111 protein-coding genes and 1 pseudogene (1 of these 112 only partly in view) are annotated in these 112329 nt (G+C 73.1%); 49 read left to right on the plus strand and 63 right to left on the minus strand.

From position 1 onward, the window contains the following. Nucleotides 1-125: 125 nt before the first annotated feature. Together AB0I60_RS16800 and AB0I60_RS16805 are read right to left on the minus strand one after the other, a co-directional pair. The gene (locus tag AB0I60_RS16800) at nt 126-614 is read right to left on the minus strand and encodes an SRPBCC family protein (protein ID WP_360730680.1); all 489 of its coding nucleotides are present in this window, start codon (nt 612-614) and stop codon (nt 126-128) included. Beyond that, nucleotides 611-964: a metalloregulator ArsR/SmtB family transcription factor gene (locus tag AB0I60_RS16805; RefSeq protein WP_360730683.1), complete on the minus strand. Its 354-nt coding sequence runs from the start codon at nt 962-964 to the stop codon at nt 611-613. Before AB0I60_RS16805 ends, AB0I60_RS16800 begins: the two co-directional genes overlap by 4 nt. A gap of 519 nt (nt 965-1483) precedes the next feature. Between AB0I60_RS16805 and AB0I60_RS16810 the strand changes: the two genes are divergently transcribed. From AB0I60_RS16810 to AB0I60_RS16825, 4 genes are all read left to right on the plus strand, one after another. After that, nucleotides 1484-5209, plus strand: a complete 3726-nt coding sequence (locus tag AB0I60_RS16810; RefSeq protein ID WP_360730685.1) for a multifunctional oxoglutarate decarboxylase/oxoglutarate dehydrogenase thiamine pyrophosphate-binding subunit/dihydrolipoyllysine-residue succinyltransferase subunit — start codon at nt 1484-1486, stop codon at nt 5207-5209. 6 nt (nt 5210-5215) lie between these two features. After that, nucleotides 5216-5395: a DUF6104 family protein gene (locus AB0I60_RS16815; RefSeq protein ID WP_360730687.1), complete on the plus strand. Its 180-nt coding sequence runs from the start codon at nt 5216-5218 to the stop codon at nt 5393-5395. Between the two features lie 242 nt (nt 5396-5637). Next, nucleotides 5638-6963, plus strand: a complete 1326-nt coding sequence (locus tag AB0I60_RS16820; protein WP_360730690.1) for an O-antigen ligase family protein — start codon at nt 5638-5640, stop codon at nt 6961-6963. Beyond that, nucleotides 6960-7412 (plus strand): hypothetical protein, encoded by a 453-nt coding sequence (locus AB0I60_RS16825; protein WP_360730692.1) that lies wholly within the window; start codon nt 6960-6962, stop codon nt 7410-7412. Before AB0I60_RS16820 ends, AB0I60_RS16825 begins: the two co-directional genes overlap by 4 nt. 51 nt (nt 7413-7463) lie before the next feature. On the opposite strand, the gene hutI is transcribed toward AB0I60_RS16825, so the two are convergent. The 6 genes from hutI to AB0I60_RS16855 form a co-directional block, all read right to left on the minus strand. Next, nucleotides 7464-8606: an imidazolonepropionase gene (gene hutI, locus AB0I60_RS16830; protein ID WP_360730695.1), complete on the minus strand. Its 1143-nt coding sequence runs from the start codon at nt 8604-8606 to the stop codon at nt 7464-7466. Further along, entirely contained in the window at nt 8603-9868 is a 1266-nt protein-coding gene (locus tag AB0I60_RS16835) for a formimidoylglutamate deiminase (RefSeq protein ID WP_360730697.1), read from the minus strand. Before AB0I60_RS16835 ends, hutI begins: the two co-directional genes overlap by 4 nt. Continuing rightward, nucleotides 9865-11040 (minus strand): allantoate amidohydrolase, encoded by a 1176-nt coding sequence (locus tag AB0I60_RS16840; RefSeq protein ID WP_360730700.1) that lies wholly within the window; start codon nt 11038-11040, stop codon nt 9865-9867. Before AB0I60_RS16840 ends, AB0I60_RS16835 begins: the two co-directional genes overlap by 4 nt. Then, nucleotides 11033-12676, minus strand: a complete 1644-nt coding sequence (gene hutU / locus AB0I60_RS16845) for a urocanate hydratase (protein WP_360730703.1) — start codon at nt 12674-12676, stop codon at nt 11033-11035. The genes AB0I60_RS16840 and hutU overlap by 8 nt, the downstream gene beginning before the upstream one ends. Then, a complete protein-coding gene (gene hutH / locus AB0I60_RS16850) occupies nt 12676-14181 on the minus strand; it encodes a histidine ammonia-lyase (protein ID WP_360730705.1) in 1506 nt (501 codons plus the stop codon). Before hutH ends, hutU begins: the two co-directional genes overlap by 1 nt. Before the next feature lie 82 nt (nt 14182-14263). Beyond that, nucleotides 14264-14899 (minus strand): hypothetical protein, encoded by a 636-nt coding sequence (locus AB0I60_RS16855; RefSeq protein ID WP_360730707.1) that lies wholly within the window; start codon nt 14897-14899, stop codon nt 14264-14266. 122 nt (nt 14900-15021) lie between these two features. On the opposite strand from AB0I60_RS16855, the gene AB0I60_RS16860 reads away from it, so the two are divergent. Further along, a complete protein-coding gene (locus AB0I60_RS16860; protein WP_360730710.1) occupies nt 15022-15267 on the plus strand; it encodes a hypothetical protein in 246 nt (81 codons plus the stop codon). Here AB0I60_RS16860 and AB0I60_RS16865 read toward each other — a convergent pair. Further along, entirely contained in the window at nt 15233-15526 is a 294-nt protein-coding gene (locus AB0I60_RS16865) for a sigma factor-like helix-turn-helix DNA-binding protein (RefSeq protein WP_360730712.1), read from the minus strand. The two genes, AB0I60_RS16860 and AB0I60_RS16865, sit on opposite strands and share 35 nt — an antisense overlap. A 41-nt stretch (nt 15527-15567) precedes the next feature. Next, nucleotides 15568-15729: pseudogene (locus AB0I60_RS16870) on the minus strand (sigma factor); the annotation flags it as partial. A 44-nt stretch (nt 15730-15773) separates the two neighbouring features. Between AB0I60_RS16870 and AB0I60_RS16875 the strand changes: the two are divergent. Continuing rightward, on the plus strand, nt 15774-16565 hold the full coding sequence (locus AB0I60_RS16875; RefSeq protein WP_360730716.1) for an IclR family transcriptional regulator: 792 nt from the start codon (nt 15774-15776) through the stop codon (nt 16563-16565). Nucleotides 16566-16685: 120 nt separating this feature from the next. Here the strand turns inward: AB0I60_RS16875 and AB0I60_RS16880 are convergent, their stop codons facing one another. Genes AB0I60_RS16880 through AB0I60_RS16895 form a run of 4 tightly spaced genes read right to left on the minus strand, consistent with a single transcriptional unit; the run spans nt 16686 to nt 19999 of the window. Beyond that, a complete protein-coding gene (locus tag AB0I60_RS16880; RefSeq protein ID WP_360730719.1) occupies nt 16686-17570 on the minus strand; it encodes an ABC transporter substrate-binding protein in 885 nt (294 codons plus the stop codon). 20 nt (nt 17571-17590) lie between these two features. After that, nucleotides 17591-18310, minus strand: coding sequence for an ABC transporter permease subunit (locus tag AB0I60_RS16885; protein WP_360731333.1), 720 nt, complete (start codon nt 18308-18310; stop codon nt 17591-17593). After that, nucleotides 18307-18966, minus strand: a complete 660-nt coding sequence (locus tag AB0I60_RS16890) for an ABC transporter permease (protein ID WP_360730722.1) — start codon at nt 18964-18966, stop codon at nt 18307-18309. Before AB0I60_RS16890 ends, AB0I60_RS16885 begins: the two co-directional genes overlap by 4 nt. Then, entirely contained in the window at nt 18959-19999 is a 1041-nt protein-coding gene (locus AB0I60_RS16895) for an ABC transporter ATP-binding protein (protein WP_360730725.1), read from the minus strand. Before AB0I60_RS16895 ends, AB0I60_RS16890 begins: the two co-directional genes overlap by 8 nt. Nucleotides 20000-20118: 119 nt before the next feature. On the opposite strand from AB0I60_RS16895, the gene AB0I60_RS16900 reads away from it, so the two are divergent. Both AB0I60_RS16900 and AB0I60_RS16905 read left to right on the plus strand, forming a co-directional pair. Beyond that, nucleotides 20119-21639: a bis-aminopropyl spermidine synthase family protein gene (locus AB0I60_RS16900; RefSeq protein ID WP_360730728.1), complete on the plus strand. Its 1521-nt coding sequence runs from the start codon at nt 20119-20121 to the stop codon at nt 21637-21639. 72 nt (nt 21640-21711) lie between these two features. Continuing rightward, nucleotides 21712-22221, plus strand: a complete 510-nt coding sequence (locus AB0I60_RS16905) for a hypothetical protein (protein WP_360730730.1) — start codon at nt 21712-21714, stop codon at nt 22219-22221. A gap of 1 nt (nt 22222) precedes the next feature. Here the strand turns inward: AB0I60_RS16905 and AB0I60_RS16910 are convergent, their stop codons facing one another. Continuing rightward, nucleotides 22223-25402 carry an EAL domain-containing protein gene (locus AB0I60_RS16910; RefSeq protein WP_360730733.1) on the minus strand — a complete coding sequence of 1060 codons (3180 nt, stop codon included), beginning with the start codon at nt 25400-25402 and terminating at the stop codon, nt 22223-22225. 228 nt (nt 25403-25630) lie between these two features. Next, on the minus strand, nt 25631-26815 hold the full coding sequence (locus AB0I60_RS16915; protein WP_360730735.1) for an NADP-dependent malic enzyme: 1185 nt from the start codon (nt 26813-26815) through the stop codon (nt 25631-25633). Between the two features lie 285 nt (nt 26816-27100). Here AB0I60_RS16915 and AB0I60_RS16920 point away from each other — a divergent pair, with 285 nt between their 5' ends. Continuing rightward, nucleotides 27101-27694, plus strand: a complete 594-nt coding sequence (locus AB0I60_RS16920; RefSeq protein WP_360730738.1) for a dTDP-4-dehydrorhamnose 3,5-epimerase family protein — start codon at nt 27101-27103, stop codon at nt 27692-27694. 35 nt (nt 27695-27729) lie between these two features. Here AB0I60_RS16920 and AB0I60_RS16925 read toward each other — a convergent pair whose 3' ends face one another. Next, nucleotides 27730-28044 carry a S24/S26 family peptidase gene (locus AB0I60_RS16925; protein ID WP_360730741.1) on the minus strand — a complete coding sequence of 105 codons (315 nt, stop codon included), beginning with the start codon at nt 28042-28044 and terminating at the stop codon, nt 27730-27732. 79 nt (nt 28045-28123) lie between these two features. On the opposite strand from AB0I60_RS16925, the gene sodN reads away from it, so the two are divergent. The 3 genes from sodN to AB0I60_RS16940 all read left to right on the plus strand — a co-directional run bounded on the left by sodN (nt 28124) and on the right by AB0I60_RS16940 (nt 29355). Further along, nucleotides 28124-28537 (plus strand): superoxide dismutase, Ni, encoded by a 414-nt coding sequence (gene sodN, locus AB0I60_RS16930; RefSeq protein WP_360730744.1) that lies wholly within the window; start codon nt 28124-28126, stop codon nt 28535-28537. A gap of 245 nt (nt 28538-28782) precedes the next feature. Next, the gene (locus tag AB0I60_RS16935) at nt 28783-28974 is read left to right on the plus strand and encodes a hypothetical protein (RefSeq protein ID WP_360730746.1); all 192 of its coding nucleotides are present in this window, start codon (nt 28783-28785) and stop codon (nt 28972-28974) included. 9 nt (nt 28975-28983) lie between these two features. Continuing rightward, complete coding sequence (locus AB0I60_RS16940; protein WP_360730749.1) at nt 28984-29355, plus strand: type II toxin-antitoxin system RelE/ParE family toxin; 372 nt, start codon at nt 28984-28986, stop codon at nt 29353-29355. 181 nt (nt 29356-29536) lie between these two features. On the opposite strand, the gene AB0I60_RS16945 is transcribed toward AB0I60_RS16940, so the two are convergent. Both AB0I60_RS16945 and AB0I60_RS16950 read right to left on the minus strand, forming a co-directional pair. Beyond that, complete coding sequence (locus AB0I60_RS16945) at nt 29537-30403, minus strand: aminoglycoside phosphotransferase family protein (RefSeq protein ID WP_360730752.1); 867 nt, start codon at nt 30401-30403, stop codon at nt 29537-29539. Next, the gene (locus AB0I60_RS16950) at nt 30393-31370 is read right to left on the minus strand and encodes a DUF3578 domain-containing protein (protein WP_360730755.1); all 978 of its coding nucleotides are present in this window, start codon (nt 31368-31370) and stop codon (nt 30393-30395) included. Before AB0I60_RS16950 ends, AB0I60_RS16945 begins: the two co-directional genes overlap by 11 nt. A 180-nt stretch (nt 31371-31550) precedes the next feature. Between AB0I60_RS16950 and AB0I60_RS16955 the strand changes: the two genes are divergently transcribed. From AB0I60_RS16955 to AB0I60_RS16965, 3 genes are all read left to right on the plus strand, one after another. After that, complete coding sequence (locus tag AB0I60_RS16955; RefSeq protein ID WP_360730757.1) at nt 31551-32153, plus strand: histidine phosphatase family protein; 603 nt, start codon at nt 31551-31553, stop codon at nt 32151-32153. Further along, a complete protein-coding gene (locus AB0I60_RS16960; protein WP_360730760.1) occupies nt 32146-32634 on the plus strand; it encodes a GNAT family N-acetyltransferase in 489 nt (162 codons plus the stop codon). Before AB0I60_RS16955 ends, AB0I60_RS16960 begins: the two co-directional genes overlap by 8 nt. A gap of 135 nt (nt 32635-32769) precedes the next feature. Further along, nucleotides 32770-33135, plus strand: a complete 366-nt coding sequence (locus AB0I60_RS16965; protein ID WP_360730762.1) for a DUF5684 domain-containing protein — start codon at nt 32770-32772, stop codon at nt 33133-33135. Nucleotides 33136-33266: 131 nt separating this feature from the next. Here AB0I60_RS16965 and AB0I60_RS16970 read toward each other — a convergent pair whose 3' ends face one another. From AB0I60_RS16970 to AB0I60_RS16980, 3 genes are all read right to left on the minus strand, one after another. Then, nucleotides 33267-34064 carry an SAM-dependent methyltransferase gene (locus AB0I60_RS16970; RefSeq protein ID WP_360730764.1) on the minus strand — a complete coding sequence of 266 codons (798 nt, stop codon included), beginning with the start codon at nt 34062-34064 and terminating at the stop codon, nt 33267-33269. A gap of 212 nt (nt 34065-34276) precedes the next feature. Continuing rightward, nucleotides 34277-35020: a trypsin-like serine protease gene (locus AB0I60_RS16975; protein WP_360730767.1), complete on the minus strand. Its 744-nt coding sequence runs from the start codon at nt 35018-35020 to the stop codon at nt 34277-34279. 129 nt (nt 35021-35149) lie between these two features. After that, complete coding sequence (locus tag AB0I60_RS16980; RefSeq protein ID WP_360730769.1) at nt 35150-35548, minus strand: hypothetical protein; 399 nt, start codon at nt 35546-35548, stop codon at nt 35150-35152. A gap of 256 nt (nt 35549-35804) precedes the next feature. On the opposite strand from AB0I60_RS16980, the gene AB0I60_RS16985 reads away from it, so the two are divergent. Together AB0I60_RS16985 and AB0I60_RS16990 are read left to right on the plus strand one after the other, a co-directional pair. Beyond that, nucleotides 35805-36749: a diacylglycerol kinase family protein gene (locus AB0I60_RS16985; RefSeq protein ID WP_360730772.1), complete on the plus strand. Its 945-nt coding sequence runs from the start codon at nt 35805-35807 to the stop codon at nt 36747-36749. 283 nt (nt 36750-37032) lie between these two features. After that, on the plus strand, nt 37033-37287 hold the full coding sequence (locus tag AB0I60_RS16990) for a WhiB family transcriptional regulator (RefSeq protein ID WP_015104912.1): 255 nt from the start codon (nt 37033-37035) through the stop codon (nt 37285-37287). 137 nt (nt 37288-37424) lie between these two features. On the opposite strand, the gene AB0I60_RS16995 is transcribed toward AB0I60_RS16990, so the two are convergent. The 3 genes from AB0I60_RS16995 to AB0I60_RS17005 all read right to left on the minus strand — a co-directional run bounded on the left by AB0I60_RS16995 (nt 37425) and on the right by AB0I60_RS17005 (nt 40180). Continuing rightward, nucleotides 37425-38903, minus strand: a complete 1479-nt coding sequence (locus AB0I60_RS16995) for a histidine kinase N-terminal domain-containing protein (RefSeq protein WP_360731334.1) — start codon at nt 38901-38903, stop codon at nt 37425-37427. A gap of 333 nt (nt 38904-39236) precedes the next feature. Beyond that, nucleotides 39237-39548, minus strand: a complete 312-nt coding sequence (gene rsrA, locus AB0I60_RS17000) for a mycothiol system anti-sigma-R factor (protein WP_360730775.1) — start codon at nt 39546-39548, stop codon at nt 39237-39239. Next, nucleotides 39545-40180 (minus strand): sigma-70 family RNA polymerase sigma factor, encoded by a 636-nt coding sequence (locus AB0I60_RS17005; RefSeq protein WP_360730778.1) that lies wholly within the window; start codon nt 40178-40180, stop codon nt 39545-39547. The genes rsrA and AB0I60_RS17005 overlap by 4 nt, the downstream gene beginning before the upstream one ends. Before the next feature lie 214 nt (nt 40181-40394). On the opposite strand from AB0I60_RS17005, the gene ybaK reads away from it, so the two are divergent. Continuing rightward, nucleotides 40395-40871: a Cys-tRNA(Pro) deacylase gene (ybaK, locus tag AB0I60_RS17010; RefSeq protein ID WP_360730780.1), complete on the plus strand. Its 477-nt coding sequence runs from the start codon at nt 40395-40397 to the stop codon at nt 40869-40871. A gap of 15 nt (nt 40872-40886) precedes the next feature. Here the strand turns inward: ybaK and AB0I60_RS17015 are convergent, their stop codons facing one another. Next, on the minus strand, nt 40887-41498 hold the full coding sequence (locus AB0I60_RS17015) for an alpha/beta family hydrolase (RefSeq protein ID WP_360730782.1): 612 nt from the start codon (nt 41496-41498) through the stop codon (nt 40887-40889). Continuing rightward, on the minus strand, nt 41495-42256 hold the full coding sequence (locus AB0I60_RS17020; protein ID WP_360730784.1) for an SOS response-associated peptidase: 762 nt from the start codon (nt 42254-42256) through the stop codon (nt 41495-41497). Before AB0I60_RS17020 ends, AB0I60_RS17015 begins: the two co-directional genes overlap by 4 nt. Before the next feature lie 83 nt (nt 42257-42339). On the opposite strand from AB0I60_RS17020, the gene aroA reads away from it, so the two are divergent. Both aroA and rsgA read left to right on the plus strand, forming a co-directional pair. Next, the gene (gene aroA, locus AB0I60_RS17025) at nt 42340-43620 is read left to right on the plus strand and encodes a 3-phosphoshikimate 1-carboxyvinyltransferase (RefSeq protein WP_360730786.1); all 1281 of its coding nucleotides are present in this window, start codon (nt 42340-42342) and stop codon (nt 43618-43620) included. A gap of 2 nt (nt 43621-43622) precedes the next feature. Further along, nucleotides 43623-44630 (plus strand): ribosome small subunit-dependent GTPase A, encoded by a 1008-nt coding sequence (rsgA, locus tag AB0I60_RS17030; protein ID WP_360730789.1) that lies wholly within the window; start codon nt 43623-43625, stop codon nt 44628-44630. Nucleotides 44631-44635: 5 nt separating this feature from the next. Here the strand turns inward: rsgA and AB0I60_RS17035 are convergent, their stop codons facing one another. Next, nucleotides 44636-44941 (minus strand): hypothetical protein, encoded by a 306-nt coding sequence (locus AB0I60_RS17035; protein WP_360730791.1) that lies wholly within the window; start codon nt 44939-44941, stop codon nt 44636-44638. A 56-nt stretch (nt 44942-44997) separates the two neighbouring features. Next, nucleotides 44998-46623, minus strand: coding sequence for an L-glutamate gamma-semialdehyde dehydrogenase (pruA, locus tag AB0I60_RS17040; RefSeq protein ID WP_360730794.1), 1626 nt, complete (start codon nt 46621-46623; stop codon nt 44998-45000). Nucleotides 46624-46660: 37 nt separating this feature from the next. Here pruA and AB0I60_RS17045 point away from each other — a divergent pair, with 37 nt between their 5' ends. Then, nucleotides 46661-47029, plus strand: coding sequence for a VOC family protein (locus AB0I60_RS17045; RefSeq protein WP_360730797.1), 369 nt, complete (start codon nt 46661-46663; stop codon nt 47027-47029). Between the two features lie 13 nt (nt 47030-47042). Here AB0I60_RS17045 and AB0I60_RS17050 read toward each other — a convergent pair whose 3' ends face one another. Genes AB0I60_RS17050 through AB0I60_RS17060 form a run of 3 tightly spaced genes read right to left on the minus strand, consistent with a single transcriptional unit; the run spans nt 47043 to nt 49583 of the window. Next, on the minus strand, nt 47043-47534 hold the full coding sequence (locus AB0I60_RS17050; RefSeq protein ID WP_360730799.1) for a hypothetical protein: 492 nt from the start codon (nt 47532-47534) through the stop codon (nt 47043-47045). Beyond that, on the minus strand, nt 47534-48916 hold the full coding sequence (locus tag AB0I60_RS17055) for a wax ester/triacylglycerol synthase family O-acyltransferase (RefSeq protein WP_360730802.1): 1383 nt from the start codon (nt 48914-48916) through the stop codon (nt 47534-47536). Before AB0I60_RS17055 ends, AB0I60_RS17050 begins: the two co-directional genes overlap by 1 nt. A 10-nt stretch (nt 48917-48926) precedes the next feature. Then, complete coding sequence (locus AB0I60_RS17060; RefSeq protein WP_360730805.1) at nt 48927-49583, minus strand: phosphotransferase; 657 nt, start codon at nt 49581-49583, stop codon at nt 48927-48929. Between the two features lie 202 nt (nt 49584-49785). Between AB0I60_RS17060 and AB0I60_RS17065 the strand changes: the two genes are divergently transcribed. After that, a complete protein-coding gene (locus tag AB0I60_RS17065) occupies nt 49786-50592 on the plus strand; it encodes an RNA methyltransferase (RefSeq protein ID WP_360731336.1) in 807 nt (268 codons plus the stop codon). Nucleotides 50593-50979: 387 nt separating this feature from the next. Here the strand turns inward: AB0I60_RS17065 and AB0I60_RS17070 are convergent, their stop codons facing one another. After that, nucleotides 50980-51450 (minus strand): HAD-IA family hydrolase, encoded by a 471-nt coding sequence (locus AB0I60_RS17070; RefSeq protein ID WP_360730808.1) that lies wholly within the window; start codon nt 51448-51450, stop codon nt 50980-50982. Here AB0I60_RS17070 and AB0I60_RS17075 point away from each other — a divergent pair. Further along, a complete protein-coding gene (locus AB0I60_RS17075) occupies nt 51449-51787 on the plus strand; it encodes an Rv3235 family protein (RefSeq protein WP_360730810.1) in 339 nt (112 codons plus the stop codon). The two genes, AB0I60_RS17070 and AB0I60_RS17075, sit on opposite strands and share 2 nt — an antisense overlap. 82 nt (nt 51788-51869) lie before the next feature. Here the strand turns inward: AB0I60_RS17075 and secA are convergent, their stop codons facing one another. Further along, complete coding sequence (secA, locus tag AB0I60_RS17080; protein WP_360730812.1) at nt 51870-54749, minus strand: preprotein translocase subunit SecA; 2880 nt, start codon at nt 54747-54749, stop codon at nt 51870-51872. 211 nt (nt 54750-54960) lie between these two features. On the opposite strand from secA, the gene AB0I60_RS17085 reads away from it, so the two are divergent. Then, nucleotides 54961-55881, plus strand: a complete 921-nt coding sequence (locus AB0I60_RS17085; protein WP_360730815.1) for a DUF1698 domain-containing protein — start codon at nt 54961-54963, stop codon at nt 55879-55881. Nucleotides 55882-55992: 111 nt separating this feature from the next. Here AB0I60_RS17085 and raiA read toward each other — a convergent pair whose 3' ends face one another. The 6 genes from raiA to AB0I60_RS17115 form a co-directional block, all read right to left on the minus strand. Continuing rightward, a complete protein-coding gene (gene raiA / locus AB0I60_RS17090) occupies nt 55993-56688 on the minus strand; it encodes a ribosome-associated translation inhibitor RaiA (RefSeq protein ID WP_360730818.1) in 696 nt (231 codons plus the stop codon). A gap of 429 nt (nt 56689-57117) precedes the next feature. Then, nucleotides 57118-57753, minus strand: coding sequence for a phosphoribosyltransferase (locus tag AB0I60_RS17095; protein WP_360730821.1), 636 nt, complete (start codon nt 57751-57753; stop codon nt 57118-57120). 85 nt (nt 57754-57838) lie between these two features. Further along, a complete protein-coding gene (locus AB0I60_RS17100) occupies nt 57839-59581 on the minus strand; it encodes an LpqB family beta-propeller domain-containing protein (protein WP_360730824.1) in 1743 nt (580 codons plus the stop codon). A 67-nt stretch (nt 59582-59648) separates the two neighbouring features. Continuing rightward, nucleotides 59649-61376: an MtrAB system histidine kinase MtrB gene (gene mtrB, locus AB0I60_RS17105; protein WP_360730827.1), complete on the minus strand. Its 1728-nt coding sequence runs from the start codon at nt 61374-61376 to the stop codon at nt 59649-59651. A 10-nt stretch (nt 61377-61386) separates the two neighbouring features. Continuing rightward, the gene (mtrA, locus tag AB0I60_RS17110; protein WP_015104936.1) at nt 61387-62064 is read right to left on the minus strand and encodes an MtrAB system response regulator MtrA; all 678 of its coding nucleotides are present in this window, start codon (nt 62062-62064) and stop codon (nt 61387-61389) included. A 187-nt stretch (nt 62065-62251) separates the two neighbouring features. Next, the gene (locus AB0I60_RS17115; protein WP_360730829.1) at nt 62252-62893 is read right to left on the minus strand and encodes a dTMP kinase; all 642 of its coding nucleotides are present in this window, start codon (nt 62891-62893) and stop codon (nt 62252-62254) included. A gap of 139 nt (nt 62894-63032) precedes the next feature. Here AB0I60_RS17115 and AB0I60_RS17120 point away from each other — a divergent pair, with 139 nt between their 5' ends. Further along, nucleotides 63033-64001, plus strand: coding sequence for a hypothetical protein (locus tag AB0I60_RS17120; protein WP_360730832.1), 969 nt, complete (start codon nt 63033-63035; stop codon nt 63999-64001). Nucleotides 64002-64061: 60 nt separating this feature from the next. Here AB0I60_RS17120 and ahcY read toward each other — a convergent pair whose 3' ends face one another. Then, the gene (gene ahcY, locus AB0I60_RS17125) at nt 64062-65525 is read right to left on the minus strand and encodes an adenosylhomocysteinase (protein WP_360730835.1); all 1464 of its coding nucleotides are present in this window, start codon (nt 65523-65525) and stop codon (nt 64062-64064) included. Nucleotides 65526-65653: 128 nt separating this feature from the next. On the opposite strand from ahcY, the gene AB0I60_RS17130 reads away from it, so the two are divergent. Next, nucleotides 65654-68041: a hypothetical protein gene (locus AB0I60_RS17130; RefSeq protein WP_360730837.1), complete on the plus strand. Its 2388-nt coding sequence runs from the start codon at nt 65654-65656 to the stop codon at nt 68039-68041. On the opposite strand, the gene AB0I60_RS17135 is transcribed toward AB0I60_RS17130, so the two are convergent. Continuing rightward, nucleotides 68038-68235 carry a hypothetical protein gene (locus tag AB0I60_RS17135; RefSeq protein WP_360730840.1) on the minus strand — a complete coding sequence of 66 codons (198 nt, stop codon included), beginning with the start codon at nt 68233-68235 and terminating at the stop codon, nt 68038-68040. The two genes, AB0I60_RS17130 and AB0I60_RS17135, sit on opposite strands and share 4 nt — an antisense overlap. Before the next feature lie 176 nt (nt 68236-68411). Here AB0I60_RS17135 and AB0I60_RS17140 point away from each other — a divergent pair, with 176 nt between their 5' ends. Together AB0I60_RS17140 and AB0I60_RS17145 are read left to right on the plus strand one after the other, a co-directional pair. Further along, nucleotides 68412-69095, plus strand: a complete 684-nt coding sequence (locus AB0I60_RS17140) for a hypothetical protein (RefSeq protein ID WP_360730843.1) — start codon at nt 68412-68414, stop codon at nt 69093-69095. Next, nucleotides 69088-70179 carry a Crp/Fnr family transcriptional regulator gene (locus AB0I60_RS17145; RefSeq protein WP_360730846.1) on the plus strand — a complete coding sequence of 364 codons (1092 nt, stop codon included), beginning with the start codon at nt 69088-69090 and terminating at the stop codon, nt 70177-70179. Before AB0I60_RS17140 ends, AB0I60_RS17145 begins: the two co-directional genes overlap by 8 nt. Here AB0I60_RS17145 and AB0I60_RS17150 read toward each other — a convergent pair. Next, a complete protein-coding gene (locus AB0I60_RS17150) occupies nt 70095-71402 on the minus strand; it encodes a glutamate mutase L (protein ID WP_360730848.1) in 1308 nt (435 codons plus the stop codon). The two genes, AB0I60_RS17145 and AB0I60_RS17150, sit on opposite strands and share 85 nt — an antisense overlap. A gap of 210 nt (nt 71403-71612) precedes the next feature. On the opposite strand from AB0I60_RS17150, the gene AB0I60_RS17155 reads away from it, so the two are divergent. Next, complete coding sequence (locus tag AB0I60_RS17155; protein ID WP_360730851.1) at nt 71613-73136, plus strand: amino acid permease; 1524 nt, start codon at nt 71613-71615, stop codon at nt 73134-73136. A gap of 63 nt (nt 73137-73199) precedes the next feature. Here the strand turns inward: AB0I60_RS17155 and AB0I60_RS17160 are convergent, their stop codons facing one another. From AB0I60_RS17160 to AB0I60_RS17185, 6 genes are all read right to left on the minus strand, one after another. Next, nucleotides 73200-74120 carry a cation diffusion facilitator family transporter gene (locus AB0I60_RS17160; RefSeq protein WP_360730854.1) on the minus strand — a complete coding sequence of 307 codons (921 nt, stop codon included), beginning with the start codon at nt 74118-74120 and terminating at the stop codon, nt 73200-73202. A gap of 72 nt (nt 74121-74192) precedes the next feature. Further along, the gene (manA, locus tag AB0I60_RS17165; RefSeq protein WP_360730857.1) at nt 74193-75404 is read right to left on the minus strand and encodes a mannose-6-phosphate isomerase, class I; all 1212 of its coding nucleotides are present in this window, start codon (nt 75402-75404) and stop codon (nt 74193-74195) included. 12 nt (nt 75405-75416) lie between these two features. Beyond that, the gene (locus AB0I60_RS17170) at nt 75417-76493 is read right to left on the minus strand and encodes a hypothetical protein (protein ID WP_360730859.1); all 1077 of its coding nucleotides are present in this window, start codon (nt 76491-76493) and stop codon (nt 75417-75419) included. Between the two features lie 6 nt (nt 76494-76499). Beyond that, nucleotides 76500-76697, minus strand: coding sequence for a Trm112 family protein (locus AB0I60_RS17175; protein WP_360731337.1), 198 nt, complete (start codon nt 76695-76697; stop codon nt 76500-76502). A 5-nt stretch (nt 76698-76702) separates the two neighbouring features. After that, the gene (locus AB0I60_RS17180; protein WP_360730862.1) at nt 76703-78055 is read right to left on the minus strand and encodes a phosphomannomutase/phosphoglucomutase; all 1353 of its coding nucleotides are present in this window, start codon (nt 78053-78055) and stop codon (nt 76703-76705) included. Between the two features lie 78 nt (nt 78056-78133). Then, nucleotides 78134-78493, minus strand: coding sequence for a DUF3499 domain-containing protein (locus tag AB0I60_RS17185; RefSeq protein WP_360730865.1), 360 nt, complete (start codon nt 78491-78493; stop codon nt 78134-78136). 126 nt (nt 78494-78619) lie between these two features. Between AB0I60_RS17185 and AB0I60_RS17190 the strand changes: the two genes are divergently transcribed. Further along, entirely contained in the window at nt 78620-79066 is a 447-nt protein-coding gene (locus tag AB0I60_RS17190; RefSeq protein WP_360730867.1) for a metallopeptidase family protein, read from the plus strand. Nucleotides 79067-79450: 384 nt separating this feature from the next. Here the strand turns inward: AB0I60_RS17190 and AB0I60_RS17195 are convergent, their stop codons facing one another. Together AB0I60_RS17195 and AB0I60_RS17200 are read right to left on the minus strand one after the other, a co-directional pair. Next, nucleotides 79451-82819 (minus strand): glycosyltransferase family 2 protein, encoded by a 3369-nt coding sequence (locus AB0I60_RS17195; RefSeq protein ID WP_360730870.1) that lies wholly within the window; start codon nt 82817-82819, stop codon nt 79451-79453. Between the two features lie 93 nt (nt 82820-82912). After that, nucleotides 82913-83221 carry a WhiB family transcriptional regulator gene (locus tag AB0I60_RS17200; RefSeq protein ID WP_360730873.1) on the minus strand — a complete coding sequence of 103 codons (309 nt, stop codon included), beginning with the start codon at nt 83219-83221 and terminating at the stop codon, nt 82913-82915. 271 nt (nt 83222-83492) lie between these two features. Here AB0I60_RS17200 and AB0I60_RS17205 point away from each other — a divergent pair, with 271 nt between their 5' ends. The 4 genes from AB0I60_RS17205 (at nt 83493) to AB0I60_RS17220 (ending at nt 87438) form a co-directional block, all read left to right on the plus strand. Then, complete coding sequence (locus AB0I60_RS17205; protein WP_360730876.1) at nt 83493-84248, plus strand: site-2 protease family protein; 756 nt, start codon at nt 83493-83495, stop codon at nt 84246-84248. Between the two features lie 187 nt (nt 84249-84435). Next, the gene (gene cofD, locus AB0I60_RS17210) at nt 84436-85401 is read left to right on the plus strand and encodes a 2-phospho-L-lactate transferase (RefSeq protein WP_360730879.1); all 966 of its coding nucleotides are present in this window, start codon (nt 84436-84438) and stop codon (nt 85399-85401) included. Then, nucleotides 85394-86902 carry a coenzyme F420-0:L-glutamate ligase gene (locus tag AB0I60_RS17215; protein WP_360730882.1) on the plus strand — a complete coding sequence of 503 codons (1509 nt, stop codon included), beginning with the start codon at nt 85394-85396 and terminating at the stop codon, nt 86900-86902. Before cofD ends, AB0I60_RS17215 begins: the two co-directional genes overlap by 8 nt. Further along, nucleotides 86899-87438 (plus strand): NUDIX hydrolase, encoded by a 540-nt coding sequence (locus tag AB0I60_RS17220; RefSeq protein ID WP_360730884.1) that lies wholly within the window; start codon nt 86899-86901, stop codon nt 87436-87438. The genes AB0I60_RS17215 and AB0I60_RS17220 overlap by 4 nt, the downstream gene beginning before the upstream one ends. 279 nt (nt 87439-87717) lie before the next feature. Here the strand turns inward: AB0I60_RS17220 and AB0I60_RS17225 are convergent, their stop codons facing one another. Continuing rightward, a complete protein-coding gene (locus AB0I60_RS17225) occupies nt 87718-88098 on the minus strand; it encodes a hypothetical protein (protein ID WP_360730887.1) in 381 nt (126 codons plus the stop codon). A 155-nt stretch (nt 88099-88253) separates the two neighbouring features. Here AB0I60_RS17225 and AB0I60_RS17230 point away from each other — a divergent pair, with 155 nt between their 5' ends. Continuing rightward, complete coding sequence (locus AB0I60_RS17230) at nt 88254-89333, plus strand: NDP-sugar synthase (RefSeq protein ID WP_360730889.1); 1080 nt, start codon at nt 88254-88256, stop codon at nt 89331-89333. Beyond that, complete coding sequence (locus tag AB0I60_RS17235; protein ID WP_360730892.1) at nt 89326-90216, plus strand: DNA-3-methyladenine glycosylase 2 family protein; 891 nt, start codon at nt 89326-89328, stop codon at nt 90214-90216. The genes AB0I60_RS17230 and AB0I60_RS17235 overlap by 8 nt, the downstream gene beginning before the upstream one ends. A gap of 22 nt (nt 90217-90238) precedes the next feature. On the opposite strand, the gene AB0I60_RS17240 is transcribed toward AB0I60_RS17235, so the two are convergent. From AB0I60_RS17240 to AB0I60_RS17255, 4 genes are all read right to left on the minus strand, one after another. After that, nucleotides 90239-91093: a glycosyltransferase family 2 protein gene (locus AB0I60_RS17240; protein WP_360730895.1), complete on the minus strand. Its 855-nt coding sequence runs from the start codon at nt 91091-91093 to the stop codon at nt 90239-90241. Nucleotides 91094-91103: 10 nt separating this feature from the next. Continuing rightward, nucleotides 91104-91547 (minus strand): DUF4396 domain-containing protein, encoded by a 444-nt coding sequence (locus AB0I60_RS17245; RefSeq protein ID WP_360730898.1) that lies wholly within the window; start codon nt 91545-91547, stop codon nt 91104-91106. 128 nt (nt 91548-91675) lie between these two features. After that, nucleotides 91676-92800 carry a glycosyltransferase family 1 protein gene (locus AB0I60_RS17250; protein ID WP_360731339.1) on the minus strand — a complete coding sequence of 375 codons (1125 nt, stop codon included), beginning with the start codon at nt 92798-92800 and terminating at the stop codon, nt 91676-91678. Nucleotides 92801-92867: 67 nt separating this feature from the next. Further along, nucleotides 92868-93917 carry a glycosyltransferase family 1 protein gene (locus AB0I60_RS17255; protein WP_360730901.1) on the minus strand — a complete coding sequence of 350 codons (1050 nt, stop codon included), beginning with the start codon at nt 93915-93917 and terminating at the stop codon, nt 92868-92870. A 20-nt stretch (nt 93918-93937) separates the two neighbouring features. Here AB0I60_RS17255 and AB0I60_RS17260 point away from each other — a divergent pair, with 20 nt between their 5' ends. The 7 genes from AB0I60_RS17260 to AB0I60_RS17290 all read left to right on the plus strand — a co-directional run bounded on the left by AB0I60_RS17260 (nt 93938) and on the right by AB0I60_RS17290 (nt 101228). Next, on the plus strand, nt 93938-94855 hold the full coding sequence (locus AB0I60_RS17260) for a glycosyltransferase (protein ID WP_360730904.1): 918 nt from the start codon (nt 93938-93940) through the stop codon (nt 94853-94855). Between the two features lie 178 nt (nt 94856-95033). After that, nucleotides 95034-95471 carry a CU044_2847 family protein gene (locus AB0I60_RS17265; RefSeq protein WP_360730907.1) on the plus strand — a complete coding sequence of 146 codons (438 nt, stop codon included), beginning with the start codon at nt 95034-95036 and terminating at the stop codon, nt 95469-95471. A 47-nt stretch (nt 95472-95518) separates the two neighbouring features. Beyond that, nucleotides 95519-98011 carry a glycosyltransferase gene (locus tag AB0I60_RS17270; protein WP_360730910.1) on the plus strand — a complete coding sequence of 831 codons (2493 nt, stop codon included), beginning with the start codon at nt 95519-95521 and terminating at the stop codon, nt 98009-98011. Then, nucleotides 98004-99095 (plus strand): glycosyltransferase family 1 protein, encoded by a 1092-nt coding sequence (locus tag AB0I60_RS17275; protein ID WP_360730912.1) that lies wholly within the window; start codon nt 98004-98006, stop codon nt 99093-99095. Before AB0I60_RS17270 ends, AB0I60_RS17275 begins: the two co-directional genes overlap by 8 nt. Nucleotides 99096-99281: 186 nt before the next feature. Then, a complete protein-coding gene (locus AB0I60_RS17280) occupies nt 99282-100133 on the plus strand; it encodes a DUF5753 domain-containing protein (RefSeq protein ID WP_360730915.1) in 852 nt (283 codons plus the stop codon). Further along, nucleotides 100115-100312 (plus strand): DUF397 domain-containing protein, encoded by a 198-nt coding sequence (locus tag AB0I60_RS17285; protein ID WP_360730919.1) that lies wholly within the window; start codon nt 100115-100117, stop codon nt 100310-100312. Before AB0I60_RS17280 ends, AB0I60_RS17285 begins: the two co-directional genes overlap by 19 nt. A 475-nt stretch (nt 100313-100787) precedes the next feature. Continuing rightward, the gene (locus AB0I60_RS17290; protein ID WP_360730922.1) at nt 100788-101228 is read left to right on the plus strand and encodes an Imm1 family immunity protein; all 441 of its coding nucleotides are present in this window, start codon (nt 100788-100790) and stop codon (nt 101226-101228) included. 19 nt (nt 101229-101247) lie between these two features. Here AB0I60_RS17290 and rfbD read toward each other — a convergent pair whose 3' ends face one another. Further along, complete coding sequence (gene rfbD / locus AB0I60_RS17295) at nt 101248-102138, minus strand: dTDP-4-dehydrorhamnose reductase (protein ID WP_360730925.1); 891 nt, start codon at nt 102136-102138, stop codon at nt 101248-101250. Further along, nucleotides 102138-103127, minus strand: a complete 990-nt coding sequence (rfbB, locus tag AB0I60_RS17300) for a dTDP-glucose 4,6-dehydratase (RefSeq protein WP_360730928.1) — start codon at nt 103125-103127, stop codon at nt 102138-102140. Before rfbB ends, rfbD begins: the two co-directional genes overlap by 1 nt. Nucleotides 103128-103381: 254 nt before the next feature. On the opposite strand from rfbB, the gene AB0I60_RS17305 reads away from it, so the two are divergent. The 3 genes from AB0I60_RS17305 to AB0I60_RS17315 all read left to right on the plus strand — a co-directional run bounded on the left by AB0I60_RS17305 (nt 103382) and on the right by AB0I60_RS17315 (nt 106840). Continuing rightward, nucleotides 103382-104824, plus strand: a complete 1443-nt coding sequence (locus AB0I60_RS17305) for an LCP family protein (RefSeq protein WP_360730931.1) — start codon at nt 103382-103384, stop codon at nt 104822-104824. A 101-nt stretch (nt 104825-104925) separates the two neighbouring features. Further along, nucleotides 104926-106101, plus strand: a complete 1176-nt coding sequence (locus AB0I60_RS17310) for an LCP family protein (RefSeq protein ID WP_360730934.1) — start codon at nt 104926-104928, stop codon at nt 106099-106101. 43 nt (nt 106102-106144) lie between these two features. Continuing rightward, complete coding sequence (locus AB0I60_RS17315) at nt 106145-106840, plus strand: TIGR03089 family protein (protein ID WP_360730937.1); 696 nt, start codon at nt 106145-106147, stop codon at nt 106838-106840. A 53-nt stretch (nt 106841-106893) separates the two neighbouring features. Here AB0I60_RS17315 and AB0I60_RS17320 read toward each other — a convergent pair whose 3' ends face one another. Further along, entirely contained in the window at nt 106894-107295 is a 402-nt protein-coding gene (locus AB0I60_RS17320) for a DoxX family protein (RefSeq protein WP_360730940.1), read from the minus strand. A 141-nt stretch (nt 107296-107436) separates the two neighbouring features. On the opposite strand from AB0I60_RS17320, the gene AB0I60_RS17325 reads away from it, so the two are divergent. The 3 genes from AB0I60_RS17325 to AB0I60_RS17335 all read left to right on the plus strand — a co-directional run bounded on the left by AB0I60_RS17325 (nt 107437) and on the right by AB0I60_RS17335 (nt 108669). Further along, entirely contained in the window at nt 107437-107775 is a 339-nt protein-coding gene (locus AB0I60_RS17325; RefSeq protein WP_360730942.1) for a metalloregulator ArsR/SmtB family transcription factor, read from the plus strand. Then, nucleotides 107765-108244: an SRPBCC family protein gene (locus tag AB0I60_RS17330; RefSeq protein ID WP_360730945.1), complete on the plus strand. Its 480-nt coding sequence runs from the start codon at nt 107765-107767 to the stop codon at nt 108242-108244. The genes AB0I60_RS17325 and AB0I60_RS17330 overlap by 11 nt, the downstream gene beginning before the upstream one ends. A gap of 221 nt (nt 108245-108465) precedes the next feature. Further along, on the plus strand, nt 108466-108669 hold the full coding sequence (locus AB0I60_RS17335) for a hypothetical protein (RefSeq protein WP_360730948.1): 204 nt from the start codon (nt 108466-108468) through the stop codon (nt 108667-108669). Nucleotides 108670-108855: 186 nt separating this feature from the next. Here the strand turns inward: AB0I60_RS17335 and AB0I60_RS17340 are convergent, their stop codons facing one another. The 4 genes from AB0I60_RS17340 to AB0I60_RS17355 all read right to left on the minus strand — a co-directional run. Further along, nucleotides 108856-110019, minus strand: a complete 1164-nt coding sequence (locus tag AB0I60_RS17340) for an acyl-CoA dehydrogenase (RefSeq protein ID WP_360730951.1) — start codon at nt 110017-110019, stop codon at nt 108856-108858. A 102-nt stretch (nt 110020-110121) separates the two neighbouring features. After that, entirely contained in the window at nt 110122-110589 is a 468-nt protein-coding gene (purE, locus tag AB0I60_RS17345; protein WP_360731341.1) for a 5-(carboxyamino)imidazole ribonucleotide mutase, read from the minus strand. 17 nt (nt 110590-110606) lie between these two features. Then, entirely contained in the window at nt 110607-111794 is a 1188-nt protein-coding gene (locus AB0I60_RS17350) for a 5-(carboxyamino)imidazole ribonucleotide synthase (RefSeq protein WP_360730953.1), read from the minus strand. 139 nt (nt 111795-111933) lie between these two features. Further along, nucleotides 111934-112329 carry the final stretch of a hypothetical protein gene (locus AB0I60_RS17355; RefSeq protein WP_360730956.1) on the minus strand. 621 nt of this gene lie beyond the right edge of the window, so 396 of the gene's 1017 nt are visible here — the last part of the coding sequence; its start codon lies beyond the right edge, outside the window; it ends in the stop codon at nt 111934-111936.

The raw sequence follows: 112329 nt of genomic DNA on the forward strand, positions 1-112329 counted from the left end.
GCCGGGCCGGACCGCGCCGGGCCGCGCCGAGCCGGGCCGGGCCGCGCCGAGCCGGGCCGGGCCGCGCCGAGCCGGACCGGGTCAGGCCGCCTGGAGAGGGCTGGACCCGGCTCGGCCGGACGGGGTCACAGGTCGGTCAGCAGTTCGTCGAGCTGCTCGTAGCCCTCGACCACGCCGGTGTCCATGCCGCTGCTCACGGCCAGGTCCCGGGCCTCGACCGACTCGAACGCGGTCAGCCCGCGCAGTCGGGTCCGGCCGTCGCCCAGGTCCTGGAAGTGCAACGTCTCCAGGCACACGCCGTCCGGGTACCCGTCGAACGTGAACGTCTGCACGATCCGCTCCCCCGGCCGCACCTCGTGGAACGAGCCGTAGAACCCGTACTCGCCGTTCGCGTCCCGGTGCGAGTACCGGTACGCGCCGCCCGTCTCGGCCTCCCAGCGGGTGATCTCCATCGTCATGCCGCGCGGACCGAGCCACCTCGTGACCAGGTCGGGCTCCACGTGCGCCCGGAACACGGCGGCCGGCGGAGCGTCGAACTCGCGGACGATCTCGATCGTCGGCACCGCCGGGTCGGCGGTGATGGTGACCTCGTGGTGCCGGGTGGTGGTGCTCATGATGCTGCTCCCTCGTCCTGTGTTCCGCGTTCCTCGCCGAGTTCGGCGAGCACGTCGTCCAACCGCCGGTAGCGCTGCTCGGCTTCGCGCCGGTACCGCTCGATCCAGTGGGTCATCAGGTCGAACACCTCCGCTTCCAGGTGCACCGGCCGCCGCTGGGCCTCTCGACTCCTGCTGACCAGACCGGCTTCCTCCAGCACCTTCAGGTGCTTGGACACCGCCTGCACGGTCACGGCGTAGGGCTCGGCCAGCTCGTTGACCGTCGCGTCCGCGACCGCCAGCCGGGCCACCATGTCCCGCCGGGTGGGGTCCGCCAACGCAGCGAACACCCGCGATAGCCGGTCCTCCATGATCTGTCCCCTTACTCAACCCTGCGGTTGAACAAACCGTAGAACTCAACCCACGGGTTTGTCAACCAAATCATTGAACATACAGGTAGACATCCCGAAGACGCCGCGATGAGCAAACCCGCAACCACCGACCCTCGTCCGCCCAGCGCCCCGCGCGCGGTGAGCAGGCCCGAACGGATGACGGCCCGGACCACGAACAGGCGAGGCCCGGGGCGGCTCACCGGGCACGGGGTCGCCAGGTCGGGGAAACTGGTCCGCAGCGACTCGGGGCTTCACCGGAAGGTGGGCAGTCGCGGGCACCCGCGAACCGCCCTCGTCACCGGCCCGAACCAGATGGACCAGCGGCAACACCTCAAGACGACCTCAAGCACGCCTGACACGATCGATGTCGTGATCGATCCTGTGACCGAGCCCTCGTTGCCCGGCCCCTCCTGTGTGTGAAGTGCACCAGACGGGGGACTAGCCTGACCATGAGTGAGTCATTACCAAGAGCGAGATGGATAGAGGCGAGCGTCAGCCGTGTCCAGCAGCAGTCCTGCTTCACAGTTCGGCCCGAATGAGTGGCTGGTCGAGGAGATGTACGAGCAGTTCCTCTCCGACCCGTCGTCCGTAGACCCGGCCTGGCACGACTTCTTCGCCGACTACAAGTCGACGCAGCGGTCCGGCAACGGGACCTCGGCGGCGACGGCGGAGAGCGGCTCGTCCTCCACCACCGCCCCGTCCGCGCCGACCGCCACCGCCACCAAGCAGCCGCCCGCGGCCAAGCCCGCGCCGGCCGCGCCCGAGGCGAAGCCGGCGACCGGGTCGAAGCCGGCGACCGGAGCGAAGCCGGCGACGCTGCCCCCGACCACGGGCAAGCCCGCTCCCGCGCAGGCAGCCAAGGCCGCGCCGGTGCAGCCGGCCGCCGGCCAGGAGCAGAAGCAGCTGCGGGGTGCCGCCGCCGCGATCGCGAAGAACATGGAGCTGTCGCTCACCGTTCCGACCGCGACCAGCGTGCGCGCCGTGCCGGCCAAGCTGCTGGCGGACAACCGGATCGTGATCAACAACCACCTCAAGCGCACCCGGGGCGGGAAGGTCTCCTTCACCCACCTCATCGGCTACGCGGTGGTCCGGGCGCTCCAGGCGTTCCCGAACATGAACCGGCACTTCGCCGACGTCGAGGGCAAGCCGTTCGTGGTCACGCCCGAGCACGTCAACTTCGGCCTGGCGATCGACCTGCCCGGCAAGGACGGCTCGCGCTCGCTCGTCGTGGCCTCGATCAAGGGCTGCGAGAACATGACGTTCACGCAGTTCTGGCAGGCGTACGAGGACCTGATCCGCAAGGCCCGCGGCGGCTCGCTGACCACCGAGGACTTCAGCGGCACGACCATCTCGCTGACCAACCCCGGCACGATCGGCACGAACCACTCGGTGCCCCGCCTCACCGCCGGCCAGGGCGCGATCATCGGCGTCGGCGCGATGGAGTACCCCGCCCACTTCCAGGGCACCAGCGAGCAGGCCCTGGTCGAGATGGGCGTCAGCAAGATCATCACGCTGACCTCGACCTACGACCACCGGATCATCCAGGGCGCGGAGTCCGGCGAGTTCCTCAAGCGGATCCACCAGCTCCTGCTCGGCGAGGACGGCTTCTACGACGACGTCTTCACGTCGCTGCGCCTGCCCTACGAGCCGATCCGCTGGGTCGCGGACATCCCGGAGGGCGCGGTCGACAAGACCGCCCGCGTCATCGAGCTGATCGACGCGTTCCGCACCCGGGGCCACCTGATGGCCGACACGGACCCGCTGAACTACCGCCAGCGCAGCCACCGCGACCTGGACGTCCTGTCGCACGGCCTGACCCTGTGGGACCTCGACCGGGAGTTCCCGGTCGGCGGGTTCGCGGGCCAGGAGCGGATGCGCCTGCGCGACATCCTCGGCGTGCTGCGCAACTCGTACTGCCGCACGGTCGGCGTCGAGTACATGCACATCCTCGACCCGGAGGAGCGCCTCTGGATCCAGGAGCGCGTCGAGGTGCCGCACGAGAAGCCGCCGGCCACCGTGCAGAAGTACATCCTGTCCAAGCTCAACGCGGCCGAGGCGTTCGAGACCTTCCTCCAGACCAAGTACGTCGGCCAGAAGCGGTTCTCGCTGGAGGGCGGCGAGACGGTCATCCCGCTGCTGGACGCGGTGCTGGACAAGGCGGCCGAGCACGAGCTGGACGAGGTCGTCATCGGGATGCCGCACCGGGGCCGGCTCAACGTGCTGGCCAACATCGTCGGCAAGCCGATCTCGCAGATCTTCCGCGAGTTCGAGGGCAACCTCGACCCGGGCCAGGCGCACGGCTCCGGCGACGTCAAGTACCACCTCGGCGCCGAGGGCAAGTACTTCCGGATGTTCGGCGACGGCGAGACCAAGGTGTCGCTGACGGCGAACCCGTCGCACCTGGAGGCCGTGGACCCGGTGCTGGAGGGCATCGTCCGCGCCAAGCAGGACACCCTGGACATGGGCGGCGAGGGCTTCACCGTGCTGCCGGTCGCCATGCACGGCGACGCCGCGTTCGCGGGACAGGGCGTGGTCGCCGAGACGCTGAACCTGGCGCTGGTGCGCGGCTACCGCACCGGCGGCACGGTGCACGTCGTGGTGAACAACCAGGTCGGCTTCACCACCGCGCCGGAGAACTCGCGCTCCTCGAAGTACTCGACGGACGTCGCCAAGATGATCGGCGCACCGGTCTTCCACGTGAACGGCGACGACCCGGAGGCGTGCTACTGGGTCGCCAAGCTGGCCGTGGACTACCGGCAGGCGTTCAACAAGGACGTCGTCATCGACATGGTCTGCTACCGCCGCCGGGGCCACAACGAGGGCGACGACCCCTCGATGACCCAGCCGGCGATGTACGACGTGATCGACACCAAGCGCTCGGTGCGCAAGACCTACACCGAGTCGCTGATCGGTCGCGGCGACATCTCGGTGGAGGAGGCGGAGAAGGCGCTGCAGGACTTCTCCTCGCAGCTGGAGCACGTCTTCAACGAGGTGCGCGAGCTGGAGAAGCACCCGATCAAGACCTCGCCGTCGATCGAGCAGGAGCAGCAGGTCCCGGCCAAGCTGCCCACCGGCATCGACCGCTCGGTGATCGAGAAGATCGCGGACGCGCACGTCGACCTGCCCGAGGGCTTCACGCCGCACCCGCGCGTCAAGCCGGTGCTCGAACGGCGCGCGAAGATGGCGCGCGAGGGCGGCATCGACTGGGCGTTCGCCGAGCTGCTGGCCTTCGGGTCGCTGGTGCTGGAGGGCCGCACGGTCCGCCTGGCGGGCCAGGACTCGCGGCGCGGCACGTTCGTGCAGCGGCACGCCACGCTCGTGGACCGCAAGCGGTCCGAGGAGTACACGCCGCTGCAGAACCTGTCCGAGGACCAGGGCAAGTTCATGGTCTACGACTCGGTGCTCTCCGAGTTCGCGGCGCTGGGCTTCGAGTACGGCTACTCGGTGGCCAACCCGGACGCGCTGGTGCTGTGGGAGGCGCAGTTCGGCGACTTCGTCAACGGCGCGCAGCCGATCATCGACGAGTTCATCTCGTCCGGTGAGGCGAAGTGGGGCCAGGTCTCCGACGTCGTGCTGCTGCTGCCGCACGGCCACGAGGGCCAGGGCCCGGACCACACGTCGGGCCGCATCGAGCGCTTCCTCCAGCTCTGCGCGGAGGGCTCGATGACCATCGCGGTGCCGTCGACGCCGGCGAACTACTTCCACCTGCTGCGCCGGCACGCGCTGGACGGCGTGAACCGCCCGCTGGTGGTGTTCACCCCCAAGTCGATGCTGCGCCTGAAGTCGGCGACGTCGCCGGTGGAGCCGTTCGTGGAGGAGCGCTTCCACTCGGTGATCGACGACCCGACCTCGCCGGACCCGCAGGGCGTCACGAAGATCCTGCTGTGCAGCGGCAAGGTGTACTACGAGCTGGCCGCCGAGCAGGAGAAGCAGGGCCGCGCGGACACCGCCGTGGTCCGGGTCGAGCAGCTCTACCCGGTGCCCGCGCGGAAGCTGACGGAGGCGCTGGAGCGCTACCCGAACGCGACCGAGGTCCGCTGGGTGCAGGAGGAGCCGGCGAACCAGGGCGCCTGGCCGTTCTTCGGCCTGGCGCTGCCGGAGCTGCTGCCGAGCCGGTTCGCCGTCAAGCGCGTCTCGCGCCGCCCGATGGCCGCCCCGTCCGCCGGGTCGTCCAAGGTGCACGAGGTCGAGCAGCGCGAGCTGATCGCCAAGGCGTTCGAGTAGGCCGCCGTGTACTTCACCGATCGCGGCATCGAGGAGCTGGAGTCCCGCCGGGGCGAGGAAGAGGTCAGCCTCGCCTGGCTGGCCGACAAGCTCCGCGCCTTCGTGGACGCCAACCCCGAGTTCGAGACGCCGATCGAGCGCCTGGCCACCTACCTGGCCCGGGACGAGGACGACCTCGACGACTGACCGCAACACCCGAACGCCCCCGCGACCGACTCAGGTTCGCGGGGGCGTTCGTCGTTGCGGGGGCAACGAGGTCGGCCGCCGTACGGGCCAACGTGGTTGCTCCGCGAAGGCGGCCACCTCCGGCCACCCGGACGTTCACGGCGGAACCGCGCGCGAAACCCTCGTTCCGCCCGTGCCCACCTGGTTAAGATCCGCGCAACACCGCCGGGGAGGGCGGTCGCTGGTCTGGGGGAGGCCGGTCCATGGGTGGCTTGTCGCCGTCGGACGAACGCGTGGTCGCGCGCGACGCCGACGCCCTGCCGCTGCACCTCCTGCTGCTCCTCGCCGCCTTGTCCGCGGCGGTCGTCGCGCAGGGCGGGTACTACCTCCCCGGCCGCATCCTGTCCGCCGTGCTCGCCGGGGCCGCGCTCGCCCTGGCACTGCGCGACCGGCCCCGGGACCTGCTGCTGCCGGCCGCGTGCGGCGCCCTCGCGCTGTGGGCGGTCCTGCGGGCCTCGCTGGGCGCCGAACCGCTGACCGCCGTGCCGACGGTCGTCGCGCTCGGGGTGTTCGGTGCCGCCGTGCTGGTCGCGCAGCGCGCCGACGCGCGGCAGCGCGAGCTGTGCGCGAAGGTGCTGATCGGCCTCGGCGCGCTCGGCGCGCTCACCGGCTGGGTCGCCGTGGCGTGGCGGGTGCCGTCGTGGTCGGTCGTGGCGGACGGGCTGGTCCGCGCCGCGTCGACCCTCACCTACCCCAACGCGGCGGCGGCGCTGTTCGCGGCCCTCGCGGTCCTGGCGATCTGCCGGCCCTCGGCCGTGCACGCGGGCGCGGCCTGCCTGCTGCTGGTCGGACTGGGCGCGACGCTGAGCCGGGCCGGGCTGGTCGCCCTGGTGTGCGGCCTGGTCGCGGCCGGGTTCCTGGCCGGGTGGCGGCGGACCGCGCGGCACGCCGCAGGGCCCGTGCTGGGCGCGGTGCTCGCGCTGGGCGCGCTCGTCCCGTCGTTCCCGGCGTCCGGCCCGCCGGAGCGGGTGCTCGCGGCAGGCGGCCTCCTGGCGGGCGTCGGGCTGGCGGTGTGGTCGACCCGCGCCGGCGGGCGGGTGCTCGCCGGCGTGGCCGCCGGTGTCGCGGCGGCGGGCGTGGCGGTCGTGGCGACCGGCCTGCTGCCGCTGGGCGGCGGCCTGCTCGGCGGACGGCTGTCGCTGGGCTCCCCGGACCGCAGCGGGGCGGCGGACGCCGCGCTGCACCTGGTCGCGGCGAACCCGCTGACCGGTGTCGGGCCGGGCCGGGGCTGGTTCACGTTCCACCGCGACGGTCCGCGCGTCATGCGCTACGTCCACAACGAGTACCTCCAGGTGCTCGTCGAGTTGGGAGCCGTCGGGCTGCTCCTGCTGGGGGTCCTGCTGTACGCGGTGTTCCGCGCGGTGCGCACGCGGGTCGACGGCCCGTGGGCGGGTGCCGTCGCGGCCGTCGTCGTGCTCGCCGTGCACAGCGGGTTCGACTTCCTCTGGCACCTGCCCGTCACGTTGTTGGCCGCCGGAACGCTCATCGGCCTCGCCTCACCACCACCGAACACCAAGGAGACACCGTGAAGATGACGTTCCGCGCGGCGCGCTCGGCGAAGGCCGCGGCGGTGCTCGCCGTCGCCGCGGGCGCGATCGTCGCGTCCGCGATCCCGGGCAGCGCCGACGTGAGCACCCAGTCGCCCTCGCTGGGCGGCGTGCGCGTCGAGTCCCCGGCCAAGCTCCAGGCCAACGGCGCGGCGCTGCTGGTCCCGGTGACCGTCGTCTGCCTGCCCGGCTCGTACTCCTCCTACGTGAACCTCCAGGTGACCCAGCGGGTGGGCAACGCGCTGGCGACCGGCGGCGGGAGCACCCGGGTCGAGAACTGCACCGGCGGCATCCAGGAGCTGTCCATCCCGGTGCACGCCCAGGCCGGCGGCAAGCCGTTCCGCAAGGGCACGGGCTTCGCGTCGGCCAACCTGAACGGCCCGTTCCCCGGCCCGATCACCGACCACCGCGAGATCAAGATCACCAACTGACCGGCCCGGCGGGGCACCCCTCGTGCCCCGCCACCACCGACGCAGGTCGGTCTAGCGGACGCGGTCGCCCTTGCGCCACACCGCATACGTCAACGGCACGCCCGGCCGGTACGCGAGGTGCGTGGCGCTCGGCGCGTCCAGCACGTGCACGTCGGCCCGCGCGCCGACCGACAGGTGCCCCACGTCCTCGCGGCCGAGTGCGATCGCGCCGGCCCGGGTGGCCGCGAACACGGCCTCCTCCACCGACATCCGCAGCTGGAGCACGGCCGTGGTCACGCAGTAGGCCATCGACGTGGTGTAGGAGCTGCCCGGGTTGCAGTTGCTGGCCAGCGCGACCGTCGCGCCCGCGTCCAGCAGCTCCCGCGCGGGCGGGAGGGACTGGCGGGTCGACAGGTCGCACGCGGGCAGCAGGGTCGCCACGGTCGTCGAGCCGGCCAGCGCCTCGACGTCGGCGTCGGACAGGTAGGTGCAGTGGTCGACGCTGGCCGCGCCGAGTTCCACCGCGAGCCGCACGCCGGGGCCCTCGCCGAGCTGGTTGCCGTGCACCCGCAGCCCCAACCCCTTGGCCGCGGCGGCTTCGAGCACCGCGCGGGACTGGTCGGCGTCGAACGCGCCCTGCTCGCAGAACACGTCCGCCCACCGCACGTGCGGCGCCACCGCGTCCAGCATCTCCCCGCACACCAGGGCGACGTACTCGTCGGCGTCGGCACCGGGCGGCACGAGGTGCGCGCCCAGGAAGGTCGCCTCGTCGGCGTACCGGGCGGCGATCCGCGCGGAGCGCAGCTCGTCCTCCACGGTCAGGCCGTAGCCGGTCTTGGTCTCCACGCACGTGGTGCCCTGCGCGACCGCCTCGGCGACGTGCCGCCGGATGGTGGCCGCCAGCTCGTCGTCCGACGCGGCGCGGGTCGCGCCGACCGTGGTGGCGATGCCGCCCGCGCTGTAGGGCCTGCCGGACATGCGGGCCTCGAACTCGGCGGTCCGGTCGCCGGCGAACACCAGGTGCGTGTGGCTGTCCACCCACCCCGGCAGGACCGCGCGCCCGGCCGCGTCGAACACCTCGTCGGCGGCCGGCGCGGTGGACGCGGCACCGACCCACGCCACCCGCCCACCGTCCAGGACCAGCGCGGCGTCGGCGAGCCGGCCGAGGTCCGAGTTCGTGGTCAGCTCGCCGACGTTGGTGATCAGGGTGCTCACAGGACCGCCTTCAGCAGCTCGCCGACCTCGCCCAGGCTTTCGTGGACACCGTTGCGCGCCACCACTCTGCCGCCGGACACCACCACCGCCACGTCGGACGCGGTGGCGGCCAGCACGACCTGGTCGGGCGCGCACCCGGTGGTGCGCACCGAGTCCAGCTTGACGGCCACGAGGTCGGCGCGCGCGCCGACCTCGATCCGCCCGGCGTCGGGCCACCCGATGGAGGAGTGGTTGGTCAGCGCGGTGACCAGCTCCTGCGGGGTGAACCGGCCGCGTTGGCCGCTGCGCAGCCGCTCGCCGTGCTCCAGGCCGCGCAGCTCCAGCAGCGGGTCGACCACCGCGTGCTGGTCGCTGCCCAGCGACAGCGGGCTGCCGGCGGCGCTCAGCTCGCGCGCCGGGCCGATGCCGTCGGCCAGGTCCGCCTCCGTGGTCGGGCAGAAGCACGCGCCCGTCCCGGAGGCGCCCAGCAGCGCGATGTCCCCGGCGGTCAGGTGGGTGGCGTGGACGGCGGTCGTGCGGGGCGTGAGCGCGCCCGCCTCGTGCAGCAGCGCGGTCGGGGTCAGCCCGTACGCGTCGAGGCACGCCTCGTTCTCGGCCGGCTGCTCCGACAGGTGCACGTGCAGCGGCCGGTCCGGGAACGCGCCGGCCACCACGGGCAGTTCCTCCCCCGGCACCGCGCGCACCGAGTGGATCGCCGCCCCGACGCGGGTGTTGTCGTCCTCGCGCAGCTCGGACACCCGGGCCGCCCACCGCTCCCCGGTGCCGTCGGAGAACCGCTGCTGCACGCCGGTCACCGGTTGCCCGATGCCGCCGGCCAGGTAGCAGGCGTCCAGCAGGGTCAGCCGGATGCCGGCGTCGGCGGCGGCCCGGCGCAGCGCCTCGCCCATCTCGTTGCCGCCGTTGTGCAGGTAGTGGAACTCCCCCACCGCCGTCACGCCCGCGACCGCCATCTCCGCGTAGACCGCCCGCGCCAGGCGCAGGTAGCTGTCCGGGGTGAGGCTCTCCGCCACCGCGTACATGCGGTCGCGCCACGTCCAGAACGTGCCGCCGTCGGAGTGCGTCCTACCGCGCAGGGCCCGGTGGAAGGCGTGGGAGTGCGCGTTGGCGAACCCCGGCAGCACGACCCCGTACAGGCGCTCGCAGCCCAGCGGGATGGTGTCCACTGTGGACACCGAGGTGATGGTGCCGCGATCCACCCGAACCAGCACCCGGGACGCGATCCCGTCCGGGAGCCACGCCTGCTCGCACCAGAAGCTCTTCATCGGGTCAGCCGCTCCACCGTCGTCGCCAGCGCCACCACGCCCGCCGCGCAGTCGTCGGCCTCGGCGAACTCCTCGGGGGCGTGGCTGATCCCGGTCGGGTTGCGCACGAACAGCATGGCGGTCGGCACGTGCGCCGCCAAGATCCCCGCGTCGTGACCCGCGCCGGTGGGCAGCGCCGGCACCCCGCCCAGCACGTCGGAGATCTCGCCGGCCAGCCCGGTGTCGAAGTGCACGGTGTCGCCGTAGGACTCCTCGGTGACCCGGACCTCGCAGCCCTCGTCCCGGGCCGCCGCGCGGGCCTCCTCGGTGATCCGGGCGACCACCTCGCGGGTCCGCGCGTCGTCCGCCGCGCGGGCGTCCAGCCAGACGTCGACCGACGACGCGATCACGTTGGTGCCGCCCGGGTTCGGCACGAGCCGGCCCACGGTGGCCCGCGCGCCGCCGGTGGCCGCCGCGCGCGCGGCCAGCACCAGCCGCGACGCGGGCAGCATCGGGTCCCGCCGGTCCTCGACCAGGGTCGCGCCGGCGTGGTTGCCCTCGCCGGTGAAGGTGTAGCGCCAGCGCCCGTGGGCGAGGATCGAACTGGCCACGCCGACCGGGACGGTGAGCCCCCGGCCCTGCTCGACGTGCAGCTCGACGAACCGGCCGACCAGCGCCAGCGCCTCGTCGTCCCGGCCCATCCGCTCCGGGTCGAACCCGGCGGCGCGCGCGGCGTCGCCGAACGAGACCCCGTCCGGGTCGGTGAGCGCGAGCGCCTTCTCCGGGGCGATCGCGCCGGTCATCAGCCGCGAGCCGAGGCAGGCGACGCCGAACCGGCCGCCCTCCTCCTCCACGAACACCACGACCGCGAACGGCCGGGCCGGCGTGAAGCCCTTGGCCTGCAACAGGTCGACCGCCTGCAACGCCGACACGACGCCCAGGGGTCCGTCGAACGCGCCGCCGCCCGGCACGGAGTCCAGGTGGCTGCCGGTGATCACCGCGTCCGGGCCCGGCGCACCCCACCACGCCCACAGGTTGCCGTTGCGGTCGGGCCGGACGTCCAGGCCGCGCCGGGTCGCCTCGGCGGTGAACCACTCGCGCAGCTCCAGCTCGACGCGGTCGAACCCGTGCCGCGAGTAGCCGCCCCGCCGGGCGTCCCGGCCGACGTCCGCGAGGTCCGCGAGGTCAGTCATTGCGCGCCATGGGGATCCGCACGCCCTTGTCCGCCGCGACCTCCTCGGCCTGCGGGTACCCGGCGTCCACGTGCCGGATCACGCCCATGCCGGGGTCGTTGGTCAGCACCCGCTCGATCTTGCGGGCGGCCAGCTCGGTGCCGTCGGCGACGGTGACCTGGCCGGCGTGGATGGAGCGCCCGATGCCGACGCCGCCGCCGTGGTGGATGGACACCCAGGTCGCCCCGGACGCGGTGTTGACCAGCGCGTTGAGCAGCGGCCAGTCGGCGATGGCGTCCGAGCCGTCGGCCATCGACTCGGTCTCCCGGTACGGGGAGGCGACCGAGCCGCAGTCGAGGTGGTCGCGGCCGATCACGATCGGCGCGGACAGCTCGCCGCCGGCCACCATCTCGTTGAACTTCAGGCCGGCCAGGTGCCGCTCGCCGTAGCCCAGCCAGCAGATCCGCGCGGGCAGGCCCTGGAACTCGACCCGCTCGCCGGCCATCCTGATCCAGCGCGCGAGCTTCTCGTCCTCCGGGAACAGCTCCAGGATCGCCCGGTCGGTCTTCGCGATGTCGGCCGGGTCGCCGGACAGCGCCGCCCAGCGGAACGGGCCCTTGCCCTCGCAGAACAGCGGCCGGATGTAGGCGGGCACGAAACCGGGGAAGTCGAACGCCCGGTCGTAGCCGCCGAGCTTGGCCTCGCCCCGGATGGAGTTGCCGTAGTCGAACACCTCCGCGCCCCGGTCCTGGAACCCGACCATCGCCTCCACGTGGTCGGCCATCGACTCGCGGGACCGGTCGGTGAACTCGTCGGGCTTCTTGGCCGCGTAGTCCGACCAGTCGTCCAGGTCGACGCCCTTGGGCAGGTACGCCAGCGGGTCGTGCGCGGAGGTCTGGTCGGTGACGATGTCGACCGGCACCTCCCGGCGCAGCAGCTCGGGCAGCACCTCGGCGGCGTTGCCGATCAGGCCGACCGACAGCGCCCGGCCCTCCGCCTTGGCCGCGAGCACGCGGGCGATCGCGTCGTCGATGTCGTCGGCGACCTCGTCGAGGTACCGGGTCTCCACGCGCCGGCGCGCGCGGTCGGGGTCGACTTCGACGCAGAGCGCGACGCCCTCGTTCATGGTGACGGCCAGCGGCTGCGCGCCGCCCATGCCGCCGAGGCCGGCGGTGACCGTGAGCGTGCCCTTCAGGGTGCCGCCGAACCGCTTGTCGGCGACGGCCGCGAACGTCTCGTAGGTGCCCTGGAGGATGCCCTGGGTGCCGATGTAGATCCACGACCCGGCGGTCATCTGGCCGTACATGGTCAGGCCCTCGGCCTCCAGCCTGCGGAACTCGGGCCAGTTCGCCCAGTCCGGCACCAGGTTGGAGTTGGCGATCAGCACGCGCGGGGCCCACTCGTTGGTCCGCATCACGCCCACCGGGCGGCCGGACTGCACGAGCAGCGTCTCGTCGTCGGCCAGCTCGGCCAGCTCGCGGCCGATGGCGTGGAAGCTCGGCCAGTCCCGCGCCGCCTTGCCGGTGCCGCCGTAGACCACCAGGTCCTCCGGGCGCTCGGCCACGTCCGGGTCGAGGTTGTTGTGGAACATCCGCAGGGCGGCCTCGGTCTGCCAGCTGCGGGCGGTCAGGTCGGTGCCTCGGGCTGCACGCACCATCACAGGGCTCCGTTCCGGATGAGGTCTTCGGCGGCGGCGATCTCGGGGGCCAGGTGGCGGTCCGGGCCGGGGCCCTGGACGCTCGCGCGGAGCTTCGCCACGGCCTCGGCCGTCGCCGGGGCGGGGGTGAGGGGTGCCCGCAGGTCCAGCGCGCGGGCGGCGGTGAGCAGCTCGACCGCCAGCACGGTGCGCAGGCCGTCCACGGCCTTGCGCAGCTTGCGCGCGGCGGACCAGCCCATGGAGACGTGGTCCTCCTGCATCGCGCTGCTCGGGATCGAGTCGACGGACGCGGGCACGGCCAGCCGCTTGAGCTCGCTGACGATCGCGGCCTGCGTGTACTGGGCGATCATGTGGCCGGAGTCGACGCCGGGGTCGTCGGCCAGGAACGGCGGCAGGCCGTGCGACCGGTTCACGTCCAGCATCCGGTCGGTGCGGCGCTCGGCGATGCTCGCCACGTCGGCCACCGGGATGGCCAGGAAGTCCAGCACGTAGGCGATCGGGGCGCCGTGGAAGTTGCCGTTGGACTCGACCCGGCCGTCGGCCAGCACCACCGGGTTGTCCACGGCGGCGGCCAGCTCGCGGTCCGCGACGGTCTCGGCGTAGGTCACGGTGTCCCGGGCCGCCCCGTGCACCTGCGGCGAGCAGCGCAGCGAGTACGCGTCCTGGACGCGCGTGCAGTCCGGGCCCCGGTGGCTGGCCACGATCTCGGAGCCGGCCAGCAGCTCGGCCATCCGCTGGGCGCTGCGGCCCTGGCCGGGGTGCGGGCGCAGGGCGTGCAGGTCGGCCGCGAACACGCGGTCGGTGCCCAGCAGGGCCTCCACGCTCATCGCCGCCGTCAGGTCCGCCACGTCCAGCAGGTAGCGCAGGTCGCGCAGCGCCAGCACGAGCATCCCCAGCATCCCGTCGGTGCCGTTGATGAGCGCGAGGCCCTCCTTCTCCGCCAGCCGCACCGGCTCGATGCCCGCACGGCGCAGCGCGTCGGCGGCCGGCACCAGCGCGCCGTCGGCGTCGCGGACCTGGCCCTCGCCGGTCAGCGCCAGCGCGGCGGCCGACAGCGGGGCCAGGTCGCCCGAGCAGCCCAGCGAGCCGAACTCGTGCACCACCGGGGTGATGCCCGCGTTCAGCATTGCGGCCATCGCCTCGGCCGTGCTCAACCGGACCCCGGTGTGGCCGCTGGCCAGCGTCTTGAGCCGGAGCAGCACCAGCGCGCGGACGACCTCGCGCTCCACCTCGGGCCCGGAGCCGGCGGCGTGCGAGCGCACCAGCGACTGCTGGAGCGCCGCCCGCCGGTCCGGCGGGATGTGCCGGACCGCGAGCGCGCCGAAGCCCGTGGACACGCCGTAGGTGGGCTGCTCGGCCGTGGCCAGGCGTTCGATGTGGGCGCGCGCGGCCGTGACCGCTTCGCGCGCCGCCTCCGTGATCTCCACCGGCGCGTCGCCCCGGGCGACCGCGTGGACGTCGTCGCGGGTCAGTGGTTTCGGACCCAGCTGCACGGGTTGCTGCATGTGCACATCACAACCCGTGCGCCGGTTCCGCACGACCCGGGACCCCCGGAGACCGTCTGATATCCCAGACGCGGCGGCCCGCTCACGACAGCCAGTCGAACCGGGGGTCGGGGTCGAACCGGACGTGCTCGGCGACCGAGGTCAGCACCTCGGCGGTCGCGGTACCCCGGTTGGCGTGGGAGGTGTCCACCCCGACCGACAGGAACCGGCCGGACGCCGGCGGCACGGTCAGCACCCCGTCCGCGAACTCCCGGTACACCGCGTCGCGGCCCAGCGCGGTCACCGGGCGGCCGGGCCGGTCGGCCGGCGGGTCGCGGGTGTGCAGGCCCAGCCCGTAGCGGACGCCCCCCACCGCGCCGACCGCCGAGGCGAACCAGTCGCCCTGCGGCTCGACCTCGACCGACACGTCGGTCGACCCGCCCAGCGACAGCGGCACGGGCGTCCGGGCCGGGTCGGGTCGCACCGACTCGGCGACCCGGCGGGCCACCCCCGCCGGGTCGGGCACGTCGTCCGCCACGACCGACAGCACCCGGTCCGGGCCCACCTGCCAGAACAGCACGCCCTCCGCGTCGACGTAGGCGGGTGCGCCGTTGACGTCGGTCCGCGCGGCCTGCGGGGCGGCGGCGATCCGGCCGGCCCGCACGGCGGCGTCCGCGACGCAGACGCGGAGCGTGACGCGGGGACCGGACTTCCGGCCCGAGTCGCCCGACCGCCACACCCCGACCTCGGCGGGCGCGATGGGTGCGCGTCCGCTCCCGGAACCCGTCCGGCAGCCAGTCCGGCGAATACTCCACGCCCGCCCACAGGTCCAGCGGCGCGGGCCGGGCCGAGGTGCCCGTGATGACCACCGGCGGCACCGACGACCGGCCCGGCGGCGCCTCGGCGGCCGGGCGCGGCACCGTCGCCGCCGCGACCGCCACGGCCGCCGCGACCGACGTCGCGGCCGGCACCCCGAACAGCGGCTTGCGGCTGCGCCGGGGCCGGTGCAGCGCCGCCGGCACCCGGCCGGGGGCGGGGGCGCGGTCCGCCTGCCGCGCCAGCGCGTCCCAGATCACGTCCTCGACGTCGTCCACAGCGCCTCCCTGACCCGCTCAGCCGCGCGCAGCGTCGCCGGCGCGCGGGAGATGTGAGTGCGGACGGTGCCCTCGGAGCACCCGAGCGCCGCAGCGACGTCCGCGTCGGCGCACCCCTCGTAGTAGCGCAGCACCACGGCCGCCCGCTGCTTGCGCGGCAGCCGCGCGATCCGCCGCAGCATCGCGTCCCGCTCGTCGTAGGCCCCGGCGAGGTCGGCCACCGGCGGGTCGATGCCGGTGATCGGCACGTGGTACCGGAACGCCGCCGCCACGACAGGAACTCGTTGGTGACCATCCGCTTGAGGTACGCGGCCGGCGCGTCGAGCCCGCCGATCCGCGCCCAGCGCTGCTGCGCCCGCAGCAGGCACTCCTGCACCACGTCCTGCGCGAGGTGCGGGTCTCCGGTCAACACCGTGGCGTACCGCAGCAACGGGGTGACCTGGGCGGTCGCGAACTCCTCGAAGCCCGTCGTCATACCCCTCCAATGCGCGGGCAGCCGGATTTGTTGACAATGACCTCGTGGGTCCCAGCAGCGACGTGCCCGCCCTGCGCCGGGGCCTGGCCGTGCTGCGCCTGCTGGCCGGGCGTCCCGGCCCGCTCTCCGCCGCCGCCGTGGCGCGCGAGCTGGGCCTGCCCCGGTCGACCACCTACCACCTGCTGGCGGAATTGGCGGAGGCCGGGTTCGCCACCCACTTCCCCGAGGAGCGCCGCTACGGCCTGGGCGTGGCGGCGTTCGAGCTGGGCTCGGCCTACCTGCGCCACGACCCGCTGGAACGCCTCGCCCGGCCGCTGCTGCGCCGGCTGGTGGACACCGTGGGCCGGACCGCGCACCTGGGCGTGCTGCACGGCGCGGAAGCGCTGTACCTGCTGCGCGAGCAGCCCCGGCAGCCGTCCACGATCGTGTCGGACGTGGGCGTGCGGCTGCCGTCGCACCTGACCGCGTCCGGCCGCGCGATGCTGGCCCGCCTGCCGGCCGCCCAGGTCCGGGCGCTGTTCCCGGGCGTGGCGTCGTTCGTGGACCGCACCGGCCGGGGCCCGGCCGACCTGCCCGCCCTGCGCCGCCTGCTGACCGCCGAGCGCCGCCGGGGCTGGGCGGTGGAGGACGGCTACGTGACGGCGGGTTTCGCCTCGGTGGCCGCCCCGGTCTTCGACCACGGCGAACGCCCGATCGCCGCGATCACGGTCACGTTCCGCCACGTGTGCGACGAGGAGTGCGGCGAGACCTGGCCGGACCTGGCAGCGGAAACCCTCCGCACCGCCGACGCCCTCACCGCCCGCATCGGCGGCCACCGCGCCGACCCCACCACCTGACGACCCGGGCACCCGGTGCCGGGGCTCGGAGCCGGGGGCCTCGCGGCTCACCACCGGAGCCCCGGAACGACGGCCGCCGGCCCACCCCGTGGGGTGGACCGGCGGCCGGTGGGCGTGCGACTAGATCTTGACGTTCTTCAGGAAGTCGGCGGCCACGTTCGCCACGGTCTCCTTGTCGATGTCGACCCGCTTCACCAGCTCCGCCAGGTTGACCGTGGTCAGCGCGGCGGACACCTTGTTCAGCGCGTCCTTGCCGGCCTGGTTCACCGCGTCCGCGCGGATCAGCGGGATGATGTTCTGGGCCGGGTACATGTTCTTCGGGTCCTTCAGCTCCACGAACGAGTTCGCCTTGATGTCGGCGGACGTCGTGTACAGGTTCGCCACCTGCGCCGTGCCGTCCTTCAGCGCGTCCACGGTGACCGGGCCGCCGGCGTCGGTGGTCTTGATCTCCTTGAACGTGACGCCGTAGAGCTCCTTGACCTTGTCCTTCCAGCGCTGGGCCCACTCGCCCGCCGCGCCCAGGACGTACTTGCCGTCACCCAGGTCGGCGATCGACGCCACGCCGGAGTCGGCGGTCTCCTTGGTGACCACCAGGACGTCCTTGTCCTCGGCGTCGGACTTGAACAGGACCTCCAGCCCGGACGGCGTCTTCTCCTTCAACGCCTTGTAGACGTCGTCGGACGCGGTCGTGGTGTTGGTCTTGTCGAAGTAGTTCAGCAGGTTGCCGGTGTACTCCGGCACCACGCCGAGCGACTTGTCCTGCAACGCCTTCACGACCAGCTCCCGCGCGCCGATGCCCGGCTTCACGGTCACCTTCGCGCCGGTGGCCTTGAGGGCCCCCGCGTAGATCTCGGCCAGGATCTTGTTCTCGGTGAAGTCGGCCGAACCGACCACGACCTCACCCGAGGCGGCCTGCTGATCGCTCCCGCTCAGGTCCTCTTTGGACCCGCACGCCGAGACGAGCAGCGCTGCCGCCGCGACGACGGCGGCCAACGTGCGCTTCATGCCGTTCTCCCTCTCCCACTTCACCGGTCTGCACCGACCTCGACCGCGCCGCCCGCCCGTGCCCGCCGACGCGGCCGGGCGGTCAGCCGCAAACCCCTGGGTATGACCAGCTTCCCGGCGGACGCCAGCAGGACGTCCACCACCACGGCCAGCAGTGCGATCAGGATCGCGCCGCCGATGACCTGCCCGTAGTCCAGGACCCGCAGGCCGTCGATCAGCGGGCGGCCCAGCGACTCGATGCCGACGTACGCGGCGACCGACGCGGTGGCGACCACCTGCAGCACGGCGTTGCGCAGGCCGCCGACCAGCAGCGGCAGCGCGTTGGGCAGCTCGACCTTCCACAACCGCTGCGCGCCGGTCATGCCCATGCCGCGCGCGGCGTCCACCACGCCGTGGTCGACGCTCTGGATGCCGGCGTAGGTGCCCGCCAGGATCGGCGGCACGGCCAGCACGACCAGGCCGATCAGCACGCCGAGTTGGCTGACGCCGACCACCAGGTACAGGAAGGTGACCAGGCCGAGCGTGGGCAGCGCGCGCAACGCGTTGCTGCCGCCGACCACCAGCAGCCCGCCGCGCCCGGTGTGCCCGACGTAGAGCCCGAGCGGCACGGCGAGGGCGGCGGCGCCGAGCACCGCGCCCAGGCAGTACAGCAGGTGCACGCCGACGCGTGCCGGGATCGACGTCGGCCCCGACCAGTTCACCGGGTCGGTCAGCCACGCCAGCGCGTCCGCGAAGATCATCGGCGACCCGCCCTCGTCCACGGCGTCAGCGCGTTGCGCAGGCCGACCAGCACCAGGTCCACCACCAGCGCCAGCACCAGGGTGAGCACGATGCCGACGATGATCGGCGCGAGGTAGCGCTGCCGGAAGCCGTCGGTGAACAGCGTGCCCAGCCCACCGGTGCCGATCAGCGCGCCGACGCTGACCAGGCTGATGTTGCTCACCGAGCCGACCCGCACGCCGGCCGCGAGCACCGGCACGGACAGCGGCAGCTCCACGGTCAGGAACCGCCGCCACGGCCGGAAGCCCATCGCGGTCGCGGCGGCCGTCACGTGGCCGGGCACCGCGTCCAGCGCCTGCACGACGGGGCGGACCAGCAGGGCGGTGGTGTAGACGGTCAGCGCGACCACCACGTTCACCGCGTCCAGCACCCTGGTGCCGATCACCGCCGGGATGATCACGAACAGCGCCAGCGACGGGATCGTGTACACGACGTTGAAGACGCCGACCAGGACGCCGTTGACCCGCCGGTACCGGTGGCACACCAGGCCGAGCACGACGGCGAGCACGACCGAGATCGCCAGCGGCACCAGGGACAGGTAGACGTGGTCGAGCAGCGCCGACCACAGCGCGGCGCGCGTGCCCGCGTCGCCGAGGTACTTGCCCAGGTCACCCACGGTGGCTCTCGATCACGTCGAGCACCTGGTGCGCCCGGACCACGCCGACGGACCGCCCGCCTGCGTCGACCACGACGCCCAGGCCGGACGGCGAGGACAGGGCGGCGTCGAGCGCGCCCCGGATCGGGCCGCCCTGCGCGTAGAGCGAACCGCCGGGCACGACGACACCGTCCGGCGCGCTCCAGCCCTGCGGTCGCTTGTCGCCGTCCACCAGCAGTTCCCAGCTCCCGGTGGCGGCGGAGGACTCGACGGTGTCGACCGCGCCGACCTCCACCCCGGAGGAGTCCACGAAGGACAGGCTGCGGTAGCCCCGGTCCTTGCCGACGAAGCCCGCAACGAAGTCGTCGGCGGGGCGGGTGAGCAGCTCGGCGGGCGGCGCGTACTGGGCGAGGATGCCGCCCTCGCGGAACACCGCGACCTTCTCGCCGATCCGCACCGCCTCGTCGATGTCGTGGGTGACGAACACGATCGTCTTGTCCAGTTCGGCCTGCAACCGCAGCAGCTCGTCCTGGAGACCTTCCCGGACCACCGGGTCGACCGCGCTGAACGGCTCGTCCATCAGCAGCACCGGCGGGTCGGCGGCCAGCGCCCGCGCGACACCCACCCGCTGCTGCTGGCCGCCGGAGAGCTGGACCGGGTAGCGGCGACCGAGCTCGGCGGGCAGCCCCACCAGTTCCAGCAGTTCCGCCGCGCGGGTGCGGGCGCGCGCCTTCGACCACCCGGACAGCAGCGGCACGGTGGCCACGTTGTCCAGCACGGTCCGGTGCGGGAAGAGGCCCGCCTGCTGGATGACGTACCCGATGCCCAGCCGCAGCTTCGGCGGGTCGACCGACAGCACGTCGCGGCCGTCCACCAGGACGGTGCCCGAGGTCGGGTCGATCATCCGGTTCACCATGCGCAGCGAGGTCGTCTTGCCGCAGCCGGACGGGCCCACGAAGACGGTGATCGTGCCCGCCTCGACCACGAGGTCCAGTCCGTTCACCGCGACCGTGCCGTCGTCGAAGCGCTTGGTCACGCCTCGGAACTCGATCACCCCGTGGTCCTCCCCGTCGGCGGTATCTGTCCGGTCGTTTCACGGCGTCGAACGACACTAGCCCGTTCGCCCGACCGTGGCACGGCGTTCCAGGATTCGGTCAGTAGGCTGCTCCGGTTGTGGCCACCGAACTAGTCCGCGCGCTGCTGGTCTCCCACGGCGCGCACGCCCGCAAGCTCCGGCACGTCCTGACACTGCTGGGTGATGACTGGCACACATTGGCCGACCTCGTCCGGGTGCCCGCCGTGCCCCGTCGCACCGTGCAGGACCTGGTGAAGGCGCTCGACACCGACGTCGAGACCGACGGGGACCGGTTCCGCATCGCGCCCGGCCGCACGGCCCTGTACCGGGAGTTCACCGTCGAGCCCGGACCGGAGGACCCGCTGCCGCCCCGGCACGGCGCGCTGCTCGACGCGGTGCGGGCCGACATCGCCTCGGTGCCGCCGCCGCTGGCCGCGCTCGACCACGTGCAGGCGACCCCCGAGACGGCGCTGAAGCGCGCGCTGTGGCTGGACTCCCACTACGAGCTGGCCAGCCGGACCCTGCTGTGCCTGGGCGACCACGACCTGACCTCGCTCGCGGTGTGCGCGGTGAACCCGGACGTCTCCGTGGTCGTGGTCGACGTGGACGACCGGCTGCTGGCCCACGTCGACGAGCGGTCCGGCGGCCGGGTGCGGACGCTGCACGCCGACTTCCGCTTCGGCCTGCCGCCCGCCGTGCTGGAGTCCTCGGACCTGGTGTTCAGCGACCCGCCCTACAGCCAGGAGGGCATGGCGCTGTTCGCCGGCCGCGCGGTCGAGTGCCTGGCCGACCCCGGGCAGGGACGGGTGCTGCTCGCGTACGGGTTCAGCGACCGCACGCCCGCGCTGGGGCTCAAGGTGCAGCAGGAACTGCTGCGGCAGGGCCTGGTGTTCGAGGCGATCCTGCCCGACTTCCACCGGTTCGACGGCGCGCAGGCCATCGGCAGCGCCGCCGACCTGTACGTGTGCCGGCCCACGTCGCGCCGCCCGGTCGCGGCCGGCCGGACCGCGATCTACACCCACGGGCCGCAGTCGGTGGAGGCCGACGGTCCGGGGTCCGAGGCGCTCCAGTCCCTCGTGGACCTCGCGCCCCGGCCCGAGTCCTCGCCGCCGCCCAAGCCGCGCGCACCCGGCTGGGCCGAGCCGATCGGCAAGGGCGCGGCGTCGCTCGCGGTCGACCTGTCCGGCGACCCCGGCCCGTGGCTGCTGCGCACGCTGCTGGCGTGCTCGCCCGGCCGAATGGCCGCGCTGGTCCCCAACAACCACCCGAACGTGTCATCGGCGGCCGGTCAGGAGGAGCTGACGTCCCTCGTGGACACCCGGTTCGCGCTGCGGTTCATGCGGTCCACCCCGAACGGCAAGCACTGCGTCGTGGTGGCCGACCAGGTGCTCGCGGGCACCCTCGACCCCGGCGGGCGGGTGGTGCGCGAGGTGCTCGCGCGCGCGCACGGCAAGCTCGGCAACGTGTGGCGGGAAGCGCTCACCACCGTGCTGCGGATCACCAAGCGCGAGGCGCGCGACCTGATCGGCGAGCACGACGACCTGGAGCACCGGCTGATCGACCTGCCCCGGCACCGGATCGCCGCGCTGCTGCCGCTGGTCCGGGCGTCGGCGGGGTAGTTCCGGAAACTTCCCCGGCCCCGGGTGGGCGGCGGTAGCTTGCGGGGCGACTCGCGTTCGGAGGTGCACGACGTGGATCAGGTGTGGTCGCCGGAGCCGCCGCACGGGCAGCAGCCGGAGGAGCCCGCCGGGGCGGCAGCGGTCGTGGCCGGGCTGCTGTTCCTGCCGGCCGTGACCTTCACGCTGGTGGCGGCGCTGACCGCGCGGGACGGCAGAGCGGAGTCCCTGGACCTGTTCGTCTCCGTGCCGGGGCTGTTGCTCGTCCCCGGGCCCCTCGGCGACATCGACTTCGCCATCACGCTGTCGAAGGTCGTCGGTCCCGTGGTGCTGGTGCTCGCGCTGCTGCTGGTGTCCCGCGTGCGGGGCGTGCGCTGGGCGCTGACCGGTCTGGGCGCGCTCTGCGGCCTCTACTACGGCTACGCGCTGATCAGGCTCCTCGTCGGTTTCGGCGCGCGGCTCGCCGTCCTGCCGATCGCAGCGCTGCTGTTCTGGGCGGTGCCGGCGGTGGTCGCCGCGCTGCCCGTGGTCGGCCGCGCCGTCCGCCGGGTCGCGCCGCAGCCGCACCGGGGCCGGCGGCGCTGAGCTAGCCGGCCTTGGGGATGTGCAGGGGGCCGAGCGCGAGCACGGCCCGGAACTCCTTCGGCGGCACCGGCCGGGAGAACAGCCAGCCCTGGTAGGCGTCCACGCCGACGCCGCGCAGCACGTGGAACTGGGTCGCCGTCTCGACGCCCTCGGCCACGCACTTGCGGCCCATCGCCCGCGCCATGTCCACCACGGCGCGGGCCACCGCGAAGTCCGAGGAGTCGTTGCCCACACCGGAGACGAACCGCCGGTCCACCTTGATGATCTGGGCGGGCAGGTCCTTGAGCCGGGCCAGCGACGAGTAGCCGGTGCCGAAGTCGTCCACCGCGAACCGGATGCCGCGCGCCACCAGCTCGTCCATCGACTGGCGCACCCGCGACGGCAGGTCCACCAGCGCGGTCTCCACCAGCTCCAGCACCACCCGGTCCCACGGGATGCCGGCCTCGGCGATCGCGTTGGCCACGATGTCCACGAACTCCGGGTCGCCGGGCACCAGGCCGGCCAGGTTCACCGCGACCGACACCGGCTGGTCGTTGGGCGCGGGCCAGGTCGACGCCTCCTTCAACGCCGTGCGCAGCACCCACCGGTCCAGCTCGCGCAGCAGGTCGCCCTGCTCCGCCACGGGCAGGAAGATGTCCGGCGGCAGCAGTCCCCGGTCGGGGTGCGGCCAGCGCACCAGCGCCTCGGCGGTCTGCACCGAGCCGTCCACGCCCACCACGGGCTGGAAGTGCAGCGCCAGGCCGTCGTGGGCCAGCGCGTCGCGCAGTTGGCCCTCCAGGTGCACCTGCCGGTCGGCCGAGGCGATCAGCGCCGCCGACGCCAGCGACACCCGGCCCGCGCCCGCCCGCTTCGCCTCGAACATCGCCGCGTCGGCGAAGCGCAGCAGGTCGTTTCCGGTCGCGCGGGAGCCGTTGGGCACCGCCGCGCCGATCGACGCCGACACCCGGACGAGCTGCCCGTGCACCGGCACGGCCGTGCGCAGCAGGCCCGCGACCCGGGTGGCCAGCGCGTCCACGCCGCCGACCAGGTCGATGTTCTCGCAGATGATCACGTACTCGTCGCCGGACAGCCGGGCCGCCGTGCAGCCCTCGGGCAGGCCGCCCTCCAGCCGCCGGGCCAGCGCCACCAGCAGCTCGTCGCCCGCGTCGTGGCCCAGCGAATCGTTGACCCGCTTGAAGTTGTCGATGTCGCAGAACAGCACGGCCACCCGCGAGCGGTTCTCCGACTCCAGCAGGGCCGCCAGCATCTCCTTGACCAGCGCCCGGTTCGGCAGCCCGGTCAGCTCGTCGTGCGTGGCCTGGTGGCGCAGCGCCTCGGACGCCCGGCGGCGCTCGGTGATGTCCTGGAACACCGTCAGCCAGAACCGGCGGCCGTCGTCCTGCACGGACAGCGCGATGTGCAGCTCGCAGTAGACCCGCTCGCCGTCCGGCCGGACCAGGATGCGCTGCGGGATCTTGTGCACCCGGTCCGCGCCGTCCAGGTGGATGCGGCTCACCGAGTCGAGCCGGTTCTCCTTGTCGTCCGGGTGGGTGAGCTGCTCGGCGGTCATCCCGCGCAGCTGCTCCAGGTCGATGCCGAGCAGGTCGCACAACGCGTCGTTGGCGTCCACCAGGCGCTCCGCCTCGTCGAACAGGCCGATGCCGACCGGCGTCAGCGACACCAGGTCGGCGAAGCGCTGGCTGGACCGCTTCATCCGGGTCTCGGCGGCGCGCTGCTCGGTGACGTCCTGCGCGGTGCCGACCGCGAGCGGGCGGTCGTCCGCGCCCCGGACCACGACGCCGTGGCTGCGGAACACCCGCACCTTGCCGTCGCGGCGCACGATCCGGTGCTCGAACTGGACCGGCACCTCGTCGGTGGCCAACTGCTGCCACAGCTCGTCCACCCAGCCCCGGTCGTCGGGGTGCACCAGGTCGAGGTAGGTCTGGTAGCGGGTGCGCTCCTCGCGCGGCACGCCGAACAGGTCGGCGAGCATGTCCGACCACACCACGTCGCCGGTCTCGAAGTTCCACTCCCACACGCCGAGCTGCGCCGCGCGCTGCGCGTCGGCCAGCCGCCGCCGGTCGTCGCGGAGCTGGACCTCCAGCGCGCGGGCCTCGGTGACGTCCTGGACGGTGCCGTGGAAGCGGTGCAGCCTGCCGCGCTCGAACTCGGGGCGCACCCGGCAGATGTAGACGCGCTCGCCGAACTCGCTGCGCACCTCCACCTCGAAGGTCTGCCCGTCCTCGGCGTCGGCCAGCGCGCCGCGCAGCTCCTCCAGCGCCGCCCGGTCGTCCGGGTGCACGCCGGAGAGCAGGTCGGCGTTCGGCGCGATGCCGAGGTCGGCGTACATCTCCAGCAGCACCTCGCTGCGGTGCACGGCCTTGGTCGGGACCTCGTAGCTCCAGCTCCCGATGCGCGCGATGCGCTGCGCCTCCAGCAGCCGGGCGCGCTCGGTCTCCAGGGCGCGGTCGGACCGCCACTGCGCGGAGATGTCCCGGATGTAGCCGGTGATGAACTGGGTCCGGCCGTCGGCTCTCAGCTTCGCCTCGGCAACACCTCGGATCCAGCGCAGCTCGCCGCTGGGCAGGACGATCCGGTAGACGATGTCGATCGGGTTGCCGTCCAGCTCCCGGTTCGCCCAGTAGCTGGCCACCATGTCGTGGTCGTCGGGGTGGACCAGGTCCAGCACCGCCTGCGCGCCCGGCACGACGTCGCCCGGCCGCACGCCCATCATCTCGTAGTGCGACTCCGACCAGACCGTGACGCCGGTCGTCGGGTCGTACTCCCACGAGCCGATCTGGGCGACCCGCTGCACGGTGCGCAGCCGGCGCTGCTCGTCGCGCAGGTCGTCGGCGGCCTTGGCCAGGTCCGACACGTCCACCAGCAGCACGGCGTGCAGGCCGGTGCCGGGCACCGGGTTGCGCACCACGCGGACCGGGAGCAGGCCGCCGTCCGCCTGGCGCAGCCTCAGGTCCGGGGGCTCCCCGACGAGCAGGTCCCCTAACGCCCGACCGACCAGGTCATCGGAGGAATGCGCTTTCGCGAGCAGCACGACGGCCGGGTTCGCCCGCATGACGACGCCCTTGGCGTCGCACAGCAGCGAGGGGGCCTCGGGCAGCGGGACCCCGCCGAGCGCGGTGGACGCCCCCGCAGGTCGCGCAGGGTCGAGCACCACTGGAGCGCGTCCAACCCGCTTGGGCACGGTCCCACCTTCCCGTGTCTACGGCAGGGATGAACCGGCCCGACCGCACCCGTAAACGCCAGTCCCTCTCAACGGGCAATATTCACCCGCGGAGAGGGACCGTATCGCTTCGGACCGTCATCGCCCACCCCTCTTCGGGCTAACGAAACAATCCGACGGGGGTTGCGGTGGTGCGATGAGCCGAATGGTCCAGGGGGCGGCCGGAGGTCTCCCAACTCCGACTGGGGGTCAGGCTACTCCGTCCTGCCGAGCTGCCAAGGCCACGGCCGTGGCCACTTCGGGTCCGACCCTGGGGTCCAGGGCGCTGGGCACGATCCGGTCGGCCGCGAGGTCGTCGGAGGCCACGGCGGCGATCGCGTCGGCCGCCGCCAGCTTCATGTTCTCGGTGATCCGGCGCGCGCCGGCGTCCAGCGCGCCCCGGAAGATGCCGGGGAACGCGAGCACGTTGTTGATCTGGTTCGGGAAGTCGCTGCGCCCGGTGGCGACGACCGCCGCGTGCCGGCCGGCCACGTCCGGGTGCACCTCGGGGTCGGGGTTGGACAGCGCGAACACGATCGAGTCGTCCGCCATGCCCGCGATCAGCTCCTCCTCCACCCGTGCGGAGGACACGCCCACGAACACGTCCGCGCCGCGCAGCGCCTCGGCGATCCCGCCGCGCAGCCCGCTGCCGTTGGTGACCTCGGCCAGCTCGGCCTTGACCGGGTTGAGCCCGTCCCGGCCGGCGTGCACGATGCCCCGCGAGTCGACCACGGTGACCTCCCCGATGCCCGCCGCGAGCAGGATCTTCGCGCACGCCACCCCGGCCGCGCCCGCACCGGACACGACGACCCGCTGGTTGCCGATGTCCTTGCCCAGCACGGTGTTCGCCCCCCGGAGGGCGGCGAGCACCACGACCGCCGTGCCGTGCTGGTCGTCGTGCATGACCGGCACGTCGAGGGCCTCGACCAGGCGCCGCTCCAGCTCGAAGCAGCGCGGCGCGGCGACGTCCTCCAGGTTGACCGCGCCGAACGACGGGCGCAGCCGGACCAGCGTCTCGACGATCTCGTCGACGTCGGTCGTGTCGAGCACCAGCGGGATCGAGTCGAGCCCGCCGAAGGTCTTGAACAGCGCGGCCTTGCCCTCCATGACCGGCAGCGACGCGCTCGCGCCGATGTCGCCCAGGCCGAGCACGGCCGTCCCGTCGCTGACCACGGCCACCAGGCGGTGCGCCCAGGTGTACTTGGCGGCCAGCGAGGCGTCGTCGGCGATCGCGCGGCTGACCCGCGCCACACCCGGCGTGTAGGCGATGGAGAGCGCGCGGGGGTCGGCCAGGGACGCGGTCGCGCCGATGCCCAGCTTGCCGCCCTCGTGGGCGCGGAAGATCTCTTCGTCGGTCAGCTCGGACGTCAAGGGCTGATCGTTCACTGCGGTCACGGGAAAGTCCTCCTGCGGTGCGCGAGTTCTCGGCGCACCGGGACCGGCGTTGTCACGCGGATCGACGGGGCCTGCCAGCGGGCCGTCCACGCGATCGGCGCGACGTCCCTGGAGCGGTGTGCGGGCAAGCATGACAGTGAACGGGGGCGGTGTCTGCGGCGGGGATCACATTCTTTTCGCAGGTCAGAGCCGGTTTCCCAGAACGTACGTCCGGTTTATTGCACCGACCGGTCGGTTTACGCAGGCAGGATCGGTCAAGAGCGGACCGCATCTAGGGTGAGCGCCATGCAGGCACGCGAGCTGAAAATTCCCGGCGCGTTCGAGTTCGTCCCCTCGGTGTTCCCCGACGAGCGGGGCCTGTTCGTGGCCCCGTTCCAGGAGGAGGCGTTCACGGCGGCGGTCGGGCACGGGCTGAGGGTCGCCCAGACCAACCACAGCAGGTCCAAGCGCGGTGTCGTCCGGGGCGTGCACTACGCGGACGTTCCACCCGGTCAGGCGAAGTACGTGCACTGCCCGCGCGGGCGGCTGCTGGACGTGCTGGTGGACATCCGGGTGGGGTCGCCGACGTTCGGCGAGTGGGACGCCGTGGAGCTGACGGAGCAGGCGTTCAACTCGGTGTACGTGCCCGAGGGGGTCGGCCACGCGCTGATGGCGCTGGAGGACGACTCGGTCACGTCGTACCTGTGCACCGAGGGCTACAACCCGAAGGCGGAACGCGGCCTCAACCCGCTCGGCCTCGGTCTGCCGTGGCCGGAGGGCGTGACGCCGGTGCTGTCGCCGAAGGACGCCGAGGCGCCGACGCTGGCCGAGGCGGAAGCGGCGGGCCTGCTCCCGTCGTACGCGGACTGCACCGCCTGGTACGACAAGCTCCGCCACTGACCCTCACCTCTTCGTCGGGTTCGGCTTCGTCGGGTTCAGCGCAGCCGGCCGGGGCGCGGCCAGAGGCGGAACCGGATCACCCCCAGCACCTCCGCCGCCCCCAGTGCGCGCGAGTCGGTCGAGGCGAACGGGTTGTCCCCCTCGACGTGCCACCTGCCGTCGACCGGCCGGACCGCCCGCTTGACCGAGAGCTGCCCCGGCCGGGCCGCCCACCGCACCAGCACGAGGTCGCCGGGCCGGGGCGGTCGTGATCGCCGCAGGACGACGACGTCCCCGGTCCGCAGGGTGGGGACCATGGACGGCCCGACCACCCGAACCAGCGGCAACGGGCTGTGCGCCGGCGGTGCCAACGATCACCTCCACCTGCTCGCGCGAAGCCCCCGGAGTAGGGTTCGACCCTGTCGGAGCATCCACTGTCAGGGAGGAACAATGCGACTTCTGTCGCACATTCTCCGCCGCCCGCTACTGGAGGCCACCGCGCACTGCGACCTCCCGTGCGGTGTCTACGACCCGGCGCAAGCCCGGATCGAGGCGGAGTCGATCAAGGCGGTGCAGGAGAAGTACCGGGCCAACGAGGACCCCGAGTTCCGCGAGCGCGCCATCCTGATCAAGGAACAGCGCAGCGAGCTCGTCAAGCACCACCTGTGGGTGCTGTGGACCGACTACTTCAAGCCCCCGCACTTCGAGAAGTACCCGGAACTCCACGACCTCTTCAACCGCGCCACCAAGGCCGCCGGCGCGTCCGGCACGAAGGGCTCGATGGACCCGGCGAAGGGGCAGGAGCTGCTCGACCTGATCGCCCAGATCGACAAGATCTTCTGGGAGACGAAGGCCGCGGCCTGATCTTCCGCGCGCTGAGACGGCGCTGACCGGCGGACACCACTCCGCCCGGTCGGCGCCGTTCTTCGTCTTCGGGGTTCCCGACAGCTCAGGTCGGTCCTGCCCCGGCCGAGGGCAGCGGGAGTGGCGACCTCTTGGAACCGGGTACCGATCTTCACCCCCGGCCGCCCGGAGCACGCCGATCCGCCCCCTCCGACCTGACATCTGCGGTGCAGGTACTCCCCACAAGCAAGGGGCGTCACCTCATCGTGTTCAAGAACAACCAACCGGCCGCCGCCATAGTCGACATCAAGACCATGGAACGGTTGCAGTACCTCGAAGCGCTGGAGGACGACCTGAAGCTCATCGCAGTGGCGTGGGCTCGCACCCTGACGGACTCCGGCGAACGGTACGACCTCGAAGACGTGGCGGCCGAGTTCGGGGTCGAGCTGGACGACTAGGACTGACCCATGGCCAAGGTCGTCCTCACCAGCGAGGCCCGCGAGGACTTGCGCGACCAGGACGGATCGGCAGGGAAGATAGTCCTGAAGGCGATCAACAAGCTCAAGGACGACCCCGGGAAGCGCGGCCAACCGCTGGGCGTGAGATCGGGGAGCGACCTGACCACGTTCCGGAAACTGGTCGTGGGGGATCGTGACTACTGCATCGTCTACCGGGTCGAGACCGATGGAACGATCGTCGTGGTCTGGGTCATCGGTCGCAGGGTCGATGACGAGTGCTACCGGTTGGCGGTCTCACGCCTGCGACTTCATGCCGACCGGCCCGCTGCGGATGCCGTCGAGAACTTGATGAAGCAGGCATGGGACTACAGCCCTGAGTGAGATGTCCGTCGGGCGAAGGCCCCGACCGACCCTCCGCCGCTCCGACGACATCTAGTGCCATCCACAGGCGCGCGGCACCACATCTGGCGTTTATGCACAGGCAAGCCCGTTCCGCACGCCTGAATCCGCCGACTTGTCCACAGAAACGACCCCAGTTATCCACAGGCTTCACCCCATAGGGTCACTGCCCTGACGCGGCGAACGCGAGCAACTCCTCGACCGCTCGCACAGGCCCGCCCCACGTCAGGTGACCGATGGCCAGGAGCGGCGCGTCGACCTGGGACCAGGTGCGCAGGCGGTCGGGGTCGAGGCCGTACGCGGTGGCGACTTGGGTGCAGCGCTCCTCGATGCTGCCCTTGCCCGCGACGTCCACCACGTAGTCCATCGCGTCGAAGCACGGGTCCCCGACGCACGTCTTCGGGTCGATGGCGATCAGGCCGCGCGCGCCGCCGTCCAGCACGTTGCCGGGGTGCAGGTCGCCGTGCAGCAAGACCTCGGTGGACGTGCTGTCGAGCAGCCGTTCGCAGCGCCGCACCGCCAAGCCCCAGACGTCGCGGTCGACGTGCGCCGCGATGGCGGGCTCCGACAGCCGCCGGCTGATCCGGGCGAAAGCCTCCTCCATCCGCCCGCGCAACGTCCGCTTGAGCCCCGGAGGCGGCGGCACGGCGTGCAGCGCCGCCATCAACTCCGCCCACTCCGCAGGCGACGCGTCCGCCTCGGTCCCCGGCACAACGGCCTCCACCAGCACCGCCCCGGCCTCGGCCGCCAGCACCCGCACCACCCGCCCGGACGGCGCGAGCGACCGCAGCATCTCGACCTGCTCGCCGAGGAACGCCTCGTCCGGCGTCAGCTTGAGCACCGCCGCCACCCCGTCGGCCGTCGCGGCCCGGATCGCCACCGAAGACGCCCCGTCGCCGTAGGGCTCCCCCAACACCAGCCCCCACCGCCCAGCCAACGCCGAGGCCCGCCCCGGAACGCCGGCACACCACCCCGCCACCCCGTCCCCGAACCGGAGTGACAGGCGCGCGGTCATGTCGTCAACGTTCATCGACCAAGTATCTATAGGTCAACGGAGTCAGGTTCTCCCGGACCACGCGCCACGGGTGGACCACGTGCAACGTGCCGCCGGACGCGCTCGGCGTCGGACCGCGTTCCAGCGCGATGGAGCTGACCACGGCCAGCATCGTGTTCGGGTACTCGCGCTCGTGCAGTTCGACCTCGTTCCGGGTGAGGATGACCTCGCTGTCCGGCCCCCACCGGCTGGTCGTCCCCTTCACCTCGACGAACAGGTGCTCCTCACCCCGCGTGGCGTCGAGGTCGTAGGACTCGCGCGCCCCGACATCCCGCACCCGGTACCCCAACTCGCGCAGGTGCCCGGCGGCCACCGCGACCGCCCGCTGCTCAACCGCCGACTTCTCCGGCGCGGTGAGTCGCATCCCCTGCCCACTGCGCCTGCCCGCCGAGCGCTCGCTCGCCACGATCGCGTCCGCCACCTCGGGCGACGGCTCACCCGGCAGGTCGACCCGCAGGTAGAGCGCGCTGAGCATGGACAGCATGTGCGCGAGGTCGCGCTCCAGCACCGTTTCCTCGGGGATCGCGCCGACGGCATAGCTGAACGCGGTGACCATTCCCGCCTCGTAAGCTTGCCCGAGCTTCCGCTTGCGTGACGGCAGGGTGAAGTCGTCCACCCGGTCCAGGCGGACTTCCAGGTGGTCGGCCAGGGCGGTCCGCGCCCAGTCGACGCGCAACCGCAGCTCGCTGTCGGGGCGTGGGCGGTACTCGCCGTTCACGACGTGCGTCGAGCCCTGCATCAGGGTCAGGTGGACGCTCGTCCCGTAGGCGTCGAACAGGTAGACGACGTACCAGCCCTCGGTCGCCGATCGGGAGTGTTCCGGCGAGTACACGCGCACCCAGGGGATTTCGCTCTTGCGGCCCATGTGGTCGCGGGCCTGGACCTGCAAGTCGCCGATCGGTAGAGGCAGCGTTCGGTTGGCCGCCACCGCGTGCTCACGCACCCAGTCAGCGATCCCACCTTGCACCAACTCGCCTCGGCGACGCATGGCGGGTGTGTGCGTGGAGTGGAAGTCGGCTTGGAGGCGTAAGACGTCCTCTAGAAGGTCTCGCACCCCATGGAACGTAGTCGATGTGATCTTCCGCAACAGCGCGTTCCCTTCTCCGACACTAGGATCGGTCGGGTGTCCTCTCACGTTTACCTGCTCCGCCACGGTCAGACCGAGTGGTCGGAGAGCGGGCGGCATACCGGGCGTTCCGACATTCCCCTGACCGACGAGGGGGTTCAGCAGGCGCGGCGGGCCGGGGCGGTGCTGGCGCGGTTGCGGGGGACGGATCGGCCTGCGGCCTTGGTGTTGAGCAGCCCTCGGGAACGGGCTTGGCGGACGGCTGAGTTGGCCGGGTTGGAGGCCGTGCGGACCGAGGAGCTGGCCGAGTGGGACTACGGCGACTTCGAGGGGCTCACCACGCCGCAGATCCGGGAGACCGTGCCCGGCTGGACCGTGTGGACCCACCCCGTCCCGAGCGGTGAGGCGCACGACCAGGTGCGGGTGCGGGCGGAGGGCGTGGTCGCGCGGGCGCGGCAGGCGCTGGCCGGCGGGGACGTGGTGCTGGTGGGGCACGGGCACTTCAGCCGCGTGCTGATCGCCACCTGGCTGGGGCTGCCGCCCAAGGAGGGCGTCCACTTCGGACTGGACCCGGCCGGGCTGGCGGTGCTCGGTGACGAGCGCGGCGACCCGCAGGTGCGCCGGCTGAACGTGCCCGCCTGGGAGGTCGACGTTGACTGACCCGCGCATCCGCCGCGTCCGGCCCGACGACGTCCCGGCGATCGTCGGCCTGGTGCGGGAGCTCGCCGAGTACGAGCGCGCCCTGCACGAGTGCCGGCTGACCGAATCCCAGCTGCACGACGCCCTGTTCCGCGACGCCCCGGCGCTGTTCGGGCACGTCGCCGAGGTGGACGGCGAGGTGGTCGGCACGGCGCTGTGGTTCCTGAACTTCTCGACCTGGCGCGGCACGCACGGCATCTACCTGGAGGACCTGTACGTCCGCCCGACCCGGCGCGGCGGCGGGTTGGGCAGGGCGCTGCTGCAAGCGCTGGCCCAGGAGTGCGTGGCACGCGGGTACGCGCGCCTGGAGTGGTCGGTCCTCGACTGGAACGAGCCCGCGATCGGCTTCTACGAGTCGCTCGGCGCGCTCCCGATGGACGAGTGGACGGTCTTCCGGCTCACCGACGGGCCGCTGGCCTTGCTCGGTCACATCGACAGTTGATCTCGAAACGCTCACGAAACGGCAAAGCTCACCCAGTCGAGTGACGAGTGTTGACATCGTCACGCGCCGTGTCACCTTCGGACCCCCGATGCGGGATTGTCCCGCCCCGAAGGATGACCGGAAGGAAGTTCTGTCGTGAACCAGACCGACGCGTCGATCGGCGTCTTCCCGATCATCATCGGCTTGCTGATCGCCGTGCTGATGATCGCGGCCATGTGGAAGGTCTTCACCAAGGCCGGGCAGCCCGGCTGGGCTGCGATCATCCCGATCTACAACATCTACGTGCTGCTGAAGGTCGCGGGCCGTCCCGGCTGGTGGCTGGTCCTGTTCCTCATCCCGTTCGTGAACATCATCATGACGGTGATCGTGTCGCTCGACGTGGCCAAGGCGTTCGGCAAGAGCGGCGTCTTCGGCATCGTCGGCCTGTGGCTGTTCGGCTTCGTCGGCTACCCGATCCTGGGCTTCGGCGACGCGCGCTACCAGGGCCCCGCCCGCGCCTGACCCACTCGCAGCGCAGCCCGGACCTCCCGCCCCCCGATCGGCGGGAGGTCCGGCACGCGAGAGAACCAGCACGCAGAAGAACCGGCGGGCGGGAGAACCAGCGGTAAGGGACCCGGGAAGCGGTGCGAGGACTAGCGCTTGACGCCCACGGCACCGTAGCTCACGGTCTCCGCGCCGGTGGCCGCCTCGCCCTCGCCGTGCCACTTGGCGGCCAGCACGAGACCGGGCTCCAGCAGGTCGAAGCCGGCGAGCAGGGGCTCCACCTCGGCCTTCGACCGGGCCACGACGGGGGTCAGCGTCTCCGCCGCCACGCCGACCAGCTTCTCCACCATCTCCGGCTGCACGTCGGCGGTCAGGTGGCTGACCACGAGGTGGCTGCCGGGTGCCATCACGGCCCGGTAGCGGGCCACGACCTCGGCGGGCCGGTCCTCGTCGGTCAGGTACGGCAGGACGCCCACCATCAGCACGGCCACCGGCCGGCTCAGGTCGAGCAGCGCGCGCACCTCGGGTGAGCACAGCACCGCGTCCGGGTCGCGCAGGTCGGCCTGCGCGACGGCCACGCTCCCGTTGTCCCGCAGCATCGTCCGCCCGTGGGCGACGGTCGCGGGCTCGTTGTCCACGTACACCACGCGGCACGCCGGGTCGGCCTGGAGGGCGACCTCGTGCACGTTGCCGGCGGTCGGGATGCCGGAGCCGAGGTCGAGGAACTGGCGGACGCCGTCGGCCACGCACCGGCGGACCGCGCGGCGCAGGAAGGCGCGGGCGTGCTGGGCGATGGCGGCGACGGGGACGACCTTGAGGGACTGCTCGGCGAACTCGCGGTCGACCGCGAAGTTGTGCGCCCCGCCCAGGTAGTAGTCGTACAGCCGCGCCACGTTGGGGCGCTCGGCGTCACCGCTCGACGACACCCACCTCGGGGGGTTCTGCACTGCGCACCTCACCCTGCCTGGCTCCCGGAGCGGCGCGAACGCCTGCCGAACGGTATCCGGCTACTCCGTTCGTGTCCATCCGCCAAACGTGAACACGCAGGGTGATTGTGACTGGTCGAGCGGCGAAAAGCCAAACCGGTGGTGCCCCGGCCGAGGGGGCGATGCAGGGGGAAGGACGAGTCAACCCCCTCGGCCGGGAAACCTCTGCGGCGTCAGACGCCGGCGTAGGAGCGGATCCAGTCGCGGTACCGGGTGACCGCGGTGTAGTTCGACGTGCTGGAGCGGTCGCTCGTGGAGGCCACGCCGACCTGGTAGTACCGGCCGTCGACGGGGCTGGTGGCGAACATCGGGCCGCCGGAGTCACCGCCGGCCGCGATGCCGTTGATGCGGGTCACCGTGATGGCGATGCCGCCCCGGTAGTCGCGCCCGTTGACGTTGGTCACCCGGGTGTTGGCGACCTTCAGGTAGCGGGACTGGCAGTTGATCTCGGGCTGGTTGGTGCACGTGGCGCCCCACCCGAACAGCTGCACGGTCTGGCCGTTGGCCACCGCGCTGGTGGTGCCCAGCGGCGCGTAGGTGGTGCTCACCGAGCGGTCGATCTGCGCCAGGGCGAGGTCGACCGACGGGTGCTGGATGATCCTGGTCGCGGTCACCAGGGTGCCGCCGGTGGTCTGGTCGAGGCTGCCGACCCGGAAGGTGTAGGTGCCGGAGCCGGCCACGCAGTGCTGCGCGGTCAGGATCCACCTCGCGGCGATGATGGTGGCCGAGCAGTTCTGCTGGCCGTTGCGGAACAGGCGGGCCGCCCACGGGGCGTTGGAGGCGTTGCCGCCCCCGATGATGTAGGGCTGGACGTCCTGGGCCTGTGCGGCGGCAGGGGCCAGCGTGGTCAGCGCCAGGGCGGACAACAGCGCGGTGGCGGCTCCGGCCACCGCGGTCAGGGCGCGGTTCAGTCGCATGTACTCGTCACCTCAACGAACGCAGGGAGCGGTGAAAAACACCATTCGCAGCCTGGCTCATGGAAGTGGGCTGGAACACCCGCCGTTGGTCGGGCCAGCACCCGGCCGATGGTCTTCGGCCGAACGGCCCTACTCGTCGTTTTCGTCGACGCCCAGGGCCCAACGTCGCACCGGGTTGGTGAACAGCAGGACGATCACGACCACGACGTAGATGCCGAGCAGCGCGCCGTAGAGCTGCTGCCCGGACGGGCCGTAGGCGTACCAGGCGACGCCCAGCAGGAGCAGTTGCACGACGATCGACGGCGTGCGCGCCCAGTGCCGGCCGCGCACCAGCCCGACGCCGGCGGCCAGCACGCCGCCGCCCAGCACGACGAAGTACGCGGCCTCGCCGAGCACGCCCACCGCGTGGTCGGCCTGGAACGCCCGGACGACCAGGGCGATCGCGAAACCCAGCCCGACGAGGCCCTGGACGGCCGTCAGGACGCCGGCGGCGCGGACCTCGCGCGGGAGCTGCTTCGGCTGTGGCACGCTGGGCCTTTCCTCACGGTGAGTACTCGTCACGCATGGTAGGCCACCCGGTTGGCGAGTCCCGTTCCGCCGCCGCAGGGGCGAGGATCAAGGGGTTCCTTGGCGAGCCGGCGGTCGGGCCGGGGTGCACTTGTCGCGGGACGACGCGCAGCAGTACGCGGCGAAAGGAGATGTGGACCACTTTCGTGCGCCCGGCGCCCTCCTGGCGGGTGACGCGCGATCTGTCCCAGGTCACGCGCTGTCCTACCCTCTAGTAGTGCGCGCACTTCTGGTGGTCAACCCGCAGGCGACGGCCACGACGCCGGCCGGCCGGGACGTGCTCGCGCACGCGCTGGCCAGCGACGTGAAGCTCGACATCGTCGAGACGGACTACCGGGGGCACGCGGCGGACGCCGCCGCGCGGGCCGTGGTGGACGGGTACGACCTCGTGGTCGCCCACGGCGGCGACGGCACGGTGAACGAGGTCGTGAACGGGGTGCTGCGCAACGGCGTGCAGCCCGGCGTGCCGATGGTGGGCGTGGTGCCCGGCGGTTCGGCGAACGTCTTCGCGGGCGCGCTGGGGTTGCCGCGCGACCCGGTCGAGGCCACCTACCGCCTGTTGCAGGCGATCGAGCACGGCACCAGTCGCAAGGTCGGGCTCGGCCACGTCTCGTCGGCCGGTGCGGGTGGTTTCCACGACCGCTGGTTCACGTTCAACGCGGGGGTCGGCTGGGACGCCGACGTCGTGGCGGGAGTGGAGGCACAACGCGCGAAAGGCCGTGAAGCTTCACCGGCCCTTTACGTGCGCACCGCGTTCGCCAGTTACGTGAGCCAGCGCCGGCACCCGTCGAAGCTGACCGTGCGCATCCCGGACGAGGAGCCTTTCGAGGACGTGCGGCTCGCGTTCGTCTCGAACACCGATCCGTGGACGTACTTGAAGGACAAGGCGATCCGGCTCAACCCCAGCACGTCGTTCGACGGGGACCTCGGCCTGTTCGCGCTGCGCGCCATGGGGCTGCCCACCATCGCCCGGTACGTGACCCACCTGCTGGCGACGGACGGGAACCCGAAGGGCGGCAACCTGGTGCGCCGCGACGACGTCGGGTTCGTCCGGGTGACCAGCCCGGAGCCGGTCAACCTCCAGGTGGACGGCGACCTGCTCGGGTCGTGCACCGAGGTCGAGTTCACCTCCGTGCCGCGCGCGTTGACCGTTGCCGTGTAACCATGGGGTGTGCGGTGAGAAGGGTGAGCACCTGAGACACGACAGGGTGGTACGTGACCGTCGTGTGACCAGCGCGCTACCCATCCGCGATGTCCTGGCCTGCCAAGACGTCGCTGAGTGAAAGCCGGATGAACCCAGTCGATCTTTCGGGTGAGTTCACTCACCGGGTCAGTGCTAACCCCTTGACTTCTCCGCCGTTCGTGAAAGCATTCACAAGCACCCCAAAAACCGACCGCTGACGACCGGCGTGCCCTTGCGCGCGCCTAGCTGAGGAGTAGTTCCAATGGACTGGCGCCACCGCGCGATCTGCCGCGACGAGGACCCCGAGCTGTTCTTCCCCGTTGGGAACAGCGGTCCCGCGCTGCTTCAGATCGCCGAGGCGAAGACCGTCTGCCGCCGTTGTCCCGTCGTCTCCGACTGCCTCGCGTGGGCGTTGGAGAGCGGCCAGGACGCCGGCGTGTGGGGCGGGATGAGCGAAGACGAGCGCCGCGCCCTCAAGCGCCGCAACGCCCGCACGCGGGCTCGCAGCAACGCCTGAGCGTCGCGCGCGAAGCACTCACACGAAAGGCCCGACACCGTGCCAGGTGTCGGGCCTTTCGCTTGTGTTGCACACCCTCCCGCATGACCACGTGAGACTCCGCTGAGGTAGGTCGTCACGTGTGCACGGGGGTTAGTTTAACGCCGGGCCCTGAGGGGCACGCGCAGGACCGCCTCTGTACCGCCTCGGGGCCTCCGCCGCAAGCTCAGGCTGCCCCTCAGCTCGGACTCCACCAGCGTCCGGACGATCTGCAACCCCAGCCGGTCGGTGCGCTCCAGCGAGAAGCCCGGCGGCAGGCCGCGACCGTCGTCGGAGATCACCACGTCGAGCCACTTCGCCGACCGCTCGGCGTGCACGACGACCTCGCCGTGCTGGCCGGCGGCGTACGCGTGCTCGAACGCGTTCTGCACCAGCTCGGTCAGCACCATCACCAGCGGGGTCGCCAGCTCGGCGGGCACGATGCCGAACGGGCCCTCCCGGCGCACCACCACCTTGGACTCGGTGGCCGCCACGTCCGACATCATCGGGATGACCTTGTCGACCACGTCGTCCAGGTCGACCCGCTCGTCCACCGACATCGACAGCGTCTCGTGCACCAGCGCGATGGAGGTGACCCGGCGCACCGACTCGGCCAGCGCCTCGCGCGCCTCCTCCGAGCTGGTCCGCCTGCTCTGCAGGCGCAGCAGCGCGGCGACGGTCTGCAGGTTGTTCTTCACCCGGTGGTGGATCTCCCGGATGGTCGCGTCCTTCGACATCAGCGCGCGGTCCCGGCGGCGCACCTCGGTGACGTCCCGGCACAGCACCAGCGCGCCCGCCGCGCTCCCCCGGGGCCGCAGCGGCAGCGCCCGGAACAGCACGGCCGCGCCGCGCCGCGACTCGGCCTCGATCCTCATGCCGGCCTGCCCGTCCAGCGCGGACCGGATGCGCTGGGCCACCTCCGTGGCGTCGAACGGGTCGCCGATCAGCGAGCGGGTCAGCGGGGCCAGGTGCACGCCGACGAGGTCGGACGCGTGCCCCATCCGGTGGTAGGCGCTGAGCGCGTTGGGGCTGGCGAACACCACCGCGCCCGACGAGTCCAGCCGGATCAGCCCGTCGCCCACCCTCGGGCTGGTGTGCACGTCGGGCGACGGCTCGGTGGTGGGGAACGTGCCGTCGGAGATCATCTGGCACAGGTCGGCGGCGCTGCCCAGGTAGGAGATCTCCAGCGGGCTCGGCACCCTCGGCACGGCGAGGTTGGTGTTGCGGCTGAGCACCGCGATCACCTCGTCGTGCCGCTTGACCGGGATGGCCTCCCGGCGGACCGGCACGCCCAGGTGCCAGCGCGGGTCCTCCTCGCGGCAGATCCGCGACTCGGCCATCGCCCGGCGCAGCTGCGGGTGCTCGTCCACCTCGACCGTGCTGCCGACCACGTCCTCCGGGTGGGCGGTCGGCGCGGTCGTCGGCCGCGCCTGCGCGACGCACAGGAACGTGGTGCCGTCCAGCGGGACCCACATCAGGAAGTCGGCGAAGCTCAGGTCGGAGAGCAGCTGCCACTCCGCCACCACGAGCTGGAGGTGGTCGACGGCCGTGCCGGAGAGCTTGGTGTGCTCGGCCAGGAGGTCGGTGAGCGTGGACAGGGCTACCCCACCACCGAGTCGTGCGCGACGACCGCCCGGCCCCGCGCCACCGCGCGCCGCGCCGCCCTGATCCGCCCGGTCATGCCCCTCCTCCGCTCGCGCCCATCCAACCACGGTCCGGGCCCCGCGCCGGGGGTGCCGGCGCACGTGACACACTGGGGTGAAGCAATCTGAGTACGAGGAGAACCCGATGTCGAAGCGTGCCCGCAAGCGCCGCGACCGCAAGAAGGGTGGCGCGAACCACGGGAAGCGCCCCAACGCCTGAGTTCGATCAGGTGCGGTCGGGGGCCGTCCGGGGCGACAGCTCCGTGACGGCCCTTTCGCCGTCCGGGCTCACTCCGACTTCGCGCGGACCTGGACCTCGACGTCGACCTCCACGTCGACCGTGCCGTCCACGGTGACCTGGCGGATGCGGGCGCGCAGCCGCTGCTTGAGCTCCTCGGGCGCCAGCTCACCGCCGCACTTCTTCGCCAGCAGCGCCTTGAGGTGCTCCTCGATGCCGTACTCCTCCAGGCACGGGTGGCACTCCTCCAGGTGCGTCTGCAGCAGCTCCTTGCGCCGCTCGTCGCACTCGTGGTCGAGGAACAGCCACACCTCGGAGAGCACCTCCGAGCAGTCGGTCTCGTGGTGTTCGCCGCAGCTCATCGGCCCGCCACCTCCGAACTGCCCTGGTCCTGGCCGCGCAGGAAGCCGCGCTCCCGCGCGACGTCGGCCAACTGCTCGCGCAACTGCCTGCGGCCCCGGTGCAACCGGGACATCACGGTGCCGATCGGGGTGCCCATGATGTCTGCGATCTCCTTGTAGGCGAAGCCCTCGACGTCCGCCAGGTACACCGCGATCCGGAACTCCTCGGGCAGCCGCTGGAGGGCTTCCTTGACGTCCGAGTCGGGCAGCCGGTCCATGGCGTCCATCTCGGCGGAGCGCAGGCCCGTCGACGTGTGGCTCTCCGCCTGGGCCAGTTGCCAGTCGGTGATCTCGTCGGTGGGCTGCTGCAGCGGCTGGCGCTGCTTCTTGCGGTACCCGTTGATGTAGGTGTTGGTGAGGATGCGGTACAGCCACGCCTTGAGGTTGGTGCCGGCGGAGAACGACGCGAAGGCGGCGTACGCCTTCAAGTACGTCTCCTGCACCAGGTCCTCGGCGTCGGCCGGGTTGCGGGTCATCCGCAGGGCAGCCGAGTACAACTGGTCGAGCATCGGCATCGCGTCGCGTTCGAAACGCGCGGCGCGCTCGGCCGTCGTCTCGTCAGTCGGCGTGTCCTGCGTTCGCGTGGCTGGCACCGCGCTCCCTTCCCACCGGCCGGCGGGCGCGGTGGCTGAAGCTGTGTGGGACGCGTTCGAGGATACGCGCCGGTCGCCTGGCCGGCAGCGAGCCGAACCACGCGGCGGCCGGGCCGCACCGGGCCTGCTGACCTGCTGTTCCATCACCTCGGTTGCCACGTCAGCCGACAACGCGTGCGACAACGCGGGCATTCCCCGGCTAGGGTGCGCGATCATGGCTGGACGTGGGACGCCTGCCACGGCGTTGCTGGACAAGCAGAAGGTGGCGCACGCGCTGCACGCGTACGAGCACGACCCGCGCCACGAGTCGTACGGGCTCGAAGCCGCCGAAGCACTGGGCATTTCACCCGATCGGGTGTTCAAGACCCTGGTCGCCGAGGTGGACGGGAAGCTGACCGTCGGCGTGGTCCCGGTCACCGGCCAACTGGACCTGAAAGCGCTGGCAGCGGCCGTGGGCGGCAAGAAGGCGAAGATGGCCGAGGTGGCGGCGGCGGAGCGCGCCACCGGCTACGTCGCGGGCGGCATCTCGCCGCTCGGGCAGAAGAAGCGCCTGCCGCTGGTGGTGGACGCCTCGGCCGAGGCGTTCGACACGGTGTACTGCTCGGCGGGCCGGCGCGGGCTGGAGGTCGAGATCGCACCGGCCGACCTGGTGCGCCTCACCCGGGCCGTTGTGGCGGACATCTCCGCCTAGTACGGGTCGAGGGCCTCAGTCCAACGGGCGCAGGATGCGGTCGAGCCACTCGCCCACCGCGCGCCGCACGCCCTCCAGGTCGGCTTTGAGCGTGTGGTCGCCGGGCAGCAGGACCACCTCGCGGCGGTGCGCCACGCCCGGCTGCCCGAACGGGTCGTTCTCGCCCTGCACGACCAGCGTGGCCACGTCGACGCCGTCCAGCTCGGCGATCCGGCTCTTCTCCGGCCGGCCCGGCGGGTGCACCGGGAACGCCAGGCACAGCACCGCCACCGCCTGGCCCTCCGCCGACGTCCGGCAGGCCACCCGGGCACCCGACGACCGGCCGCCGAACAGCAGCGGCATCTCGTCGAACCACCGGGCGCCCAGGTCCTCGACCACCGCCAACCACGCCGCGTCCAACTGCTTCGCGGGCGCCGGCGCGCGCCGGCCGGCCACCCGGTACGGCTGCTCCACCAGCGCCACGTGCACCCCCGCGTCCACCGCCGCCCGGGTCGCCGCCACCAGGTCGGGCGCGGAGATCCCGCCGCCGGCCCCGTGCCCCAGCAGCAGCCCGGCCCGCCCCTCGGGCGCGCAGTGCAGCTCCGCCCGCGCGGGGCCGTGCGGGGTGTCGACGGTGGTCGAGGTCATGACAGCTCGAACAGGGTGGGCTCGGGCTTCTCGTCCTCGGTGAGCGTGACGGCGTCCATCAGCGACGGGTCGTTGTTCTTGATGCTGTTCACCCTGGTCGACACCGGGCGCAGCTCGAACCCGTCGACCAGGTCGCGGTCCGGCGCGAGCAGCTCGCCCGGGTCGGCGCGGTCGGGGTCCAGCCACGCCGCCCAGCGGTCGCGCGGCAGCACGAGCGGCATCCGGTGGTGCACCCGGGCCATCTCGCCGATCGCGTCCGTGGTCAGCACCGCGCAGGTGATCACCGGCGTGCGCTCGTCGCCGTCCTGCTGCCACCACACCGACCAGATGCCCGCCATCGCCAGGCTGGAGCCGTCGCCGGGGGTGATGAAGTACGGCTGCTTGCGGCCCTCGCCGGGCTGCCACTCGTACCAGCCGGCGGCCGGGACGATGCACCGGCGCTTGGTGGCCGAACTCTTGTAGGCGGGCTTCTCCAGCACGCTCTCCGCCCGCGCGTTGATCATCTTCGCCGCGCCGGAGAGGTCCTTGGCCCAGTGCGGGACCAGGCCCCAGCGCAGCACCCGCACGCTGCGCTCGACCACGTCCGGGTCGGCGTTGCCCTCCTCGTCGCGGGGGTGCCGCTCCACTACCGCGAGCACCGACTTGGTCGGCGCCACGTTGAAGTCCGGGCCGGGCGCGTCGCCCCCGGTGCCGTCCACCGCGTCGAACTCCGCCGCCAGCAGCGCCGGGTTCTTGGTGGAGGCGTACCTGCCGCACAAACCGATCACCTCCGATTGGCCATCGTCGCACGTGGGAACCACCGGTGCGAGCCACCGACCACCCCATGCGGGATCATCGGCGCATGACTTCGCAGTGGTCCGCTCCCACCGCCCACGGCCCCGTGCACGCGACGGTACCCGTGCCCGGCTCCAAGTCGATCACCAACCGGGCCCTGGTGCTGGCCGCCCTGGCCGACGGGCCGTCCGCGCTGCACACCCCGCTGCGCAGCCGCGACACCACCCTGATGGCGGACGCCCTGGCCTCGCTCGGCGTCGGGGTCGAGGACGGGCCGGACGAGTCGTGGCTGGTCACGCCGGGCGCGCTGCGCGGTCCGGCGGCGGTGGACTGCGGGCTGGCGGGCACCGTGATGCGGTTCCTGCCGCCGGCGGCGGCGCTCGCCTCGGGCGAGGTCGTGTTCGACGGCGACGAGCACGCGCGGGTCCGCCCGATGGGCACGATCCTGCACGCGCTGCGCGCGCTGGGCGCGGACCTCGACGGCGAGGCGCTGCCGTTCACCCTGCACGGCAAGGGCGGGCTGCCCGGCGGCGAGGTGACCATCGACGCGTCGGCGTCGTCCCAGTTCGTCTCCGGCCTGCTGCTGTCCGGGGCCCGCTACGAAAGCGGCGTGGTCGTGCGGCACGACGGGAAGCCCGTGCCGTCCCTGCCGCACATCGAGATGACCGTGGCCATGCTGCGCGAGGCGGGCGTGGTGGTGGACGACTCCGAGCCGGACGCCTGGCGGGTCGAGCCCGGCCCGATCCGGGGCCGGGAGTGGCGGGTGGAACCGGACCTGTCGAACGCGACGCCGTTCCTGGCCGCCGCCGCGGTGACCGGCGGCGAGGTCACCATCCCGGGCTGGCCGACCGCGACCACCCAGCCCGGCGGTGCCGCGCGGGACATCTTCGAGCGGTTCGGCTGCGCGGTGGTCCTCGACGAGCGCGGCCTGACCGTGCGCGGGCCGGCGCGGCTGACCGGCGTCGACATCGACCTGCGGGACGAGAGCGAGCTGACGCCGACGGTCGTCGCGCTGGCGGCGCTGGCCGAGGGCCGCTCGCGGGTCCGGGGCGTCGCGCACATCCGGGGCCACGAGACCGACCGGATCGCCGCGCTGGTCGCCGAGGTCACCCGGCTCGGCGGCGACGCCGAGGAGACCGAGGACGGCCTCGTCGTCACCCCGCGCCCGCTGCGCGGCGGCACGTGGCGGGCCTACGCCGACCACCGGATGGCCACCGCCGGCGCGATCGTCGGGCTGGTGGTGCCGGGCGTCGGGGTGGACGACATCCGGTCCACCACCAAGACCATCCCCGACTTCCCGGGCATGTGGGCGGCGATGCTCGGGACCGCCGCGCACGGGACCCGCTGACCGTGGCCCGCGACTGGCACCGGCTGGACGAGTCCGACGTCCGGGTGCGCCCCGGCAAGGGCACCCGACCGCGCAGCAAGCGCCGCCCCGAGCACGCCGACGCGGTGACCGCGATGGTCGTCGCGGTGGACCGGGGGCGGTGGACGTGCGCGGTGGAGGACGACCCGGACCGGCTCGTGGTCGCCATGCGGGCCCGTGAGCTGGGCCGCACCCCCGTCGTGGTGGGCGACCGGATCGGGCTGGTCGGCGACACCTCCGGGCAGCCGGACACGCTGGCGCGCATCGTGAAGGTCACCGACCGGCGCTCGGTGCTGCGGCGCACGGCCGACGACACCGACCCGTTCGAACGGGTGGTGGTGGCCAACGCCGAGCAGCTCGTGATCGTGTCCGCGCTGGCCGACCCGCAGCCGCGCCGGGGCTTCATCGACCGGTGCCTGGTGGCCGCCTACGCGGGCGGCCTCGAACCGCTGCTGTGCCTGACCAAGTCCGACCTGGCGCCGCCCGACGAGCTGGTCGCCGCCTACGCGGAGCTGGACCTGCCGGTCGTGGTGACGCGGTCCGACGTCGACCCCGACGAGCTGCGCGGGCGCCTGGTGCACCGGCTGTCCGCGCTGATCGGGCACTCCGGGGTCGGCAAGTCGACCCTGGTGAACCGGCTGGTGCCGGACGCGAACCGGGCGGTCGGCGTGGTGAGCGGCGTCGGCAAGGGCCGGCACACCTCCACCCAGGCGGTGGCGCTGCCGCTGCCCGAGGGCGGGTGGGCCGTGGACACGCCCGGCATCCGGTCGTTCGGGCTGGCGCACATCACGCCGGACGACATCGTCGGCGCGTTCCCGGACATGGCGGCGATGGCCGAGGAGTGCCCGTCCGGGTGCGGCCACCTGGGTGCGCCCGAGGACCCGGGCTGCCTGCTGGACGAGCTGGTCTCGACCGGCGTGGCCTCGCCCGGCCGGCTCGCCTCGCTGCGCAGGCTGCTGGAGTCGCGCGGCAAGTTCGACGAGTACGAGTAGGCGGGCTACCGCTGGTCGTCGCGCGGCAGCACGGGCGGGGTGAAGCTCGCCAGCACCCGGTCGGCGGGGATCTCGCCCACGTACTGCACGCAGGTGCACGGCACGTCGTGCGCGCCGACGTACGCGGACTTGGTCCTGGTCTTGGCGTGGCACCGGCCGCGCTCGTCGTGGAACGACAGGCCGTGCTCGCAGCCGTCGCAGGTGGCGCGCGGCAGCGCGGGCGGCTCGCGCCGGCGGCGGCCGGTCAGGGTGCCGAGGCCGAAGGCGACCAGGGCGATGGCCGCCCCGACGATCAACGTCACGGGGTCCATGCGGGTGTCCGTTCCGTGGTGGGGGTGTCCTCCCGAGGAACGTACGCGGCTGCGGCTCAGCCCATGTGCGGATACGTGTGATCGGTGGGCGGCGCGAAGGTCTCCTTGATCACGCGCGGGCTGGTCCACCGTTGCAGGTTGAAGATCGAGCCCGCCTTGTCGTTGGTGCCCGACGCCCGCGCGCCGCCGAACGGCTGCTGACCCACCACCGCGCCGGTCGGCTTGTCGTTGACGTAGAAGTTGCCCGCCGCGTACCGCAGCGCGCGCCCGGCCTGCTCGACGGCCGCCCGGTCGGTGGCGAACACCGCGCCGGTCAGCGCGTACGGCGAGGACCCGTCGACCAGCTCCAGCACGTCGGCGAACCGGTCGTCCTCGTAGACGTGCACCGACAGGATCGGCCCGAAGTACTCGGTGGTGAACATTTCGTCGGACGGGTCGGTGCCGACCAGGACGGTGGGCCGCACGAAGTAGCCGACCTCGTCGTCGCAGGTGCCGCCGGCCAGCACCTCGACGCCCGGCACCGCGCGCGCCCGCTCCAGCGCCGCCGCGTGCCGGGCGAACGCGCGGGCGTCGATCACCGCGCCGCCGAAGTTGGCGAAGTCCGTGACGTCGCCGTAGGTCAGCGAGTTCGTCACGTCCGCCAGCTCGTCCCGGATGTCCTCCCACACCGAGCGGGCGACGTAGGCGCGGGACGCGGCCGAGCACTTCTGGCCCTGGTACTCGAACGCGCCGCGCACCAGGCCGGTCACCAGCGCCGCCCGGTCGGCGGAGGGGTGCGCGACCACGAAGTCCTTGCCGCCCGTCTCGCCGACGACCCGGGGGTAGGACCGGTAGGAGTCCAGGTTGGCGGACATGGTGCGCCACAGCGCTTTGAACGTCGCCGTGGACCCGGTGAAGTGCAGCCCGGCGAAGTGCGGGTCGGTCATCGCCACCTCGGAGACCGCCGACCCGTCCCCGGTCACCAGGTTGACCACGCCCGGCGGCAGGCCGGCCTCCTCCAGCAGCCGCATGGTCCAGTGCGCGGCGAGCTGCTGGGTGACCGACGGCTTCCACACCACCGCGTTGCCCATCAGCACGGGTGCGAGCGGCAGGTTGCCGGCGATCGCGGTGAAGTTGAACGGGGTGATCGCCACGACGAACCCGTCCAGCGCGCGGTGGTCGAAGCGGTTCCACGCGCCGGAACCCGACGCGGGCTGCTCGGCCAGCAGCCGGCGGCCGAAGTGCGCGTTGAAGCGCAGGAAGTCGATCAGCTCGCACGCCGCGTCGATCTCGGCCTGCTGCGGGGACTTGGACTGGCCGAGGACCGTCGCCGCGTTCAGGGTGTCCCGCCACGGCCCGGCCAGCAGGTCGGCGGCCTTGAGCAGGACGGCGGCCCGCGCGTCGAACGGCAGCTCCTGCCAGCCCGGCGCGGCCCGGCGGGCGACCCGCACCGCGTCCGCGACGTCCTCGCGGGTGGCGTTGCCGGTGACGCCCAGGACGTGCCGGTGGTCGTGCGGCTGGACCACGTCGACGCGGTCGCCGCCCGCCATCCGCCGCCGGCCGTCGACGGTCATGGTCAGCTCGTGCCGCTCGCCCTCCAGCTCGGCGACGCGGCGGCGCAGGGACTCGCGCTCCGCGCTCCCGGGTGCGTAACCCCGAACCGGTTCGTTGACCGGTTCGGGTACCGAGGTGACGGCGTCCATGGGGCCATCGTGGCACGCGGTAGTACGGTGCGCAGCCGTGGCGAAAGTGACCGGCATCGGCGGTGTGTTCCTGCGCGCCCGCAACCCCGCGCGACTGGCCGAGTGGTACCGCGCGCACCTCGGCGTGCCGATGAACGAGCACGGCGCGGTGACCTTCCACTGGGTGCGGGAGGAGACGACGACGTTCGCGCTGTTCGCGCAGGACACCGAGTACTTCGGCGAGCCGGGCCAGCGGGCGATGCTGAACCTGCGGGTGGACGACCTGCCCGCGCTGCTGGTCGGGCTGCGCGACCGGGGCGTCGAGGTGCTGCCGCAGACCGAGGACTCGGAGTTCGGCCGGTTCGGCTGGGTGGTCGACCCCGAGGGCAACCGCATCGAGCTGTGGGAGCCCGCCCCCGGGATGTGAGGCGGGCCCCGGGCTACATCAGCTCCAGCACGAACGGCAGCTCCTGCGCCGCGTACCAGGCCAGCTCGTGGTCCTCGGCCTCGCCGAGCGCGAACTCGGCGTCCGGGTCGCCGAGGTCGGCCGCGTCGACCACCTCGACGGCCTCGCGCACCGCGTCCTCGGCGTCCGAGGTGTCCAGGTGGATCGCCGCGATCTGCTTCAGGGTCACCGGCCCGGCGATCTTGACCACCGAGAAGTCCAGGTCCGGGCGCAGCTTCACGTCCTCGACGTCGACCGACACCACCGCCCGCCGGGGCACCGCCTTCTCCTCGTCGGACAGCAGCCGCAGCGACGCGCGGGCGGCGTCCAGCATCGCCGAGTACTCCAGCTCCTCGGTGTCGCCGGTCGCGTAGGACTCGCGCAGCGCGGGCGTCAGCGCGAAGCCGGTGCCGCCCACGGGCGTGAACTCGCCCCGCTCCACCAGGCCGCGCAGGATCGCCACGGTCGCCGGGAGGTACACCCTCATCAAGACACCGTTCCCATCAGTTCCTCCACGGACTCCTCGACCATCGCCGCCAGGACGTCCACATCGGACATCGCGTCCCGGTCGGCGTTCAGGCCGAAGTACACACCACCGTCGTACGAGGTGACGCCGATCGACAGCGCCTGGCTCTTGGCCAGCGGCACGACCGGGAACATCTCGGTCATCTTCGCCCCCGCCGCGTAGAGCGGCACCTGGGGACCGGGCACGTTGGTCACCACCACGTTGAACAGCCGCCGGGAGAACGAGCTGGCCGCCCGCGCGCCCAGGGCGTGCAGGGTCGGCGGCGCGAACCCGGAGAACTTCACCAGGGTCTGCGCGGCGACCTGCTGGCCGGACTCCTGGTGGGCGCGCAGGGCGTGGCTGACGTGGTGCAGCCGCACAACCGGGTTCGGCTCGCCGACCGGCAGGTCGACCAGGTAGGCCGACACCTGGCTGCCGTGCGCGTCGTCGTCCCGGACCGACATCGGGGTCATCGCCCGCATGGTCGTCCGCGCGGTGACCACCTCGCCGCGCGAGAGCAGCCAGTTCCGCAGCGCCCCGGACAGCACGGCCAGCACGCCGTCGTTGACCGTGCCGCCGTGCGCGCGGCGGATGGCGCGGAACTCGTCCAGCCGGGTGCGGGCCACCGCGAAGCGGCGCTGCGGCGAGATGCGGACGTTCAGGGGGCTGCCCGGCGCGGGCGTGGCGGCGGTGCGCACGGCCGACGCGAGCCCGCCCAGCGCGCCCGCGACCTTGCGGACCGTGGCCACGGTGTCCATGGCCGCGCTGCGCACGTTCTCCACCAGCTCGCCGGGCCGCTGCACGGCCTCGGCGACGGCGTCCGCGACGAGCTGGAGGCCGCTGGGCTGGGGCTGCGGCATCCACAGCGCTTCGACCGGCTGCCGGGGCGTGGCCGACACGTCCAGGATGACCTGGCCGATCTCCGGGGCGCCGATGCCGTCCACCACCGCCTGGTGCGTCTTGGTGATCACCGCCGACCGGTTCCGGGCCAGGCCCTCGACCAGGTAGGTCTCCCACAGCGGCCGGGTGTGGTCCAGCGGGCGCGACATCAGCCGCGCCACCAGGTCGTGGAGCTGCTGGTCGCTGCCCGGCCGGGGCAGCGCGGACCGGCGCACGTGGTAGGTGACGTCGAAGTCCGGGTCGTCCACCCACACCGGGCGGGCCAGCCGGCCCGGCACGTGCACGACCTTCTGCCGGTAGCGCGGCACCAGGGCCAACCGCTGCTCGATCAGGTCGACCAGGCCGTCGTAGTCGAAGCCCGCCTTCGGCCGGCGGAACACCGCCACCCCGCCGACGTGCATCGGCGTCGTGGAGTCCTCCAGGTACAGGAACGAGGCGTCCAGCGCGGACAGGCGGTCGGGCATGGCTGCCAGGCTAGTCGCTGCAGCTCTCCACCAGCCTGCGCACGGCCCTGACCTCGATCGGGTCGCGGGTGTGCCGGGCCAGCCGGATCTCCGCGGCGGCGGGCATCGCGCGCCGCGCCTCGCGGTCCACGCCGGACAGGAACCCGCGCACCAGCCGGGACCGGGCCAGCCGCTTGAACGGCTTGAGCGGGGCCACCGCCATGGCGAGCCAGCTCAGCGCCACGTCCAGCCGGCGGTCGCCGCGCTGCGCGCAGGCCCAGTCGACCACCACCGGCCCCGCCGGGCCGAGCACCACGTTGCCGGGGTGCAGGTCCAGGTGCAGCAGGCACCCCTCGCCGGGCAGGAAGTCGGGCGCCTCCACCGCGTCCAGGCAGCGGTGCAGGTCGGCCAGCTCCCGCCCGAGCGCACCCGCCCGCCACGGCTTGGCGTCGAGCTCCTGCGACATGCGCGGACCCGGCACGTACTCCATGACCAGGTCGGTGCCGGCGACGTCGTGCACCCGGGGCACCGGGATGCCCCGCGCGTGCAGGTGCCGCATCAGCAGGGCCTCGGGCTCCAGGTCGCGCCCGACGCGGCTGCGCTTGACCAGCAGCCCGTCGGACCGCAGGAAGACGTCCGCCTCCCGGCCGGAAGCCAGCAGACGGTGCGCCACGTTGCGCGGGTCCATGTGACGATCATCATGATTGACAGCCCCAAAGCAAGCCCCAAATGGGTGCTACCCCCACCCCCCATCCCCACGCAACCACCCTCCCCTTCCCTCAAACGCGCCCACCACTCCCTAGAACCCGACCACCACGCGGGGCCGCGTCGGCCTGTCGCGCCGCCTTCCACCCCGATCGAAAAGCGTGATCGGGGTGGAAGGCGGCGCGATGGGCCGACTTCCAGGCGGCCCCGCCGCCCCGACGGAGTCGGGGCAAGATGACACAGTGATTTCCCCCAAGGACCGGTTCATCACCGTGTACGGCCGCAAGCCGGTGCTCGAAGCGCTTGACGACGCCTCGCTCGAAGTCGACAAGGTCCTGCTCGCGGACAACGCGCGCGGGCCTGCGGCGAAGGAGATCGTGGACGCGGCGAACCGGCGCGGTGTGCCGGTGCAGCGGGTCACCGCGCAGCGGGTGAAGGTGCTGGCCGGCAACGGGCGGCACGACCAGGGGGTGCTCGCCGACGTGGTCGCGCCCCGGATGCTGCCGCTCGGGCGGGCGCTGGAGCGGCGGCCGAGCCGCATCCTGCTGCTGGACGGCATCACCACGCCGGCCAACGTCGGCATGATCCTGCGCACCGCGACGGCCGCCGGGCTGGACGGGATCGTCGTGCCGCGCCGGGGGGTGGCGTCGATCGACCCGCTGGTGGTGAAGGCGTCCGCCGGGGTGGCGTTCCGGGCACCGGTGCTCAAGTGCGCGACGGCGGGCGAGGCGGCGGCCGAGCTGTCCGAGGCCGGGTACCCGCTGTTCGCGCTGGACGCGGGCGCGTCCGACACCATCTACAGCGCCGACCTGCCCGACCGCGCGGCGTACGTGCTGGGCAGCGAGACCGACGGGATCTCCGAGGACGTCCGGCCGTTCATCGCCGGGTGGCTGTCGATCCCGATGGCGGCGGGCGTGGAGTCGCTCAACGTGGCGAGCGCGGCGGCTGTGCTGTGCTTCGAGGTGGTCCGCCGGGCCGTCGTCGCCCGCTGACCCGGGCGCGACCCGCCGGAGCCGGTCGCGGCGCGGGCGCCGGAGGGCCGCTCCGACACCCGCGCCGCTTCACTGTGGGCGACCCGACGTCACAGCCGGCCGGGCGAGTGCCCGGCGTGCGCCGTCCCGATCGGCCCCCGGTGCTCCACGTCGGCGGCCCGGACCACCTGTGGGCGACATCGCCGGTCCCCTCCCACGCTGATCCCGGCTTCGCAGTACGCCCGCACGGATGTCGGCCCGCCGACCCGAAGTCGCGGAACACCGGAAAACCCGTCGTGCCCGCTGTGGAGATGTGCGTTCGATTCCGACTGGTCCGAACGTACGTCGCCGTGCGGATTACCGGCAATTCACCGCACGAGTGGTCGCCGCTCAGCGCACGGTCACCGGTTAACCCCGGAGGGGGACCTCCAACAGCACTTCGAGTTCCTCGAGGGTGGACCGCACCGACCGGTGGTGCACACCGACCATGCCGACCGCCGCCGCGCCCCGGACGTTGACCGCGAGGTCGTCCACGAACACGCAGCCGCCCGGTTCCAGGCCGAGCCGGGCGGCGGCCAGCAGGTAGATCCGGCGGTCCGGTTTGGCGTACCCGACCTCGCCGGAGGTGATCACCGCGTCGAACAGGTCGCGCCACGGCTCGGGCGGTGCCCACAGGCCGTCCGCGTTGGACAGGATCGCGGTCCGCAGGCCGTGCCGGCGGACCTGCCGGGCGGCGGTGACCAGCGGCGGCTCGTCCACGCCGGGGTCGTCGCCGTGGTCGGTGAGCACCCCGCCGAAGTCCAGCACCAGACCGCGCACACCCACCTCCACCAGGTGATCCCGGTACGCCGCCGGCCTCCGGCGGCTCGGTTGAAGCATGTCACCCCCCGTGCGCGTGCTGCGCGCCCGCACGCCCGCCGCGCACCGCCGGGCCCACCGGCTGGTCACCGCCGTGGTCGAGGCGGTGTCCGGTCGGCGTCCGCACCGCCAGGTGGCCCGGGTGCTCGCCGCGCCGGCGGAGGCCGGGGTGGGGCGGGCGGCAGCGGTGCTGCGGACCGCGCGGCTGGGCGTGACCCGGCTGTGCCCGACCTCGGGGCAGGCCGCCGAGCTGTCCGGCGTGCTGGTCAGCGGGCGCGGCCGGGTCCGCGCGCTGGCCGCCCGCATCGAGTGGGCCGACGACCGGTGGTGGTGCACCGAGTTCCACGTGCTGCCGTGACGGTTCCAGCGCACGTCGGCCGGAGCGGAAACGGCGAGTGCCGCCGGACCCTCGGCCCGGCGGCACTCGCAGCGCACGTCCCCTACTGGCGCGGGCCCTTGCGGTTCGCCTTCTCCTGCGCGCGGGCCGCCGCGCGGCGCTCCTTGCGGGTGCCCTGGCCGCCGCCACCGCCGGCCTGCCGCGCCTCGCCGCTGGTCTCCGCGTCACCGCTCTCGGACGGGCCGCTGTAGGTCAGGCCCTGCTGGCCGCCCCGCTGGTCGAGCCCCTTGCCGCGCAGCGCGGGCGGGATCGCGTCGCCGCCGGCGAGCTGCGCCAGCGCCGGGCCGGCGGGCGCGTCCTGCACCGACGACTCCTGCTGGGCCGCCGCGGCTGCCGCCGCCCGCGCACGGGCCCGGCTGCCGGTCAGCGCGCCGGCACCGGCCGCGATGGACACCTGCACCGGGGGCTCCGGGGCGGGCTCCGGCTCGGCGGCCTCGACCTGGAGGTTGAACAGGAAGCCGACGACCTCCTCGCGGAGCGCCTCCAGCATCCCGTTGAACATGTCGAAGCCCTCCCGCTGGTACTCGATCAGCGGGTCGCGCTGCGCCATGGCGCGCAGGCCGATGCCTTCCTTGAGGTAGTCCATCTCGTAGAGGTGCTCGCGCCACTTGCGGTCCAGCACGGACAGCAGCACGCGGCGCTCCAGCTCGCGCATCGCGCCCGGACCGACCCGGCCGTCGATGTCGGCCTCGCGGGCCTGGTACGCGGCCAGCGCGTCCTCCTGGAGCTTCGCCTTCAGCGACTCCTTGGTGAGGTCCTCGTCGTCGGACTCCAGCAGCGCCTTGTAGTCCAGCGTGATCGGGTACAGCGTCTTGAGCGCCGTCCACAGCTTGTCGAGGTCCCAGTCCTCGGCGTACCCGTCGGCGGTCGCGCCGTCCACGTAGTCGCCGACCACGTTGGTGATCATGTGCTCGACCTGCTCGCGCAGGTCCTCGCCGGCGAGCACGCGGTGCCGCTCGGCGTAGATCACCTTGCGCTGCTCGTTCATGACCTCGTCGTACTTGAGGACGTTCTTGCGGATCTCGAAGTTCTGCTGCTCGACCTGGGTCTGCGCGGACCGGATCGCCCGGGTGACCATCTTGTGCTCGATCGGCACGTCGTCGGGCACCCGCAGGCGGGTCATCACGTTCTCGACCATGGCCGCGTTGAAGCGGCGCATCAGCTCGTCCTTGAGGGACAGGTAGAACCGCGACTCGCCCGGGTCGCCCTGCCGGCCGGAACGACCGCGCAGCTGGTTGTCGATGCGCCGCGACTCGTGCCGCTCGGTGCCCAGCACGTAGAGGCCGCCCGCGTCGCGGACCTCCTCCGCCTCGGTCTTCACCTCGGTGGTGATGTCCTCGATCAGCTTCGACCAGGCGGCCTCGTACTCCTCCGGGTTCGCCACCGGGTCGAGGCCGCGCTCGCGCAGCTCGTGGTCGGCGATGATGTCCGGGTTGCCGCCCAGCACGATGTCGGTACCCCGGCCCGCCATGTTCGTGGCGACCGTGACCGCGCCCTTGCGGCCGGCCTTGGCGATGATCAGCGCCTCGCGGTCGTGGTGCTTGGCGTTGAGCACCTCGTGCGGCACGCCCTTCTGCACCAGCAGCTTCGACAGGTACTCGGAGCGCTCGACGCTGGTCGTGCCGACCAGGACCGGCTGGCCCTTGTCGTGCCGTTCGAGGATGTCCTCGGCGACCGCCTCGAACTTCGCCTCCTCGGTCTTGTAGACGAGGTCGGGCTGGTCCTGGCGCTGCATCGGCCGGTTGGTCGGGATCGGCACCACGCCGAGCTTGTAGGTCTGGTGGAACTCGGCCGCCTCGGTCTCGGCGGTACCGGTCATGCCGCCGAGCTTGGCGTAGAGCCGGAAGTAGTTCTGGAGGGTGATCGTGGCGAGGGTCTGGTTCTCCGCCTTGATCTCCACCCCCTCCTTGGCCTCGATGGCCTGGTGCATCCCCTCGTTGTAGCGGCGGCCCGCCAGCACGCGGCCGGTGAACTCGTCCACGATCATCACTTCACCGTTGCGGACGATGTAGTCCTTGTCCTTGGTGAACAGCTCCTTGGCCTTGATCGAGTTCTGGAAGTACCCGACCAGCGGCGTGTTGGTGGAGTCGTAGAGGTTCTCGATGCCGAGCTGGTCCTCCACGTACTGGACGCCCTGCTCGGACACGCCGATCGTGCGCTTGCGCTCGTCCACCTCGTAGTGGACGTCCCGCTTCATCCGGGTGGCCAGCCGCGCGAACTCGACGTACCAGCGCGACGACTGGTCGGCCGGGCCGGAGATGATCAGCGGCGTGCGGGCCTCGTCGATCAGGATCGAGTCGACCTCGTCGACGACCGCGAAGAAGTGGCCGCGCTGGACCATCTCGTCCTGGCTCCACGCCATGTTGTCGCGGAGGTAGTCGAAGCCGAACTCGTTGTTCGTGCCGTAGGTGATGTCCGCCTGGTAGGCGGCCCGCCGCTGCTCGGGCGTCATCTCGGAGAGGATCACGCCGACCGTCAGGCCCAGGAAGCGGTGGATGCGGCCCATCCACTCCGCGTCGCGCTTGGCCAGGTAGTCGTTGGTCGTGACGACGTGCACGCCCTCGCCCGCGAGCGCGTTGAGGTACGAGGGCAGCACCGAGGTCAGGGTCTTGCCCTCACCGGTGCGCATCTCGGAGATCTGGCCGAGGTGCAGCGCCGCGCCGCCCATGAGCTGGACGTCGAAGTGGCGCTGGCCGAGGGTGCGCTTCGCGCCCTCGCGGACCACCGCGAACGCCTCGGGGAGCAGCTCGTCCAGCGACTCGCCCTCGGCGTGGCGCTTCTTGAACTCCTCCGTCTTGGCGCGCAGCTCCGCGTCGGAGAGGTCGACGACATCGTCTTCGAGGTTGTTGATGTGCGCTGCGATGTTGCGCAGGCGCTTGAGCATCTTGCCTTCGCCGGCGCGGAGCAGTCGGGACAGCACCATCTCGGGTCGACCTCATTACCTCATCGCGTCGCGCCCGCGCACGGGCGCCTTCCAGCGGTCCACCACGGCCATGGCGGACCCCCACCACCCGCCATCGTAGGCAAGTCGTGAAGGTGTGTGCACAGACACAGGTAGGAAGGGGTGCGGAACGCCGCGTGACGACCTTGCCGGGAACGCCCCGCGCGGTAACCGGCGGCACCGGGTTCGCCCCATGCCGCTGCGCTCCCTCCTCGACCGCATCAAGGCCGCGACCAGCCCCGCGAGCACTCCCCCGGCCGGCTCGTCGGTGCTGGACCGGTACGTGCGGGTGGGCCCGTCGCCGCAGGTGGCGGTGGACCTGTTCGCCGGGACGTGGTCCTCGGCGCTGCCCCTCGACGGGGTGACGTCCGGCCCGGTCCCGCTGTTCGCCGACGCGCGGGTGGCGTGGGCGCTGGAGCACCTCGGTCCGGTGGCCGGCCGGTCGGTGCTGGAGCTCGGACCGCTGGAGGCGGGGCACACTTACCAGTTGACGAAGGCCGGCGCGTCGGTCGTGGCGATCGAGGCGCAGACCACCGCGTACCTCAAGTGCCTGGTCGTGAAGGAGCTGCTCGGGATCACCGGGGCGCGGTTCCTGCTCGGCGACTTCCTGGAGCACATGCGGGTGACCCCCGACCGGTACGACGTGTGCTTCGCCAGCGGCGTGCTGTACCACCTGCGGTCGCCGGTGGAGGCGTTGGCGCTGGCAGCGCGGGTGTCGTCGCGGCTCGTGCTGTGGACGCACTACTACGACGAGGGCGTGATGACGGGCAGCGACCTGCTGCGGCCCCGCATTCACCGCGCACGAGGCGGCGGAGCACGCCGGCTACGCGCACACCCTGCACCGGTTCGAGTACGCGAGCGGACTGGAGCTCAAGGGGTTCGGCGGCGGCAGCGCGGCCCGCGCCAACTGGCTGTCGCGCGAGGACCTGCTGGGCGCGCTCGCGCACCTGGGGTGGGAGGTGGACGGAATCGCCTTCGACGACCGCGACCACCCGCACGGCCCGGCGCTCGCCCTCGTCGCCACCCGTGGCGGAGGGCGACCGGGGTAGCGGGCGCGGGCCGGCGGGTTCGCACGCGACGGCTCGGTGCGGCACGTCGCCCGCCGGTCCGGTGAGGTTGCGGGGTGGGGGGTGCGGCGCTGTGCGCCGTGTCGGCGCGGGTCACGGTCCCCGGCGTGCAGAGGGACGCCGGGGACCGCCAACGTGTGTGGTGGGGGCCGGCTCCCTCAGGCCAGCCTGATCACGCCGTAGTCGAAGCCCTTTCGGCGGTAGACGACGCTCGGACGTCCGCAGTCCGCGTCGGAGAACAGGTAGAAGTCGTGGCCGACCAGCTCCATCTCGTAGAGGGCCTGGTCCACGGTCATCGGCTTGGCCGTGTGCTCTTTCTCGCGCACGATCTGGCCGGGCAGGTTGTCCTCGACGCCCTCTTCCCACCGCTGCTGCGCGGGCACTTCCGCCATGCCCCCGAAGGCCGGTTCGGGTTCGTCGGTGGCTTCGAGCACCGCGGTGTGCCCCAGCCACAAGCCCTGCGCCTGTCCGTCGTGCTCGGAGAGGACCGGGGGCGGCGCCGCCAGTCCGCTGGTCGCCTCGGCGACCGATGTCGGGCCCCGTCGCCCGTGGTGCACCCGCCTGCGATCGTGCGAGCGGCGCAGCCGGTTCTCCAACTTGGTGACCGCTGAATCCAGGGCGGCGTAGAAGTCCCCGGCGCACGCTTCCGACCTGATCACCGGGCCACGACCCTTGCCCGTGATCTCCACGCGCTGGCAGTTCTTCGACTGCCTGCGGTTCGGCTCGTGGAACAGTTCCACGTCAAAGCGGATGACCTTGCGGTCGTAACGCTCAAGCCGGGACAACTTCTCGACGACGTGCACCCGGTAGTGATCGGGCACCTCGACGTTGCGGCCCTTAACGACGATGTCCATACACGACCTCCCTCGCGTTGCTGCGAGCTTTGGCTTCGGATCGCTGCGGCACCGATCCCGCGATCGCCTTCGCGGGTTGTCGCTGAGGGTTGTCCTCAGCGCTCCACCGGCGCCAGGGTCATGGGCTGTTCGCCTCCTCCCCGCGTGCCGGGAACGCTGATAGCGGTGCACGTTAGCCCGGTATTCGCCGCTGCGACAGCCCCCGGGGCGGGGGAACTCCATGATTTTCTGGTCGTGACGCTGAGCGACGAAAAGCGGACACCGGCAGTGCGCCAGGCGAGCGCGCTCCGACGACGCGCGGGCGCAGGCTCACCCGAACAGCCGAGCCACCTGCCGACAGTCGTCGGCTGGGTGACTGCGCCGAACAGCCTCCGCACGCGCCTCATATCCGGCCAACGGCCGAACGGGCCGATGGGTTCCCCACCAGAATCACCCGTGTGGGTGGGATCCGCGAGTCGACGTCAGGCACAGGACGGCAGGTACCCGGAACCCGCCGCTCTTCAACGCCGACACGCAGGCCGCGACCGTCGCACCCGTCGTGACCACGTCGTCCAGCACCAGAGCGGCCGACCCGGGCGGCGGCAGGCCGGTGCGGGCCAGCCGCACGCGACCCGCCACGTTGGCCCGCCGGGCCGCCGCGCCCAGCCCCACCGAGTCGACCACGCCGGGCGCGAAAGCCAGCGCCCGCGCCACCGGCAGACCCGCACACCGCGCGATTCCCACCAAGTGGGAGCCGCCGCGCCGGCGGGCGGCGGCGCGGCGTGACGGGGCGGGCACCAACCACCAATTCCGGCCCCCGCCGGGATGGCCCGGCAGTTCCGGCACGGCCGCCGCGACCAACGCGCCCAACACGGGTGCGAGGTCACGCCGGCCGCGCTCTTTGAGGGCGAGCACGAGTTCCCGGGCGGGCCCCCGGTAATCGGCCAGTGCGAACACCGGCGGGCATTTCCCCGGCACCTGGACGCGGCGCGGCGGGCCGAAGGCGGCGAGGCACGGCGCGCAGCAGTGCGCGCCCTCTGCCCGGCAGCCGGCACAACGGGGCGGGAACAGCAGGTTGATCAGCACGTGATCGAGCGTGCCGGCGGGGTACGACGATTTCCGGGGCGCGCGGACACCGGGCTGAGAACCCCGGGCGCGGGGTTCTCAGGAATCAACCCGGGTAGAAAGCCTGGGCGCCCGCTTCCACCTTGATCGTGGTGCTCGCCCGCCACACGTCGCCGACGTCGCCCGCGCTCCACACCCCGCTCTGGTCCACCGCCACCACGTTGCGCCCCGGCGCGGCGGCCACCGAGCTGACCGGCACGGTCAGGTTCGAGGTGTTGTAGCGCTCGATCTTGAGCCCGTCGACGTTCACCTTGGCGATCGGCCACGACGCCAGCGAGGTGCTCGCCACCAGCACGTCCTGCGCCAACCAGTCCACCGAGACGACCGCCGTGCCCAGCACGGTCGGCTGGAGGTTGCGCGGCAGCCGCAGCGACACCGACGAGTCCGTGCCGCGCACCACCGCCGCCACCACCAGGCGCCCGCCGACCACGGCCGCGACCCGCGTGCCGTCCCGCGACAGCCGCAGCTCGGTGATCCCGCCGAACAGGGTCAGCTCGGAGGCGTTCACCGCGTTCGCGGTCCACCCGGCGTCGGTCCGGTTCACCCGCACGACGTTCGCGCCGTCGACCACGGTCCACACCTCGCCGCTGGGTTCCCCCGGCCGGCCGCTGAGCAGCCACGACGGCCGGGTGAGGGTGGAGGCGGGGAGGTCGACCGCAGCCAGCGCGTCCTCCACGTTGCCCACCCGCAGCCGGACGGTCTTGGCGTCCACCCGGCTGACCAGGGCCAGCTCCGTGCCGTCCAGCGACTGCGCGGCGCTGACCGCCTGGTACTCGCCGGTGCCGGCCGGGCCCCGCACCGCCTCGCCGGTGGCCAGCCTGCGCACCACGCCGCCGCTGACCACCAGGCCGCTCAGGTCGGCGTCCGGCGTGACCAGGGCTTCGCCGGACTGCACGTCGGCGGGCCGCCACTCGATCTGGTCGGCCGAGATCGGAGCGCCCTCCACCAGGATGCGGATGCGGCTGCTGGTGACGCCCGCCAGCGACCTCACAACTTGGGCCACGACCAGCTTGCGCGCCTGCGCGGTGAGGTCGCCGACCTTGGTCAGGTCGACTTCCAGCGCGCCCTCGTCGTTCTCGTGGGTGTCCTTGCGCTGCGCGGCGCCGTTGGGGATCGCGGTCGACAGCGCACCGCGCAGGCCGACTGCGGGCCCCTTGAGCAGCAGCTCGGTGACCCGGCGCGGGATGTACGTCGACGGTGTGACCACGACGTAGCGCGGATCGGGCACCAGGACGCTGAAGTCCGGGTTGTAGAAGTAGAGGGTGACCCGGCGGTAGTTGGCCTGGAAGCCGACCAGGGGCACGTAGATGCCGTCCGGCGGGTCGGCGATGCGCCACTCGCCGTCCTTGTCGGCCTCGATGCCGATGGACGCGGTGAGGTCGCCGACGCGCTGCACGAACGAGTTGTCGACCTCCAGCGACCCGACGTTCTTGCCCTGGAGCAGCACCGTGCGGTGCTTGGCGTCCGAGGGCAGGTCGCTGCCACCCGTCGGCACGGTGTTGAACGTGGTGTCGATGACCGTCGGGGTGACCTTGGTGTCCCAGTCCTTCCTGGCCTCCTCGGTGAGGTACGCCTTGGCCGCCGCGTAGTCGGCGTCGGGGTTGGCGGAGGCGTTGACGAACTCGCGGACCAGGCTCAGCGGGTCGATGCCCTTGGCGGGCTTCGGGGCCGCGACCTCGGTGGCGCCGCCCGCCGTCGGGTTCACCGCGACGGGTGACGTCTGCGTGGGGATGGCGGCGCACCCCGCGAGGGCCACCAGACAGGCCACCAACGCGACCAGCCGCTTCACCGGACCTCACCCACCCTGGTTCCCCCTCCGGACCGCGCACCCGCGCGCCCACCGCCCGCCGCGCCGGTCACCGGACCTCCTCGCGCTCGCCCGTCACGGGCTGCGCGGGCTGCCAGGTGATCTCCTCCTCGGTCAGCTCGACCTCCTCGGCCGGCTCCTCCTCGGGTTCCGGCTCGGCCACCACGGCGGGCAGGTCCGCCGGTTCCAGCGGCAGCGGGCTGCCGGTCAGCTCGTGGCCGTGCCGGCACGGCAGGGTCAGCCGGAACACCGCGCCGTACCCGCGCTCGCCCCACGCCTCCAGCCAGCCGCCGTGCAGGCGCGCGTCCTCCAGGCTGATCGACAGGCCCAGGCCGGTGCCGCCGGTGCGCCGGTTGCGCGACGGGTCCGCCCGCCAGAACCGGTTGAACACCAGGTCCGCCTCGCCCGCCCGCAGTCCCACGCCCCGGTCGCGCACGGTCACCGCGACCGCGTCGCCGTCGCCGCGCAGGGTCAGCTCGACGGGCAGGCCCTCGCCGTGGTCGATGGCGTTGGCCAGCAGGTTGCGCAGGATGCGCTCGACCCGCCGCGAGTCCAGCTCGGCGGTCACCTCGTGGTCGGGCAGGTCCATGACGATGGTCGTGCCGCTGCTGTTGGCGATGGCGCGCACCGAGTCGTGCGCCCGGCGCGCGAGCACCCGGATGTCGACCAGCTCGGCGGCCAGCTCCTCGACGCCCGCGTCCAGCCGGCTGATCTCCAGCAGGTCCCCGAGCAGCGACTCGAACCGGTCCAGCTCGTCCACCAGCAGCTCGGTGGACCGGGCCAGGCCGCCGGGGAACTGCTCGCGCGAGGCGTGCAGCACGTCGGCGGCCATCCGCACGGTGGTCAGCGGCGTGCGCAGCTCGTGCGAGACGTCGGAGGTGAAGCGGCGCTGGAGCTGGCCGAACTCCTCCAGCTGGTGGATCTGCCGCTGGATGCTCGCGGCCATCTCGTTGTAGGACTCGGCCAGCCGCGCCACGTCGTCCTCGCCGACCACGGGCATCCGCTCGTCCAGGCTGCCGTCCGCGAACCGCTCCGCGATCTCGGCGGCCTGCCGCACCGGGCGCACCACCTGCCTGGTCACCAGGTTGGCGATCACCGCGAGCAGCAGGAGCAGCACGAGCCCGCCGACGACCAGCGTCGACTGCACCACCTCGGCGGTCGACTGCTCGCCGGTCAGCGGGAACAGCAGGTACAGGTGCATCGGGTGGGCGGAGCTGTTCACCGGTTTGCCGACCACGAGCAGCGTGGTGCGGCCGGTGCTGCGCTCGACGGTGGCGATCTGCCAGCCGGCGCTGCCCCGCTCCAGCATCTTGGCCAGGCTCGGCGGCACGTCCTGCCACGGGCCGACCGCCGTGGGCAGGCCGTCCGAGCCGACGCCGACCGGGTCGAACAGCACGGGTTCGAACGCGCCCGCGCCGGACGAGGTCGCGTCCAGGCCGGAACCCGCCGCGTTGATCTTGTTCAGCGCGGCGGTGAACCGCGACTTCACGCTGTCCGGGCCGGGGTTGAGGCCGGACAGGTCGGGCTGCACGGCCGCCGCCGACGCCTCGGTCTGCCGGATCGCCGCCTGGGTCTTGGTGTCCAGGAGCTGACCGGTGATCTGCACCTGGAGCACCATGCCCAGCACGAACACCACGGCGGAGGACAGCGCCAGCGTGCTGACCACGACGCGGAGCTGCAAGGAGCGCCGCCACAGGTCGCCGAACGCGGCGGCCTGCCGGCGCGCGCGCTCGATCCCCCGCCGCAGCTCGCGGATCGCGGGATCAAGCACGCTCATCGGGCACCGGTCACGGAGGGCCCGCCTTGTACCCGACGCCTCGGACGGTCAGCACCACCTCGGGGTGCTCCGGGTCGCGCTCCACCTTCGAGCGCAGCCGCTGCACGTGCACGTTGACCAGCCGGGTGTCGGCCGCGTGCCGGTAGCCCCACACCTGCTCCAGGAGGACCTCCCGGGTGAACACCTGGCGCGGCTTGCGGGCCAGCGCGACCAGCAGGTCGAACTCCAGGGGCGTGAGCTGGATCGGCTTGCCCTCGCGCAGCACCTCGTGACCGGGCACGTCGATGGTCAGGTCGCCGATCTGGAGCACCTCGGCGGGCTCGGCCTCGGTCCGCCGCAGGCGCGCGCGGATCCGCGCCACCAGTTCCTTCGGCTTGAACGGCTTGACCACGTAGTCGTCCGCGCCGGACTCCAGGCCCAGCACGACGTCCACGGTGTCGCTCTTCGCGGTGAGCATGACGATCGGGACGCCCGACTCGGAGCGGATCGCCTTGCACACGTCGATGCCGTTCATGCCCGGGAGCATGAGGTCGAGCAGCACCAGGTCCGGTTTCAACTCGCGCAGGGCGGGCAGCGCGCGGGCGCCATCGGCCACCACCGCGGTATCGAACCCCTCGCCCCGCAGCACGATGGTCAGCATCTCCGCCAGAGCGGGGTCGTCGTCCACCACGAGCACGCGTGCCTTCATGCCCGACATCGTCCCACTAGTGGTCGGACCCGCACGCACCGCCCAGTGCTCATCGCCGCTGGTCGCCGCCCGGGTCCGCTCGGCCGTCGGTCTCGGTCGCCGTTCCACGTGCCCCACCTCGCCTCACCCGCGCGGGATTCTCCAGCGACTCATCGGCAGGTCGGTCACGTTTCGTTACGTCAGGAGACTATCGGGTGAAATACCTGCCCAGTAGTGCCTCCACGCGCAGGTCGGCGGTGCCGTCCAGGACTTCCCACGGGGACAGCCAGTGCGCGGCGGCCAGTTCGTCGTAGACGGTCGCACAGCGGCTCTGGAGGTCGTCGTCGGATTCGTAGACGTCGCGTTCGCGCTGCTCGGAGGTCTCGCGGTGCGCGGCGCGGCTCTGGGCGACGGTGCTGGGCACGCGCAGCAGCAACTGGAGGTCCGGGATCGGCAAACCGAAGCGGTCGACCTCCAGGGCGCGCAGCCAGGCGACGAACTCGCCGTCCGCGTGCTCGCGGAGGCGGGCCGCGCCGTAGGCGGCGTTGGACGCGATGTACCGGTCCAGCAGCACGACGTCGTAGTCGGCCAAGTCGGCGCGGATCTGCGCGGCGGCGGCACGCCGGTCGAGCGCGTAGAGGACGGACATGCCGTGCACGGAGTCCGTCAGGTCGCCGAGCCGGCCGTGCAGCGCGTCCCGGACCAGTTCGGCGTGGATGTCGTCCTCGTAGCGGGGGAACGCTCCGGTGGCGACCTTGCGCCCTTCGGCCGCGAGCGCGTCGGTCAGCGCCTTGGCGAGGGTCCGCTTACCCGCGCCGTCCAATCCCTCGATCACCACGAGTTTTCCCACGCCACCACCCTAGGGGGCGAGGGGAAGCCTCGATCGGCGGCATAACATCGCCCAGTCGGGTGACGAGAGATCTTTCTCTCACCAGATTGAGTGACTACGGTGAACCCAATTCGGGCGCGCGCGAAAGGGTGGTGCCGCGGTGACCGCGGAATCCGGGCCGGTCGACCAGCCGGCGGGACACCCACCGGGGTTGCCCGGAGCACTGGCCGAAACGCTGCGTTACGGCCCCTTCCACCGTGCGCTGCACGACGCCATCGCCCACCGGGGCCTGTCGCTGGCCCGGCTGCGGGCGCACCTGGAGCAGCAGGGCGTGCAGGTCGGGCAGTCCACGCTCAGCTACTGGCAGCGCGGGCTGCGCCACCCCGAGGTGCCGCGCGCGATCGCCACCGTGCGGGCCCTGGAGACCGTGCTCCGGCTGCCGGCCGACTCGCTGGTCACCCTGGTCGGCCACCGGCCCCGCCCCCGGCTGCCCCGGCCCGCCTTCACCGAGCTGGCCGACAACTGGGTCAGGACCGCGCCGCTGCTGGCCGAGTTCGAGGCCGTGCCGGAGAGCGCGCGGGCCAACGCCGACCTGGAGGTGCTCGCCGTGCACGACACGGTGCTGATCGGGATGCAGCGCGAACAGCGCTCGATCAGCACCCGGCTCGTCGTGCGGGCGCTGCGGACCGGGCCCGACCGGTACCTGGCCGTGCACCAGGGCGACAAGGGGTCGGTGATCGACAACGCCCTGGTAAGACCGGCGGAGGGCTGCCGGCAGGGGCGGCTGCGGCGGCAGGGCGCGTCCCGGGGCCTGGCGTTCGAGCTGCTGTTCGACCGGCGGCTCTCCGAGGGCGAGGAGCACGTGTTCAGCTACACCGTGGTGGACGACACCGGCGGTCCGACGCCGGGCCACCACCGGACCTTCCGCGAACCGTGCCGGGGCTACCTGCTGCAACTGGCGTTCCACCGCCGCGCCCTGCCCGCCCGGTGCACCAAGCAGTTCCGGGTGGACCCCGGTGCGACGCCGGTCGACGTCGAGGAGCTGCTGTGCGGGCTCGGCGGCGTGGTGAGCGCCTACTTCACCGACGTCGGGCCGGGCATGGCGGGCATCGGCGTCGAGTGGAGCTGACCGGGCGCGGGGCGGGCCGGGACCGTCCCCGACCCGGCCCGCTCCGCGCCACCGCGCGGCTCAGTAGCGGTAGTGCTCCGGCTTGTACGGGCCCTCGACGTCCACGTCGATGTACTCGGCCTGGTCCTTGGAGAGCTTGGTGAGCTTGCCGCCCAGCGCGTCCAGGTGGATGCGCGCGACCTTCTCGTCCAGCTTCTTCGGCAGGCGGTACACCTCCTTGTCGTACTCCTCGTGCTTGGTGAACAGCTCGATCTGCGCGATCACCTGGTTGGAGAACGAGTTCGACATCACGAAGCTCGGGTGGCCGGTCGCGTTGCCCAGGTTGAGCAGGCGACCCTCGGACAGCACCAGGATCGACTTGCCGTCCGGGAACACCCACTCGTCGACCTGCGGCTTGATGTTGATCCGCCGGATGCCGGGGTAGCGCTGGAGGCCGGCCATGTCGATCTCGTTGTCGAAGTGGCCGATGTTGCCCAAGATCGCCTGGTGCTTCATGGCGGCCATGTGCTCGATGCGCACGACGTCCTTGTTGCCGGTCGTCGTGATGATGATGTCCGCCCGGTCCAGCACGTCCTCCAGCACCTGGACGTCGTAGCCGTCCATGGCCGCCTGGAGGGCGCAGATCGGGTCGATCTCGGTGACGATGATCCGCGCGCCCTGGCCGCGCAGCGACTCCGCCGCGCCCTTGCCGACGTCGCCGTAGCCGCAGATCACGGCCACCTTGCCGCCCATCAGCACGTCGGTGCCCCGGTTGATGCCGTCGATCAGCGAGTGCCGGATGCCGTACCGGTTGTCGAACTTCGACTTGGTGACCGCGTCGTTGACGTTGATCGCCGGGAACAGCAGGTTGCCGGCCGCCGCGAGCTGGTAGAGCCGCATGACGCCGGTCGTGGTCTCCTCGGTGACGCCCCGGATGCCCTCGGCGATCTTGGTCCACTTGCCGTTGTCGGCGGCCAGCGACCGGCGCAGCGTCTCCAGGACGAGCTGCCACTCCTCGGAGTCGTTCTCGTCGGCGGGTGGCACGACGCCGGCCTTCTCGTACTCGGCGCCCTTGTGCACCAGCAGCGTCGCGTCACCGCCGTCGTCGAGGATCATGTTCGGACCGCCGCCGTCCGGCCAGGTCAGCATCGACTCGGCGGTCCACCAGTACTCCTCCAGCGTCTCGCCCTTCCAGGCGAACACCGGCACGCCCTTCGGCTCCTCCACGGTGCCGTGCGGGCCGACGACGACCGCCGCCGCGGCGTGGTCCTGCGTCGAGAAGATGTTGCACGAGGCCCAGCGGACCTCGGCGCCCAGCGAAACCAGCGTCTCGATCAGGACCGCCGTCTGCACCGTCATGTGCAGCGACCCGGAGACGCGCGCGCCCTTGAGCGGGTAGACCTCCGAGTACTCGCGCCGCAGCGCCATCAGGCCGGGCATCTCGTGCTCGGCCAGGCGGATCTCCTTGCGGCCGAACTCAGCCAGGGAGAGGTCGGCGACGGCGAAATCGACGCCGTTGCGGGTCTGGAGCCTCTCGGCGGTCATCGCGGATTCCTCCATGTTCGGGGTTCGCCCGACCCTACAGCTCGCCACGCCGGGAGCCGGGGTCGACTGCGACTGGGGTCCTCATGGACCACTATGGCTTGGCCGACGTCATGTTCGCTGGAGGTTCTGTGCTGATTCCCGGCCCCGACACACGGGTGGTCGAGCTGCGGGTGCACGGCGTCCAGGGCACGACCCCGCAGTCCCTGGTGGACGCGGTGGCGGCGGTGGACGTGGCCGGGGACGGCCTCGGGCGCATCGTGCGGCCCGCCGACCGGCTTCGGAGACCCGCGCCGGGACCGGTGCTCCAGGCCGCCGGCCGGCCGGTGACGCGCGTGGTCGAGGGCTACGTGTGGGGCGGCATGACCTCGGGCGGCTGGGCCAAGGCGACGTGGGCGCTGCTGTTCCCGTTCTCGCTGGCGAACGTGGCGCACTGGATGCTGCCGCCGGTGCCGACCGGCTCGACCGCCGCGCACCTGCTGGGCGTCGGGCTGCGGTCGCTGCTCCGGCTGGCGGCGCTGCTGCTGACCGTGCTGCTGGTCGCGCAGCTCGCGGTGATCAGCCTGGACCTGGTGGCGGCGCAGTGCCTCGCGCCCGGGTCGCCGTGCCTCGGGGGCCCGTCCTGGGTGTCGGACGTGCCGTGGGCGCGCGCGGTCGTCGGGTTCGCACCCGTCGCGCTGCTGCTCGTGGTGCTGCACCGGGTTTCCGCAGTCGACTGGCGGATCGAGCGCAAGGACGTGCCCGCCTCGGCGGTCGGGACGTCCGGGCTGCCCGGCGCGCACGTGGCGACCGACCCGGACGTGCCCGCGCTGCGGGTGCTGCACCTGGTCGCCGGGCTGGGCGCGGCGGTGGTGATCGGGCTGGGCGGGCCGCCCGGCCCGCTGGTCGCGCCCGGCTGGCACGGCGTCGCGCTGACCACGGCGTGGGTGGCGGGCGTCGCGCTGGTCGGGTTCTCCGCGCTCGCCGCGATGCTGCTGGACGACCCGACCGGCGGGCAGCCGCACCGGGGCGGCCGGTGGCTGCGCGCGGTGCTGTCCCGCCGGCCCCGGCGGGTGCTGCTGGCCGTGGCGTGGGCGGTGCTGCTCGGCTCGGCGGCGCTGCTGACCCGGCTGCCGGTGCGGCTGCCCGGCGCGGACCTGGCCGTGCAGCTGGTGGCCGCCGCCGTGGCGCTGGTGTGCGCGCTGCTGGGCCTGCTGCTGGTGCCGGCCGCGCTGCTGGCCCGGCGGACGTGGAAGGAGCTGCCCCGCGACCTGCGGCCGTGGGCGGGCGGCTGGATGGCCGCGCCCGTGCTGGCGATCGCCGCGCTGATCGGCGGCGGGTTCGGGGCCGGCGTGGCGTTGACCCTGCGGCGCGCGCTGGGGCACGGCGTGCTGCCGCGCGGGTACGACTACATCGCGCTGCTGTGGGGCCTGGCCGGGGTGCTGGCGCTCGTGACCGGGATCGTGGTCGTGGCCACGACCGGCGCGGTGCGGTGGAGTTCGCTGCGGCGCGGCAAGGAGTGGGCGCGCGAGGCGTCCCTGCTGCACACCGGCCGCACGCGGGACGTGAAGCGGGCGGCGCGCGCGTGGTGGTGGGCGCGCTGGGAGCAGCGGCACAGCCACCACGTGGTGCTGATCGGCGCCTGCGTGCTGGTCGCGGGCTCGGTGCCGGCGGCGGTGCTGCGGCTGCGCGAGGTCGACCTGCCGGGCTGGTCCCGGCCGTTCACCGCCGTCGGCGTCGTCGTGCTGGCGGTGCTGGCGCTGGCGCTGCTGCGGGCGGTGTGGCTGGCGGCGCGACGGCCGGACACCGCGCGGCAGCTCGGCATCCTGGCCGACCTGGCGGCGTTCTGGCCGCGCGAGGCGCACCCCGTCGTACCGCCCTGCTACGCGCTGAAGGTGGTGCCGGAACTGGTCTCGCGGGTGCGGGAGCACCTGGCCGACCCCGGCGCGCGGGTGGTCGTCGCCGGGCACTCCCAGGGCAGCCTGCTGGCGGCCGTCGCGGTGGCGCGGCTGCTGGAGGAGCTGCCCGCGCACGACGCGGCCCGGGTCGGCCTGGTGACGGCGGGCTCGCAGTTGCAGTGGGCGTACCCGAGGGCGTTCCCGGCGGTGGTGCCGCACGAGTCGCTGGCGCGGCTGGCGGGCGGCCTGGCCGGGCGGTGGCGCGCGCTGTGCCGGGGCACGGACCCGCTGGGCGGCGCGGTCATGACGTGGGGGCGGCAGGTGTTCGACGGGATGCTCCTCGGCGTCGGGTTCCTGCCCGACGGCACGACGGGCGCGCTCCCGCCGGCGTTGCGCGGCCCGACCGGCGCGCTCGTGCTCGGCGGCGACCACTGGCTGCCGGACCCCCAGCGCGGCCCGTTCCCGGGACGGCGCTGGGCGGCCGGCGTGAACCGGCACAAGGACTACACGTCCGACCCGGAGTGGGACCGCGCCGTCGCCATCGCCGCAGGACTGGAAGCGGTGGCCACCCCACCGCCCGCACCGGTCCTGCCGGTGGCCCGCCAGGTGCCGCTGCGGTCACCGGAACCCGAGGCGCGCTAACTCCCGTGGTCGACGTGCGAGTGGAAGAACGCGACGGCCGCCCCGGCTGCGGCCAAGCCGGCGAGCAGCGCCGTCGCCGCGTTGTTCCCGGCGAGGTGGGTCAGCACGCCGGCACCCGCACCGCACACCAGCCCCAGGAGCAGGACGAGTGCGGTGCGGGTGCTCAGCAACGGGGGACGAGGGGGCTGGGTCACTTGCCGCTCCGGGGGTTCGTTCCGCTCTTGCCCTGACACCGGTTCGTACGTCGGCCGCCCTCGCCAACGGCACGCCCTCACCGCAATCCGCGTAGATCCGCACCTTCGCGTGCCGCTGCCCGGAGCCGCCGACGTAGAACGGTTCAGGACCGGGTGGCTGGGCGAGGAGCACCGGATTGACTGGCACGGACGACCCCGCGAGCGAAGTCGAGCTGCGTGACCTGCTGGTGGAGGAGAACTGCGACGGCGCGCGGTGGCGGCGGTTCGCCGAGACCCTCGCCGAGTACGGGTACGCGGTGGTGATGGCCTGGCTGAGGTCGGAGGCGATCTTCGGCATGTGCGCGGAGAGGGGGTACGCGCTGCGCGAGCCCCCGACCGCCTGGGAGTACGACGACCTGGTCAGCATGGCCACCGACACGGTCGTCAAAGCGATCTCGGACTTCCGGCGGAAAGCGCTCCTCGACGGCGGTTGGCGACCGGACGGCGGTGCGAGCCTCAAGTCCTACTTCGTCACCGGCTGCGTTCTGGCGTTCCCCAACGTCTACCGCAAGTGGCGCCGGCAGTTCGACCAGCGCGGCGAGGAGTTCGCGCGCTCGGTCCTCGTGGACGACTTGACCGAGGTCACGTCCCGGTCACCGGACCCGGGCGACGTGGCGATCGCCCGGCTGGAGATCCGTCGCGGTCTTGCCGGGATCGGTGACGAGCGGACCAGACGGGCCGTCATCCTCCGCGAGGCCGGCTACACGGTCGGAGAGATCGCGGAGACGTTGGGCACCAGCCACGGCACGATAAAAGGCGCGTTGGAACGACTCCGGAGGAACACCGGCGGGTCGACCCGGAGCGGAGGTGGCAATGCCTGAGGAAACCGGAGCGCCGGACGACGGGTCGAAGATCGCCCGGCTGATCGACGGGTCTTCGTTCGGCACGCCGGACGCACGAGATCTCCGCGAGCGCACCCCCGGGTCCGTGGTCGACGAGATCCTGAGCCGGGTCGACACCTTCCCCCGGGCGGTCCCCGAGGGCGGTTCGCCACGGCCGGCACCCGTCAGCCGGCACCTCAGCGCGTCGACCGCGCCGGCCGACCGGCTCCGTGACCGGTTGGCGAGAAGGGTCGCAGGAGGCTCCGCCGACCTCGTGCCCGCAACGGCGGTGCTGCCGCAGCCGGCCCCGGTGGCGCAGGACCCGGGGTGGCCCGGCCACAGCCTGCTGGGTCGCCTCCGCGACAACACGCGACAAGAGCTGCTGAGCATCGGCACGGTCGTGCGGTACGCGGCCGACCGCGAGGTCATCGAGCAGGACGCGGAGGACACCCACGCCCTTCTGCTGCTCGACGGCGTGGTGAAGGTGCAGACCACCGACGAGACGGGCGACACCGCCCTGCTCGCCATCCGGGTCGCGGGCGACCTGGTCGGCGAGATGGCCGCCCTGGACCAGAAACCGCGCTCGGCGACCGTCGTGACGTGCGGCGACGTGGTGGCGAAGCTGATCACCAGCGGTGAGCTGATGAGCTTCCTGCACCGGCGCAACGACGTGTTCGTGGAACTGCTGGTGGTGATCAACGACCGGCTGCGCTGGGCCAACCAGCGCCGCCGCGATTTCCTGTCCCACCCCGCCGCGCAACGGGTGGCGCGGGTGCTCGTCGAGTTGGTGCAGACCTTCGGCCGGGAAGAGGCCGCGGGCTGGACGCTGGGAGTTCCGCTGACCAAGGTCGAGCTCGCCTCACTGGCCGGCATGAAGCCCCGGACGGCGGAGAAAGCGTTCAGCGACCTGCGGAAAGCGGGGGTCGTCGTGAGCCACCTGCGGCGCGACGTGCTGGTGCCCGACCTGGAGGGCCTGCGGACCTTCGCGGGCCTGCCCGATCAGCCCAACTTCGCGGCCAGCAGGCGGTCGGCGGCGGTGGTGCGGCCGGTGGCGGCGAGCAGCCCTGCGGGGGCCAGGACGTAGTCGCGGTCCACGGTGACGGCGGCCGACTTGAGCACCGGGCGCAGGACGGGGTCGGCGCGCAGCGCCCGCTCCACCCCGGCCACGTCCGGCGCGTGGCGGAAGACGCCGCCGGACAGCACGAGCAGGCCCGCGCCCTGCGGTCCGAGGCGGCCGTCCACCAGGCGCAGGTGGCGGCGGGTGGCGAGGATCGCGGCCAGGGCCGCCAAGCGCAGGTCCACGGCCGGGTCGTCCGGCAGCCACCCCACGTCGGCCGCGCGGCGGGCGGCCTCCCGGTGCAGCGCGGCGGCCTCCTCCTTGTCCACCAGCTTCTCCGCGACCGCCTCGGCGACGACGCCCGGTGCCGACCAGCGCATCCCGAGGTCACCCTCCACCGTGCGGCGGTCGGGCGGCAGGGCGACCGTGCGCTCCACGTCGTCGTCCACAGTGGACACGGCGGAGTAGACGTCCGTCGTCGCGCCGCCGACGTCGACCACGAGCACCGCTCCCTCGCGGTCCTGCGCGGCCAGCCGGGACACCCCGCCCAGCACGGCGTCCGGCGTGACCGCCACGACCAGCGCGCGGAACGCGGTGCCCCGGGACAGCCCCTTGCCCCCGATCACGTGCCGCAGGAACACCTCGCGGATCGCCCGCCGGGCCGGGCCGGGTGCCAGCTCGCCGACGTCGGGCAGCACGTTGTCCGTCGCCACGACCGTGCGCGCGGCCAGCAGCGCCCGCGCCTCGGCACGGGCGTCGGCGTTGCCCGCCAGCACGATCGGGCACGCCACGCGCGCCAGCCGGGCGGCGTTGTGCAGCAGCACCTCGCGGTCGCCGCCGTCCGTGCCGCCGACCAGCAGCACCAGGTCCGGCTCCGCCGCGCGCAGCGCGCGCACGCCCGCGCCGTCCAACCGGCCCGCCGACACGTGCACCACCCGGGCACCCGCCGACAGCGCCACCCGGTAGCCGGCCTCCGCGCTCACCAGGCGCTCCTGTCCCACCACCGCGAGCCGCAGCCCGCCCCCGGCCGACGAGCACGCCAGCACCTCGCCCGCCCCGGGCGGACCGGCGCCGCGAGGACCGGCACGACCCGGTGCCGACCGGCCCAGGTCGGCGCACACCGCCGCCACGCCGTCGAGCACCTCGGGCGGCGACGTCGGCCGCTGCGCCGTGCCCAGCAGGTCGCCCCCGGCGGACACCAGCGCGCCCTTCGTCCAGGTCGAGCCCACGTCCAGGCACAGCACCGTCATGACCGGCCAAACTACCCGAGCCCGTGCGCGCAACGGCGGTCCGCGCGCGCCGGTCGGTGCTGCACTGGACGCCGACGGACGCGCTGTCCCGCCGGTTCCGGGGGCGGCGGGCGGTTGGAAAATGGCAGCCCGCACGGGTTCGCCGACCGATCACCCACCGGACCTCTAGGCTGAACAGCCGTACAGCCCTCGACGAGGAGGAGAAGCACCGTGCCGGGGAACGGGCTTTGGCGCACGAAGTCGATCGAGCAGTCGATCGCCGACACCGACGAGCCGGACACCAAGCTGCGCAAGGACCTGACCGCGTGGGACCTGACGGTCTTCGGCGTCGCGGTGGTGATCGGGGCGGGGATCTTCACGCTGACCGCCTCCACCGCCGGCAACCTCGCCGGGCCGTCGGTGTCCCTCGCGTTCGTGCTGGCCGCGATCGCGTGCGCGCTGGCCGCGCTGTGCTACGCCGAGTTCGCCTCCACCGTGCCGGTGGCGGGCAGCGCCTACACCTTCTCCTACGCCACGTTCGGCGAGTTCATGGCGTGGATCATCGGCTGGGACCTGGTCCTGGAGTTCGCCGTCGGCGCGGCGGCCGTGGCGAAGGGCTGGTCGCTCTACCTCCAGACCGTGCTGGGGCAACTGGGGCTCGACCTGAAGACCACGGCCCTGGTCGGCGGCCTGGAGGTCGACTGGGGCTCGCTGCTGCTGGTGGCCGTCCTGACCGTGCTGCTGGCGGTCGGCACCAAGCTGTCGTCGCGGGTCAGCGCGGTGATCACGGCCGTGAAGGTGGCCGTGGTGCTGCTGGTGATCGTGCTGGGCATCGGGTACGTCAAGGCGTCGAACTACAGCCCGTACATCCCGCCCGCCGAGACCGGCGGCAGCGCGGGCAGCGGGCTGGAGCAGTCGCTGTTCTCGCTCGTCACCGGGTTCTCCGGCAGCACGTACGGCGTCCTCGGCCTGCTCGCCGCCGCGTCGCTGGTGTTCTTCGCGTTCATCGGCTTCGACGTCGTCGCCACCACCGCCGAGGAGACCCGCAACCCGCAGAAGGCCGTGCCGAGGGGCATCCTGGGCTCGCTGGCGATCGTGACCGTGCTCTACGTCGCGGTGTCGCTGGTGATCACCGGGATGCTGCCCTACGACCGGCTCAAGACGCAGCCGGACGGCAGCCGCGCCACGCTCGCCACGGCGTTCTCCGAGAACGGCGTCGAGTGGGCGGCCACGGTCATCTCGGTGGGCGCTCTGGCCGGCCTGACCACGGTCGTGATGGTGCTGATGCTGGGCCAGTCGCGGGTGCTGTTCGCCATGTCCCGCGACGGCCTGCTGCCGCGCGGCCTGGCGAAGACCGGCAAGCGCGGCACGCCGGTCCGGATCACCCTCGGCATCGGCGTGCTGGTCGCCGTCGCGGCCGGCTTCTTCCCGGCGGGCAAGCTGGAGGAGATGGTCAACGTCGGCACGCTGTTCGCGTTCGTGCTGGTGTCGGCGGGCGTGCTGGTGCTGCGCAAGTCCCGGCCGGACCTGCCGCGCGGCTTCCGGGTGCCGCTGGTGCCGCTGGTGCCGGTGCTGGCGATCATCGCCTGCACCTGGCTGATGCTGAACCTGACCGCGCTGACCTGGGTCCGGTTCCTGGCGTGGATGGCGCTGGGCGTGGTCGTCTACTTCGCCTACAGCCGGCGCAACTCGCTGCTGGGCAAGGGGAAGGGCGCGACCGCCGAACCCGTCGTGAAGTCCGACGAGGTGCCGTGACCGCGTGAACGGCGGAGGGGCCGGGTTCGGCTGAACCCGGCCCCTCCGCCGTTCGGAGCGCCGCTACGGCGTGGTGAGCGACCGGTCCAGGTCGGGCTCCAGGTAGATCAGCCGGGCGGCCGGGACCTTGGTGCGCACCCGCTGCTCCGCCTCGTCGATCGCCCGCGCCACGTCGGCCGCCGGCAGCCCCGGGCTGAGCGCGATCTTGGCCGCGACCAGCAGCTCGTCCGGCCCGATGTACTGGGTGCGGATGTGGATCACCCGCTGCACCTCGCCCACCGCCAGCTCGTCGACGATCGTGCCCAGCTCCGCCGGCGCGGCGCCCTCGCCGATCAGCAGCGACTTCATCTCGATGATCAGGATGATCGCGATGACGCCCAGCAGCACGCCGATGCAGATGGTGCCGATGGCGTCCCACACCGGGTCGCCGGTCACCGTCGACAGCCCGACGCCGAGCAGCGCGAGCACCAGGCCGAACAGCGCGCCCGCGTCCTCCAGCAGCACGACGGGCAGCTCCGGCACCTTGGACTGGCGGATGAACTGCCACCAGGTCGCGTTCCCCTTGATCAGCTTCGACTCGGAGATCGCGGTCTTGAAGCTGTAGGTCTCCAGGCCGATCGCCACCACCAGGATGATCACCGCGACGATCGGCGACGACAGCTCCTCAGCCGACTCCAGCTTGTGGATGCCCTCGTAGAGCGCGAACACCGAGCCCATGCTGAACAGCAGCAGGGCCACCACGAACGAGTAGAAGTACCGGTCCCGGCCGAAGCCGAACGGGTGGTTCGCGGTCGCCTGGCGCCGGGACGTCTTCTGGCCGAGCAGCAGCAGGCCCTGGTTGGACGTGTCCGCCACCGAGTGCACCGCCTCGGCGAGCATCGACGACGAGCCCGTCACCAGGAACCCGACGAACTTCGCCACCGCGATCCCGGCGTTGGCCACCAGCGCGGCGATGATGGCCTTGGTACCGCCCCCTGCTGACACGGCTGCTCCCTCACCCAAAGTCCGAATTGTCGAAAGTGACCCGATCCGTCGGGTGACCCTAGTGCGCAGACCCTAGACGGTGCCGGAGGTCGCCCGGAAAAGGCGCGTCGGCTCGTCGGCCGTGACCAGGACCGCCGGGTCGGACGCCGGCAGCCACACCGACTGCCCGCGCTCGACCGGCAGGGACGCGCCCGACGAGTTCGACAGCCGCGCCCGGCCGTCGGTGACCAGCAGGATCTGCGGCCCGTCGTGGTCCACCCGCAGCCGCGCGCCCGGGGCCACCTCCAGCCGGGAAAGCTCGAACTCGGGGCTGGGCGTCCGGTAGGTCCACAGGCCCGGCGCGGTCTCCTCGCCGGTCTGCACCGGCATGTCGCCGCACGCGAAGTCCAGCACCCGCATCAGCTCCGGCACGTCCACGTGCTTGGGCGTGAGGCCGCAGCGCAGCACGTTGTCCGAGTTCGCCAGGATCTCCACGCCGGTGCCGTGCAGGTAGGCGTGCAGGTTGCCGGCGGGCAGGTGGATCGCCTCGCCGGGCTGGAGCACCAGCCGGTTGAGCAGCAGCGCGGCCAGCACGCCCGCGTCACCGGGGTACGCCTCGCCGAGTTCCAGGACCGTGCGGCACTCCAGGTCGAACTCGCCCCGGTCCTTCACGTGCAGCACGCACGCGTCCAGCACCTGCGGCAGCAGGGCGTCCAGCGCGGTCTGCGGCAGCGTGATCAGGGTGGTGAACAGGGCGCGCAGCCCGTTCTCGTCCGGCTGGGCGGCCAGCAGCTCGGTGTAGGGGGTGAAGTCCGGTGCTTCCAGCGACCGCAGCAGCGCCACGGTCCGCTCCGGCGCGCGGAAGCCCGCCAGGGCGTGGAACTCGGTCAGCGCGCAGACCAGCTCCGGCTTCGCCGACGGGTCCTTGTAGTTGCGCACCGACGAGTCCAGCGGCAGTCCCGCCGCGTCCTCGGCGGCGAACCCGCGCGCCGCCTGCTCGGCCGACGGGTGGGCTTGCAGGCTCAGCGGCTCGTCGGCCGCCAGCACCTTGAGCAGGAACGGCAGCCTGCTGCCCCAGCGGTCCGCGCACCGGGCGCCGAGCTGGCCGGCCGGGTCCTCGGCGAGCAGCTCCAGCAGCGAGCGCTCGCCGTCCGGGCGCAGCACGCGGGACGGGTCGCCCGGGTGGGCGCCCATCCACAGCTCCGCCTCGGGGTGGGGTGCCGGCACCTCCCTCCCGAGCAGCTCGGCGATGGCCGTGCGCGATCCCCACGCGTACGCCCGCACCGCGTTGTGCAGCAGTTCCACAGCCAGTTCCCCTCACACGGCGGGCGCGTACAGCCCCGGCCCGCCCAGCGTTCCCGCCGCCAGGCCGAGGTACAGCGCCGCCAGTTCGAACCGCAGCGCGAGCAGCGCGGCACACACCGCGTCGCCGCCGGTCACTTCCTCGGCCGGTTCGAGCACGTCGGCTCCCGGCAAGGTCTCCATCGCGGCCCGCCGCGCGTACTCGGCCTGCCGGCCCTGCCGCACGGCCAGCAGCAGCACCCGCACCAGCCCGTCCCGCTCGTCGTCCGGGTCGGCGAAGAGGTCCGCGCCGGACGTCCCCTGCACGGCCCGGCGGTGCAGCACCGACTTGGTCGACGCCTGCGGGTAGCCGGCGACGTCGCTCACCAGGCCCGCGTAGCAGGCCAGCACGCCCGCGCCGTGCGCGGCGACCGCCGTCGCCGGGTCGTCCAGCCCCCACAGCAGCGGGGTCCGGTCGGCGACCCGCAGGGCCAGCGACTTCGCCGGGTTCACGAACGACTCGTGCATCGGGTGGTCGCGCTCGGCCTCCCGGTCCAGCTCGTCGGCCACCGCCTGGACGTCGACGTCGAGCAGGCCCAGCGCGTCGAGCGCCAGCGCCCACGCGGCGAACCCGCGCGCGAAGCCGAAACCCCTGGGCACCGGCACGCGCGGCGGGATGAGCAGCGCGTGCCGCGCCGAGGCCGCCGCCACCGGGCCCTCCGGCTCGGCGGTCAGCAGCACCCGCGCACCGCGCCGGGCCGCCCGGTCCACCGCTTCGGCGAGCACCACGTCACCGGGGTCCTCGGTGTGCGCGAGCACCACGTCCAGCGCGCCGACCCAGGCCGGCACGTCGTCGGCGGCCACCACCGGCACCGGGCACCGGGGCCCGAGCAGCGCGGTCACCAGCTTCGCCACCGAGTGCCCCACCCCGGGCCGGGTGACCAGCACCAGCGCCCGGGGCCGGTCCTGGAGCACCCGCCGCACACCGAGTTCCTCGGCCGCCTCGGCGGTGGCCCGGACCTGCGCCCCGGCACGGGCGGCAGCCGGCAGCAGGCCGCCGGTGTCGGCGTCCAGGAGGCGGGACTGGTCGTCCAGGAGGCTGTCGTCGAGCACCGGAGATCACCCCGCCGTCGGCGCGACAGCCTCGTCCAGCAGGAGCACCGGGATGCCCTCCCGGACCGGGAACGACCGCCCGCACGCGGTGCAGGTCAGGAAGTCGGCCTGCGGGTCCTCGGCGGTGCCCGGCCGCAGCGGCGCGTGCTCGGGGCACGGGCAGGCCAGGATCTCCAGCAGCTTGGCGTCGAGTCGGACGACCACGGTGCTCATCCCCTCACGATCGCCAGGACCTCGTCGCGCAGCGCCGCGACCGAGGCCGCGTCGGCGGCTTCGACGTTCAGCCGCAGCAGCGGCTCGGTGTTGGAGGCCCGCAGGTTGAACCACGAGCCGTCGGGCAGCCCGACGGTGAGACCGTCCAGCTCGTCCAGCGTGACACCGTCCCGGCCGCCGAACTCCGCCTTGATGGCGGCCAGCCGGCCGGCCTGGTCGTCCACCGTCGAGTTGATCTCGCCGGACGCGGCGTAGCGCTCGTAGGCCGAGGTCAGGCCGGACAGCGGGCCGTCCTGCTCGCCCAGCGCGGCCAGCACGTGCAGCGCGGCCAGCATCCCCGTGTCGGCCCGCCAGAAGTCGCGGAAGTAGTAGTGCGCCGAGTGCTCGCCGCCGAAGATGGCGCCGGTCCGGGCCATCTCCTCCTTGATGAACGAGTGGCCGACCCGCGTGCGCACCGGGTTGCCGCCGTGCTCGCGGACGATCTCCGGCACGCCGTGCGAGGTGATCAGGTTGTGGATGATCGTGCCGCCGGGGTCCTTGGCCAGCTCGCGCACGGCCACCAGCGCGGTGATGGCGCTGGGCGAGACCGGCTCGCCGCGCTCGTCCACCACGAAGCAGCGGTCCGCGTCGCCGTCGAAGGCGACACCCGCGTCCGCGCCCTCCTCGCGCACCCGCGCCTGGAGGTCGACGATGTTCTTCGGGTCCAGCGGGTTGGCCTCGTGGTTCGGGAAGCTGCCGTCCAGCTCGAAGTACATCGGGACCACCTCGACCGGCAGCCCCTCGAACACCTGCGGCACCGTGTGCCCGCCCATGCCGTTGCCGGCGTCCACCACGACCCGCAACGGCCGCGACCCCGACAGGTCGACCAGTTCCCGCAGGTAGGCGGCGTACTCGGTGAGCATGTCGCGCTCGGACACCGAGCCCGCCGCGACGCCCTCGGCGTCCGGCACGCCCTGCTCCACGTCGGCGCGGATCTGCGCGAGCCCGCTGTCCTGCCCGACCGGGGCGGCGCCGGCGCGGCAGAGCTTGATGCCGTTGTACTTCGCCGGGTTGTGCGAGGCGGTGAACATCGCGCCCGGCAGGTCGAGCTTGCCGGAGGCGAAGTAGAGCATGTCCGTGCTGGCCAGGCCGATGGACACCACGTCGACGCCCTGGCGCGTGACGCCCTCGGCGAACGCGGCGGCGAGGCCGGGCGAGGACTCGCGCATGTCGTGGCCGATGACCACGGCGGGGCCGCCGACCAGCCGCGCGAACGCCGCGCCGAACTCGCGGACGACCTCCGCGTCAAGCTGTTCCCCGACGACACCGCGGATGTCGTAAGCCTTGACGATGCCGGACAGATCGCGCACAGCCACACTCCCGGTTTGGCTCTTGACGTGGGCGTCGAAAGCCTACCGGCGCGCGCGCACGAGCCGTGCCCGGTACGTTCAGTCCTCGTTCGGATCGGGCAGAACCCGCAGGTGACCACGCCTGACCGTGCCCGCCGGCACCTCCGGCGGGTCCACCGGCCGATCGGCCCGCCCGGCCTCCCGGACCGCCTCGGCGAGCGCCGTCAGGTCGTCCACGGTGGGTTCGGGGGCCCGGAACTCGCCCTGGTGGCGGACGACCTCCCAGCCGCGCGGCGCGGTGAGCCGCAGGGCGTGCTCCTCGCACAGGTCGTAGCTGTGCGGTTCGGAGTAGGTGGCCAGGGGCCCGACGACCGCCGTGGAGTCCGCATAGGCGTACGTGAGCGTGGCGACTGCCGGGTTAGCGCACCCGGTTCGCGAGCACCGTCTCACGCTCCGCACGGCGGGGACGATATCGCGTCGCGGCTGAGGTGTGTTGGATTACCTCCGGCGCGGCGGTCGAGTTCGGCAAGTCCGCAGGTCGCCGACAGCCTGTCGCCCCCGCCAACTACCCTCTACCCCGTGGTGATGGCCAGAGGTTCGCGACGACAGGGCAACCCGCGCCGGCGCAACCGCGACCGTCACGGCCGAGGTCTGCGCGGCCCCCTCTACCCGGCGACCCTGCCGGCCGCGAGGAGCAGGGCGGAGCGGTTCGACTCGCTGGTGCTGGAAGCCCTGGAGCCCATCGAGGCGAGGTGGCGGACGGAGCTGACGCAGCTCGACGTGGCCGTGGACGACGTGCCGGACGTGCAGGCGGCGGCCGAGGACGGCGACATAGTGGAGGACGGCAACGTCCCCCTGGCCCGCCTCCTGCCGGCGGGAACGGACCGAAGGGCGAGAATCGTCCTCTACCGCCGCCCCCTGGAGGCCCGCGCGAAGGACGGCGCGGACCTGGCCGACCTGGTGCACGACGTACTGGTCGAACAGGTCGCCAACTACCTAGGTCTGGACCCCGACGTGATCGACGGCGACTAACCCCAAGCCGCCCACACACCCACCCACGCACACCCGCCCTCTTAACCCCTCCGATCCAGGGCTCCCCCACACCCCCAGCTGCGCTTCCTCCCGTATGGCCTGCCCGCAGGGAACCGCAGGTGTCAAGGGGATCGCCCGCAACCGCACCCACAACGGCAGCCCGATCCCCTTGACGCCTGTGGTTGTCTTTGACCAGGCCATACGGGAGGAAGCGACGCCCTCCCCCGGCGGCCTGCCGCGCGGCGAGCGCCGCTTGAAAACCCTCTCCCCGCCCACCCGCGCTCACACACTTCACGCCGCTCTAAAACCCGCGCTCACGCACTCCGCGCCGCTCCACACCCGCCGCACCGCACCACACGCTCCGCGCCGCTCTGGAACCCACCCTCACCGCCGCCGCGACGGAACAGCCGTCAACACCGTGAACAGCGCAGCCGCCGCCTGAACCAGCAGCAGCAGTTCACGCAACGTTCCCGACGCCTCCACCCGCACTTCGGACGCCGTTTCCGGCACTGACACCCCCACCAGGTGTCCCCACGCCCGCACCACGGCCACCGGTCGCCCGTCCACCACCGCGACCCACCCGGGCTCCTCCTCCGCCGCCACGACGAGCAGCCGCCCCTCGGGCCCGTCCGACACCCGGACGCCCACCTCGGGCGGCCCTGCCTCGACCGGGGCGATGCCCGGGACGCCGAGCGAGTCCGGCGGGGTGCCCCCGGTGCGGGCGCGACGGGCCAGCTCGGGTGACAGCAGCACCGCGTTCCCGGCGGCGAGCTGCACCCGCAGCACCGGCCGCCCGTCCGACATCGGCGGGGCGGCACCGACCAGGTCCCCCACGGCGTCCTCCAGCCGCTGGGCGGCGACCCGGTCCGGCAGCACCACGAACGCCACCCCCGCCGCCGCAGCCTGCGCCAACGCCACCTTCGCCGACCCCACAGACCCCGCAGACCCGTCCAACCCCGCAGACCCGTCCAACCCCGCAGAGCCATCCAACCCGGCAGAGCCATCCACACCCGCAGGCCCCGAAGACCCCGAAGACCCGCTCACGAGGTCCCGGTTCCACCGCTGCAACCGAGCAGCGGCGGTCACCACCGGCACGAGGTCGTCGTCCCCGAACGCCGGCAACCGCCCCGCCACCTGCCGCGCCGGTCCTCCGCTCCCGTCGAGCGGGCTCAGCACCAGCACCGACCGCCCGGTCCGGGCCAATTCCTGCTCCACCGTCGACGGCAGCCGCGCCGCAGACGCCGTCAACGGCCCGGACCGCAGCCCCGCGACACCCAGGCACGCCATCCCGGCGACCCCGATCACGCCCACCACCCCCACGAGCCGGGCCCGGGGCACCGGCACCGCGTCCCGCCGGCAGGCGGCCAGCACCACCCACAGCAGCCCCCAGGACGCGACGACCAGCGGTGCCCCGGTCCACCCGTGCGACGACGGGCCGCCGACCAGGGGCGTCACCGACACCGTCCGCAGCACGACCACCGCGAACCCCGCCAGCACCACCACCGCCGCCCCCGGCAGCATCGCGCGGGCGGGTCGCGCCACCGCCGCGCCGAGCGCGAACAGCACCACCAGCGCCCCGACGAACGCCAGGGCCCCGGGCCCGCCGGGTCGCAGCGTCACCAGGTCGACCAACCCGACCTGCGGGTCGTCCGCGTGCGCGCCCACGCCGTGCAGCACCACGGACGGGTTCTGGAGCACCACGGCCGGCCACGGCAGCAGCAACGCCATCGGCAGCAGCACCACCGTGAACAGCCCGGCGACCCGCCGCTTCCCGTCGCCCTCCCGGCCGGGCACCACGACGAAGCCGACCAGCGCCCCCAGCACCACCAGCCCGTGCACCAGCGGTGAGAACGCCCCCAGGGCCGCGACCGTTAGCGCCGTCCCGGAGGCCACCGGCAGCCACGCGGCCCCGGTCCCGCCGCGCAGCACCGCCGCCACCCCGGCGAACACCAGGGGCGCGAGGACGTGCACCACCACGACGTCCAGCCGGCCCTGCCCCACGGCCGACGTGGCGGCGGGCACCACCGCGTAGGCCGCCGCCACCAGCGCGCGCACCGGCCGCCGCACGGGCAGTCGCCAGGACGCCAGGTACGCGGTCAGACCGGCCAGCGGCGCGTCCCCGAGGAACAGCACGGCCACCAGCGCCGGCGGTCCGCCGAACAGCACCCCCACCGTCCCCAGCACGGCCAGCGCCGCCGGGGCGGGGGCGGTGGTGCCGCCGCTCACCGGGTGCCACGGGGCCAGGTAGGACGACCACGTCTCGGCCAGGTCCCGCACCGGCAGCAGCCGGCCGCCGGACAGGTCGAGCCCCAGCCGCCCGGCGTTGGCCAGCACGCCGAACACGGCGAGCCCCAGCACCAGCAGCAGCGGCGGCCCGAGCACCAGCGACCGCAGCACCCGCGCCCGGTCGACCTCCACGAACACCACCGGCGGCGGGGCACCGCGCGGCACCGGCGAGGGGCGCGGTCGCGGTGACGGGCGCAGCGAGCCCGGCAGCACCGCCTCCACCGGCACGGTGGTGGCGGGCAACCGCAGCCCGCCGGTCACCCGGACCGGCCGCCGGCGGGACAGCACGCCGGCGGGCAGCGCGGACGGCCCGACCGCTCGTCGCTCCACTTCGGACGGTGGCGACCAGGCCGCCGGCCGCACGTCGTGCTCGGGCAGCCTGCCCAGCGCGGCGTCCGCCTCGACCCGCCGCCGGATCAGGTACGCCGAGGCGCTGCCGGCGGCGTTGCGCAGCCGGGTGACCCGGCTGGTGGACAGTCCGCGGACGACACCCCGCACCGGCCGCGCGGCCCGACCGGCCCGCAGCCGAGCGCGCCCGCCGAGCAGGTAGCCGACTGCGCCCAGCTCGGCGTGCGCGTCGGAGAACCGGCGCACCAGCGCGAAGCCCAGCGCCCGGAGCAGGCCGAGCACGACCAGCCTCGGCAGCCCGAGCGCGAACGAGACCGTGCCGCAGTTCACCAGGAACGTGCGCAGCCCGTGCGCCCGGTCCACGCCGCGCAGCGCCGGTCCGGGCCGGGCGGCGGCGGCGTCCAGGCGGCGCTGCCCGCGCGTGACCGCGCGCGCGTGCCGCATCCGCGCAACCGGCACCGAGAGCACCAGGTGGCCGGCCAGGTTGACCCGCCACCCGAAGTCGACGTCGTCGCGCAGCAGCGGCAGCCGCCGGTCGTAGCCGCCCAGCGACTCCCACACCGACCGCCTGACCAGCGAGCCGGCCGACGGCACGGCCAGCGCCTCGGTGCTCTGCTCGAACGACCCGGACCACGCGGCGGCGACGCCGCCGATCCCGGTCTGCCGGTGCCCCGACGAGTCCGTCGACACCCCCGCCTCGACCACCAGCCGGGGGTCGGCCCAGTCCAGGGACAGCGGACCGAGCACCGCCGCCGACGGCGACACCTCGGCCGCCGTGAGCAGCAGCGACAGGCAGTCCGGCTCGGGCGCGCAGTCGTCGTGCAGCAGCCACAGCCACGCGCCCGGGTCGCCCCACCGCTGCACCGCGTGCTCGACCGCCGCGTGCACCGCCTCGCCGAAGCCGGTGCCCCGGGGCAGCGTCAGCACCCCGTCGATCACCCGATCGGGACCTTCGGACGCCTCGGCCAGCAGCTCGGGCGTGCGGTCCAGCGAGCCCGTGTCGACCGCGACCACGTGCCGGGGCCGGGGTCGCTGCCGGCGCAGCGCGGACAGCGCCGTGCCCAGCCACCGCTCACCGTCGTGGCACACCAGGACAGCCAGCACGGGCGCGGTGCGCAACCGCGGAGTGGCACCGCTCGTCAACTACCGCACCTCGTTCGTCCGACTACGCCGTGGAACGCCCACGGTAAGCCGGCGCGATCACGAAGCGGATCACACGGCGCGCTTTTTGAGCTTCCTCCGCTCGCGTTCGGACAGCCCGCCCCAAATGCCGAAGCGCTCGTCGTGCTGCAACGCGTACTCCAGGCATTCGGAGCGCACCTCGCAACCCAGACAGATCCGCTTGGCCTCCCTGGTCGAGCCGCCCTTCTCCGGGAAGAACGCCTCGGGGTCGGTCTGCGCGCACAAGGCGCGCTCCTGCCAGTCCTGCTCATCGGTCGCGTCGAACAGATCGATCAACGCCGCCGGCTCCCGTGCCGACGCGTCCCCGTCCACGTTGCGACCCCCGTCGAATTCCTGCATACCGTCCGCCTCCTCGCCTTCCGCTCTCCCCGGTTGGCGGACACCACTCGCCGTCCCCACAACGACGAATGACACCGATGTGATTACACCTGTGTCACAACACCCGGTCAAGCCGAGTCCACAGGACGGGGGATATTCGCGCGGTTGGCCGCAAAACCCTTGACTAGCAGCACAGACGGTGATTCGGGCGGCACGTTGGGCGATAACGGCTGCGCGGATGGCCCAAGCCCGCCCCTGCGGGCCACCGGATCGGGGAGGCCACACTGGAAGGGTGAAGCGATCAGCGGTGCGACCGAGTCCACTGTTCCTCAGCCTGCTCGCGGTGACGGTGGCAGGCGCCGTGCTGACCCTGTTCGACGAGTCCGAACCGGCCCTCATCGCCGGCACCGTGCTGCTGGTGCTCGGCGGCTGGGCGGTTTCGCTGTGCCTGCACGAGTTCGGCCACGCGATCGTGGCCTATCGCGGCGGCGACTACGCGGTGAAGGCGAAGGGCTACCTGACGCTGGACATCCGCCGCTACACCGACCCGATCATGTCCATCGTGCTGCCGCTGGTGCTGCTCGCATTCGGCGGAATCCCGCTGCCCGGCGGCGCGGTGTGGATCAACCACCACGCCTTGCGCAACAAACGGGTCGAATCGCTGGTTTCGCTGGCAGGCCCCCTGAGCAACCTCGTGCTGGGCGCGCTGCTGAGCCTGTCGGTGCTCCTGTTCAACCCGCCCGCCGGCCTGTCCGCCGCGCTGTCCTACCTCGCGCTGCTCCAGATCTTCGCGTTCGTGCTCAACATCCTGCCGATCCCCGGCCTGGACGGGTGGGGCGTGATCGAGCCGTTCATGTCCTACCAGGCGCAGCAGTTCGGCGCGAAAGCCCGGCCGTGGGCACCGCTGGTGCTCTTCGCCGTGCTGATCGGGTTCCCGACCATCGCGCGGGTCTTCTTCGACCTCGCGGACGCGGTGTTCATGCTGGTCGGCGGCGAAACGCTGTGGGCCCAGTACGGCCAGACCACGTTCATGTTCTGGCGCTACTAGCCCGACCCGGGCGCACCCGTCGCCCGAATTCGCTCGGTCGGCACCGCGCCGCGCGGCAGAATCCGACCCGGCACCCGGCGGGCCGCGTCAATTCGGTGTGTGGTGCCGCAGGGCGTCGGTCGTTGTGGCGGCGAGAGAACCGGTCCGGGTGCCGGGGTGCCCGGACCCGGTGGGAGGATGGCGACCCGTGAAGGTTGTCGTACTGGTGGGCGGGGTCGGCGGGGCGCGTTTCCTGGTCGGCCTCAAGGCGTTGCTGAACGCGCCCGGTCACGAGATCACCGCGGTGGTGAACACCGGGGACGACGTGTGGATGCACGGTCTGCGGATCACCCCCGACCTGGACACCTGCATGTACACCCTGGGCGGTGGCATCGACGCCGAGCGCGGCTGGGGCCGGTCCGGCGAGTCGTGGTCGGTCAAGGAGGAACTCGCCGCGTACGGGGCCGAGCCGTCCTGGTTCGGGCTCGGCGACCGGGACATCGCGACGCACCTGGTGCGCACGCGGATGCTCCGCGCGGGCTACCCGCTCTCGGCCGTGGTCGAGGCGCTGTGCGACCGCTGGCAGCCCGGCGTGCGGCTGCTGCCGATGTCCGACGACCGGGTGGAGACCCACGTCGTGGTGGACGAGGGCGACGAGACCCGCGCGATCCACTTCCAGGAGTGGTGGGTGAAGCACCGGGCCGCGCTGCCCGCGCGGTCGTTCGCGTCGGTCGGCGCGGACACCGCCACCGCCGGCCCCGGCGTGCTGGACGCCGTGCTGGAGGCGGACGCGGTGCTGATCGCCCCGTCGAACCCGGTGGTGAGCGTCGGCACGATCCTGGCCGTGCCGGGGGTGAAGGACGCGCTGCGCAAGACCGAGGCCGGCGTGGTGGGCCTGTCCCCCATCGTCGGCGGCAAGCCGCTGCGCGGGATGGCCGACGCCTGCCTGACCGCGATCGGCGTGGAGACCTCCGCCGAGGCCGTCGGCAGGCACTACGGCTCGCGCAAGACCACCGACAAGGGCGTGCTGGACGGCTGGCTGGTGCACACCGGCGACCGGTGCGACGTGCCCGGCGTGGCGGTGCGCGCGGTGCCGCTGCTGATGTCCGATGTGGACGCGACGGCCGCGATGGCCCGCGCCGCCCTCGAACTGGCCGGGGTCCCGCTTGACTGAGCACAGCACGACCACCCCGTCGCACACCGACCCGGCCGGCACCAACCCCGCCAACGCCGACCCCGCCGGCACCACCTCGGCCGGCACCAGCCCGGCCCACGCCGACCCGGCCGACACCGGTCGGGTCGGCGGCGGGCCGGCGAACGCCGGTGCCCCCGACCGACCGGGGGCCGACCACTCCGCCACCGGCTCGCTCGAAGTGCGGCCCGTGCCGGGCCTGCCGGAGTTCCGCCCCGGTGACGACCTGGCCGCCGCGCTGGCGTCCGCCGCGCCGTGGCTGGCCGACGGCGACGTCGTCGTGGTGACCAGCAAGGTGCTGTCCAAAGTGGAGGGGCGCCTGGTCCGGGTGCCCGCCGACCCGGACGAGCGGGACGCGGCCCGCCGCGCGCACGTCGAGGCCGAGGCGGTCCGCGTCGTGGCCCGCCGGGGCCGGACGCTGATCACCGAGAACAGGCTCGGCGTCGTGCAGGCGGCGTCCGGCGTGGACGCCTCCAACGTCGCCGGCGACGAGATCGCGCTGCTGCCGGTCGACCCGGACGGCTCCGCCGCCGCGCTGCGGGCCTCCCTCAAGGCCGCGCTCGGCGTCGACGTGGCCGTGGTCGTCACCGACACCATGGGCCGGGCGTGGCGGGTGGGCCAGACCGACGCCGCCATCGGCGCGGCCGGCCTCACCGTGCTGCACCGCTACGCCGGCGCGGTCGACCGCCAGGGCAACGAGCTGGTGGTCACCGAGGTCGCGGTCGCCGACGAGATCGCCGCCGCCGCCGACCTGGTGAAGGGCAAGCTCGGCGCGCTCCCGGTCGCCGTGGTGCGCGGCCTGGCCGTGGTCGACGACGGGTCGACCGCCCGCGACCTGGTCCGCCCCGGCGTGGACGACCTGTTCCACCTGGGCGTGGAGGAGGCCGTGGCGCGCGGCCGGGCCGAGGCGGTGCTCGTGCGCCGGTCGGTCCGGTCGTTCACCGACGAGCCGGTCGACGCCGACGCGCTGCGCCGTGCCGTCGGCGCGGCGCTCACCGCACCCGCGCCGCACCACACCCGGCCGGTGCGGTTCGTCCACCTCACGGCGCGGCGGGTGGCGCTGCTGGCCGCGATGCGCGACCGGTGGGCGTCCGACCTGCGCGGCGACGGCTTCACCGCCGACCAGGTGGACCGCCGGCTCGCGCGCGGCGACTTCCTGCGCGACGCGCCCGAGGTCGTGCTGCCGTTCCTGGTCGCCGAGGGCGCGCACGCCTACCCGGACGCGGCCCGCGCGGCGGCCGAGCGCACCATGTTCACGATCGCCGGCGGCGCGGCCGTGCAGGGCCTGCTGGTGGCGCTGGCCGCCGAGGGGCTGGGCTCGTGCTGGGTGTCGTCCACGATCTTCTGCCCCGACGTGGTCCGCGACGTGCTGGACCTGCCGCCGTCGTGGGAACCGCTGGGCGCGGTCGCGGTGGGGCACCCCACCGAGCCGCTGGCGCCCCGCCCGCCCCGGGCGTTGGACGAAGGGTTCGTCGCACTGTGAGCCTGCACGCCGACGCCACGTCGGTCCTGACCGCGTGGCAGCCCCGCGACCGGGGGCAGGACGCCCTCCGCCACGCCTACCTGGGCTTCCTGGCCGCGCGCGAGGACGGCTGCCGGCGGGCGTGCGAACCGGGGCACATCACCGCGTCGGCCCTGGTGCTGGACGCGACCGGGGAGCGGACGCTGCTCACCCTGCACCCGAGGGTGGGGCGGTGGCTCCAGCTCGGCGGGCACTGCGAGCCGTCCGACGAGACGCTGGCCGGGGCGGCGCTGCGGGAGGCCACCGAGGAGTCCGGCATCCGGGGGCTGCGGATCGAGCCGACCCCGATCCACCTGGACGTCCACCCGATCACGTGCTCGCTGGGCGTGCCGACGCGGCACTTCGACGTCCGGTTCCTGGTCCGCGCGCCGGTCGACGCGCAGCCGACCCGCAGCGCCGAGTCGGTCGACCTCCAGTGGTGGCCGCTGGACGCGATGCCGTCGAACGTGGACGACCTCTACCCGATGATCGACGCCGCCCTGACCCGCCTCCGCTGACGCCCGGCTCACGCCCGGCGTGGCTCGCCGCGAGCGGTGCGGGGGCCGGCCGCCGGCCCCCGGTCTCGATCGTCCCACGGCACACCGACAATTTCGGCATCCGCGCAGGTGGGCGGCTCCCGCTCGCCCGCAGCTCGCACCGCCCGCTCGCTCGGCCGATCACCTGCTGCCGCCGATCAGCCCTCGGGACCGGTCGGCGCTCGACCCGGATCAGCGTTCACCGCCGATCAACCCTCGGCGCAGATCAGCCCTCGGCGCAGATCAGGCCGAGCCCGCTCGTCAGCCCTCGCCGCCGAGGCGCTGGCTGAAGCCCTGGGTGCGGTGGTCCTGGCCTCCCGAGAGGCGCTGGGACAGGGTCGGGCGGGAGGTCTCCACCTGCTGCACGGTCGGCACCGGGCCCGGGGCCACGCGCAGCTCCGGCAGCGGTTCCGGTGCGGGCGGGGGTGTCGGGGCCGGGCGGCCGGCCGCCACGTGGGCCGACAGGACCATGGTCGAGTCCGGGTCGGCGGTGCGCGGGTCGGCCGCGTCGACCATCGACCGGGGGATCTGCTGGGTGGCCGACGAGTCCATCGGCGACGTCATGTTGTCCGGCGTCACGACGTGGATGCCACGTGCACGAGCACGGGCCAGCGCCGCGTCGGCCCGAGCGCGGGGGTCCATCCGGATCTCTCCTGCGTTGCCTTGGGCCGGCGGGAACGCGCCGGCGGTACCGATCGGTGACGCTCGTCGACCCGGACCTGGGACCGTGTCGTCAAGGTGCTCATGCCAGAGTATTCGCAACTACGGGTGGAAGTAAGCGGAGGAGGAAAAACGGCATGTCGGAGCTGCAAGGCGCCGAGGCGGTGGTTCTGGTCGGGGGGAAGGGGACCCGGCTGCGGCCACTGACCCTGTCCGCCCCCAAGCCCATGCTGCCCACGGCCGGGGTGCCGTTCCTCACCCACCTGCTGTCCCGGATCCGGGAGGTGGGCATCACGCACGTGGTGCTCGGCACGTCGTACAAGGCCGAGGTGTTCCAGGAGCACTTCGGCGACGGGTCGGCGCTCGGGCTCGACCTGGAGTACGTGGTCGAGGAGGTGCCGCTGGACACCGCCGGCGCCATCCGGAACGTGGCCCACAAGCTGCGCGAGCGCGACGTCATGGTCTTCAACGGCGACATCCTGTCCGGCGTCGACCTGCGCGCGGTGCTCGACACCCACCGCACGTCCGAGGCCGACGTGACCCTGCACCTGGTCAAGGTGGAGGACCCGCGCCGGTTCGGGTGCGTCCCGACCGACGCCGACGGGCGGGTCACCGCGTTCCTGGAGAAGACCGAGAACCCGCCGACCGACCAGATCAACGCGGGCTGCTACGTGTTCCGCCGCGAGGTCGTCGAGGCGATCCCGACCGGCCGGCCGGTGTCGGTGGAGCGGGAGACGTTCCCGGGGCTGCTGGCGTCCGGCGCGCGGTTGCAGGGGCACGTCGACACCTCGTACTGGCTCGACCTGGGCACGCCGGCGGCGTTCGTGCGGGGCTCGGCGGACCTGGTGCGCGGCGTCGCGCCGTCGGCCGCGCTGCCCGCGCCGGTGGGTGACGCGATCGTGCTGGACGGCGCGACCGTCGACCCGGGCGCGGTGCTCACCGGCGGTGCGACGGTCGGCTCGGGCTGCACGGTCGCGGCGGGCGCGGTGGTCGACGGCTCGGTGCTGTTCGACGGGGCCGTGGTCGGCGAGGGGGCGCGCGTCGAGCGGAGCGTGGTCGGGGCGAACGCCCTGGTCCAGGCCGGTTCGGTGGTGTCGGACGCGGTGATCGGCGACAACGCGGTGATCGGCGCGCGCTGCGAGCTGATCGGCGGCGCGCGGGTGTGGCCGGGTGTCGTGCTGCCCGAGGCAGGGGTGCGGTTCTCCACCGATGCCTAGGACGTGGCGTCCCCCGTTCCCGCTGGACGTGGCCGGCGTGCTCGGCCCGCTCCGGCGGGGACCGGGTGACGTCGCGTACCGCGAGGCGGGCGGCCTCTGGCTGACCGCGAACACCCCGTCCGGCCCGGCCACGCTGCACGTGACCAGGCCGGACGACGTGGTGGCCGACGCGTGGGGCGACGGCGCGGACTGGCTGCTGGACCGGCTGCCGGCGCTGCTGGGCGCGGACGACGACGACGCGGCGTTCGAGTGCCACCACCCGCTGGTCGCCGAGTCCCGCCGCCGGCGGCCGGGGCTGCGCCTGGGCTCGACCGGGCGGGTGTGGGACGCGCTGCTGCCGGCGGTGCTGGAGCAGAAGGTCACGGTGGTCGAGGCGCACCGGTCGTACCGGGAGCTGTGCACGCGGTTCGGCACGCCCGCGCCGGGTCCGGCACCGGCCGGGATGCGGGTGCCGCCGACGCCCCGGGCGGTGCTGGGCATCACGGACTGGGAGTGGCACCGGGCGGGCGTGGACGGCGCGCGCCGCCGCGCGCTGGTCGCCGCCGCCCAGGTGGCGCACCGCCTGGAGGCCGCCGCCGAGCTGCGCGGCGACCGGGGTCGGGCGCTGCTGCGCAAGGTGCCCGGAATCGGGGTGTGGACGGCCGCCGAGGTGGCCCAGCGCGCGTGGGGCGACCCGGACGCGGTCAGCTTCGGCGACTTCCACCTGGCGGGCCTGGTCGGCTGGGCGCTGCTGGGCCGTCCGCTGGACGACGACGGGATGGCCGAGCTGCTGACCCCGTACGCGCCGCAGCGCCACCGCGCCGTGCGGTACGTGGAGCTGTCGGGTGCCCGCAAGCCCCGCTTCGCGCCGCGCTTCGCACCCCGCGACTACCGCGCGATGTGACGCCGCCCCGGCCTGGTCGGGGTCAGCGGCGGGTGACGAGCTTCAGCCTCAGCCCCAGGCCGGCCTGCACGGCGAGCCGCAGCGGGGCCCACAGCGGGCCCTGGTGCCGGTCGGCGAGGTAGCGGTAGGCGCTGCTGTGGTGGGCGGCCAGCATCCGGGTGGACGACCGGGCCGTGGAGTGGCCGCCGATGTGGGTGACCTCGGCGTCCGGCACGTACACGTTGAGCCAGCCGGCGCGGCCGATCCGGTCGCCGAGGTCCACGTCCTCGAAGTACATGAAGTACCTCGGGTCGAACCCGTCGACCGAGTCGAACGCCTCGCGGCGCAGCAGCAGGCACGAGCCGGACAGCCAGCCGGCCGTGCGCTCCTGCACGGAGGTCTTCTCCTGGCGGTACTCGGTGGTCCACGGGTTGGCGGGCCAGACCTTGGCGAACACCGCGTGGCCGAGGCCCCGGCCGAGCGCGGGCAGCTGCCGCGCGGACGGGTACACCGCGCCGCCCGGCTCGCGGATCAGCGGCCCGAACGCCCCGCCGCGCGGCCACCGCTCGGCCGCGTCCAGCAGGGTGTCGAGGCTGCCGGGCCCCCAGGACAGGTCGGGGTTGGCGACGACGACCCAGCCGACGTCGTCGGGCAGCGACGCCACGCCCCGGTTGGCGCCCGCGCCGTAGCCGAGGTTGCCGCCGGTCGGCAGGAACGTCACGTGGTCGTGCTCGGCGGCTGCGCGCTCGGGCACGCCGTCGGTGGAGCCGTTGTCGGCCAGCACCACGGTGAACGGCCGGGTGGTGGCCCCCGCCAACGTGGTCAGGAAGCCGTCGAGGGTGTCCCCGGGCGAGTAGGTGACGGTCACGACCGCCAGTCCGTCTCCGTAGCGCGTCACGGCGGCCACCCTAGTGGTGGTGCAGGTGGTGCACGACGGCGTGCCCCCTGCCGCGCGCGATGAGCCACCGGTTGACCGGCACGGTGAGCACGAACGCGACGGCCAGCGAGAACGCCAGCGCGCCCCAGAACAGCCAGGTCGCCAGGCCGGCGTCCATCGCGCCCGGCACGACGACCATGACGCCGTTGTCGACGACCTCCATCACCAGGATGGAGACGGTGTCGGCGGCGAGCGCGGTCTTGAGCGCGGTGCGGAAGCCGACGCCGGCGCGCAGCACGCCGCGCAGGGTGAGGGCGTAGCCGAAGAAGAACGCCAGGGCGACGGCCAGCACGATCGTGCCCCAGGTGGGCAGGCCGAGCGCGGTGCCGACGACCATCCCCAGCACCTCGCCGATCGCGCAGCCGGTCAGGCAGTGCAGGGTCGCCGAGATCGCGGTCCTCCAGGATGCGTCCATGCGTCGAACCATACCCCTGGGGGGTATCGAGCGCCAGTGGAGGACCCCGGTCCGGCGCTCGTGTCGGCGGAGGTGGGCGAGGCTGGGGAAGACCCGACCACGGCGGGGGTGCGGGGCCGCGCCCGGGATCAGCGGCGGTGGGAGCGGGCGGCGCGCTCGTAGGCCAGGCGGTGGCGGGCGGCGGAGGTGGACCAGGAGAAGTCCTTCGCACGCACCTGGGCCGCTGTCGCCAGCGCGTCCCGCCGGGCCGGGTCGCTCAACAGCTCGCCCAGCGCCGCCGCGATGTCGCCCGCTCCCACCCCGCAGTACGCCACGGCGTCCCCGCCCACCTCGGGCAGGCTCAGCCGGCGAGTGGTCAGCACGGCCGCGCCGCACGCCATCGCCTCCAGCACCGGCAGGCCGAACCCCTCGCCCAGCGACGGGTAGGCCACCACCTCGGCCCCGCCGAGGAAGCCCGCGAGCTGCCCGAACGGCAGGTAGCCGGCCCGGATCACCCTGATCCGGTGCGGCACGGCGTCCAGGGCCCGCTCCACCTGGCCGTCCCAGCCGGGCTGCCCGGCCAGCACCAGCGTCGGCGGGTCGGTCCGGCCCCGGCACGCCTGCGCGAAGCCCCGGATCAGCGCCGGCACGTTCTTGCGCGGCTCCAGCGCCCCGAGGAACGCCACGTAGGGCGCCCTGCCCAGCGACAGCGACCGCCGCACCTCGGCGACCTCGGCCGCCGTCGGCGGGTGGAACCGCTCGGTGTCCACCCCGTGCTGCGCGATGTGCAGCAGCCGCCGGTCCGCGCCCGCGACCCGGGCCAGCTCGTCCGCCGTCGCCCGGCTCGGCACCACGCACAGCGCCGCCCGGCGCAGCGCCGCCCTGGTCCACGCCCGGAAGAACCGCGCCTTGACCGACGAGTGCAGCACGGCGTCGGTGAAGAACGTGGCGTCGTGCAGAGTCACCACGGACGCCGCCCGGTTCGCCAGCGGCACGGTGTAGTGCGGCGAGTGCACGACCTGCACGCCGAGGCGGGACGCCAGGCGCGGCAACGAGGTCTGCTCCCAGGTCAGCCGCGCGGTGCGGGTGGCGACGGCGTCGGCCGCGGTGATCACCCGCGAGCGGGGCGCGACCCGGTTGTAGAGCTCGGCGTCCCGGGGCTGGCACACGACGCTGAGCCGCGCGCCGTCCGCGTCCAGCGCTCCGACCAGCGAATCCACGTACCGCCCGACCCCGCCCCGGTCCGTCGGCACGGCGGTGGCGTCGATCAGCACGCTGGGTTCGACGGATGACACGCGCAGAAGAGTACGGGTGGCGGCCCGGCGGGTGCCGGGGAATGGCTCAAACGGGACGCGCCCGACCGAGCGACAGGTGCACGTCCCACACCGCGCGGGCGGCGTTCTCCCAGGTGAACGCCTCGGCCCTGGCCAGACCCGCCGCGACCGCCCGGTCGGCGACCTCCGGTTCCCGCCACACCGAGCGCAGCGCGGCCACCAGCGCCGCCCGGTCGCCGCGCGGCACGACCAGGCCGGCCCCGCCCGCGACCTCGACCAGCGCCGGGGCGTCCGAGTGCACCACCGGCACGCCCGCCGCCATGGCCTCCACGACCGGCAGCCCGAACCCCTCGGCCAGGCTCGGCGCGGCCAGCACGGCGGCCCGGCGCAGCACGTGCGCCAGCTCCGGGTCGGTCAGCCGCCCGAGCAGCCGGACGTGCGGCGCGCGCAGGTCCACGCCGCCCCACCCCTGCGGCCCGACGACCACCAGCGGCACGCCCAGCTCGGCGGTCGCCCGGACCAGCACGTCGAACCCCTTGCGCGGCTCGATCGTGCCGACGGCCAGCACGTACCGGTCGGGCAGGTCGGGCACGGCGCGCTCGGCCGGGAACCCGGTCACGCCGTTGTGCACCACCCGCACCGGGGCCGACCCGGGCGCGTGCCGGCGCAGCTCCTCCGCGACGGCGGCGGTCGGCACGACGATCGCGGCGGCCTTGGACACCGCCCGCCCGATCACCCTGCGGTGCCACGCCGCCCCGCGCGCGGTCAGCGTCTCGGGGTGGGTCCACGGGACGACGTCGTGCACGGTCACCACCACCCGGCCGCGCGGCGGCGCGAGCGGCGTCGGCGCGTGCACGGCGTCGCCGCCCGGCCAGTACGGCACCCCGTGCTCCCAGGCGGCGATCAGCGCGCGCCGGGGCAGCGGCAGCACGCGCGGCCCGTGCACGCCGGGTACCTGCGCCGCGCGCACGTCGGCCTGCCTGCTCACCACCCCGGTGACCTCCCACCCGGGCGGGGCGGTGGCGGCCAGGGCGGCGGCCAGCTCGCGGGTGTGGCGGCCGGTCCCGCCGGGGACGGGGGCCAGCAGCTGCTCGGCGAGCACCACCAGGTTCGGCATGTCGCGTACCGTCTCACGCCGTGTCCCTCCCGAGCACGACGGTGGTCGTGGTGACGTGGCGCGGCCGGGACCACGTCACGGCGTGCCTCGACGCCCTGGCCCGCCAGCGCCCGCACCGGGCGCTCGTGCTGGACAACGCGTCCGACGACGGCACCGCCGCGCTGGTCGCGGCCCACCCGAGCGCGCCGGCGGTGGTCCGGCTGCCGCGCAACGCCGGGTACGCGGGCGCGCTGGCGGCCGTGCTGCCGCGCGTGGACACCGAGTTCGTCGCCTGGCTGAACGACGACGCCGCGCCGGAGGACTCCTGGTTGGGCCACTTGGAGGACGCCCTGCGCGCGGCACCGGGAGCCGCTGCGGCCACGTCGTCGCTGCTGCTCGCGGACGGTGCCACGCAGTCGGTCGGCGTCCGGCTGACCGCCGACGGCCACGGCGCGGACCTGGTGCTCGCCGGGCGCGAGGTGTTCGGGTTCTGCGGCGGCGCGGCGCTGCTGCGCACCGACGTGCTCAGGTCCTGCGGTGGCGTGCCGAGGGGCTTCTTCTGCTACTACGAGGACACCGACACCGCGTTCCGGCTGCGCCTGGCCGGGCACGGGGTGGTGTCGGTCGGCCCGGCCCGCGTGCGGCACCGGCACGGCGCGAGCACCGACCCCGGTTCGCGGCTGTTCCACCGCTGGAACGAGCGCAACCGGCTGCTCATGCTGCTGCGCTGCGCCCCGGCCGGGGTCGCGCTCGCCCAGGTGGCCCGGTTCGCCGCGCTGACCGCCGTCCTGCCGTGGCGCGGTGGCCCGAAGCCGGCGAACTTCCGGCTGCCGCTGCGCCTCCAGGTGCTGGCGGAGGTGCTGCTCCGGTTGCCGGCGGTGGTGGCGCAGCGGGTGGCGATCGGCCGCCGCGCGACGGTGTCCCGTGCCGCCGTGTGGCGGGAGTGGGCGGGCAGGTAGCGCAGAACCGTCGACTCACCGTCCACTGTGGACTTTCGGGGCCGGTGACGACCCGAACGCCGCCACCGGGCCGGTGAGCGCAATTGTGCGGTGTGGTCGACCGGACCGGGGCCGGACGGGGATGATCGGGAGGTGCCCTCCGGGCCGCCCACCGGCCCGGTCTGTCGAGAGGAGTCCCGTGGCGGAGTACGTCGAGGTGCGCACCGAGGACGGCGACCTGGTGCCGTTCGAGCTGGACGAGGAGCACGACGGGCCGGTGCGCGCGGGCCGGCGCTGGGACGCCGCCGTGGAGAAGATGGACGAGACGCTCGAAGCGGGCATCGAGCGGGCCCGGAAGGTCGCGCGGGCGGTCGCCTCGAAGATCGGGTCCATGCCCGACCCCCGGCCGGACAAGGTGGCCGTGGAGATCGGGTTGAAGGTCGGCTCCAGCGCCGCGCTGGCGATCGCCAAGTCGACCGCCGAGGCGCACATCAAGGTCACCGTCGAGTGGCAGCGCGACAGCCTGCCCGCGCCGCCGGCCGAGGACGACGACAAGGGCGCCGACAAGGGCGGGGACGGGGACGCCGGCGAGGCCGGCCGGACCGGCGCGGGCGGGGACGGCGGATCGGAGGCGTGAGCCACCTTCGTCACGTGCCCGGCACCGCCATGAGGCAGGCTTAGCGCGTGGAGCGAGCGAGCCTGCCTGACGTGTCGGTGGTCGTGGTCAACTACCGGGGCACCGACGACACCATCACCTGCCTGCGTTCCTTGTTCGCCGACCTGGACTACCCGGCGGACAAGCTCCAGGTGGTGTGCGTCGACAACGCCTCGGGCGACGGCGGCGCGGAGCGCGTCCGGGCCGCCGTGCCGCAGGCCCTGGTCGTCGACGCGCCGGACAACCTCGGCTTCGCCGGCGGCTGCAACCTGGGCGCGCGGCACGCGACCGGCACGGTGCTCGCGTTCCTCAACAACGACGCCCGCCCGCACCCGGACTGGCTGCGCGCGGCGGTGCGGGTGCTGCGCGCCGAGCCGACCGTGGGCGCGGTGGCGTCGAAGGTGCTGGACTGGGACGGCCGGGCCATCGACTTCGTGGACGCCGGCCTGACCTGGTTCGGCATGGGCTACAAGCGGCACGCCGGCCGGCCCGACGACGGGACGCACGACGTGCCGCGCGACGTCCTGTTCGGCACCGGCTCGGCGCTGGTCGTGCGGGCCCGGCTGTTCCAGGAGCTCGACGGGTTCGACGAGCGCTTCTTCATGTTCTACGAGGACGTCGACCTCGGCTGGCGGCTGAACCTGCGCGGCTGGCGGGTGCGCTACGAGCCGACGTCGCTGACCTACCACAGGCACCACGCCTCGATGTCCACAGTGGACATCAGCCGCGAGCTGTTCCTGCTGGAGCGCAACGCGCTGGCCGCGCTCTACAAGAACGCCTCGGACGAGACCCTGGCCAGGGCGCTGCCCGCCGCGCTGGCCCTGGTGGTCCGCCGGGCGACCGCGCGCGGCGAGATCGACCCGCGCCAGCTCGAGATCACCCGTCGGCCCGCCGACCCGGCCGACGACGCCGCACCGGTCCCCGTGCCGCGCCAGGCGCTGGCGGGTTTCCTGGCCATCGACCAGTTCGTCGAGCTGCTGCCCCGGCTGGCCGAGTCCCGCGCGGTCGAGCAGGCCGCGCGCCGGGTGTCGGACGCGGACCTGGTCCCGCTGATGCGCAAGGCCCTGGAGCCCGCGTACCCGCTGGAGCGCTACCTCGCCGCGCACGACGTGCTGGTGGACGTGTTCGGCATCGAGGAGCTGTACGGTCGCCCGCGCCGCGTCCTGATCGTGACCGGCGACGCGATCTCGGAGAAGATGGCCGGGCCGGCGATCCGGGCGTGGAACATGGCCGACGTGCTCGCCGACGAGCACCAGGTCCGGCTGGTGACCTTCAACCCGCTGTGCGCGCCGCCCGACGCGCCCTTCGAGGTGCAGGGCATCCGACCGCGCGACGTCGACCCGCACCTGGTGTGGGCCGACGTGATCGTGTTGCAGGGCCACGCGCTGGAGTTCCTGCCGCAGCTCAGGACGCCGGGCTCGACCAAGATCGTGGTCTGCGACATCTACGACCCGATGCACCTCGAACTGCTGGAGCAGGGCCGCGACTCGACCGACGAGCAGCGGGAGAAGGACCTGGTCGGCGTCACCCGCGTGCTCACCAACCAGTTGGCGCGCGGCGACTTCTTCCTCTGCGCGTCCGAGCGGCAGCGGCACTTCTGGCTCGGCCACCTGGCCGCCATGGGCCGGCTCACCCCCGCCCTCTACGACACCGACCCCACGGTGAAGTCGCTGCTCGCCGTCGCCCCGTTCGGCCTGTCCGGCAAGCCGCCGCAGCGCACCGGACCCGGTCTGCGCGACGCCCTGGGCATCGACCGGGACGACAAGGTCGTGCTGTGGGCGGGCGGCGTCTACAGCTGGTTCGACCCGCTGACCCTGATCCACGCCGTGGACCGGCTGCGCGGCACGCGCCCGGACGCCAGGCTGGTGTTCCTGGGCATGAAGCACCCGAACCCGGAGGTGCCCGACATGGGCATCGCCGGGCAGACCCGCGCCCTGTCCGAGAGCCTCGGCCTGACCGGCGAGACCGTGTTCTTCAACGAGGCGTGGGTGCCCTACCAGGACCGGCAGAACTGGCTGCTGGACGCCGACTGCGGTGTCACCACGCACTACGAGCACGTCGAGACCACGTTCGCGTTCCGCACCCGGGTGCTCGACTACCTGTGGGCGGGCCTGCCGATCGTCACCACGGACGGCGACTCCTTCGCGGACCTGGTGGAGCGCGAGGGGCTGGGCGTGGTCGTGCCCTCGGAGGACGCCGACGCGCTGGCGGCGGCCCTGGAGAAGGTGCTCTACGACGAGGACTTCGCCGCCGGGTGCGCGGAGCGCATCGCGGCCGTCCGCGAGCGCTTCACCTGGGAGGCGGTCCTGGCCCCGCTGGTCGACTTCTGCCGGCACCCCCGGCCCGCCGCGGACCGGCTGCCGGGCGTCGCGCCCATGGTGCGCAACCAGCCGCTGGGCCGCAAGGAGAAGCTGCAACGCGACGTGCGCCTGGTGCGGGAGTACCTGAACCAGGGCGGGGCGACCGAGGTCGCCAAGCGCGCCACCGGCCGCGTCCTCAAGAAGCTGCGCGGCCGTGGCTGAGCCGCTCAAGGTGCTGATCGACGGCACCCCGCTGCTGGGCCACCGGACCGGGATCGGCCGCTACACCTCGGCGCTGGCCGAGGAACTGGCGTCGATGCGCGACGCGGTCGACGTCCGCGCGGTCGCGTTCACGCTGCGGGGCTGGCGGGCGCTGCGGACCGTGCTGCCGCACGACGTGACCGCGCGCGGCCTGCCGGTGTCGGCGCGGCTGCTGCGGGAGTTCTGGCTGCGCGGCCCGTTCCCGCCGGTCGAGTTCCTGGCCGGGCCCACGGACGTGATGCACGCCACCAACTTCGTGCTGCCGCCGTCGATCCGGGCGGGCGGCGTGACGACGATCCACGACCTGGCGTTCCTCGACGCGCCGCAGGACCTGCCGCACTCCGACCGCAGGCTGCCCGAGCTGGTCCGCAAGTCGGCGCTCCGGGCGGACGTGGTGTGCACACCCACCCACGCGGTCGCCCGGGTCGTGACCGAGCGGTTCGAGGTCGACCCGGACAAGGTCGTGGTCACCCCGCTGGGCGTGGACCCGGCGTGGTTCGCCGCGCGCCCGCCCGGCGACGGGCTGCGCGCGCGGCTGGGCCTGCCCGCCCAGTACGTGCTGTTCGTCGGTGCCGGCGGCCCGCGCAAGGGCCTGGCGACGCTCGTGGACGCCCACGCCGCGCACCCCGCCCTGCCGCCGCTGGTGCTCGCCGGACCGGGCCACGCCGGCGCGGACGGCCGGGTGCTGCGCACGGGCTACCTCAACGACGTCGACCTGCGCAGCGTGGTGGCGGGCGCGGCGGTCCTGGCGCTGCCGTCGCGCGACGAGGGCTTCGGGCTGCCGGTGCTGGAGGCGCTGGCCTGCAACGTGCCCGTCGTCTGCACGGACGTGCCGGCGCTGCGCGAGGTGGCGGGCGGCCACGCCGTCCACGTGCCGGTGGGCGACGCGGACGCGCTCGGCCAGGCCCTGGTGGACGCGCTGGGCACCGCGCCGGACCCGGCGGACCAGGCCGCGCGACGGGCGCACGCGTCGGGCTTCACGTGGCGCAGGACGGCGGAGAAGACCGTCGAGGCGTACCGGTTGGCGGCTGCCGCCCGGCGGTGACGGCCGCCCGCAGCGGCGTCCGGAGGGCGGGTGCCGGCGGTCGGGGTGCCGGCGGGCGACACCGGCCCCCGCGTTCGCGTTGCGCGTCGATTCGTGGAAGTTTATTCCGCCGGTGCACCGGCTCGACGAATTCGACGGTTCCTCAGGTGGAACGAATTTCCAAAGATCACGCGATCGGGGGACGCGATGACACCGAGACAGCGCCGGCTCGCCCGGCGGTTGCGGCAGCTGCGCGTGAACGCGGGCGTGGGCATTGACGACGCCGCCGCGCACATCGGGTGCAAACACCCGAAGATCACCAAGATCGAGCTGTGCCGGCTCGGCGCGAAACCCGAGGAGGTGCGGCAGCTCTGCGAGCTGTACGGCGCGAGCCGGGCGACCGTGGCCAGCATGGTGGACCTCGCCCGGACGGCCAGGGCCCGGGGCTGGTACCAGAGCTACGACGACGCGGCCAACCCGGAGAACATCGAGTTCGTGGACCTGGAGACCGACGCGGTCGCGGTGTCGGCGTTCCAGGTCGACCTGGTCCCGGGCCTGTTGCAGACCCCCGGCTACTCCCGCGCGGTGATCCGCGCCGGTCACCCCGACATCGGCGAGGACGTGCTGGCGCAGCGGGTGGAGCTGCGCGGCAGGCGGCAGGACCGCGTGCTGGACGGCGCGCTGTCCGTCTGGGCGGTCGTCGCCGAGGCGGCACTCGTCCGGGCGATGGGCGGGCGCGACGCGCACGTCGCCCAGCTCCGCCACCTCATCGGCCTCGCGGCGCTGCCCAACGTCCAGTTCCAGGTGGTGCCGAACCGCGCGGGCGAACACATGGCAATGGGCGTCCCGTTCTCCTGCTTCCGATTCGACGACGGCAGCGGAACGGTGGCCATCGACCACTTGAGTGGAACGTTCTTTCTCGAAGAAGAAAAAGACGTCGACCGGTATAGGCTCGCGTTCCACCATCTCTGTGGTGTCGCTCTGAGCCAACACGATTCACTGGCTCTGCTTCGCCGCTACACCGAAGAGGAGCACAGCGAATGGGAACTCCGGAGCTGATCCCGGGCACCTGGCGGAAGTCGAGTTCCAGCGGCGGCAACTCCGACTGCGTGGAGGTCGCGCACACCCGGTCCGCCGTCGCCGTCCGGGACAGCAAGAACCCCGGCACCGCCCTGACCGTCCCCCGGTCGACCTGGTCGGCGTTCCTCGCGGTCCTGCGCAGACGCCGGCCCGCGTGACCCGGTGCCTGCGCAGATCCGGGTTCGCGCGCCCCCGGCCGGTGCCGCGCCCGGGGTGCGGCGCCGCCTCCACCCGACCGGGCACGGCCGCCACCCCACCGGGTGTCGACGGCAGCCAATCGAGACGCTCGGAGAAGCCGTGCGCGACCTCGGCCCCGACTTCTCCGCGGCCGGACCGGGGGCAGCGGCGCGGGCCGCTAGGAAGTCCGCACCGGGCGCTCCACCGCCGCACCGGTAAGGACACCCCACGAGATCTGCCGCGAACCCGTCACGGCACAGACGCGGCGCAAGAACCGCTGGCGCTCACCATCGGAGCGCTGCGCGGAGACATCGGGAAGTCGCCCGTGGTCGGACATGCCGGAAAGGTTCTCGCATTGTTTGTCCGCAAAACCAGTGCGACAAGCCACCTCCACTCCAACGGCGCAACACCCGTCTCAGGTGGTCACTCAGCGCGTTCACTGCGATGATGCCGCCCATGAGTTTCACCGCGGTGTGGCCGATCGACGACCCCGGTGGCGGCGAGACCGCCGACGAGATGACCGTGGACACCCCCGAGGACGTGGACGCGCTGCTGCGCCGCCTCGCCGAGCCCGGTGCCGGCCCCGCCGTCGTCGAGCACGGGGACCGCCCGCTGCTCGACGACACCGAGGGGCTGCTGGGCGCACCGGGCCGGACGAAGATCCCCGACCACGACGTGGCCGCCGCCGTCCACGGCGGCTTCGGCTACCTCACCTACGCCGACCCGGAGCACGACTACTCGACCCTCGACGGCGAGCCCGGCTCCCCCGAGCACCGCTCCGAGCACGTCGACCACCCGGCGGGCTCGGGCGTGCCCGTGGAGGTGCTGGGCGCGGCCTTGAAGGACTTCCTCGCCACCGCCGCGCGTCCGACGTGCGTGCGGTGGCGGGAAGCCTAGGAGCGGTCCGAAAGCCGGCTCAGGGCAGGGCGCGGGTGGCGAACGCCTCGTGCAGGGCCGCCCGCCACGGCCGCAGCGGCGTCAGGCCCGACTCGGCCCACGCCCGGCCGGACAGCACCGAGTACGCCGGGCGCGGCGCGGGGCGCGGGAAGTCGGCCGTGCCGCACGCCTTCACCCGCTCCGGGTCGGCACCCAGCTCCTCGAACACGGCCTGGGCGAACCCGCGCCACGTCGTCTCGCCGCCGCCCGTGGCGTGCAGCACGCGCGCCTGCGGCCCGGTCCGCACCACCCGCGCGGCCAGCTCGACCAGCCCGGCCGCGAGGTCGGCCGACCACGTCGGCGAGCCGCGCTGGTCGTCCACGACGGACAGCAGGTCGCGCTCGCCTTCGAGCCGCGCGATCGTCCGGACGAAGTTCGGCCCGCCCGCGCCGTACAGCCACGCCGTCCGGACGACCCACGCCCGTTCCCACGTCCGGAGGACCCGCTGCTCCCCCTCCAGCTTCGTGCGCCCGTAGGCCGAGCGGGGGCCGGTCGGGTCGTCGGGCTCGTACGGCCGCGCGCCGTCGCCCGGGAAGACGTAGTCCGTGGAGACGTGCAGCAGCGGCACGTCGTGCTCGCGGCACGCCTCGGCCAGCAGTCCCGCGCCGACCGCGTTCACCGCGAACGCGCGCTCCTCGTCGGTCTCCGCCGCGTCGACGGCGGTGTACGCGGCGGCGTTCACCACCGCCGGCCTGAGCCCGTTGTCCCGCGCGGAGGCGGCGAAGGAGGCCACCGCGTCGGAGACCGCGCCGGCGTCGGTGACGTCCAGCTCCGCCGACGACGGCGCGTGCACCAGGGCGTCGGCCGGTGCGGCGGCGACCAGGTCGTGCCCGAGCTGGCCGCGCCCGCCCGGTACCAGCAGCGCGAGCATCAGCCGGCCAGCGCGGCGCGCTGCTTGAGGGGCTCCCACCACGACCGGTTGTCCCGGTACCACTCGACGGTGGCGGCCAGGCCGGCGGTGAAGTCGACCCTCGGCGCGTAGCCCAGTTCGGTGGCGATCTTGGTGATGTCGACCGAGTAGCGGCGGTCGTGGCCCAAGCGGTCGGTGACCGGCTCGACGGACGACCAGTCGCGGCCGGTCGCGGCGAGCAGGCGCTCGGTCAGCTCGCGGTTGGTCAGCTCGGTGCCGCCGCCGATGTTGTAGATCTCACCGCCCCGGCCGCCCTCCAGCACGAGCTGGATGCCCCGGCAGTGGTCGTCCACGTGCAGCCAGTCGCGGACGTTGAGGCCGTCGCCGTAGAGGGGGACCTTGCGGCCGTCCACGAGGTTGGTCACGAACAGCGGGACGACCTTCTCCGGGAACTGGTACGGACCGTAGTTGTTCGAGCACCGGGTGATGCACACCGGCAGGCCGTGCGTCCGGTGGAAGGAGCGCGCCAGCAGGTCGGAGGCCGCCTTGGAGGCGGAGTAGGGCGAGTTCGGCTCCAGCAGGTGCTCCTCTGTCCAGGAGCCCTCGTCGATGGTGCCGTAGACCTCGTCGGTGGAGACGTGCACGAACTTGGCGACGTTCGCCTCCAGGGCCGCTTGGAGCAGCGTCTGGGTGCCCAGCACGTTCGTCAGCACGAAATCGGCGGAGCCGGAGATGGACCGGTCCACATGCGACTCGGCCGCGAAGTGCACGACCACGTCCGTTCGGCCCATCAGGTCCGTCACCAACTCGCGGTCGCAGATGTCACCCCGGACGAACGTCAGCCGGGGGTCGTCGGCCACCGGGGCGAGGTTGGCCTCGTTCCCGGCGTAGGTGAGCTTGTCCAGCACCACCACCTCGGCGTCCGCGTAGACCGGGTAAGCGCCGCCCACCATCTCCCGCACGTAGTGCGAGCCGATGAAGCCGGCCCCACCCGTCACCAGTACGCGCATGGTCAATGCCCTTCCACAACCGTCGTCCACCGCAAGTCTGTCACGGTGTTTAGCCGTGCAACCCACCCTGTCGTTACAGCGTCTCCCGTATTAAGTGGAACAGCAGGCCGGAACCCCGGCCCGCCACTAACCTGGGACGGCAGTCGCGGGACACGGGGGAGGCACCACCAGTGGACACCAGTCCGCCCAAATCGGCCGCGAGACCGGCTGCTTTGCGTGTCCTAGTGGTCACCTGGCGTTCACTGACAGCCCTCTTGTCGGCCTCGGTGCTGCTCGTCTCCTGGTACGGGTGGACCTACCTGCGCGGCATCACCGACGACATCGTCACCACGGACGTCATCCCGTCGTCGGTCACCGACCAGGGCGCGGCGCGCAAGCCGCTGGACGGCGCGATCGACATCCTGCTGGTCGGCGTGGACAGCCGCACCGACGCGCAGGGCAAGCCCCTGTCCGACGAGGTGCTGGCGCTGCTGAACGGCGGTGTGGCGGACGGCACGCTGAACACCGACACCATGATCCTGGTGCACATCCCGCAGGACGGCACGCGAGCCGTGGCCATCTCGTTCCCGCGCGACGCGTACGTGGAGATCGCGGACGGTTTCGGCAAGCACAAGCTGAACTCGGCGATGCTGCGGCAGAAGAACGACACCTCGCAGCGGCTGCGCAACGAGGGCGTCGCGGACGAGGCGCGCATCGAGCGCGAGTCGACCCAGGCCGGCCGCCGCACGTTGATCAAGACCATCGAGGGGCTGACCGGCGGCGCGGTCACCGTCGACCGGTACGCCGAGGTCAACCTCGCCTCCTTCTACGAGGTGACGCAGGCCATCGGCGGCGTGGAGGTGTGCCTGAAGCAGGCCACCCGCGACTCCGACTCGGGGGCCGACTTCCCGGCCGGGCCGCAGACCATCGCGGGCGCGGACGCGCTGTCGTTCGTGCGGCAGCGCGGCGGCCTGCCCGGCGGCGACCTGGACCGGATCGTGCGCCAGCAGGTGTTCATCGGCGCGCTGGCCCGCAAGGTGCTGTCCACCGGCACGCTGACCGACTTCGACAAGCTCGCCGACCTGGTGACGGCGGTGAAGAGGTCCGTGGTGCTCAGCGAGCGGTGGGACATCACCGAGTTCGCCGAGCAGATGCAGGGCCTGGTGTCGGGCAACATCCAGTTCCGCACCATCCCGGTGGGCGACCCGACCGACACGTGGAGCGACGGCAACGTTTTGCCGGTCGACCCGGCGGCGGTGCGCCAGTTCATCAAGGGCCTGGCCACCGACCCCGCGCCGAGGTCGGGCTCGTCCGCGCCGGCCACCACGCCGACCGGTCCGCCGCCGTCGGCCATCACCGTGCAGGTGGTCAACTCCTCCGGGGTCGCCGGCAAGGCGATCGGCGTGCTGGAAACGTTGGTGGGCAAGGGTTTCCAGCGCGGTGACGCGATCAGCGGCGACTACCTGGACAGCACCGTCGTGCGGTACGCGACCGGCGAGCGGGCCGGCGCCGACCGGGTGATCTCCGCCCTGGGCGGTAACGCCGAGGCCACCGAGGACGACTCCGTGCCGAGAGGGCAGGTCCGGGTCTACGTGGGCGCGGACTTCGCCCAGGCGGACGAGTCCGACACCTCGTCGGCCGGCGTGGTCACGACGATCGCGCCGACCTCCTCGTCCGCTCCGCCGATCACCGCCCAGGGTGTGGTCTGCGTCAACTGACAGCCCCGCCGCCCGGTGATCGTCGCGTCCGACCGGCGGCAGGTGGTTAGCCTGGTCGGACACGGCCGTGCAACCGGCCGCGCAGACTAGGAGGACCGCCCGTGAAGGCCGCGGTGATGACCGGGCGCGCGCTGGTCGCGTTGCTGTCCGCAGCCGTGCTCGTCGTGGCGGGGTACGGCTGGGCGACGCTCAAGCGGGTCCAGGGGAGCGTGAACACGACGGACGTGATCAGCGCGCTGTCCGACATCCCGAACGCCCCGCCCGCCGAGGACGGCGCGCTGGACATCCTGCTCGTCGGCAGCGACAGCCGCACCGACGCGCAGGGCCGCCCGCTGCCCGACCGGGTGCTGCGCGAGCTGCGAACCGAGGCGACCGACACGGTGAACACCGACACCGTGATCGTGGTGCGGGTGCCGCGCAACGGCGGCAAGGCGCACGCGGTGTCCATCCCGCGCGACACCTACCTGCCGATCCCGGACCACGGCGAGGAAAAGATCAACTCCGCCTACGGCCTGACCCGGTACTACACCATGGAGCGGCTCGCCGCCGAGGGCGGCCACGACCTGGAGGAGCGGACCAAGCTCGGCGACCAGGCCGGGCGGCGCGCGCTGGTGCAGGTCGTGCAGGACCTGACCGGCGTCCGGGTGGACCACTACGCCGAGGTCAACCTCTACGGGTTCTACCTGCTGACCCAGGTCGTCGGCGGCGTCGAGGTGTGCCTGAACCGCGCCACCAGCGACCCCGACTCGGGCGCGAACTTCCGGGCCGGCGTGCAGACCGTCTCCGGCGGCGACGCGCTGGCGTTCGTGCGGCAGCGCAAGAACATCCCGAACGGCGACCTCGGGCGGATCACCCGCCAGCAGGTGTTCCTCAAGTCCGCGCTGTCGCAACTGCTCTCCGCCGGGACGCTGGCCGACCAGGGCCGGATGACCGGCCTGCTGGACGCGATGTCCAAGTCGGTGGTGGTGGACGACAAGCTCGACCTCGCCACGCTGGCGGGCCAGGCGCAGGGGCTCGCGGGCGGCAACGTCGAGTTCACCACCATCCCGGTGACCGGGGTCGGCGCGGTGAACGAGCGCGGGCAGAGCATCGTCACGGTGGACCGCGAGCAGGTCCGGGCGTTCGTGGCGGAGGTGCTGGGCGCGAAGACGCCCGCGCCGTCGCCGACCGCGACGGTGCCGACCACGACGTCGGTGGGCAGGTTCGCCGGCGGCGGCCTGGTGACGCTGGACGGCCCGCGCCGCGCGCTCGCCCAGGGGCCGCCCTGCGTCGACTGACCCGGGCTGGGCCGGCGCGCGCCAGGATGGCAGGGTGGGTGCCATGACCGTCACGGAAACCCTGCTGACGCCGCTGCTCGCGGCAGGTCCCGGCCGTCCGCTGATCACGCACTACGACGACGCCGAGGGCTCGCGGGTCGAGCTGTCGCGGGCGACCGTGGCGAACTGGGCGGCGAAGACGGCCAACTGGCTGCGCGACGAGCTGGACGTCGAGGCGGGCGACCCGGTGGCGGTGCTGCTGCCCGCGCACTGGCAGACCGCCGGCGTGCTGCTCGGGGCGTGGTGGTGCGGCGCGGTGGTGACCGACGACCCGGCCGGCGTGAAGGTGGCGTTCGTGCCGCCCGGCGGTGCCGCGCCCGGAGCGGACGCCGTGGCGACGGTGTCCTTGCACCCCATGGGACTCGGCTGCGGGGCCGACCTCGACTACGTGGACGAGGTGCGGTTGCACGGCGACGACTTCACGCCGTGGGGGCCCCTCCCCGGCACCGCCCCGGCGCTCGGTCGGTCCACTGTGGACGAAGTGGTGGCGGAGGCGCGGCAGCGCGCGACGACGCTCGGGATCGGGCCGGACACCCGGGTGCTGTCCACCCTGGAGTGGGCGCAGCCGGACGGGCTGCTCAACGGTTTCCTGGCCGTGCTGGCGGGCGGCGGGTCGCTCGTGCAGTGCACCAACGCGAAGGCGGAGCTGCTGCCCGCGCGGCGGACCGGTGAGCAGACGACCCTCGACCTGGTCGGCTAGGACCGCGCGCGAACGCGACGGGCGGCCGTCCGCCCGTCGCGTCGGAGCCGGCGCTAGGCGGTCTGCCTGCTGCGCCGGACCAGCCGGTCGACGGTGAGCGAGCCGCCGTTGAAGCCCAGCGCGAGCGCGGCCACGCCCAGCGCGAGCACCAGCTCGTAGCCGCCCTGGCCCAGCAGGCCGTTGGGCAGGTGCACGATCAGCAGCGCGCCGGCCATGTCGATCGCCAGCAGGACGCCGACGACCGGCAGCGCCGCGCCCGCGACGAGCAGCGCGCCGCCGCCGAGCTCGACCAGGGCGGAGAACCAGGCGGAGACCGTCGGGAGCGGTACGCCCATGCCCTGGAACGCCTGGGCGGTGCCGTCGAGCCCCCACTCGGTGAGCTTCTGCCAGCCGTGCGCGATGAACACCACGCCGACGCCGATGCGCCCGATGAGAGCTGCCACGTCCCGAACCATGCGCCGTCCTTCCGTCGGTGGACCTTCCTTCCCCAAGCTATATGAATCTTCAACAACTTTCGGATGCGCGGGCGGGGTTGACAGCATCCCGACAGGCGTATACAAAACCAAGTGGTTAGATAACCAGTAGGTTAGGTGACAATGGCAGACGACCCGCTGAGCACCACGTTCGCCGCGCTGGCCGACCCCACCAGACGAGCCATCCTGGCCCGCCTGGCCGAGGGGGCGGCCACCGTGAAGGAACTGGCCGAGCCGTTCGCGATGAGCGGCCCCGCCGTCTCCAAGCACCTGAAGGTGCTGGAGCGGGCCGGGCTCGTGACGCGCGGTCGTGACGCCCAGTGGCGCCCCCGCGCGCTCGACGCCACCCCGCTGCGCGAGGTCGCCGAGTGGACCGACGGCTTCCGCCGGTTCTGGGACGACAGCCACCGCCGCCTGGACGCGTACCTGGAACGGATGAAGGAGCAGGAAGATGACCACTGACACCGCCTCCGCGTGGAGCACGCCGACCGACGTGGAGGTCGCGGTCACCCGCACCTTCGCCGCACCCCAGCGGCTGGTGTTCGAGGCGTTCACGAAGCCGGAGCACATCGTGCACTGGATGCTCGGCCCGGACGGCTGGACGATGCCGGTCTGCGAGGTCGACCTGCGCCCCGGCGGCACGTGGCACATGGTGTGGCGCAGGGCGGACGGCACCGAGATGAGCATGACCGGCGAGTACCTGTCGGTCACGCCGCACTCGGAGACCGTGCAGACCGAGGCGTGGGGCGAGGACTGGCCGGAAACCGTGAACACGACCCGTTTCGTGGCCGACGGCGAGCAGACCACCGTCGTGCAGACGATGAAGTACCCGACCCGAGAAGCCCGCGACCGCGCGTTGCAGACCGGGATGAAGGACGGGGCAAACACCAGCTACGACCGCTTGGCCGAGTACTTGACCGCCCAGGTGTGACCAGGTCCGTCGGACCTGGTTCTCCGGACGTCAGCCCACGCAGGCGATGACGGGCAGAAGGACCTGTACCTGAGCGGCGGACGGGTCATGAATCAGCCGGTCGGGTGACAGCTCCATCGCAGCTCAGGCCCACTGCACTCGATCTTCGGAACGGACGCCTATCCGACGCTGTTGGAGAAGGCGTCCGTTCTGATTCACGGGGTGGCGAACGCCCACGGTTCATGGACGGCAACAAGCGCACCAGCCGGATGTGCGCGACGACGTTTCTGGCTTTGCACGACTCGGAGATCGAGAAGCTGCCGGACGAGGTCGCCGGCCAGTTCGTGCTGGACTTGATGCACAACGCGATCTCGATCAGAAACGGAGCCCTGTGGCTGCTCGACCATGTCGAAGCCCCGTCCACCAAAGTCGGTAAGACCGCCTGACACCTTCGGGTGCGCACGGAGGGCGCCCCTTCCGATGTCATCAGGTGCCTGCTCCCACCGGGCTGTCATTTGCGCGGGGGAGGACTCGTCAGGCTGACAACGGCGAACGGCTTCACCATCCAGTGCGACCAGTCAGGTAGCGGAATTCCTGCGATCTTCCGTGAGAACCCCGCTACCTGAACAGGTTCAGCCCTTGAGCAGCGCGCGGCTCATCACCACGCGCTGGATCTGGTTCGTGCCCTCGTAGATCTGGGTGATCTTCGCGTCGCGCATCATGCGCTCGACCGGGAAGTCGCGGGTGTAGCCGGCACCGCCGAACAGTTGGACGGCGTCCGTCGTCACCTCCATCGCCACGTCCGACGCGTAGCACTTCGCCGCCGCCGTGATGAAGCCGATGTTCGGCTCGCCGCGTTCCGCCTTCGCCGCCGCGACGTAGACCATGTGCCGGGCCGCCTCGATCTTCATCGCCATGTCCGCGAGCATGAACTGCACGCCCTGGAAGTCGGCGACCGCCTTGCCGAACTGCTTGCGGTCCTTGACGTAGGCGATGGCGGCTTCCAGCGCGCCCTGCGCGATGCCCACGGCCTGGGCGCCGATGGTCGGGCGGGTGTGGTCCAGGGTGCGCAGGGCGGTCTTCAGGCCGGTGCCCGGCTCGCCGATGATCCGGTCCTCCGGGATGGTGCAGTTCTCGAAGTGGATCTCGCGGGTCGGCGAGCCCTTGATGCCGAGCTTGCGCTCCTTCGAGCCCACGACGAAGCCCGGGTCGTCCTTGTGCACCACGAACGCCGAGATGCCCTGCGACTTCTTCGGCGCGTCCGGGTCGGTCACCGCCATCACGGTGTACCAGGTCGACTCGCCCGCGTTGGTGATCCAGCACTTCGTGCCGTTGAGCACCCAGTGGTCGCCGTCGAGCCGCGCGCGCGTGCGCATCGACGCCGTGTCGGACCCGGCCTCGCGCTCGGACAGCGCGTAGGACGCCATCGCCTCGCCCGACGCGATGGACGGCAGCACCTGCCGCTTGAGCTCCTCCGACGCGGACAGCAGGATCGGCATGGTGCCGAGCTTGTTCACGGCCGGGATCAGCGAGGACGACGCGCAGGCGCGCGCGACCTCCTCGATCACGATGCACGTGGCGACCGAGTCGGCGCCCTGGCCGTCGTACTCCTCGGGCACGTGCACCGCCGCGAAACCGGACTTGACCAGCGCGTCGAGCGCCTCGACCGGGAAGCGCTCCTGCTCGTCGACGTCGGCCGCGTGCGGCGCGACCTCCTTGTCGGCGAGCGCCCGGACGGCCTCGCGCAGCGCCTCGTGCTCCTCGGCGAGCTGGTAGGTACCGAAACTCGGGTCCACGTTAAGTTACCTCCCGGTAGGGCCTCTACCGAGATGTTAGCGCGCGTTCACCGGCTCGGGCCCTGTGCGGTCGGCAACAGGGCCCGAACCGACTACGCCGGGCTACAGCGACGCGCGCAGCGCCTCGTCCTTCTCCAGCACCAGCCGCTCCAGCGACTCCTGGAACGCGGCCATCCGCTCCTGCAGCGCCGGGTCGGCGGCGGCCAGGACGCGCACCGCCAGCAGGCCCGCGTTGCGCGCGCCGCCGACCGACACGGTCGCCACCGGCACGCCCGCCGGCATCTGCACGATCGACAGCAGGGAGTCCATCCCGTCCAGGTACTTCAGCGGCACCGGTACGCCGATCACCGGCAGCACCGTCGCCGACGCGACCATGCCCGGCAGGTGGGCCGCGCCGCCCGCGCCCGCGATGATCACGCGCAACCCGCGTCCGGCGGCCGACGCGGCGTAGTCGAGCATCCGCTGCGGCGTCCGGTGCGCGGACACCACGCTGACCTCGAACGGCACGTCGAACTCGGCCAGCGCCTCGGTGGCGGCCTTCATCACCGGCCAGTCCGAGTCGCTGCCCATGATCACGCCGACTGACGTCACTGCTGTCCTCCGTGGATGTCGTACCCGTCCAGCCACACGCCGTCGGACAGCCAGTGCGCCGCGAGCCGGGCCCGCTCCCGCACCTCGTCCAGCCGCTCCCCGAGCAGCGTCACGTGGCCGATCTTGCGCCCCGGTCGCTCCGCCTTGCCGTACAGGTGCACGTGCGCGTCGGGGAACCGGGCGAACAGGTGGTGCAGCCGCTCGTCGGTCCCGATCTCGGGCGGCTGCTCCGCGCCGAGGACGTTCGCCATCACGACGGCGGGCGCGGCCAGGTCGGTCGCGCCCAGCGGGTAGTCCAGCACGGCCCGCAGGTGCTGCTCGAACTGGGAGGTGCGGGCGCCCTCGATGGTCCAGTGGCCGGAGTTGTGCGGGCGCATCGCCAGCTCGTTGACCACGAGCCCGTCCGCCGTCTCGAACAGCTCCACGGCCAGCAGGCCGACGACGCCCAGCTCGGACGCGATCCGCAGCGCCAGCTCCTGCGCCTGCTCGCCGGTCGTGCCGGGCGCGGGGGCGAGCACCTCGACGCAGATGCCGTCCTTCTGCACGGTCTGCACCACCGGCCACGCCGCGCCCTGCCCGAACGGCGACCGCGCCACCAGGGCGGCCAGCTCGCGGCGCATCGGCACGCACTGCTCGACCATCAGCGGGGTGCCGGCGGCGAGCAGCTCGGGCACCACGCGCTGGGCGCTCTGCGGGGTGTTCAGCATCCACACGCCGCGCCCGTCGTAGCCGCCGCGCACCGCCTTGAGCACGCACGGCCAGCCGTGCCGCGCGCCGAAGCCGAGCACGTCGGCCGTGGACCCGACCGCGCTGAACGGCGGCACCGGCACGCCGAGTTCGGCCAGTTTCACCCGCATGACCAGCTTGTCCTGGGCGTGCTCCAGCGCCTCCGGGCCGGGGTGCACCTTGACGCCGTCGGCGACCAGCGCCCTGAGGTGCTCCTGCGGCACGTGCTCGTGGTCGAACGTGAGCACGTCGCACGACTTGGCGAAGGCCCGCAGCGCGTCCAGGTCGGTGTGCTCGCCGTACTCGACGTCCCGCGCGACCAGGGCGGCGGGGTCGGAGTCCGATTGGGCGAGCACCCGCAGCGACTGGCCGAGGGGGATCGCGGCCTGGTGGGTCATGCGGGCGAGCTGCCCGCCGCCGATCATGCCGACGACCGGGAGACGAGTTCGGGAGTCCACGGGAAGCGAATCCTACCTGCGCGAACGGAGGCCGCCGACCACGCCGTGCGGCGGGGTGGGACGGGGGAGGCCCCGCGCGCCCCCGATGCGCGCGGGACCTCCCCCGGCAGGCCGTCCGCGCTGCGGCGACCCGGGTCGGTCAGAGCCGGTACGCGCGGCGGACCAGCCCGAAGGCGAGCACGAGCAGCCCGGCCGACAGCAGCCCGTAGAGGGCGAACTCGAAGAGCTGGAACGGCACCAACCGGTCGACGGGGTGGTGGTCCACGTAGTACGAGACGATCCCGCTCTCCCGGAGGCACTGGTTGTAGGTGGCCTCGGTCTCGCCGGAGCAGATGGGCAGCCGCACCTCGTTACCGGCGGCGTCGAGGAAGCCGCTGCCGACCCGCAGGGAGTCCTGTAGCGCCGACTCCGCCGTCATGAGCTCGTCGAGGGGTTGCGGGAACGGCTCGACGAACCGCTCCGGCGACCAGAAGCGCGGTCGCCACACGTTGGCCATCAGCAGGCGGACCACGGTGAACACCCCGAGCGTCACGGC

The sequence above is a fragment of the Actinosynnema sp. NPDC050436 genome, assembly GCF_040655415.1.
Taxonomy (GTDB): Bacteria; Actinomycetota; Actinomycetes; order Mycobacteriales; family Pseudonocardiaceae; genus Actinosynnema.

What these genes read in the sequence shown, in the direction of transcription:
- AB0I60_RS16800 (WP_360730680.1), bottom strand. Translation starts at nt 614, where the DNA reads ATGAGCACCACCACCCGGCACCACGAGGTCACCATCACCGCCGACCCG.
- AB0I60_RS16805 (WP_360730683.1), bottom strand. Translation starts at nt 964, where the DNA reads ATGGAGGACCGGCTATCGCGGGTGTTCGCTGCGTTGGCGGACCCCACC.
- AB0I60_RS16820 (WP_360730690.1), top strand. Translation starts at nt 5,638, where the DNA reads ATGGGTGGCTTGTCGCCGTCGGACGAACGCGTGGTCGCGCGCGACGCC.
- AB0I60_RS16835 (WP_360730697.1), bottom strand. Translation starts at nt 9,868, where the DNA reads ATGAAGAGCTTCTGGTGCGAGCAGGCGTGGCTCCCGGACGGGATCGCG.
- AB0I60_RS16840 (WP_360730700.1), bottom strand. Translation starts at nt 11,040, where the DNA reads ATGACTGACCTCGCGGACCTCGCGGACGTCGGCCGGGACGCCCGGCGG.
- hutU (WP_360730703.1), bottom strand. Translation starts at nt 12,676, where the DNA reads ATGGTGCGTGCAGCCCGAGGCACCGACCTGACCGCCCGCAGCTGGCAG.
- hutH (WP_360730705.1), bottom strand. Translation starts at nt 14,181, where the DNA reads ATGCAGCAACCCGTGCAGCTGGGTCCGAAACCACTGACCCGCGACGAC.
- AB0I60_RS16860 (WP_360730710.1), top strand. Translation starts at nt 15,022, where the DNA reads ATGACCACCGGCGGCACCGACGACCGGCCCGGCGGCGCCTCGGCGGCC.
- AB0I60_RS16880 (WP_360730719.1), bottom strand. Translation starts at nt 17,570, where the DNA reads ATGAAGCGCACGTTGGCCGCCGTCGTCGCGGCGGCAGCGCTGCTCGTC.
- AB0I60_RS16885 (WP_360731333.1), bottom strand. Translation starts at nt 18,310, where the DNA reads ATGATCTTCGCGGACGCGCTGGCGTGGCTGACCGACCCGGTGAACTGG.
- AB0I60_RS16920 (WP_360730738.1), top strand. Translation starts at nt 27,101, where the DNA reads ATGCAGGCACGCGAGCTGAAAATTCCCGGCGCGTTCGAGTTCGTCCCC.
- sodN (WP_360730744.1), top strand. Translation starts at nt 28,124, where the DNA reads ATGCGACTTCTGTCGCACATTCTCCGCCGCCCGCTACTGGAGGCCACC.
- AB0I60_RS16940 (WP_360730749.1), top strand. Translation starts at nt 28,984, where the DNA reads ATGGCCAAGGTCGTCCTCACCAGCGAGGCCCGCGAGGACTTGCGCGAC.
- AB0I60_RS16945 (WP_360730752.1), bottom strand. Translation starts at nt 30,403, where the DNA reads ATGAACGTTGACGACATGACCGCGCGCCTGTCACTCCGGTTCGGGGAC.
- AB0I60_RS16975 (WP_360730767.1), bottom strand. Translation starts at nt 35,020, where the DNA reads ATGCGACTGAACCGCGCCCTGACCGCGGTGGCCGGAGCCGCCACCGCG.
- AB0I60_RS16990 (WP_015104912.1), top strand. Translation starts at nt 37,033, where the DNA reads ATGGACTGGCGCCACCGCGCGATCTGCCGCGACGAGGACCCCGAGCTG.
- rsrA (WP_360730775.1), bottom strand. Translation starts at nt 39,548, where the DNA reads ATGAGCTGCGGCGAACACCACGAGACCGACTGCTCGGAGGTGCTCTCC.
- ybaK (WP_360730780.1), top strand. Translation starts at nt 40,395, where the DNA reads ATGGCTGGACGTGGGACGCCTGCCACGGCGTTGCTGGACAAGCAGAAG.
- AB0I60_RS17015 (WP_360730782.1), bottom strand. Translation starts at nt 41,498, where the DNA reads ATGACCTCGACCACCGTCGACACCCCGCACGGCCCCGCGCGGGCGGAG.
- aroA (WP_360730786.1), top strand. Translation starts at nt 42,340, where the DNA reads ATGACTTCGCAGTGGTCCGCTCCCACCGCCCACGGCCCCGTGCACGCG.
- AB0I60_RS17035 (WP_360730791.1), bottom strand. Translation starts at nt 44,941, where the DNA reads ATGGACCCCGTGACGTTGATCGTCGGGGCGGCCATCGCCCTGGTCGCC.
- pruA (WP_360730794.1), bottom strand. Translation starts at nt 46,623, where the DNA reads ATGGACGCCGTCACCTCGGTACCCGAACCGGTCAACGAACCGGTTCGG.
- AB0I60_RS17050 (WP_360730799.1), bottom strand. Translation starts at nt 47,534, where the DNA reads ATGAGGGTGTACCTCCCGGCGACCGTGGCGATCCTGCGCGGCCTGGTG.
- AB0I60_RS17055 (WP_360730802.1), bottom strand. Translation starts at nt 48,916, where the DNA reads ATGCCCGACCGCCTGTCCGCGCTGGACGCCTCGTTCCTGTACCTGGAG.
- AB0I60_RS17060 (WP_360730805.1), bottom strand. Translation starts at nt 49,583, where the DNA reads ATGGACCCGCGCAACGTGGCGCACCGTCTGCTGGCTTCCGGCCGGGAG.
- AB0I60_RS17065 (WP_360731336.1), top strand. Translation starts at nt 49,786, where the DNA reads ATGGGCCGACTTCCAGGCGGCCCCGCCGCCCCGACGGAGTCGGGGCAA.
- AB0I60_RS17075 (WP_360730810.1), top strand. Translation starts at nt 51,449, where the DNA reads ATGTCACCCCCCGTGCGCGTGCTGCGCGCCCGCACGCCCGCCGCGCAC.
- AB0I60_RS17070 (WP_360730808.1), bottom strand. Translation starts at nt 51,450, where the DNA reads ATGCTTCAACCGAGCCGCCGGAGGCCGGCGGCGTACCGGGATCACCTG.
- secA (WP_360730812.1), bottom strand. Translation starts at nt 54,749, where the DNA reads ATGGTGCTGTCCCGACTGCTCCGCGCCGGCGAAGGCAAGATGCTCAAG.
- AB0I60_RS17085 (WP_360730815.1), top strand. Translation starts at nt 54,961, where the DNA reads ATGCCGCTGCGCTCCCTCCTCGACCGCATCAAGGCCGCGACCAGCCCC.
- raiA (WP_360730818.1), bottom strand. Translation starts at nt 56,688, where the DNA reads ATGGACATCGTCGTTAAGGGCCGCAACGTCGAGGTGCCCGATCACTAC.
- mtrB (WP_360730827.1), bottom strand. Translation starts at nt 61,376, where the DNA reads ATGAGCGTGCTTGATCCCGCGATCCGCGAGCTGCGGCGGGGGATCGAG.
- mtrA (WP_015104936.1), bottom strand. Translation starts at nt 62,064, where the DNA reads ATGAAGGCACGCGTGCTCGTGGTGGACGACGACCCCGCTCTGGCGGAG.
- ahcY (WP_360730835.1), bottom strand. Translation starts at nt 65,525, where the DNA reads ATGACCGCCGAGAGGCTCCAGACCCGCAACGGCGTCGATTTCGCCGTC.
- AB0I60_RS17145 (WP_360730846.1), top strand. Translation starts at nt 69,088, where the DNA reads ATGCCTGAGGAAACCGGAGCGCCGGACGACGGGTCGAAGATCGCCCGG.
- AB0I60_RS17150 (WP_360730848.1), bottom strand. Translation starts at nt 71,402, where the DNA reads ATGACGGTGCTGTGCCTGGACGTGGGCTCGACCTGGACGAAGGGCGCG.
- AB0I60_RS17190 (WP_360730867.1), top strand. Translation starts at nt 78,620, where the DNA reads ATGGCCAGAGGTTCGCGACGACAGGGCAACCCGCGCCGGCGCAACCGC.
- AB0I60_RS17200 (WP_360730873.1), bottom strand. Translation starts at nt 83,221, where the DNA reads ATGCAGGAATTCGACGGGGGTCGCAACGTGGACGGGGACGCGTCGGCA.
- AB0I60_RS17225 (WP_360730887.1), bottom strand. Translation starts at nt 88,098, where the DNA reads ATGGACCCCCGCGCTCGGGCCGACGCGGCGCTGGCCCGTGCTCGTGCA.
- AB0I60_RS17230 (WP_360730889.1), top strand. Translation starts at nt 88,254, where the DNA reads ATGTCGGAGCTGCAAGGCGCCGAGGCGGTGGTTCTGGTCGGGGGGAAG.
- AB0I60_RS17235 (WP_360730892.1), top strand. Translation starts at nt 89,326, where the DNA reads ATGCCTAGGACGTGGCGTCCCCCGTTCCCGCTGGACGTGGCCGGCGTG.
- AB0I60_RS17245 (WP_360730898.1), bottom strand. Translation starts at nt 91,547, where the DNA reads ATGGACGCATCCTGGAGGACCGCGATCTCGGCGACCCTGCACTGCCTG.
- AB0I60_RS17255 (WP_360730901.1), bottom strand. Translation starts at nt 93,917, where the DNA reads ATGCCGAACCTGGTGGTGCTCGCCGAGCAGCTGCTGGCCCCCGTCCCC.
- AB0I60_RS17280 (WP_360730915.1), top strand. Translation starts at nt 99,282, where the DNA reads ATGACACCGAGACAGCGCCGGCTCGCCCGGCGGTTGCGGCAGCTGCGC.
- AB0I60_RS17285 (WP_360730919.1), top strand. Translation starts at nt 100,115, where the DNA reads ATGGGAACTCCGGAGCTGATCCCGGGCACCTGGCGGAAGTCGAGTTCC.
- AB0I60_RS17290 (WP_360730922.1), top strand. Translation starts at nt 100,788, where the DNA reads ATGAGTTTCACCGCGGTGTGGCCGATCGACGACCCCGGTGGCGGCGAG.
- rfbD (WP_360730925.1), bottom strand. Translation starts at nt 102,138, where the DNA reads ATGCTCGCGCTGCTGGTACCGGGCGGGCGCGGCCAGCTCGGGCACGAC.
- rfbB (WP_360730928.1), bottom strand. Translation starts at nt 103,127, where the DNA reads ATGCGCGTACTGGTGACGGGTGGGGCCGGCTTCATCGGCTCGCACTAC.
- AB0I60_RS17315 (WP_360730937.1), top strand. Translation starts at nt 106,145, where the DNA reads ATGACCGTCACGGAAACCCTGCTGACGCCGCTGCTCGCGGCAGGTCCC.
- AB0I60_RS17320 (WP_360730940.1), bottom strand. Translation starts at nt 107,295, where the DNA reads ATGGTTCGGGACGTGGCAGCTCTCATCGGGCGCATCGGCGTCGGCGTG.
- AB0I60_RS17325 (WP_360730942.1), top strand. Translation starts at nt 107,437, where the DNA reads ATGGCAGACGACCCGCTGAGCACCACGTTCGCCGCGCTGGCCGACCCC.
- AB0I60_RS17330 (WP_360730945.1), top strand. Translation starts at nt 107,765, where the DNA reads ATGACCACTGACACCGCCTCCGCGTGGAGCACGCCGACCGACGTGGAG.
- AB0I60_RS17335 (WP_360730948.1), top strand. Translation starts at nt 108,466, where the DNA reads ATGGACGGCAACAAGCGCACCAGCCGGATGTGCGCGACGACGTTTCTG.
- purE (WP_360731341.1), bottom strand. Translation starts at nt 110,589, where the DNA reads ATGGGCAGCGACTCGGACTGGCCGGTGATGAAGGCCGCCACCGAGGCG.